The 115343-nt window shown below is 53.5% G+C and carries 104 protein-coding genes and 1 pseudogene (1 of these 105 running past the window's edge); 67 read left to right on the plus strand and 38 right to left on the minus strand.

Annotated elements, in window-relative coordinates:
• The 6 genes from D9N13_RS08505 to D9N13_RS08530 form a co-directional block, all read left to right on the plus strand.
• Positions 1 to 728 (plus strand): hypothetical protein (locus D9N13_RS08505; protein ID WP_290588225.1); only part of this gene is annotated, 728 nt, incomplete at its 5' end.
• A gap of 14 nt (positions 729 to 742) precedes the next feature.
• Entirely contained in the window at positions 743 to 1030 is a 288-nt protein-coding gene (locus D9N13_RS08510) for a hypothetical protein (RefSeq protein WP_290588227.1), read from the plus strand.
• A 122-nt stretch (positions 1031 to 1152) separates the two neighbouring features.
• The gene (locus D9N13_RS08515) at positions 1153 to 1416 is read left to right on the plus strand and encodes a hypothetical protein (RefSeq protein ID WP_290588229.1); all 264 of its coding nucleotides are present in this window, start codon (positions 1153 to 1155) and stop codon (positions 1414 to 1416) included.
• Between the two features lies 1 nt (position 1417).
• A complete protein-coding gene (locus tag D9N13_RS08520) occupies positions 1418 to 1735 on the plus strand; it encodes a DUF3630 family protein (RefSeq protein WP_290588231.1) in 318 nt (105 codons plus the stop codon).
• Between the two features lie 44 nt (positions 1736 to 1779).
• Positions 1780 to 2190: a hypothetical protein gene (locus D9N13_RS08525; protein WP_290588233.1), complete on the plus strand. Its 411-nt coding sequence runs from the start codon at positions 1780 to 1782 to the stop codon at positions 2188 to 2190.
• A gap of 6 nt (positions 2191 to 2196) precedes the next feature.
• On the plus strand, positions 2197 to 2475 hold the full coding sequence (locus tag D9N13_RS08530) for a hypothetical protein (protein ID WP_290588235.1): 279 nt from the start codon (positions 2197 to 2199) through the stop codon (positions 2473 to 2475).
• A gap of 110 nt (positions 2476 to 2585) precedes the next feature.
• Here the strand turns inward: D9N13_RS08530 and D9N13_RS08535 are convergent, their stop codons facing one another.
• Positions 2586 to 2876 carry a PAAR domain-containing protein gene (locus D9N13_RS08535; protein ID WP_290588237.1) on the minus strand — a complete coding sequence of 97 codons (291 nt, stop codon included), beginning with the start codon at positions 2874 to 2876 and terminating at the stop codon, positions 2586 to 2588.
• Between the two features lie 136 nt (positions 2877 to 3012).
• On the opposite strand from D9N13_RS08535, the gene D9N13_RS08540 reads away from it, so the two are divergent.
• From D9N13_RS08540 to D9N13_RS08665, 26 genes and pseudogenes are all read left to right on the plus strand, one after another.
• Positions 3013 to 3276 (plus strand): DUF4404 family protein, encoded by a 264-nt coding sequence (locus tag D9N13_RS08540; protein WP_290588239.1) that lies wholly within the window; start codon positions 3013 to 3015, stop codon positions 3274 to 3276.
• A 55-nt stretch (positions 3277 to 3331) separates the two neighbouring features.
• The gene (locus D9N13_RS08545; RefSeq protein ID WP_290588242.1) at positions 3332 to 5095 is read left to right on the plus strand and encodes a flagellar hook-length control protein FliK; all 1764 of its coding nucleotides are present in this window, start codon (positions 3332 to 3334) and stop codon (positions 5093 to 5095) included.
• A 267-nt stretch (positions 5096 to 5362) separates the two neighbouring features.
• Positions 5363 to 5857 (plus strand): flagellar basal body-associated FliL family protein, encoded by a 495-nt coding sequence (locus tag D9N13_RS08550; RefSeq protein WP_290588245.1) that lies wholly within the window; start codon positions 5363 to 5365, stop codon positions 5855 to 5857.
• A gap of 3 nt (positions 5858 to 5860) precedes the next feature.
• Positions 5861 to 6823 (plus strand): annotated as a pseudogene (fliM, locus tag D9N13_RS08555) (flagellar motor switch protein FliM); the annotation flags it as partial.
• A 106-nt stretch (positions 6824 to 6929) separates the two neighbouring features.
• Entirely contained in the window at positions 6930 to 7343 is a 414-nt protein-coding gene (gene fliN / locus D9N13_RS08560; protein WP_290588251.1) for a flagellar motor switch protein FliN, read from the plus strand.
• 6 nt (positions 7344 to 7349) lie between these two features.
• Positions 7350 to 7874 (plus strand): flagellar biosynthetic protein FliO, encoded by a 525-nt coding sequence (fliO, locus tag D9N13_RS08565; RefSeq protein ID WP_290588253.1) that lies wholly within the window; start codon positions 7350 to 7352, stop codon positions 7872 to 7874.
• Positions 7867 to 8625, plus strand: a complete 759-nt coding sequence (fliP, locus tag D9N13_RS08570) for a flagellar type III secretion system pore protein FliP (RefSeq protein WP_290588255.1) — start codon at positions 7867 to 7869, stop codon at positions 8623 to 8625. The genes fliO and fliP overlap by 8 nt, the downstream gene beginning before the upstream one ends.
• 10 nt (positions 8626 to 8635) lie before the next feature.
• On the plus strand, positions 8636 to 8905 hold the full coding sequence (gene fliQ, locus D9N13_RS08575) for a flagellar biosynthesis protein FliQ (protein WP_290588258.1): 270 nt from the start codon (positions 8636 to 8638) through the stop codon (positions 8903 to 8905).
• Positions 8906 to 8908: 3 nt separating this feature from the next.
• On the plus strand, positions 8909 to 9682 hold the full coding sequence (gene fliR / locus D9N13_RS08580) for a flagellar biosynthetic protein FliR (RefSeq protein WP_290588260.1): 774 nt from the start codon (positions 8909 to 8911) through the stop codon (positions 9680 to 9682).
• 1 nt (position 9683) lies between these two features.
• Positions 9684 to 10820: a flagellar biosynthesis protein FlhB gene (flhB, locus tag D9N13_RS08585; RefSeq protein WP_290588262.1), complete on the plus strand. Its 1137-nt coding sequence runs from the start codon at positions 9684 to 9686 to the stop codon at positions 10818 to 10820.
• A gap of 102 nt (positions 10821 to 10922) precedes the next feature.
• Positions 10923 to 13043 carry a flagellar biosynthesis protein FlhA gene (gene flhA, locus D9N13_RS08590; RefSeq protein WP_290588264.1) on the plus strand — a complete coding sequence of 707 codons (2121 nt, stop codon included), beginning with the start codon at positions 10923 to 10925 and terminating at the stop codon, positions 13041 to 13043.
• A 39-nt stretch (positions 13044 to 13082) separates the two neighbouring features.
• The gene (gene flhF, locus D9N13_RS08595; protein WP_290588266.1) at positions 13083 to 14519 is read left to right on the plus strand and encodes a flagellar biosynthesis protein FlhF; all 1437 of its coding nucleotides are present in this window, start codon (positions 13083 to 13085) and stop codon (positions 14517 to 14519) included.
• 33 nt (positions 14520 to 14552) lie between these two features.
• On the plus strand, positions 14553 to 15374 hold the full coding sequence (locus D9N13_RS08600; protein WP_290588268.1) for a MinD/ParA family protein: 822 nt from the start codon (positions 14553 to 14555) through the stop codon (positions 15372 to 15374).
• Between the two features lie 40 nt (positions 15375 to 15414).
• Complete coding sequence (locus tag D9N13_RS08605; protein WP_290588270.1) at positions 15415 to 16125, plus strand: RNA polymerase sigma factor FliA; 711 nt, start codon at positions 15415 to 15417, stop codon at positions 16123 to 16125.
• 163 nt (positions 16126 to 16288) lie between these two features.
• A complete protein-coding gene (gene cheY, locus D9N13_RS08610) occupies positions 16289 to 16675 on the plus strand; it encodes a chemotaxis response regulator CheY (RefSeq protein WP_290588272.1) in 387 nt (128 codons plus the stop codon).
• 34 nt (positions 16676 to 16709) lie between these two features.
• On the plus strand, positions 16710 to 17480 hold the full coding sequence (locus tag D9N13_RS08615) for a protein phosphatase CheZ (RefSeq protein ID WP_290588274.1): 771 nt from the start codon (positions 16710 to 16712) through the stop codon (positions 17478 to 17480).
• A 12-nt stretch (positions 17481 to 17492) separates the two neighbouring features.
• Positions 17493 to 19751, plus strand: coding sequence for a chemotaxis protein CheA (locus D9N13_RS08620; RefSeq protein ID WP_290588276.1), 2259 nt, complete (start codon positions 17493 to 17495; stop codon positions 19749 to 19751).
• A gap of 31 nt (positions 19752 to 19782) precedes the next feature.
• A complete protein-coding gene (locus D9N13_RS08625) occupies positions 19783 to 20934 on the plus strand; it encodes a chemotaxis response regulator protein-glutamate methylesterase (RefSeq protein ID WP_290588278.1) in 1152 nt (383 codons plus the stop codon).
• A gap of 4 nt (positions 20935 to 20938) precedes the next feature.
• Entirely contained in the window at positions 20939 to 21682 is a 744-nt protein-coding gene (locus D9N13_RS08630; RefSeq protein WP_290588280.1) for a flagellar motor protein, read from the plus strand.
• A 12-nt stretch (positions 21683 to 21694) separates the two neighbouring features.
• Positions 21695 to 22699, plus strand: coding sequence for a flagellar motor protein MotD (gene motD / locus D9N13_RS08635; RefSeq protein ID WP_290588282.1), 1005 nt, complete (start codon positions 21695 to 21697; stop codon positions 22697 to 22699).
• A gap of 9 nt (positions 22700 to 22708) precedes the next feature.
• On the plus strand, positions 22709 to 23512 hold the full coding sequence (locus D9N13_RS08640) for a ParA family protein (protein WP_290588284.1): 804 nt from the start codon (positions 22709 to 22711) through the stop codon (positions 23510 to 23512).
• A gap of 43 nt (positions 23513 to 23555) precedes the next feature.
• Complete coding sequence (locus D9N13_RS08645; RefSeq protein WP_290588286.1) at positions 23556 to 24611, plus strand: chemotaxis protein CheW; 1056 nt, start codon at positions 23556 to 23558, stop codon at positions 24609 to 24611.
• Between the two features lie 118 nt (positions 24612 to 24729).
• Positions 24730 to 25212 carry a chemotaxis protein CheW gene (locus D9N13_RS08650; RefSeq protein ID WP_290588288.1) on the plus strand — a complete coding sequence of 161 codons (483 nt, stop codon included), beginning with the start codon at positions 24730 to 24732 and terminating at the stop codon, positions 25210 to 25212.
• Between the two features lie 92 nt (positions 25213 to 25304).
• Positions 25305 to 25787 (plus strand): chemotaxis protein CheW, encoded by a 483-nt coding sequence (locus D9N13_RS08655; protein ID WP_290588290.1) that lies wholly within the window; start codon positions 25305 to 25307, stop codon positions 25785 to 25787.
• An 11-nt stretch (positions 25788 to 25798) separates the two neighbouring features.
• Positions 25799 to 26206 carry a hypothetical protein gene (locus tag D9N13_RS08660; RefSeq protein ID WP_290588292.1) on the plus strand — a complete coding sequence of 136 codons (408 nt, stop codon included), beginning with the start codon at positions 25799 to 25801 and terminating at the stop codon, positions 26204 to 26206.
• A 167-nt stretch (positions 26207 to 26373) separates the two neighbouring features.
• Positions 26374 to 26829 carry a rhodanese-like domain-containing protein gene (locus D9N13_RS08665; RefSeq protein WP_290588294.1) on the plus strand — a complete coding sequence of 152 codons (456 nt, stop codon included), beginning with the start codon at positions 26374 to 26376 and terminating at the stop codon, positions 26827 to 26829.
• Between the two features lie 77 nt (positions 26830 to 26906).
• Here D9N13_RS08665 and D9N13_RS08670 read toward each other — a convergent pair whose 3' ends face one another.
• From D9N13_RS08670 to D9N13_RS08680, 3 genes are all read right to left on the minus strand, one after another.
• Positions 26907 to 27251: an EscU/YscU/HrcU family type III secretion system export apparatus switch protein gene (locus tag D9N13_RS08670; RefSeq protein WP_290588296.1), complete on the minus strand. Its 345-nt coding sequence runs from the start codon at positions 27249 to 27251 to the stop codon at positions 26907 to 26909.
• The gene (locus D9N13_RS08675; protein ID WP_290588298.1) at positions 27248 to 29056 is read right to left on the minus strand and encodes a hypothetical protein; all 1809 of its coding nucleotides are present in this window, start codon (positions 29054 to 29056) and stop codon (positions 27248 to 27250) included. Before D9N13_RS08675 ends, D9N13_RS08670 begins: the two co-directional genes overlap by 4 nt.
• 62 nt (positions 29057 to 29118) lie before the next feature.
• Positions 29119 to 29874, minus strand: a complete 756-nt coding sequence (locus D9N13_RS08680; protein ID WP_290588300.1) for a sulfite exporter TauE/SafE family protein — start codon at positions 29872 to 29874, stop codon at positions 29119 to 29121.
• Positions 29875 to 30033: 159 nt separating this feature from the next.
• On the opposite strand from D9N13_RS08680, the gene ccmA reads away from it, so the two are divergent.
• Genes ccmA through ccmE form a run of 5 tightly spaced genes read left to right on the plus strand, consistent with a single transcriptional unit; the run spans position 30034 to position 32792 of the window.
• Complete coding sequence (gene ccmA / locus D9N13_RS08685) at positions 30034 to 30693, plus strand: cytochrome c biogenesis heme-transporting ATPase CcmA (protein ID WP_290588302.1); 660 nt, start codon at positions 30034 to 30036, stop codon at positions 30691 to 30693.
• 47 nt (positions 30694 to 30740) lie between these two features.
• Positions 30741 to 31403, plus strand: coding sequence for a heme exporter protein CcmB (gene ccmB, locus D9N13_RS08690; protein WP_317622489.1), 663 nt, complete (start codon positions 30741 to 30743; stop codon positions 31401 to 31403).
• A gap of 23 nt (positions 31404 to 31426) precedes the next feature.
• Positions 31427 to 32173 carry a heme ABC transporter permease gene (locus D9N13_RS08695; protein WP_290588306.1) on the plus strand — a complete coding sequence of 249 codons (747 nt, stop codon included), beginning with the start codon at positions 31427 to 31429 and terminating at the stop codon, positions 32171 to 32173.
• Positions 32173 to 32352, plus strand: a complete 180-nt coding sequence (gene ccmD / locus D9N13_RS08700; protein WP_290588308.1) for a heme exporter protein CcmD — start codon at positions 32173 to 32175, stop codon at positions 32350 to 32352. Before D9N13_RS08695 ends, ccmD begins: the two co-directional genes overlap by 1 nt.
• On the plus strand, positions 32349 to 32792 hold the full coding sequence (gene ccmE / locus D9N13_RS08705) for a cytochrome c maturation protein CcmE (protein ID WP_290588310.1): 444 nt from the start codon (positions 32349 to 32351) through the stop codon (positions 32790 to 32792). Before ccmD ends, ccmE begins: the two co-directional genes overlap by 4 nt.
• A 31-nt stretch (positions 32793 to 32823) precedes the next feature.
• On the opposite strand, the gene D9N13_RS08710 is transcribed toward ccmE, so the two are convergent.
• Complete coding sequence (locus D9N13_RS08710; RefSeq protein ID WP_290588312.1) at positions 32824 to 33837, minus strand: putative solute-binding protein; 1014 nt, start codon at positions 33835 to 33837, stop codon at positions 32824 to 32826.
• A gap of 341 nt (positions 33838 to 34178) precedes the next feature.
• Here D9N13_RS08710 and D9N13_RS08715 point away from each other — a divergent pair, with 341 nt between their 5' ends.
• Positions 34179 to 34850 carry a GntR family transcriptional regulator gene (locus D9N13_RS08715; protein WP_290588314.1) on the plus strand — a complete coding sequence of 224 codons (672 nt, stop codon included), beginning with the start codon at positions 34179 to 34181 and terminating at the stop codon, positions 34848 to 34850.
• Between the two features lie 22 nt (positions 34851 to 34872).
• Here D9N13_RS08715 and cysZ read toward each other — a convergent pair whose 3' ends face one another.
• Entirely contained in the window at positions 34873 to 35652 is a 780-nt protein-coding gene (gene cysZ, locus D9N13_RS08720; RefSeq protein WP_290588316.1) for a sulfate transporter CysZ, read from the minus strand.
• A gap of 234 nt (positions 35653 to 35886) precedes the next feature.
• On the opposite strand from cysZ, the gene smc reads away from it, so the two are divergent.
• From smc to D9N13_RS08750, 6 genes are all read left to right on the plus strand, one after another.
• Entirely contained in the window at positions 35887 to 39390 is a 3504-nt protein-coding gene (smc, locus tag D9N13_RS08725; RefSeq protein WP_290588318.1) for a chromosome segregation protein SMC, read from the plus strand.
• Positions 39391 to 39517: 127 nt separating this feature from the next.
• The gene (gene zipA, locus D9N13_RS08730) at positions 39518 to 40504 is read left to right on the plus strand and encodes a cell division protein ZipA (RefSeq protein WP_290588320.1); all 987 of its coding nucleotides are present in this window, start codon (positions 39518 to 39520) and stop codon (positions 40502 to 40504) included.
• A 103-nt stretch (positions 40505 to 40607) separates the two neighbouring features.
• The gene (ligA, locus tag D9N13_RS08735) at positions 40608 to 42635 is read left to right on the plus strand and encodes an NAD-dependent DNA ligase LigA (protein ID WP_290588322.1); all 2028 of its coding nucleotides are present in this window, start codon (positions 40608 to 40610) and stop codon (positions 42633 to 42635) included.
• Positions 42636 to 42665: 30 nt separating this feature from the next.
• Positions 42666 to 43283: a hypothetical protein gene (locus D9N13_RS08740; protein ID WP_290588324.1), complete on the plus strand. Its 618-nt coding sequence runs from the start codon at positions 42666 to 42668 to the stop codon at positions 43281 to 43283.
• Positions 43258 to 44109: a polyphosphate kinase 2 family protein gene (locus D9N13_RS08745; RefSeq protein WP_290588326.1), complete on the plus strand. Its 852-nt coding sequence runs from the start codon at positions 43258 to 43260 to the stop codon at positions 44107 to 44109. Before D9N13_RS08740 ends, D9N13_RS08745 begins: the two co-directional genes overlap by 26 nt.
• Complete coding sequence (locus tag D9N13_RS08750) at positions 44093 to 44335, plus strand: YheU family protein (protein WP_290588328.1); 243 nt, start codon at positions 44093 to 44095, stop codon at positions 44333 to 44335. The genes D9N13_RS08745 and D9N13_RS08750 overlap by 17 nt, the downstream gene beginning before the upstream one ends.
• On the opposite strand, the gene D9N13_RS08755 is transcribed toward D9N13_RS08750, so the two are convergent.
• The 3 genes from D9N13_RS08755 to mnmC are packed head-to-tail and all read right to left on the minus strand — an operon-like array spanning position 44332 to position 49031.
• Positions 44332 to 46521, minus strand: coding sequence for an EAL domain-containing protein (locus tag D9N13_RS08755; RefSeq protein WP_290588330.1), 2190 nt, complete (start codon positions 46519 to 46521; stop codon positions 44332 to 44334). The two genes, D9N13_RS08750 and D9N13_RS08755, sit on opposite strands and share 4 nt — an antisense overlap.
• Before the next feature lie 60 nt (positions 46522 to 46581).
• Positions 46582 to 46986, minus strand: coding sequence for a rhodanese-like domain-containing protein (locus D9N13_RS08760; RefSeq protein WP_290588332.1), 405 nt, complete (start codon positions 46984 to 46986; stop codon positions 46582 to 46584).
• Positions 46983 to 49031, minus strand: a complete 2049-nt coding sequence (gene mnmC, locus D9N13_RS08765; protein WP_290588334.1) for a bifunctional tRNA (5-methylaminomethyl-2-thiouridine)(34)-methyltransferase MnmD/FAD-dependent 5-carboxymethylaminomethyl-2-thiouridine(34) oxidoreductase MnmC — start codon at positions 49029 to 49031, stop codon at positions 46983 to 46985. The genes D9N13_RS08760 and mnmC overlap by 4 nt, the downstream gene beginning before the upstream one ends.
• A 63-nt stretch (positions 49032 to 49094) precedes the next feature.
• Between mnmC and D9N13_RS08770 the strand changes: the two genes are divergently transcribed.
• Positions 49095 to 49970: an AEC family transporter gene (locus D9N13_RS08770; protein WP_290588336.1), complete on the plus strand. Its 876-nt coding sequence runs from the start codon at positions 49095 to 49097 to the stop codon at positions 49968 to 49970.
• A gap of 18 nt (positions 49971 to 49988) precedes the next feature.
• Here the strand turns inward: D9N13_RS08770 and D9N13_RS08775 are convergent, their stop codons facing one another.
• Complete coding sequence (locus D9N13_RS08775; protein ID WP_290588338.1) at positions 49989 to 50918, minus strand: hypothetical protein; 930 nt, start codon at positions 50916 to 50918, stop codon at positions 49989 to 49991.
• Positions 50919 to 51195: 277 nt separating this feature from the next.
• On the opposite strand from D9N13_RS08775, the gene D9N13_RS08780 reads away from it, so the two are divergent.
• From D9N13_RS08780 to D9N13_RS08790, 3 genes are all read left to right on the plus strand, one after another.
• Positions 51196 to 53037, plus strand: coding sequence for a diguanylate cyclase (locus D9N13_RS08780; protein ID WP_290588340.1), 1842 nt, complete (start codon positions 51196 to 51198; stop codon positions 53035 to 53037).
• 56 nt (positions 53038 to 53093) lie between these two features.
• On the plus strand, positions 53094 to 55742 hold the full coding sequence (gene ppc / locus D9N13_RS08785) for a phosphoenolpyruvate carboxylase (RefSeq protein ID WP_290588342.1): 2649 nt from the start codon (positions 53094 to 53096) through the stop codon (positions 55740 to 55742).
• Positions 55743 to 55844: 102 nt separating this feature from the next.
• Positions 55845 to 56687, plus strand: coding sequence for a hypothetical protein (locus D9N13_RS08790; RefSeq protein ID WP_290588344.1), 843 nt, complete (start codon positions 55845 to 55847; stop codon positions 56685 to 56687).
• 131 nt (positions 56688 to 56818) lie between these two features.
• Here the strand turns inward: D9N13_RS08790 and D9N13_RS08795 are convergent, their stop codons facing one another.
• Positions 56819 to 57040 (minus strand): hypothetical protein, encoded by a 222-nt coding sequence (locus D9N13_RS08795; RefSeq protein ID WP_290588346.1) that lies wholly within the window; start codon positions 57038 to 57040, stop codon positions 56819 to 56821.
• A gap of 507 nt (positions 57041 to 57547) precedes the next feature.
• On the opposite strand from D9N13_RS08795, the gene D9N13_RS08800 reads away from it, so the two are divergent.
• Together D9N13_RS08800 and D9N13_RS08805 are read left to right on the plus strand one after the other, a co-directional pair.
• The gene (locus D9N13_RS08800; RefSeq protein ID WP_290588348.1) at positions 57548 to 58759 is read left to right on the plus strand and encodes an acetyl-CoA C-acetyltransferase; all 1212 of its coding nucleotides are present in this window, start codon (positions 57548 to 57550) and stop codon (positions 58757 to 58759) included.
• Positions 58760 to 58776: 17 nt separating this feature from the next.
• The gene (locus tag D9N13_RS08805) at positions 58777 to 60921 is read left to right on the plus strand and encodes a 3-hydroxyacyl-CoA dehydrogenase NAD-binding domain-containing protein (RefSeq protein ID WP_290588350.1); all 2145 of its coding nucleotides are present in this window, start codon (positions 58777 to 58779) and stop codon (positions 60919 to 60921) included.
• Between the two features lie 105 nt (positions 60922 to 61026).
• Here the strand turns inward: D9N13_RS08805 and D9N13_RS08810 are convergent, their stop codons facing one another.
• Positions 61027 to 61593, minus strand: coding sequence for an outer membrane beta-barrel protein (locus D9N13_RS08810; protein ID WP_290588352.1), 567 nt, complete (start codon positions 61591 to 61593; stop codon positions 61027 to 61029).
• Positions 61594 to 61770: 177 nt separating this feature from the next.
• On the opposite strand from D9N13_RS08810, the gene D9N13_RS08815 reads away from it, so the two are divergent.
• The gene (locus D9N13_RS08815) at positions 61771 to 63129 is read left to right on the plus strand and encodes a hypothetical protein (RefSeq protein ID WP_290588354.1); all 1359 of its coding nucleotides are present in this window, start codon (positions 61771 to 61773) and stop codon (positions 63127 to 63129) included.
• Positions 63130 to 63185: 56 nt separating this feature from the next.
• Positions 63186 to 64319 carry an AmmeMemoRadiSam system radical SAM enzyme gene (gene amrS, locus D9N13_RS08820; RefSeq protein WP_290588355.1) on the plus strand — a complete coding sequence of 378 codons (1134 nt, stop codon included), beginning with the start codon at positions 63186 to 63188 and terminating at the stop codon, positions 64317 to 64319.
• Here the strand turns inward: amrS and D9N13_RS08825 are convergent.
• Positions 64309 to 64587: an acylphosphatase gene (locus tag D9N13_RS08825; RefSeq protein ID WP_290588357.1), complete on the minus strand. Its 279-nt coding sequence runs from the start codon at positions 64585 to 64587 to the stop codon at positions 64309 to 64311. The genes amrS and D9N13_RS08825 overlap by 11 nt on opposite strands.
• 132 nt (positions 64588 to 64719) lie before the next feature.
• Here D9N13_RS08825 and D9N13_RS08830 point away from each other — a divergent pair, with 132 nt between their 5' ends.
• Positions 64720 to 65478: an SDR family oxidoreductase gene (locus tag D9N13_RS08830; RefSeq protein WP_290588359.1), complete on the plus strand. Its 759-nt coding sequence runs from the start codon at positions 64720 to 64722 to the stop codon at positions 65476 to 65478.
• Positions 65479 to 65536: 58 nt separating this feature from the next.
• On the opposite strand, the gene D9N13_RS08835 is transcribed toward D9N13_RS08830, so the two are convergent.
• A complete protein-coding gene (locus D9N13_RS08835) occupies positions 65537 to 66385 on the minus strand; it encodes an SDR family oxidoreductase (RefSeq protein ID WP_290588361.1) in 849 nt (282 codons plus the stop codon).
• A gap of 364 nt (positions 66386 to 66749) precedes the next feature.
• Between D9N13_RS08835 and D9N13_RS08840 the strand changes: the two genes are divergently transcribed.
• Positions 66750 to 68075: an alginate export family protein gene (locus tag D9N13_RS08840; protein ID WP_290588363.1), complete on the plus strand. Its 1326-nt coding sequence runs from the start codon at positions 66750 to 66752 to the stop codon at positions 68073 to 68075.
• A 169-nt stretch (positions 68076 to 68244) separates the two neighbouring features.
• Here the strand turns inward: D9N13_RS08840 and D9N13_RS08845 are convergent, their stop codons facing one another.
• Entirely contained in the window at positions 68245 to 69294 is a 1050-nt protein-coding gene (locus D9N13_RS08845) for an AraC family transcriptional regulator (RefSeq protein ID WP_290588365.1), read from the minus strand.
• A 111-nt stretch (positions 69295 to 69405) separates the two neighbouring features.
• On the opposite strand from D9N13_RS08845, the gene D9N13_RS08850 reads away from it, so the two are divergent.
• Positions 69406 to 70359 (plus strand): hypothetical protein, encoded by a 954-nt coding sequence (locus tag D9N13_RS08850; RefSeq protein ID WP_290588367.1) that lies wholly within the window; start codon positions 69406 to 69408, stop codon positions 70357 to 70359.
• A gap of 112 nt (positions 70360 to 70471) precedes the next feature.
• On the opposite strand, the gene can is transcribed toward D9N13_RS08850, so the two are convergent.
• The 10 genes from can to D9N13_RS08900 form a co-directional block, all read right to left on the minus strand.
• The gene (can, locus tag D9N13_RS08855) at positions 70472 to 71119 is read right to left on the minus strand and encodes a carbonate dehydratase (protein ID WP_290588369.1); all 648 of its coding nucleotides are present in this window, start codon (positions 71117 to 71119) and stop codon (positions 70472 to 70474) included.
• Positions 71120 to 71209: 90 nt separating this feature from the next.
• The gene (gene lon / locus D9N13_RS08860) at positions 71210 to 73600 is read right to left on the minus strand and encodes an endopeptidase La (RefSeq protein ID WP_290589810.1); all 2391 of its coding nucleotides are present in this window, start codon (positions 73598 to 73600) and stop codon (positions 71210 to 71212) included.
• Positions 73601 to 73746: 146 nt separating this feature from the next.
• Positions 73747 to 74655, minus strand: coding sequence for a MerR family transcriptional regulator (locus D9N13_RS08865; RefSeq protein ID WP_290588371.1), 909 nt, complete (start codon positions 74653 to 74655; stop codon positions 73747 to 73749).
• A 39-nt stretch (positions 74656 to 74694) separates the two neighbouring features.
• Complete coding sequence (locus D9N13_RS08870) at positions 74695 to 75450, minus strand: hypothetical protein (RefSeq protein WP_290588372.1); 756 nt, start codon at positions 75448 to 75450, stop codon at positions 74695 to 74697.
• Between the two features lie 35 nt (positions 75451 to 75485).
• On the minus strand, positions 75486 to 76748 hold the full coding sequence (locus D9N13_RS08875; RefSeq protein ID WP_290588374.1) for an SAM-dependent methyltransferase: 1263 nt from the start codon (positions 76746 to 76748) through the stop codon (positions 75486 to 75488).
• The gene (locus tag D9N13_RS08880; RefSeq protein ID WP_290588376.1) at positions 76745 to 77500 is read right to left on the minus strand and encodes a DUF1365 domain-containing protein; all 756 of its coding nucleotides are present in this window, start codon (positions 77498 to 77500) and stop codon (positions 76745 to 76747) included. Before D9N13_RS08880 ends, D9N13_RS08875 begins: the two co-directional genes overlap by 4 nt.
• Positions 77470 to 78774, minus strand: a complete 1305-nt coding sequence (locus D9N13_RS08885) for an NAD(P)/FAD-dependent oxidoreductase (RefSeq protein ID WP_290588378.1) — start codon at positions 78772 to 78774, stop codon at positions 77470 to 77472. Before D9N13_RS08885 ends, D9N13_RS08880 begins: the two co-directional genes overlap by 31 nt.
• Positions 78764 to 79534, minus strand: coding sequence for an SDR family NAD(P)-dependent oxidoreductase (locus tag D9N13_RS08890; protein WP_290588381.1), 771 nt, complete (start codon positions 79532 to 79534; stop codon positions 78764 to 78766). The genes D9N13_RS08885 and D9N13_RS08890 overlap by 11 nt, the downstream gene beginning before the upstream one ends.
• The gene (gene phrB / locus D9N13_RS08895) at positions 79531 to 80955 is read right to left on the minus strand and encodes a deoxyribodipyrimidine photo-lyase (protein WP_290588382.1); all 1425 of its coding nucleotides are present in this window, start codon (positions 80953 to 80955) and stop codon (positions 79531 to 79533) included. The genes D9N13_RS08890 and phrB overlap by 4 nt, the downstream gene beginning before the upstream one ends.
• 10 nt (positions 80956 to 80965) lie before the next feature.
• On the minus strand, positions 80966 to 81931 hold the full coding sequence (locus D9N13_RS08900; protein ID WP_290588384.1) for a YbgA family protein: 966 nt from the start codon (positions 81929 to 81931) through the stop codon (positions 80966 to 80968).
• A gap of 536 nt (positions 81932 to 82467) precedes the next feature.
• Between D9N13_RS08900 and D9N13_RS08905 the strand changes: the two genes are divergently transcribed.
• From D9N13_RS08905 to D9N13_RS08915, 3 genes are read left to right on the plus strand one after another with little or no spacing between them, the layout of a single operon-like run.
• On the plus strand, positions 82468 to 82764 hold the full coding sequence (locus D9N13_RS08905; protein ID WP_290588386.1) for a PepSY domain-containing protein: 297 nt from the start codon (positions 82468 to 82470) through the stop codon (positions 82762 to 82764).
• Positions 82765 to 82770: 6 nt separating this feature from the next.
• Positions 82771 to 83445, plus strand: coding sequence for a response regulator transcription factor (locus D9N13_RS08910; protein WP_290588388.1), 675 nt, complete (start codon positions 82771 to 82773; stop codon positions 83443 to 83445).
• Positions 83446 to 83448: 3 nt separating this feature from the next.
• Positions 83449 to 84789, plus strand: a complete 1341-nt coding sequence (locus D9N13_RS08915) for an ATP-binding protein (protein ID WP_290588390.1) — start codon at positions 83449 to 83451, stop codon at positions 84787 to 84789.
• Positions 84790 to 84801: 12 nt separating this feature from the next.
• Here the strand turns inward: D9N13_RS08915 and D9N13_RS08920 are convergent, their stop codons facing one another.
• Positions 84802 to 87195: a hybrid sensor histidine kinase/response regulator gene (locus tag D9N13_RS08920; RefSeq protein WP_290588392.1), complete on the minus strand. Its 2394-nt coding sequence runs from the start codon at positions 87193 to 87195 to the stop codon at positions 84802 to 84804.
• 254 nt (positions 87196 to 87449) lie between these two features.
• Here D9N13_RS08920 and D9N13_RS08925 point away from each other — a divergent pair, with 254 nt between their 5' ends.
• Together D9N13_RS08925 and D9N13_RS08930 are read left to right on the plus strand one after the other, a co-directional pair.
• Positions 87450 to 88049, plus strand: a complete 600-nt coding sequence (locus tag D9N13_RS08925) for a hypothetical protein (protein WP_290588394.1) — start codon at positions 87450 to 87452, stop codon at positions 88047 to 88049.
• 21 nt (positions 88050 to 88070) lie between these two features.
• Positions 88071 to 91007, plus strand: coding sequence for a Dyp-type peroxidase domain-containing protein (locus D9N13_RS08930; RefSeq protein WP_290588396.1), 2937 nt, complete (start codon positions 88071 to 88073; stop codon positions 91005 to 91007).
• A gap of 9 nt (positions 91008 to 91016) precedes the next feature.
• Here D9N13_RS08930 and D9N13_RS08935 read toward each other — a convergent pair whose 3' ends face one another.
• The 4 genes from D9N13_RS08935 to tcdA all read right to left on the minus strand — a co-directional run bounded on the left by D9N13_RS08935 (position 91017) and on the right by tcdA (position 98818).
• Positions 91017 to 94238, minus strand: coding sequence for an AAA family ATPase (locus D9N13_RS08935; protein ID WP_290588398.1), 3222 nt, complete (start codon positions 94236 to 94238; stop codon positions 91017 to 91019).
• Positions 94239 to 94925: 687 nt separating this feature from the next.
• Positions 94926 to 96137, minus strand: coding sequence for a GAF domain-containing protein (locus tag D9N13_RS08940; protein ID WP_290588400.1), 1212 nt, complete (start codon positions 96135 to 96137; stop codon positions 94926 to 94928).
• Between the two features lie 129 nt (positions 96138 to 96266).
• Positions 96267 to 97964, minus strand: coding sequence for a zinc-dependent metalloprotease family protein (locus D9N13_RS08945; protein ID WP_290588402.1), 1698 nt, complete (start codon positions 97962 to 97964; stop codon positions 96267 to 96269).
• 32 nt (positions 97965 to 97996) lie between these two features.
• The gene (tcdA, locus tag D9N13_RS08950) at positions 97997 to 98818 is read right to left on the minus strand and encodes a tRNA cyclic N6-threonylcarbamoyladenosine(37) synthase TcdA (protein ID WP_290588404.1); all 822 of its coding nucleotides are present in this window, start codon (positions 98816 to 98818) and stop codon (positions 97997 to 97999) included.
• Positions 98819 to 98958: 140 nt separating this feature from the next.
• Between tcdA and D9N13_RS08955 the strand changes: the two genes are divergently transcribed.
• Both D9N13_RS08955 and D9N13_RS08960 read left to right on the plus strand, forming a co-directional pair.
• Positions 98959 to 99279 carry an ArsR/SmtB family transcription factor gene (locus tag D9N13_RS08955; protein WP_290588406.1) on the plus strand — a complete coding sequence of 107 codons (321 nt, stop codon included), beginning with the start codon at positions 98959 to 98961 and terminating at the stop codon, positions 99277 to 99279.
• Positions 99279 to 100556 (plus strand): serine hydrolase domain-containing protein, encoded by a 1278-nt coding sequence (locus tag D9N13_RS08960; RefSeq protein WP_290589813.1) that lies wholly within the window; start codon positions 99279 to 99281, stop codon positions 100554 to 100556. The genes D9N13_RS08955 and D9N13_RS08960 overlap by 1 nt, the downstream gene beginning before the upstream one ends.
• A 4-nt stretch (positions 100557 to 100560) precedes the next feature.
• Here D9N13_RS08960 and D9N13_RS08965 read toward each other — a convergent pair whose 3' ends face one another.
• Positions 100561 to 100797: a TM2 domain-containing protein gene (locus D9N13_RS08965; RefSeq protein WP_290588408.1), complete on the minus strand. Its 237-nt coding sequence runs from the start codon at positions 100795 to 100797 to the stop codon at positions 100561 to 100563.
• On the minus strand, positions 100781 to 101362 hold the full coding sequence (locus tag D9N13_RS08970; RefSeq protein ID WP_290588410.1) for a DNA-3-methyladenine glycosylase I: 582 nt from the start codon (positions 101360 to 101362) through the stop codon (positions 100781 to 100783). Before D9N13_RS08970 ends, D9N13_RS08965 begins: the two co-directional genes overlap by 17 nt.
• Positions 101363 to 101805: 443 nt before the next feature.
• On the opposite strand from D9N13_RS08970, the gene D9N13_RS08975 reads away from it, so the two are divergent.
• A complete protein-coding gene (locus D9N13_RS08975) occupies positions 101806 to 102546 on the plus strand; it encodes a response regulator (protein WP_290588412.1) in 741 nt (246 codons plus the stop codon).
• 35 nt (positions 102547 to 102581) lie between these two features.
• Entirely contained in the window at positions 102582 to 104207 is a 1626-nt protein-coding gene (locus D9N13_RS08980) for an ATP-binding protein (RefSeq protein ID WP_290588414.1), read from the plus strand.
• On the opposite strand, the gene D9N13_RS08985 is transcribed toward D9N13_RS08980, so the two are convergent.
• The 4 genes from D9N13_RS08985 to D9N13_RS09000 all read right to left on the minus strand — a co-directional run bounded on the left by D9N13_RS08985 (position 104204) and on the right by D9N13_RS09000 (position 110912).
• On the minus strand, positions 104204 to 105136 hold the full coding sequence (locus D9N13_RS08985; protein WP_290588416.1) for a LysR family transcriptional regulator: 933 nt from the start codon (positions 105134 to 105136) through the stop codon (positions 104204 to 104206). The two genes, D9N13_RS08980 and D9N13_RS08985, sit on opposite strands and share 4 nt — an antisense overlap.
• A gap of 146 nt (positions 105137 to 105282) precedes the next feature.
• Positions 105283 to 106908: a glycerol-3-phosphate dehydrogenase gene (gene glpD / locus D9N13_RS08990; protein ID WP_290588418.1), complete on the minus strand. Its 1626-nt coding sequence runs from the start codon at positions 106906 to 106908 to the stop codon at positions 105283 to 105285.
• A 150-nt stretch (positions 106909 to 107058) separates the two neighbouring features.
• Positions 107059 to 109266, minus strand: a complete 2208-nt coding sequence (locus D9N13_RS08995; protein ID WP_290588420.1) for a multiheme c-type cytochrome — start codon at positions 109264 to 109266, stop codon at positions 107059 to 107061.
• Between the two features lie 95 nt (positions 109267 to 109361).
• Entirely contained in the window at positions 109362 to 110912 is a 1551-nt protein-coding gene (locus D9N13_RS09000; RefSeq protein ID WP_290588422.1) for an arylsulfatase, read from the minus strand.
• Between the two features lie 360 nt (positions 110913 to 111272).
• Here D9N13_RS09000 and D9N13_RS09005 point away from each other — a divergent pair, with 360 nt between their 5' ends.
• Positions 111273 to 112970 (plus strand): alkaline phosphatase family protein, encoded by a 1698-nt coding sequence (locus D9N13_RS09005; protein ID WP_290588424.1) that lies wholly within the window; start codon positions 111273 to 111275, stop codon positions 112968 to 112970.
• A 3-nt stretch (positions 112971 to 112973) separates the two neighbouring features.
• Here the strand turns inward: D9N13_RS09005 and D9N13_RS09010 are convergent, their stop codons facing one another.
• A complete protein-coding gene (locus D9N13_RS09010) occupies positions 112974 to 114230 on the minus strand; it encodes a hypothetical protein (RefSeq protein ID WP_290588426.1) in 1257 nt (418 codons plus the stop codon).
• Between the two features lie 55 nt (positions 114231 to 114285).
• Here D9N13_RS09010 and arfB point away from each other — a divergent pair, with 55 nt between their 5' ends.
• Together arfB and D9N13_RS09020 are read left to right on the plus strand one after the other, a co-directional pair.
• Positions 114286 to 114705 carry an alternative ribosome rescue aminoacyl-tRNA hydrolase ArfB gene (gene arfB / locus D9N13_RS09015; protein WP_290588428.1) on the plus strand — a complete coding sequence of 140 codons (420 nt, stop codon included), beginning with the start codon at positions 114286 to 114288 and terminating at the stop codon, positions 114703 to 114705.
• Positions 114706 to 114769: 64 nt separating this feature from the next.
• Positions 114770 to 115312: a DUF2058 domain-containing protein gene (locus tag D9N13_RS09020; protein ID WP_290588429.1), complete on the plus strand. Its 543-nt coding sequence runs from the start codon at positions 114770 to 114772 to the stop codon at positions 115310 to 115312.
• A 4-nt stretch (positions 115313 to 115316) separates the two neighbouring features.
• Here D9N13_RS09020 and pdxH read toward each other — a convergent pair whose 3' ends face one another.
• Positions 115317 to 115343, minus strand: partial view of a pyridoxamine 5'-phosphate oxidase gene (gene pdxH / locus D9N13_RS09025; RefSeq protein WP_290588431.1) — the 3' portion only. The gene runs 609 nt beyond the window's last position; the window shows 27 of its 636 coding nt (coding positions 610–636); its start codon lies beyond the right edge, outside the window — the gene reads right to left on this strand; it ends in the stop codon at positions 115317 to 115319.

The following is a 115343-nucleotide window of genomic DNA, read 5'->3' on the forward strand; positions in this document are numbered from 1 at the left end:
TGGAAGCCGCGATCCAGGATCCGGAAGGCAGCGCCTACGGTGGCGGCCCGGGCTATATAGGCGGGTTGGCAGAAGGTGAGCGCCTGGTCAGTAATATTCTGACCGTGAACAGTGATAAAATGCCGGCTGGTTTGAAACGTGCCTCGGCCCGGGATCTGGCGTTGGATGCGGCAGGGCTAGCGTTGTCGGGTGCTCCCGCTGTGGGTATGATGCGGGGGGCGGGAAAGGTTGTTCCAAACAACAATTCTTTCTACAACGTTGCATCTGGTGGTAAACGGGGAGAAATTCCTTTAACGAGCGCGCAGCGTGCCGAAGTTGACAATTACCTAACCAACTTTGATTTAGACGGGGTTGCGATTAGGCATGTCGATGATACCAATTTGAATACTGGATATGCACACGGTGATTTGTTTTCAATTCTCAATATTGGGAGTGATGTCGTTCCCGGCAACGTAGGGGCGGGAACATTGACCGTAAATTCAAGGGTTAGCATTCGTGGTACTTTGGCTCATGAAATTGTAGGCCATAGAGAAGCAGCAATGGCGGGTCGAACGCAAACTGTACACTCGTTAGAGGAAGCTCAAGCTAGTATCCGAGCGGCTCGGTTTGCTCCAGACCTCACTAGCACAGAACGATTTACCTTACTCCGAGACGGTATTACTCGTCTTCATGATGAAGGTATAAAGGTTCGTGATGTTAAAGATCAATTATTTATTCAGCAGCGTTGATTGAAGGAATCGATATGAAAGAGATTATGACAATAGAAGACTCCTTTTCAACAAAAGAAGCTGGAGTGATAGTTAGTGGAGTCAACCCTGATTTTGACTCCCTAGACCAAACTGCTATTAAGAAGATTATTGGTGGCAAAGTTAGAGTTGTAGCAATTGACGGTTCTGAGATTAATGCCCCTGTAAGAGATATAGCGATAAGTGAATCGATTGTCGGCAGAAAAAATATCAGTATTGCATTGGGTGAATTGGCTAGTAGTGATCAGGAGTTTAGAGGGAGCACGGTATACGCTGTTGATTAGTTCCAGACAAAAATCTGACAGCTTCCACAAGGCCAGCATGGGATAACCCTGTATCTGGAGTTGATGGCGATTTTGGTTACCTACCGACATTAAGACAAGGCTATGTCAGAGAAGTATATGACTTGCAACAATCTGTCGATGAATTTCAAGCTACAGGTGCGAATCTAGAGGATGTGGCTAGATATGCTTACGGTGCAAGATCTGAGCTTAAGATCAAGTATCGCGAATACACCCCGCCAGAAGTTCTTGAAACAATTAATACACGTAATTTAGAAAGGTACGGAAACGAGCTTGGCCCAACGTTTGATTATCTAGTTGATAAGGGCAAATCATTTGAGCAGATAATTGAAAGTGCAACGAGAGCTGGCGGAGGAGATCTGTTCTGATATGAATAGTCTGGTTGAAAGCACAGTGTTTGAGATTGAACTAATGAATTCAGGGCGACCATGTTTGAATCTTAATTCCCGTATTGACTGGGAGAAATTCCCAGAATACGCAGAAAAACTGATTCATTTTTTGGGCGCCAAAGTCCAGAAAAAGACAGACTCTTTTGATGTCAGAATATGGGAGCTGTTAATACAAGGCGAAATTATTCGACTTGTATTCGATGACTTCCCTGTGATGGTATCTCTGGAGTCAACAAATGAAGCGAGTGATGAAATATTGATGGGCGTGAAGTCTCGCTTAGAAGATGAAGCTGAATAATTAGTGTTGTTCCAAACAAAAAACTCACTGCCCAGTTGGATAGATTGCGAGCCGAAGGCCATGCACTTGAAAGGCATGGCGGATCAGTCACAGATGAGCAGTTGTATGTTCGAGCACGGACAGGTGTTGCTCCGGACGGTTCTAAAACAAGACGAGGCTATACTCCTACATCGACGGCATTTAATAGTGATGAGCTATTGGTACAGGCTGATGACTTCCTTAGAAATAATTACCTGGATGATGCAATTAAAAATGCCGAGCCAGGTACATTAAGGATCAAAGTTTCAGCTGATACGGGGGTCGAATTAGGTCGAGGCTATGTTCCAGTTGGCAAAAAAGCGGGGCTATCAGGGCCGTTGCAAAAAGTCGATGGTCTGACAAATGTGGAGGCATGGTATGTTTACGATCCAGCTAAAAATATTTGGCAGACGAACAATATACCCAATTCCAAGTAAATAATTATGGAATCATATAAGTTAATTAAAAGCGTTTTGGGCGGGATTTATGGAGCCCAGTTAGGTTTGGATGATGAAGAAGCCATTGCTGCATTTCGGAAAGATTTGCAGCATGAACCTTTTCGAAAAGGTATTGAGACTGAACTCAAAAAGGCTTTTGGTGATGAATCTCTGTCTTGGGAAAAATTGATGGATGATTGCGAAGTTTCCTTTTTTGAAACCGAAGAAGAAGCAAAATCAGTCGCCAAAGAGTTTTTGTGGGACGTGGTATTTCCTGCTGATTGAATCAAAAAGGGAAGACGAAGAATTTATTGAAATATGGTCGCTAGTTCGATGCTTTAGTTCCAGGCAAGAGGGCGTTCAGAATTTTGTGTCAGCCTGCTTTACAATACCGTTTACCCCCCAATCAACACCGTCGGCGCTCCCATCACCACGACCCCACCATGAGCAGTACTGTCCCCCATGCGTGCCGCGGGCTTATTGCCTATCAGTACCGATGAACTGCCCTTGGCAATTTTGTCTGGTGGGCCCACGCAGATTGCCATATCCCCCAGGCGGGCAGCCGGCATCCCCATGATCAAAACGGTGGGTTGGCCCACGGCAACAGGCCCTCCAACGTGGGGTACCGGGCCTGGGTTGACTTTAGGGCATACATGGAAGTCGCCGATGCGTGCAGATGGAGGCATGTTCTGTTCCTTTTTAAAGCAGTCTTATTATAGAGACAAACCCGGGGCAAAGTTTTGCATCCAAATTGCGGATATTCATTCGCTTTTATCCTGCAGTCAGAGGCGTATAATGTGTGAACAGCTATAGAGGTGCTTTATGCCAAAAGAAAAATTGCAGGAATCCGTTTCAGAACTCAAAAGTCAGTTGGACGAACACGGTGAAGTGGCAGCGGTTGACAAGCAGGCGCTTGGCGAACTGGCAGCCCGGCTTGAGGTGATGCTGAATGGCTCATCTGAGCACTGGGAAGAAGATTTGGTGGAGGAGTTCGAACGGCAACTGATTCAGTACGAAGAAGCACACCCTGTAATTGCCCGCGTTATTTCTCAGATCATCACCACACTCAATGGTATGGGCTTGTAATCCCTGGCACAGGCTTTGCTCTCCTTCTGAGTATAGTGAATGAAGGAGGGCGCCCATGGGCACCGACAACCTACCCCTTAGTATCAGCCAATCCAGTGCCCTTAGTGTAAAGGTACAGGAATTAAATCTTTCAAATCAATTGTTTAGCGCAGATGGCGCCGCCCAATCCTTCGATCGTATTTTAAGCGCTCAGGTTCAGTCCGGGCGTAAACCTACCCATTCAACAACAAACTCTGAGCGCTCGGCGCCTGCGCACGAGGCAAATTCACGGCAGGGGGGCGGCAACCGTTTGCCGGATGATGAGCGGCGGTTGGACGCGAAGCAGCGCAATGATCGGCAGGAGTGGTTATCCAGGGCGGAGGCCCATCGGGATCAACGGACTGAACGCAATCAGTCTCGGTCAGAGGAAGCCCAGGATAGCCAACATCGGGCTGAGCAAGCTAATGCGCAGGCCACCGATAAGGAAGACCGTCTGAACCATCATCAGCGCGCCGCGAAAGATCAGGAAAAAGCGCTTACCCAAGCGGAGGCAACGTCAGCGCAAGTGTCCTCCGAGGCAGCGCAGGCAGGGGTGAGCACTGCGCAGGCTGAGACGCCGAAGACCGATTCCATAGCTTCGGAAGCGGCAATTGAGGGCAGTGTTTCATCTCCTGAAATTCAGCTGGCCGATGGTGAGCAGGAGGGCGATAGTGAAGTTTCAGACGCAGTGGCCACACCTCATCATTCGCCGCCGGAACTGGCAAACAGTGAGTCGCTTTCTGCCGATGAGAGCCTGCCGGCCACCGAAACGAATGAACAGTCCGATGCAGAGCAGCAGGCATTGGCAGCGGTTGCCAACGGGCAAGGTGATGTGCAGGGCGAAGCAGATTCGGACAAGGTGGTGGAGCCGGTGACAGCCGCTATCCTTGGCGCCGCTGCCAAGGGCATGAAGGGGAAACCTGGAGCTGAGGTACAAGCCACAGCGGGTGACACCAAAAAACCAGAGTTGACGGCTTCAGCAACCAGGGTCGCCACTGCTTCCGAGCTGGGAGCGGGAGAGAAAAGCGAATCCGGGGAGAAACAAGCCAGGCAATCTTCACCAATGACTGCAGAGGTGGATGACGTCGCCCTGGCGGATTCCAAGCAGGAAAAAAAGTCAGACGTGGCGATGTTGACGGAAAAGCTGGCCTCCAGGAACGGGATGCCAGAGAACCCGGTGCCTACCCCGGTGCAGGAACGGCTGGCGGCGTTGGCAAAAGCGCTGGACAAAGCGGCGGGCGTCGGCAAGGACACGTCTCAGCCGGTTCCGAAAGCAGTGGAACAGGCCGATGGAACCAAGGCAACCCCGTTTCAGCGTAGCCTGGAGCAAGTGGGCAGAAGTTCTGCAACGATGGCAAAACCCTTTGCAACGCCCATTCACACCCCAATGCAGAGCCGTGAGTGGGGTAACGAGGTGGGCCAGCGCCTGATGATGATGGTCAGTTCCAAACTGAACAGTGCCCAGATTCAGTTGACGCCCCGCGATATGGGGCCCATCGACGTGAAGGTTTCCGTGCAGCAGGATCAGGCTAACGTGGTGTTTACCAGTCATGCGGCACCGACCCGTGACGCCCTTGAACAAGCCTTACCCCGCTTGCGGGAATTGATGGAACAGAATGGCGTGGCTTTGGGTGATGTGGATGTCCGTGATCAGAATGCTCAGGAATCCCACGATCGGCGCGGTCAGGATCATCGGTCGGGATCCGGCTCAGAGCAGGAGGCGGATGCTGTCGTACAGACTGAAGCCGCCGCAGAAGGTGAGACTCAGCATGCAGTAGGGCTGGTGGATTACTACGCCTAAGCCTTCTACGTGGGCTAGCTTCTTACACCGCGGCACCATTCGGTGCCGCGTCTCTCGTTTCTATTTTCTTAACTATTTCCGATACTTGGCGGGATTTTGACGGGCAGGTCCTGAAATCTTGTCTAAACTTCTGTGAGCAGGCCGATTTTTTGACGTTGATTGGTTGAATCTGATGTTTATTTATTTAACTGATTGATATTAAAGAAATAATTGTTTTGGTACAGGCCTTGCTATAAATCTTGGCAACGGGAATCCAGAAGGTGTTTTATGGCGGACGATGACAACAATACCAGCGAAGAACAGGAAAAACCCAAGTCGAAAATGTTGATCATCATTATTGCCGTATTGGTAGTGCTGATGATCGGCGGTGGTGTGGCTGCTTTCCTAATGATGTCCGGAGGGGAAGAAGCGCCAGTGGATGACGCCGCAGAGCCCACCCAGATGCCTGCTATTTACTTCGATTTCAAACCGCCCTTTGTGGTCAATTATCAGTGGAAAGGACGTCAACGTTACGTTCAGATCAGCATGTCGGTGATGACCCGTAATCCGGCGGCGATCGACACCATCAATACGCACATGCCGTTGGTCAGGAATAATCTGGTGATGGTATTGGGATCTCAGGACTTTGAGATGTTGCGTACACCTGAGGGTAAAGAGGCGCTGCGTCAAAGCGTGTTGGAAGAGCTTCAGAAAATTCTGACAGAAGAAATGGGTGAGCCTGGGATTGAACAGGTGCTGTTTACCAACTTTGTGATGCAATAAAACATGGCTGTACAGGATCTTTTATCACAGGACGAAATCGACGCGCTTCTTCATGGCGTGGATGATGGCGATATTGAAACCGGTTCAGATGATTCGGGCGATGGTATTCAATCCTATGACCTGAGTACACAGGATCGTATCGTGCGCGGGCGTATGCCGACCCTGGAAATGGTCAACGAACGCTTTGCCCGCTACACCCGCATCAGCATGTTCAATCTGTTGCGGCGTACGGCTGATGTGTCGGTTGGCGGTGTACAGGTAATCAAATTCGGGGAGTATGTGCACAGCCTGTATGTGCCTACGTCGCTGAACATGATTCGTATTAAGCCCCTGAAAGGGACCGCTCTGTTTATTCTGGATGCCAAGCTGGTATTCAAACTGGTGGATAATTTTTTTGGTGGTGATGGCCGTCACGTAAAAATAGAAGGACGTGAATTCACACCCACTGAGAACCGGGTTGTGCAGATGGTTTTGGAACAGGCTTTTATTGATATGCAGGAAGCCTGGAAAGCGGTGTTGCCGGTTAAATTCGAATTTTTAAGCGCGGAAGTGAACCCTTCTTTGGCCAATATCGTAAGCCCCAGTGAAGTGGTGGTGGTTAACTCGTTTCATGTGGAGCTGGATGGTGGTGGTGGTGAGATGCACCTGACACTACCGTATTCCATGATCGAGCCATTGCGGGAAGTGCTGGATGCGGGTGTGCAAAGCGACGTTGGCGATCAGGATGAGCGTTGGATGAAATCGCTGCGTGAAGAAGTAATGGGTGCCAGGGTAGAGCTTAAGGGAAAACTCTGCCAGAAAAAAATGCGTCTTACTGAGCTGGCAAAGCTTAAAAAAGGGGACATTATCCCCATTGAAATGCCAGACAGCGTGTTGATGCTGGCCAATGGTATACCAGCATTTCGTGGCAAGTTGGGAGAGGCGAATGGAAATTTGGCGTTGCAGGTGATTAACAAGGTGGAGCGCCCAGAATCAGATGGCAGTAAAGAATCCCGTTTGAGCTGGATGCGTGAGCAGATATTGAATGATGAGGAAGAGCAGGCCTGAGCCTGACTGCATGGGGTAAAAAGCAATGACAGATGAAGATAAACCCGTTGATGATGAAGCCTTGGCGGATGAGTGGGCCGCGGCCCTGGCCGAGCAGGATAGCCCTGCCGAGGACGAAGTGCAGGCTGCTCCGTTGGAGTCTCTGAGCGATAAATCCACGCCATTTTCCTCGGAAAACAGCCCGAATATGGATGTGATCCTGGATATTCCGGTTACTCTTGCCATGGAGGTTGGGAGCACCAACATCAGTATCCGCAACCTGTTGCAGTTGAATCAGGGGTCCGTAATTGAGCTGGACCGATTGGCGGGTGAGCCTTTGGATGTGCTGGTAAACGGTACGCTGATTGCCCATGGTGAGGTAGTGGTGGTGAACGAGAAATTCGGCATTCGGTTGACCGATGTCATTAGCCCCACTGAACGAATTAAGAAGCTGGGTTAGCCCCATATGCTACGTGTGTTGTTGTTGGTTTTATTGAGTGGTTTTTCTACCTTGTTGGCGGCACAGCAGGACGAGAGTACGCCTGCTGCAACGGCCGCGCCTGCTGCGGCGGTGTCGGTAGTACCGTCGGATAAAACACAGTTTCGACTGAAAGATGACTTGGAAAAACGCGGAGAGAGCAAAAGCAGCAGTGATATAGGCACGATGGTGATCGGCCTGAGTGTGGTGCTGGGGCTCATATTTGTGTTGGCGTGGTTAAGCAAGCGATTCAATCTGGCAGCACCCGGTGGCAGCAGCCGTATGAAACTGTTGAGTGCCATGAGTGTTGGGCCAAAAGAGAAAATCATGTTGGTTGAAGTTGAAGGTGAAAAGTTATTGTTGGGGGTAACCTCTCAGCAAATTAATCGACTGGCCAGTTATGACAAGGATGTTTCAACCGATGACCACTATCCAGAAGTGGCCGGTACAAACACAGAGTTTGCGCAGCGTATGAGAGGTTTGTTAAAAGCGGGAGTGTCCAATCATGAATAAGCCCATACTGCGATTTATAAGCATCGGGCTTGTTTTGTTGTTGCCGCAGCTGAGCTGGGCGGCTGACCCATTCTCGCTGCCCGCGCTAAGTGTGAGCAGTAATGACGATGGTACCCAAAGCTATTCGGTAACACTGCAAGTGGTCATTTTAATGACCATGCTGTCGTTTATTCCCGCCATTATCATGATGATGACGGCCTTTACTCGTATTATTGTGGTATTTGGAATTCTGAGGCAGGCAATCGGCCTGCAGCAGACACCATCCAACCAAATCTTGATTGGCCTGGCGCTTTTTTTAACGGTGTTTGTGATGGCTCCTGTGTTCAAGGAGGTTCATAAGCAGGCCATTGAGCCCTATATGAATGAACAGATGACTGCGATGCAGGCGCTGGAAACCGCGAGCATTCCCATGCGGCAGTTTATGCTGGCACAGACCCGGGAAACCGACCTCAACCTGTTTGTTGAACTGGCAGGAGATGATCAGAAGTTTACTTCTCTGGAAGAGGTGCCGCTTACTATTGTGATTCCCGCTTTTGTAACCAGTGAACTGAAAACAGCGTTTCAGATCGGATTTTTATTGTTTATTCCATTTCTGATTATTGATCTGGTGATTGCCAGTGTATTGATGGCGATGGGTATGATGATGCTGTCACCGATGATTGTATCGCTCCCTTTCAAGATCATGCTGTTTGTATTCGTTGATGGCTGGGCGATGGTGGTGGGAACGTTGGCGAGCAGTTTCGGAATCTGAGGTAAGGCTTATGTCACCGGAAGTGGTATCAGATCTAATGCGGGAAGGCTTGTTCATCGCCATGATAATGGTTTCGGTGATTATCGTCCCAAGTCTTGTGGTGGGGTTGGTGGTATCAGTGTTTCAGGCGGCTACTCAGATAAATGAGCAGACGCTCAGCTTTCTGCCGCGCTTGCTGATTACGCTGACCACTCTGGTGTTGGCCGGCCCCTGGCTGGGTAGTCTGGTGCATGAATTCGCACTTAAAATTCTGATGGATATGCCGACGTTGTTGGGTTAAGCCATGTTTGAGATATCCATTGATCAGTTGTATCTCTGGATAGGCCAGTACGCCTGGCCCTTTTGTCGCATCGCCGCTTTTTTCATGGCGATGCCCATTTTGAGTACTCAATTGGTACCGACGCGAATTCGTTTGGGGCTTGCGGTTGCCGTGACGCTGGTGGTCGCTCCGGTGATCGAGCCCGTGCCCATGGTGGAACTACTCTCTATTGAATCGATCATGATTATTCTCCAGCAAATTCTGATCGGGGTCACGATGGGGTTTGTATTGCAGTTGCTATTCCAGGTGTTTGTGATTGGTGGGCAAATCGTTGCCATGCAAAACGGCTTGGGCTTCGCCATGATGGTGGATCCGGTAAACGGTGTCAGTGTGGCGTCCATCAGTCAGCTTTACCTGATGACCGTGAACTTATTGTTTTTTGTATTCAATGGCCACCTGGCCGTGATTTATTTAGTGGGAACCAGCTTCGAGCAGCTGCCCATTGGCATGCTGGGGTTGCCCATCGATAACTATCGGCAAGTGGCTGATCTCGGGAGCTGGATGTTCACCGGATCAGTTTTGGTGGCGCTGCCGTCGATCATTGCGTTACTGGTGGTGAATGTTGCCTTTGGGGTGATTAGTCGGGTAGCACCACAAATGAATATTATTGCCGTTGGGTTTCCATTCACGATGGTTTTGGGCCTGGTCATCATCTGGTTAACGCTTTCCAATATTGCTCCTCAGTACGATAGCTTGAGCGCGGATGCGTTTGAGTATCTAAGGCAGATGGTGATCTGACGTGGCTGAGAATGATGACGGGCAGGAACGCTCGGAAGAACCCACCCAGAAAAAAATGCAGGAGGCCCGCGAGAAGGGCCAGATCCCCCGTTCCAAGGAGTTGGGTGGGGTTGCCGTCATGATCTTTGGCGCAGCCGGCTTGCTGATGTCCGGTGGCATGCTATTTGATACGGCGCAGGATGTGTTCCAGCTTAATTATGACTTAACACGGGATGAGCTGATGAATCCTGATGTTATGGTCACATCATTGGTGTCATCTGCACAAAAGGCGTTTTCCTCTCTGATCCCGTTCTATCTGGCGTTGTTGCTTGCCGCACTGATGATCCCGCCGCTGGTGGGTGGACTGAACTTTTCCAGCAAGGCATTGATGCCCAAGTTCAGTAAAATGAATCCATTGAAGGGCTTGAAGAGAATGTTCTCTACCCAGTCTCTAATGGAAATTCTGAAGGCGGTTTCCAAATTTGGATTGGTAGCTACCGTGGCCATTTTAATTCTGGAGAGTAACCGAACACGCTTTATGGCACTGGGATTTATGCCCCCCCACGAAGCAATGTCGGAAGGTATTTCCATTGTCGCCTGGGCGCTGTTTATTCTGTCTTGCACGCTGCTGCTGGTGGCGGCGATTGATGTACCGTTTCAACTCTACCAGCACAACAAGCAGTTAAAGATGACCAAACAGGAAGTGAAAGACGAATACAAGGACACTGAAGGCAAGCCGGAGGTTAAAGGAAAGCAGCGCGCCAAACAGCGGGAAATCGCCCAGAGCCGGATGATGGCGGCAGTACCCGATGCCGATGTGGTAATCACCAACCCAAGTCATTACGCAGTGGCGTTGAAATACGATCCAAAAAAAATGCTGGCTCCGATATTGGTGGCCAAAGGTGCCGATCATATTGCCATGCAAATCAAGAAAGTAGCCTTAGCCAACGACGTCATGATTCTGAATTCCCCGCCTTTGGCCCGCTCGATTTATTATCACACTGAACTGGAACGGGAAATCCCCCAGGGCTTGTTTTTGGCGGTGGCTCAGGTGCTGGCCTATGTCTATCAACTGGAGCAATTTCAGCAGGGTAAAGGCCCCAACCCCGGTTCGGTACCTGATTTCCCGGTTCCGGAAGACCTTCGCAAAGACCAGTAGCGATTTATTTTCGGGAATAGCTTATTCAGGCACGATCCTTGCCCCGTAGAGTGTAGGCACGATTAAAGTGTCAATTTTTTGTTGGTGCAAGGCAAAGGTGCTATGGCTGCAGGTGTTGCGACTCGAGGTGGAAATATTTTAAAGCAGGGCAATTGGGGTGCCCCCATATTCCTGCTGATCATCATGGCAATGATGACCTTGCCCATGCCGTCCATTCTGCTGGATGTGCTGTTCACTTTTAATATCGCATTGGCCCTGGTGGTGTTGTTGGTGTCTGTTTACACCATGCGGCCGCTGGAGTTTGCCATTTTTCCGACGGTACTGTTGATCGCCACTTTGCTGCGGTTGGCACTGAACGTGGCGTCAACTCGGGTGGTGTTATTGCGTGGCCATGAAGGCGGTGATGCGGCCGGTAAAGTGATCCAGTCTTTTGGTGAGGTGGTCATTGGCGGCAATTATGCCGTGGGGTTGGTGGTGTTTCTGATTTTGGTGATCATCAATTTTGTGGTGGTCACCAAAGGTGCCGGCCGTATATCGGAAGTGAGCGCCCGATTTACCCTGGACGCCATGCCCGGCAAGCAGATGTCCATTGATGCTGACCTGAATGCCGGGGTAATTGACCAGGAAGAAGCGAAAACACGCCGCGCGGAAGTGTCCCAGGAAGCGGATTTCTATGGTGCCATGGATGGTGCCAGTAAATTTGTTCGCGGTGATGCCATTGCCGGTATCTTGATTTTGTTGATCAACATTATCGGTGGCTTGGCCATTGGTATGGCGCAGTACAATCTGGGCTTCAGTGATGCTCTCAAGGTTTACGCGCTGCTCACCATCGGTGATGGCCTGGTGGCACAGATTCCCTCGCTGCTCCTGTCGACAGCCGCCGCCATCATTGTTACCCGTGTCAACAGCTCCCAGGATATGGGGAACCAGATCATGGTGCAGATGTTTGGCTCACCCCAGGCACTGGCCATTGCCGCAGTGATCCTGGTGATTATGGGAGTGATCCCCGGTATGCCGCATTTTGCCTTTCTGGGCTTGGGCACCCTGTGCGCCGCCGGGGCTTACTGGATTTACTACCGACGCCAGGCCGAAGGTGGTCAGGTACGGGAGGAAGAAAAAGAAGCCCGAAAAGTGGAAGAGATGGCGGCTCAGCGTGAGAATGAATTCAAGGAGTTGGGTTGGGATGACGTGCAGCCGGTGGATGCAATTGGATTGGAAGTAGGGTACCGCCTGATTCCTTTGGTCGATAAATCCCAGGGCGGGCAGCTTCTGGGGCGGATCAAGGGGGTACGCAAAAAGCTCTCCCAGGAACTGGGCTTTCTGGTGCCGTCGGTACATATCCGTGACAACCTGGACCTGTTGCCCAATGCCTATCGTATCACTTTGATGGGGGTGGCCATTGATGAAGCAGAAATTCATGCCGATCGGGAGTTAGCCATCAACCCAGGTCAAGTGTTTGGTTCCATCAACGGTATTGAATGCAAAGATCCGGCGTTTGGCCTGGATGCGGTGTGGATCGAGCCCAGCCAACGGGATCAGGCCCAAACCATGGGCTATACCGTGGTGGATGCCAGCACCGTGGTGGCAACGCACATCAATCAGGTGATGTTGCGACATTCCCATGAACTGCTGGGCTTTGAGGAAGTTCAGAAGTTGCTGGAGAATCTGCAGAAAGCGTCGCCGAAACTGGTGGAGAATCTGGTTCCCAACCCGCTGCCACTGAGCAAGTTACACAAGGTATTGCAAAACCTGTTACAGGAAGGGGTGCCGATTCGGGATATTCGCACCATCGCCGAAGCATTGGCGGAGCTGGCACCGAAGAGTCAAGACACTGACGCACTGACCTCTGCCGCGCGCGTGTCTTTATCCCGCCTTATCGTCCAGACCATATACGGCGTGGGGCGTGAGCTGCCCGTCATTACATTGCAACCGGAATTGGAACAGTTGTTGCTACAGGCAGTACAGCAAGCCATAAATTCTGGCGGTACCGCAAGCGACGCGGTGATCGAGCCGGGGCTGGCGGAGAAACTGCAACGTTCGGTTTCCGATGCAGTGCAGAAGCAGGAGCTGGCGGGTAACCCTCCTGTATTGCTGGTATCCGCGGGCATCAGACCGATGTTGTCACGCTTTCTTCGGTTCAGTGTGCAGGGCTTGAATGTACTCTCTTATAACGAGATACCGGATAACAAACAGATTACCATTACCGCTTCAGTGGGCCAGTAATTGAATCAACGGCCGCGGAAGCAGCGAGGATAGACGATCATGAACACAAAAAAATTCATTGCAGCAGACATGCGTCAGGCTTTGAAATTGGTTCGTGAGGAACTGGGTGCAGACGCTGTGATTCTCTCCAATCGCAAGGTTGCCAACGGTATCGAAATCGTGGCCGCTGCTGATTACGATGAGTTTGTTGAGCAGCACAAAGCCCGCGAGCGCAAGCAGAACCACATTCCCGATTTTATGGCGGATTCGTCTGCTGCTCCGGCTCAGGGTGATCCTGCCCGGATGCTGAATGAGCGTGCTGCTTTCAATACCAGTGCCGAAGACAGGGCTGAGCTGATGGAAGCGTTGCAGCGTCGTGAACTGGCCAATAAGAAGTTTAATGATATGTGGCTGCAGCGCCTAAATGAGGGTGACGAGCCAAACGATCCGGATCTTCAGGTGCAGCTGAGTGCACAGGGCAAGGCCAAAGCCGTACCGCGGGAACGCAACGCTGAGCCGGTGGCCCGGCCGTCGGTCTCTACCCAACCCAGCCCGGAGCTGGCGGCCATGCGGGGTGAACTGAGCCAGTTACGTCAGATGCTGAATGTGCAAATGGCCAATGTGGCCTGGGGTAATTTTTCCCATCGCCATCCCTTGGAAGCTACAGTATTCAAAAAATTGGCACGTTTGGGGTTGTCTCCGGCCCTGAGCCGTAAGCTGGTTCGTAATCTGAAACCGGATGCGGATGCCAAGGCCGCCTGGCGTGAAGCGTTGCTGGAGCTGAGCGATGATTTGCCTCTTATGCAGGAAGACATTGTTTCCCATGGTGGTATATTCGCATTCGTGGGACCGGCCGGGGTGGGTAAAACCACAACCATTGCCAAAATCGCTACCCGGTTCGTGCTGGAGCATGGCGCCGAGAATTTGGCGCTCATTACCACCGACAGTTATCGGATAGCCGGACACGAACAGCTGAGCACGTTAGGCCGTATACTGAAGGTGCCGGTTCGTGTGGTGACGGAACAGCAGAGCCTCGATCAGCTGCTGCGTTCACTGTCCCGCAAGAAGCTGGTACTGATTGATACCGCCGGGTTAAGTCACAAGGATCAGGTACATCGTGAACAAATGACTATGCTTGAGAGCATGGGCGCCAATATTCAGCGCTGGCTGGTACTGTCATCCACCAGTCAGCGCCGGATTCTGGATCGAGCCATCAATGAATATAAGCATTTGAATCTTGAGGGCTGCATACTGACAAAACTGGACGAATCGGCCAGTTTGGGCGAGGCTTTAAGTGTTGCGATAGAATCGCAGTTGCCTATTGCCTATATCACGGACGGTCAGAACATTCCGGACGATATTGCCCGCCCGCATGCCAGTCGCCTGATCAACCATGCTATTGCGCTCGCTAAAGAGTACCGCATGGATGAGGATCAGGTGGCGGACTGGTACAACGAAGCTATTTCGGCGCACGAACCTGATCTGGCTTGCGGCTAACGAAGACAACATAAGGTGTATAGAAAAACGTTTATGAGCATTCATCCCGTGCAGGTTATCGCCGTCACCGGTGGCAAAGGTGGAGTTGGAAAAAGTAATGTCTCCATTAATCTGGGGGTGTGTCTGGCGGAGATGGGGCGCAGAGTCGTGTTGCTGGACGCCGATCTTGGCTTGGCCAACCTGGATATACTGTTGGGCATTTCCGCGCGTGAAAACCTCTCCCATGTGTTGAGGGGCGAGTGCAATATCAGGGATATTCTGGTGGAAGGGCCCGGCGGCATTAAGATTGTGCCGGCCTCATCCGGTACCCAGGAGCTGGTCAGCATGGGCCCTCGCGAACACGCTGGTCTGATACATGCTTTCAGTGAACTCAGTGATGATGTGGATGTACTGATCATTGATACCGCAGCGGGTATCTCAGAGATGGTCATGAGCTTTGTGACGGCCGCGCAGGAGAGCCTGTTTGTCGTCACCAATGAGCCAACCTCCATAACGGATGCCTACGCCATGATGAAAATTCTTAATCAAAAGCATGGGATATACCGCTTTAACGTGGTGGCCAACATGGTTCGCACGCAGCAGGAAGGGCGTGAGATATACAACAAGTTGACCAAAGTTACCGACCGATTTTTGGATGTGGCCCTGCAATTTTCCGGCTGCATTCCATTTGATGACTACCTCAGAAAGGCGGTCATGCGACAGAAGCCGGTGGTGGAAGCCTATCCCCGTAGTAAAGCGGCGCTAGCTTTCCGAACCCTGGCCAATAAAGTGGATAGCTGGCCGTTGCCGACAACTCCCAGGGGGCACCTGGAGTTCTTTGTGGATCGGCTGGTGCAGGGAGCCGTTGCCCGATAGGACAACCGAGTTTCCAATGCTGGGCATGAAGCGAAAGGCTATGTACAACGATGAAACGGCGCCGCAACTGGATACCCTGGTGGAGCAACACACTCCGCTGGTAAAGCGTATCGCCCATCATCTGATGGTCAGGATGCCGGCCGGGGTTTCCGTCGAGGATCTCTATCAGGCAGGTATGCTTGGCTTGTTGGATGCGCTTAAGCGTTTCGACAGCAGTAAGGGAGCGAGCTTTGAAACCTATGCCGGTATTCGCATTCGCGGCGCTATGGTGGATGAGTTACGCAAAGGCGAATGGGCACCCCGTTCAGTGCATCGTAATGCCCGGCGAATTCAACAGGTTATCCATGAAATCGAGAGTGAGACCGGTGCCGATGCACGGGATCGCGATATTGCCGGGCGGCTGGGTGTATCGATGGAAGAATATCACCTCATGCTGCAGGACAGCACCGCCACCCGTCTGTTCAGCCTGAACGAATTGGAAGGTGCCGAAGACCACATCACCACCGGATTACAGCAGGAGCAGGCGGAAAACCCCCTGGATGATCTGCAGAACGGCGTTTTCCGTACCCACCTGGCCCGGGCCATTGAGCAACTTCCCGAACGAGAGCAATTAGTCCTGTCCCTTTACTATGATGAAGAGCTGAACCTCAAGGAAATCGGGCAGGTGCTGGGGGTGAGTGAGTCCAGGGTCAGTCAGATTCACAGTCAGGCAGCCCAGCGCCTGCGATCCAGGCTGCAAGAGTGGCTTTGATTCTTCTCCAAAAACTGGATCAGACCAAAACACCTACTAGAATTAACAGAAAGGGACTGTTGAACGCCCCAATGCCGCATTCTTTCTGTTAACAGGTCGTTCAATAGCCAGAAATCTCAGTAGTTTGCACAAACGTAGTGAACTGGGTTCATTGGAGGCAACCTTGGACAAGAACATGAAAATCCTCATTGTTGATGACTTTTCCACGATGAGACGCATTATCAAGAACCTGCTGCGGGATCTGGGCTTTACCAACACCCAAGAAGCCGATGATGGAAGCTCAGCTCTGCCATTACTGAAATCCTCCGATTTTGATTTTCTTATTACGGATTGGAATATGCCGGGTATGACGGGCATTGATCTGCTGAAGGCGGTGCGTGCTGACGATAAGCTGCAAAGTCTGCCGGTATTGATGGTGACTGCAGAAGCCAAGCGTGAGCAAATCATTGAAGCCGCCCAAGCAGGCGTAAACGGCTATGTTGTGAAACCCTTCACTGCGCAGGCGCTGAAAGAAAAGATTGAGAAGATCTTTGAGCGCGTCGATGCATAGCAACATTCACCGTTAACGCAGATGTGAGACAAGCATGACGGAGCAAGCCCATCAGGATAACTTGGTTGAGTATGCCAAAACCCTGGTTGAACAATTGGAAAGTGGGGATGCCAAGGAAGCGATGCGGACAATTTCGTCCCTGCATAATCAGCGTGATCAAGTGTTGTTCCAGGAAGTGGGCAAGTTAACACGCAGTCTGCATGAATCGATCAAAAATTTTGCCATCGATACCAGCAACAGCGAGATGCGGGAAGAAATGTCCCGCATGCAGGATGCCTCCGATCGCTTGAGTTACGTTATTGAAAAGACAGAAACTGCTGCCAACAAGACCATGGACATGGTTGAAAACACCATGCCTGTGTCGGCCCATTTGCGCGAAACAGCCAGCAATCTGAAATCCGAATGGGATCGGTTGATGCGCCGTGAAATGACTGCCGATGAGTTTCGCCAGCTCACCAAAAAGATCGATGGTTTCCTGTGTACCGCAGTGGATGAATCGACTCGTATAGATTCCAATCTCTCAAACATCATGTTGGCGCAGGATTATCAGGATCTCACCGGGCAGGTCATCAAACGGGTGATTCAGTTGGTGAAGGAAGTGGAAGATAATCTGGTTAACCTGGTGACAATGGCCAGCACCATCGATCAGATTACCGGCCTTAAACACGATATTTCTCAAACACAAAATAAAAGTGAAGAAGATCCCATCGGTCCGGAAGGCCCCATTATTAACCCTGAAGCAAGGGAAGATGTTGTATCCAACCAGGATGATGTTGATGCTTTACTTTCCAGTCTTGGTTTTTAAAGGAGTCAGGGGATGAGCTTCGACGGCGACGAAGAAATACTGCAGGATTTTCTGGTTGAAGCAGGTGAGATTCTGGAAGTGCTGTCTGAACAGCTTGTGGATCTGGAAAACCGTCCTGACGATGCTGACTTATTGAATGCCATCTTTCGCGGTTTCCACACTGTCAAAGGCGGGGCCGGGTTTTTACAACTGGATACGTTGGTAGAGTTATGCCATGCCGCTGAGAATATATTTGACCTGCTGCGCAATGGAAAACTAACCGTTAATTCAGATCTGATGGATGTGGTGTTACAAGCCTTGGATGCGGTGAATTCCATGTTTGAGCAGGTCAATGGCCGTCAATATCCTGAACCGGCCGATCCTGCCCTGATGAGTGCATTGCACGCTATTCTACAGGGTGACTCGCCAAGTGCAGCTGCCAAAACTGATGCGGAACCTGCAGCGGTGGAAGCGCAGGGTGAACCTGAGAGGGGCGACATCACCGATGAGGAGTTTGAGCAGTTCCTTGATGCATTGGACGACAATAAGCCCGGGCAAGCCGCGGCTGCGGAGCCGGCGCCCAAGCAGTCAGATGGCGTAGACCTGTTTGGCGAAGATGAACCAGCAACCACAACCGGCTCAGCTGATGAAATTACCGAGGACGAGTTTGAGGCGTTGCTGGATCAGTTGCATGGCAAAGGTAAATTTGGCGGAGCACCTGCGGATGTGGCACCCGCAGCATCTGACGCGGGTAAGGGTTCGGAAGAGATCACCGATGATGAATTTGAGTCGCTGCTGGATGAATTGCACGGCAAGGGCAAACACGGTGGCACGCCAAAAGCGGATACTGGTGGTGGCCAATCAACATCGGGTGCTTCCTCCGATGACTTGATTACCGATGACGAATTTGAATCGCTACTGGATGATCTGCACGGTAAGGGTAAAGGCCCTACCAAGAATCAGGCTGAGCCCCCAGTGAGCTCTGGGGCTGCAGCTGTGAATAAACCAGCTGCTGTGTCCCGGCCCGCGGCCAAAGCTGTTGCCGAAGAACCCAAGAAAGCTGAGGCACCGGCAGCCAAAGCCGCTGCACCAACGAAGCCTGCCGCCGGCAAAGAGGCACCTGCCGCGGCGGAAAATACCGTTCGAGTTGATACCAAACGCCTGGATGAGATCATGAATATGGTGGGCGAACTGGTACTGGTGCGTAACCGGTTGGTGCGACTTGGTTTGCGCACTGCAGACGAGGATCTGGCCAAGGCGGTTGCCAATCTGGATGTGGTCACCGGTGATTTGCAAACGGCGGTTATGAAAACCCGTATGCAGCCCATCAAGAAAGTCTTTGGTCGCTTCCCGCGTGTGGTGCGGGATCTGGCTCGAAACCTGAAAAAGGAAATCACCCTGGAACTGGAGGGTGAAGAGACGGATCTGGATAAGAATCTGGTGGAAGCCCTGGCGGATCCGCTGGTGCATTTGGTGCGCAACAGCGTGGATCATGGCATAGAAGCACCGGATGAGCGCGAGAAAATCGGTAAGCCGCGCATGGGTAAGGTGTACCTGGCCGCAGAGCAGGAAGGCGACCATATTGTTCTCTCCATTACTGACGACGGTGGCGGCATGGATCCGGCTATGTTGCGGCGTAAAGCGGTTGAAAAAGGCCTGATGGATACCGAAGCCGCCGATCGCCTCAGTGATACGGAAGCCTTCAATCTGATATTTCATCCCGGTTTTTCCACCAAAGAGCAGATTTCAGATGTGTCTGGTCGTGGTGTGGGCATGGATGTGGTGAAAACCAAGATCACCCAACTGAACGGTACTATTGAAGTCCATTCGGAGAAGAACGTTGGTACCCGCATTGCCATAAAAGTACCCCTGACACTGGCGATTATGCCAACCCTGATGGTGATGCTGGGCAAACAGGCTTTTGCTTTACCTCTGGTGAACGTGAATGAAATTTTTCACTTGGATCTGTCGCGCACCAACGTGGTGGATGGGCAGGAAGTGGTGGTGGTACGGGAGAAAGCGTTGCCTCTGTTTCACCTGAAGCGCTGGTTGATTCGGGGTGCAGAGAATAAGGATAAGGAGGCCCACGTTGTTATTGTCAGCGTTGGTACCCAAAAGGTGGGTTTTGTGGTGGATCAGCTGATTGGCCAGGAGGAAGTGGTTATTAAGCCTCTTGGAAAAATGCTGCACGGTACACCCGGTATGGCCGGGGCAACCATTACCGGCGATGGGCGAATCGCCCTTATTCTGGATATTCCCAGCATGCTAAAAGCTTACGCGCAACGCAGTTGATTGCACGGCGTTGCCGTTTCGGAGATGTTGAATGCCAACCAACGTGCTTGTCGTAGACGACTCCGCATTTTTCCGCAGAAGAATAAAAGATATTCTGGAAAAAAATCCTGATCTGAAAGTGATTGGGTTTGCGGACAACGGCAAGGTGGCTGTTGAAAAAGCAAAAGAGCTCAAGCCTGATGTCATTACCATGGATTATGAAATGCCGTTACTTGATGGTATTTCTGCCGTGCGTATGATTATGGCGGAACAACCCACGCCCATTTTGATGTTTTCTTCACTCAGTTACGAAGGTGCGCGCGTTACTTTGGACGCACTGGAAGCCGGCGCACTGGATTATCTGCCCAAGAGTTTTGAATCCATGTCCGGCGATCCCGGTGACAGCGCCAAGCTGTTGCAGGATCGAGTCATTGCCCTATCCCGGCGTGGGGCATTTGTACGACGCTCTTCGGCTGCCACTGTGGCCAGGGAACCGATTGCAACGCCCAAAGCATCCCCTAAGACGACACCCACCCGAGGAGCGCCGGCACCCAGTACGCAACGTGGAGAACAACGCCCAGTACAGCCCAAAGCCCGGGCCTCCCGTAGCCATAAATCGCCGTTGGATACGCTGCAGGGGGATCGGCCGCGCATTGTATTGATTGGGGCATCCACCGGCGGGCCGGTCGCCTTGCAGAATATTTTGACGTCGTTGCCGGACAGTTTTCCATTGCCAATTTTGCTGGTGCAACATATGCCGGGGACATTTACTTCCGCTTTTGCGGAAAGATTAAACCGCTTATGCAAGATCAACGTGAAAGAAGCTGTGGATAACGACGCAATTCGACCCGGTACGGCGTTGCTGGCACCGGGCGGCAAACAAATGCTGATGGATGGAAATGGCCAATCTGTCTCCATTATTGATGGTAATGATCGTATTCAGTATCGACCCAGCGTCGATATTACCTTTGGCTCAGTTGCCCGCACAATAAGAGGCAAGGTTCTTGCATTGGTGTTGACTGGCATGGGCAGTGATGGTCGTGAAGGGTGTAAATTACTGAAGCGCAATGGTGCGACAGTCTGGACCCAGAACGAGCAGAGTTGTGTGGTTTACGGAATGCCCATGGCAGTGGAATCCGCTGGTTTATCCGATGCGGTTATCGATATTAAAGACGTAGGATCAATTCTGGGCGAGCTGCACTGATACTATGGATATCTTAAGTTTCCTCGGCCTTCTAATCGGTATGATTGCCATTGTGGGCGGTAATGCGATGGAAGGTGGACATTTATCGGGCCTGGCGAATGGGCCGGCTGCGGTGATCGTGATAGGCGGTACGCTGGGGGCGGCGATGCTGCAGACACCCATGTCCATCTTCAAGCACTCCTTCACGGTATCGCGCTGGGTATTCTTTCCCCCGGTGGTTGATATGAAAGAAAAAATTGACCGCGTTATCCAATGGAGCCTAACGGCACGCAAAGAAGGATTGCTGGGGCTCGAGGCGATCACGGAGAATGAAGCAGACAGTTTCTCCCGCAAGGGCCTACAGTTACTGGTGGATGGTGGTGAACCTGAATCAATTCGTAATATCCTGGAAGTGGAATTGGTTACCCAGGAGGACAAAGATCTGCAGGCGGCTAAAGTGTTTGAAGCCATGGGTGGTTACTCTCCCACTATCGGTATCATCGGTGCGGTGATGGGCTTGATCCACGTTATGGGAAACCTGGCCGATCCCAGTAAGCTGGGGGCCGGTATTGCAACGGCGTTTGTTGCCACCATCTATGGGGTGGGGGTGGCGAACCTCGTTTTTCTGCCCATTGCAGCCAAACTCAAATCCACCATCAAAGCGCAAAGCAGTCAACGGGAAATGATTATAGAAGGGCTGATTGCCATTGCCGACGGTGAGAACCCGCGCACCATCGAGATGAAACTCGAAGGTTATCTGGACAAGTAGTCCGGAGGGCATATGCGTCGAAGACAAGTGGAGGAACATGAAAATCATGAGCGTTGGGTCATCTCCTACGCTGACTTCATTACCCTGCTGTTCGCGTTTTTTGTGGTTATGTATTCCATCTCGTCGGTCAACGAGGGCAAGTATAAAGTTCTGTCGGATTCCCTGGTCAGTGTCTTCAATGCGCAGCCTAAAACGTTCGATCCTTTGACGGTAGGTGATAAGGATGTGCGCAAAAGTAACGATCAGTTAATCAAGCTGCCGATTCCCGGAGACTATCCAAGCAAGGATGACTATAAATTCAGTGTTGAAGGACTGTTTGATGATGTAGAAAACCGCGCGGCCCGACAGGGCGAAATGCGGGATAACGAAGTCGATCATTTATCCAAAATAACCGAACAACTGGCCACCAAACTGCAACAGCAAATCGACAGTAATGAAGTGGAGATTCGTGGCAACGACGAATGGATCGAAGTCAACATCAAAGCCAGTGTACTCTATCCCAGTGGCAGCGCAACGCTGTCAGATCCGGCAAAGAGTGTTCTGTCCACGGTCAGTGACATCCTACGGGACAAGCCTAACCCCATTCATGTTGAAGGCTATACCGATAACGTACCCATTGAAACCCGGCAATTTCCGTCAAATTGGGAGTTGTCCGCTGCCCGTGCTGCCAGTGTTGTCCGTTATTTCGAACAGCGTGGCATCAATCCGGCACAATTAGCGGCCGTTGGCTATGGAGAACATCATCCGGTGGCCGATAACGATAATGAAGAGGGGCGTTCCCGTAATCGTCGAATTGCGCTGGTGATATCAAAGTCCGAGACGGCAGCCGAAAGCAAGGTGAGTGCCGAAACCGCACCGGATTACAAGATGGGTACGGGCAGTAACGCGCCGCTTGATCGGCGCCAGCGTGATGAAGCTGAGGTTCCTCTGCGCATTATTCGATTGCAGGATGGCGGACTGTTGTTTTCCGCAGACGCAGAGCAAGACAGCCAGCAAGACACGCAACAGGATAAATAGGGCAGACACGTGAAGATTTGGGCGGTGGCAAATCAAAAAGGTGGTGTGGGCAAGACCACTACAGTGGTCGGCCTGGGTGGTTTGTTGGCACAGCAGGGACAGCGGGTGTTGATGGTTGATCTGGATCCCCATGGTTCGTTAACCAGTTATTTCCAACACAATCCCGATGAAATGGAGCAGTCGGTTTATCAGTTGTTCCAGCACAAAGGCGATGTGCCTGCGCATTTGCCGGCGCAACTGATCCTGAATAGCGGATACGAGCGTTTGGATTTCCTGCCTGCTTCCACTTCCCTGGCCATGCTGGAACGGCAGGCAGTCAGTCAGGGTGGGGCAGGGTTGGTGGTGTCCAAGACCCTGGCCTGTTTGTGGGAGGATTATGATTATGTGCTGATGGATACGCCTCCGATTCTGGGGGTGTTGTTAATTAACGCCCTGGCGGCCTGTCAGCAGCTGTTGTTACCGGTTCAAACAGAGTTTCTGGCCATCAAAGGCCTGGAGCGAATGATGCGAACTTTGCAGATGGTGATGAAATCCCAGCGTAGGGCATTGCCGTACCTGGTGGTGCCCACCATGTTTGATCGACGCACACAGGCTTCGGTAGGCAGCTTGCGAGTGCTGCGTCAAACTTATGACGGCCACATTTGGCCGTCTGCGATTCCCGTGGACACCCGCTTCAGGGACGCCAGTCGGGCGGGCCAGCCCCCAAATATTCATGATCCTGCCTCTCGCGGCGTAGCGGCATACGCCTCTCTGCTAAAATATCTTATAAGCCATGCACCGGATGCCACCGTCAGACATCAGGTTAGCTCCTAACCGGGTTTGGCCTGGCTGCCCCGTCGCAGCAGTAGCGAAGTATATGAACGACAAAAAGCACCATGATCAATCGGTCAATGATGTGGACCGAGCGATCTACGATTATCTGGATGAGATGCTCCATGACCCGGCGGCAGAAGGGCTTGTGTCTGAAGCTTCCCGGGGTTCCAGAGGTATTCCCGATAACGTAGCGCATTTTGACTTTGCCAATCGTGAAGCCGCCAGTTCTGAAACCGGCAATTCTGAAATCACCAAGCGTGAATCCACGAAACAGGAGCCAGCGCTCCCCAGCGTCGCGAAAAAATCAACTGATTTGCCCAGTCGGTCCAGGCCCGGATCGAATCCGCAAGCGCCTGAACCAGACAAGTCCAAACCTTATTCACTCATGGACCGTCCCGCTTTGCTGAGCGAATCTTTGTTAAACTTTTTTGAAGAGCCCGCCGAGCAAGCCCCCGACCTGAGCCGATCACTTACACCATCGGCGCCCGATACAGTGCCGGATGCCCCTGTGAAGGAGGAGGTTGCACCCTCTGCTGCGGTTCTGCCAGCGGAACCACCGGCTACGCCGGATCGCGAGGCGAATGCAGCGACACCATCACCGGAGCCAGAACCAGAGCCCGAGAATCGTTGGTGTGAAAACGGTCGCCCCAATTGGGCCCAATCCCGTTTCGAGTGTTTAATCTTTAATGTCGGTGGCCTGAAGTTGGCGGTACCCCTCATAACGTTGGGCTCCATTCATCAAATCGATCGCCGATTCAACGCCTTGCCGGGTCAGTACGATTGGTTTATCGGAATTTTGCAAACCCCCAAGTCCGGTAATATAAAGGTCCTGGACACCGGTCTGTGTGTGATGCCGGAGCGTCACGATCCTGCCAGCCGGGAGACGCTCGCCTACGTTATTACCATACACGGTTATGACTGGGGATTGGCCTGCCACGGGGTGGAACAGTCGATTACCCTGGAGCCGGAGCAGGTCAAGTGGCGCACCCAGCGTGGCACGCGCCCCTGGCTTGCCGGCACTGTGCTCGAACACATGTGTTCCCTGGTGGATACTGATGGCTTTCAGGCAATCATTGCCCAGGCAGAACGTGCCCTCTGACCCCGGTTCTGTCACCATCCCTGCGCGGTAAAAACTGGCGCAGTTTCGCCCCTGATCTATAGTTATAAAACAACCAGTTAAAGTGGCCAAACTGCCACCAAATCGAGTATCACCCATTATGGCGAATACAGCTCAATCCCGTTCCAGCGACGATCCGGTTATTCAATGGGTCACCTTCCGGCTCGCCGGGGAAACCTACGGCATCAATGTGATGCAGGTACAGGAAGTCCTGCGTTATACCGAAATTGCTCCGGTACCTGGTGGTTCTTACCATGTGCTGGGCATCATCAACCTGCGCGGCAATGTGGTAACCGTCATTGATACGCGGCTGCGGTTTGGCCTGCCTCGGGGCGAGACAAACGACAACACGCGCATTGTAATCATCGAGGCCAATGGACATGTGATTGGCATTCTGGTGGACAGCGTGGCAGAGGTGGTTTATCTGCGGCAATCTGAAATTGATACTTCACCCAATGTGGGTAACGACGAAAGTGCCCGTTACATTCAGGGTGTCTGTCACAAGGACGGCGAATTATTGATCCTGCTGGAGTTGGATAAATTGCTGACGGAAGATGAATGGGCCGAATTGGAAGGCCTTTAATCCAAATTATTGGCATGCGAGCTGCATTCATTACTGAAACAGCCCATGCGGTGAGATTTTGACACCAGAGAACATTGCAGGAGTGTTTCACTATGGCCAGAAATGAGGCTACCTCCGACGATCAGGTCACACAATGGGGTACGTTTCGTCTGGGTGATGAAATTTACGGTGTGAACGTCATGCAGATACGTGAAGTGCTGCGTTACACCGAAATTACCCCTGTGCCCGGGGCACCCTATTATGTACTGGGTATCATCAACCTGCGTGGTAACGTGGTGACCGTCATCGATACCCGAACCCGGTTTGGGCTTAATCCGGGTGAGATTGATAACAACACCCGGATTGTGATTGTGGAAGTGGATAAGCAGGTTATCGGCATGCTGGTGGACAGCGTTGCCGAGGTGACTTACCTGAATGAATCCGAGATTGAAAAAGCACCCAATGTGGGTAACGAAGAGACCTCGAAGTTTATTATGGGTGTATGCAATAAGCACAATGAATTACTGATTCTGATCGATCTGGAACGCATGATCGAAACGGCCAGTGGTGATGTCGATATGGCAATGGGATTCTAAGTGGGGCGGCTATGTACATAGACCAATTCTGGATAGGTGTTTTTATTGCGTGTCTGTTGACACTGGGAATGGTGTTGCTGTTGTTACAGGTACAAAAGATGAGACACCAGCAACTGTTGTTGCAACAGGAGAAGCAGGCGTTGGAAAGCCGCTTGAAAAGCCTGGAGAGTAAAATCGAGTTTCTTAATTCCGGCTCCGTGGGCATGGGGCAGCGTTTGATGAGTGCAGAGAAACGCCTTAACCAGGCGCTCGACCGTCAGGATGAAATCGCGCAAAACAATTCCGAACAGTTATTCCGGCGTCAGGCGGACCGCGTGCTGCAGGGGCGTCAACCGCCGGAGCAGGAAGAAGAGGGCCCCTCCCGCTCTGAAGCCAAATTAATGGCGCTTGTCAGCAAACAGAAAAACAAGAATAACTAAGCGCATTAGTATTGTCGGGTTTTTTGTCGTTTTACCAAAAATAGTTCTATAAAATTCAATGCGTTGCGAATAGATTCGCGAATTCTTAGAGCCAAATATTCCATTCGTACCCCACCTGCACACCTATACTCAAATTGAGTTTTCAGGAGCCTGTTCGGGTGTATCGTATGAAGTGTTTTGCGAAAGTAGTGAGTTGTCTGGCGTTGATGATGTCTTCAGTAATGGCAGTGGCAGAAGCGCCGGAGGCCGTTAACGGTGCAAGAACAGTGGGCCTGGCTCAGGCCAAAACGTTGTTTGATGATGGCGCGGTGTTCATTGATGTTCGGGATGCGCAGTCATGGAGTCTGGGGCATATCGAAGGTTCTGTGAACCTTGACTTCAATGCCAGTGAGTTTGCGGTGCTGTACATTTCCAAAGAACTCGACCGCTCCACTCCCATTGTGTTTTATACCAGTAGCCCCTTGAATGTCAGCAGTGCAATGGCAAGCTTTTTCGCCTCCAACTGGGGTTACAGCAATGTCTACTATTTTCGTGAAGGGTTCTATTCGTGGATGGCCGCGGATTACCCCGTGCAGTTGAAAATGGCCGGGCGCAGTGTGCAGGTTGATACCGTTATTCAGTAGAATGCCAATACCGAGTGGTGCTTGAATAGAAAGCGGCGTGGCAGGAAGCAACGCCGCTTTTTTTATGGGGTACTGTGTTATTTGGCATCAGGTTCAGAATCGGAGCCCGGCTCCGACAGCCGTGGTGTTATCCTGTCGGTGGTGGGGGCACCGAAACCTTCCGGTGTCTTACCCTTTAGCATATAAACGAATGCAATGATTTCGGCGATGGTGCGATACAGTAATTCCGGAATCTCGTCGCCCACTTCCAGGCGCGCCAGAATATCCACCAGTTGCGGATTTTCGTAGATGGGAATTTCATTTTCTCTGGCGATGCGAATGATTTCCTCCGCCAGCTCCTGGCTTCCGGATGCGCTGACAAAGGGTGCGCTTTTACCATCGTAAGTCAGGGCCACCGCCTGGGATGATTGCCTTTCACTCATGTGCGTATGTCCACCAATTGATTGCGCAGTATGGCCTGTTCTGATTTGGGCATGCCCAAATGCCCCTGCAGTTTTTCTACCCGCAGCCCCATGTCGGTTAACACGTTTTGCAGGTACTCAAAGTGGCTGCGGGTGTGCTGCAGGGTGTTTTCCCATTCGGCCCAGAACGCTACCGATGCACTGCGGCCCAACATGCTGATCTGACACAGCATGGGGCCCAGCCCTTCGATATCAAATGCCATTTGCACCACCCAGCGCTTACCGGTGTTGTTGCCATCTTGCTCGGTGCGGGCCTCTTGTTCTTCAATCACAAATTGAAACACCTGCACCTGGCCCTGGTGTAACACGGGGAGCTCAAAACTCAGTAACGGTTGCGGTGCCGCGGGGTCCGGACTGCGGGGTTGGGATGCTAATTGATGCAGGGTAATGCGACTGAGCGCCCCTTTGACCTGCTTGAGCAAGACGGACACCAGGGCATCGGCCATGTCACCGCCGGATGTGGGCTTGCTACGGGCCTGCGGTTGCAAAGCGATATTGCCGGGCAGTGGTGGTAACAGAAAGGTTTCCACTGCGGTTTTGCTGCTTGCATCGGAATAGGGGCTGCCTTGGGGAGAACCGTAGCCGGGTGTTTTGTCGGCCTTGATCGGGGGGGTGGTCAAGGGGGCAGTCGAGCCGGGGGGCTGAGGCCGCGTGTCAGCGGTGGTGGTACCCCGTTGACCGGCATCGGTTTTGGTCAGCGGCGTGCCTGTGGTGGTTACCGCTCCCTCATTCGAGCCCGGCACCGGTCCGGCTTTTCCAGTGGGATTGCCGGCAAGTGGTTTGCCCGCCCCAGGTTCGCTTGCAGCGGGCTTCGGCGCGGGCGTAGTGGCTGTTGCTGCCGCCTGTTTCAGCGCTGACTCAGCGTGTTCCAGGCGGCCTTGCAAGTGGTGCAGCGCCTGCTTCAGGTCACGGGCTGCCACATTGCCCAAGTCCATTGCGCCGTTGGGGCGGGAGGCATCAGATGCCGGTGTGGCTTTCCCGCCCACGGCGTCTATCACCCGTTGTGATAACTGTCGTAGGCCGTCACCTAATGTTTGGGCAGTGCTATGGCCCGGGTGTGATGGTGTGGCAGACGCCGTCACGTTGCTTCGGACCGCTTGGTAAAGTTTGTTTTCCAGGAACAGCCCGCTGTTGTTAATGGCCTGGCGAACCTGCTCTGCTGTTTTCAGTTGCTCCGGTTTCGGCAGTAGTTGCAGCAGGGCTGAGGTCAGCGCGGGTAAATTAAGGGCCCCCCGGTGGGCGGGCTCCAAAGGCCGTGCACTGATCTGTTCCAGCAATTGAAACAATGGATTCAAACCTTGCTGCTGGGGGACCAGTTGACGCAGTGCCTGAGTGATGGTGGAAGCCACTTTGGCCGGCAGAATCTGGTTGATGACGATGCCGCGGATTGGTGAGGCCGTAGCCAGTAACTGAGTCCCCTCTGCAATGGGGAAACCGGCATGGGTTCTGATCAGGAGCGTTTGCCCCTGGCGTAATTGGTTAATGGCTTCGGCGCTGATTTGGGTAAGCGGCTGGGCGGCGGCCGGTGCGGCTTTGGCCGACATGGCCAGAGGGGGGGAGCTGGCGGCTGCAGCATTGGCGCGCAGCAGGATCTCATACACCGCTTTGTCATGGTTGCCGCTTGCCTGGGCCAGTTTGGCTTCCAGCACCACGGCCTGAATGGTCTGGTTTACCTGCTGGCGGGCAAGATCCGCCGCCTTCAGTTCCGACACGGGTGAGGTGCTGGTCTGGCCGGAGCCACCGGGGCTTTTCGGCAGGTCAATCATGGGCGAGACACCAAAATGCGGTTCATGACCCTAGTATAGTTCGGTTTCCTGCCCTGTTTTTGCTATTTGAGCAGGGCGGCGACACACACCAGCATGGCCATCGCCAGCAGGATCCATTTCAGGGTCTTTTGTTTTGCATTGATGGCGAAGCGGACGCTCAACTGCACCCCGATGATAGAGCCCGCACCAACGATCAACCCCGGAATCCAGAGCACTTGCCCTTGCGCAATAAACACCGCCAGGGCCACCACACTGAACACCAGCGTGCACATCATTTTCAGGGCATTGGCCCGCAATAGATCGTAGCGCAATACACCGGCCAGCGCGGTGAGCAGTATGAACCCCACACCGGCCTGCACAAAGCCACCGTACAAGCCCGCCAGAAACAGCCAGGCAAATGCCGATGGCCGTTGGCCCGGGCTTAAGGCGGTTTCATGAAGATCGGGAATGGTGCCGGGTTTCAGCACAATCAGCAGGGTCATGGCCATCATGGTGGCCAGCAGCACCGGTTTCAACACCGGCACCGGAATCACCGAGGCCACGGCGGAGCCCACCAGGGCCCCGCCAATAGTGGGTAGCACAATGGGTACAACGGCCGCGCGCTCCAGCATTTTGTGCCGGTCAAAGCCGCGTACGGCAGCCAGGGATTGCATCACCACGCCAACGCGGTTGGTGCCATTGGCCACATCCGCCGGCATTCCCAGCAGAATCAGGGCAGGCAGGGTAAATATGGAGCCACCGCCGGCAATGGTATTCACAAAACCCGCTGCGACGCCGGAGGCGATCAGCAGGAACAAATGCAGTGCATCTATGTCCATGGTGAAGCTGTGCGGTGAGGTAAGGAAAGGGAGCCAATGGTAGGGGATGGTGTCCTGTTCTGCAAACCGCCCGCGCAAATAGATAACGGCAAGCCGGGCAAAGTTTGGTTATAATGGGCCGCTTTGAGCACTGGTAACAAAAAACCTTAGGCTGAATTTGTGGCAACAGCGTTATTGCAGACGGCAAACCTTTTTTGTGAGCGGGATGACCGGGTTCTGATCCAGGATCTGGATTTCTCCTTGCAGCCGGGGGAGGTGATGCAGATCGAGGGGCCCAATGGCAGTGGTAAGACCACCTTGTTGCGTGTTTTGTGCGGCTTGTCTGATGACTACGAAGGGGATATTCGCTGGCAAGGCTCACCGCGCCACAAAGTCGATACCCTGTTTCGCCGTGAAACGCTCTATTTCGGCCATCTGACGGGGGTGAAGTCCTCGCTTTCACCCCGCGAAAACCTGCGCTGGATACTTCAGCTGAAAGGCGTATCACCGGCATTGAAAGGGCTGGATACGCAGATCGAGCAGGCCCTGGCCAAAGTGGGTTTGTTCAGCTTTGAGGATGTGCCGGTTTACAGTCTCTCAGCGGGCCAGAAACGGCGCGTGGCATTGGCGCGCCTGTATATCGAACCGGCCCGTTTATGGGTGCTGGATGAACCATTCACCGCCATTGACCGAAGCGGGGTGGCCGAGCTGGAGCGTCTGATTCAGGGCCATGCTGCAGCCGGTGGCTCGGTCTTGATCACAACGCACCACGCCCTGGATCTACCCGCGCTTCGTAAACTGCAGTTAGGGCACGGAAGGGGAACATGGCGGATTCTATAGTGTCGGAAAAGGTGGTGGTGGAAGAGGTTCCTTCCCTGTGGGCGGGAATGTTGGCGGTGATGAAGCGGGATCTGCTGATCGCTTTTCGCCAGCGTACCGACATGGTTAATCCCTTGTTCTTCTTCGTTATGGTGATTGCGCTGTTCCCTCTGGGAATTGGTCCGGAACCATCAACCCTGCAGAAGATCGGCCCTGGTGTGATCTGGATTGCGGCGCTGTTGTCCACGCTGCTGTCGGTGGACAGTCTGTTTCGTCAGGATTTTGATGATGGCTCGCTGGAACTGGCGTTGCTGAGCCCGCAGCCACTGTTTGTACTGGCGTTCGGCAAGGTGTTGGCCCACTGGCTGGTGACCGCGGTCCCGTTGATTCTGGTGGCGCCGGTGTTGTGCGTCATGTTGTTTATGGACGGCGATACCATCATGGTGACCCTTTACAGTCTGCTGCTGGGCACTCCGGTGCTCAGTATGATCAGTGCGATTGGTGCAGCGCTGACCGTGGGGTTGCGCAAAGGGGGGGTATTGATTGCGGTGATTGCCCTGCCTCTGTACATTCCGGTTTTGATTTTCGGCACCAGTGCGGTGGAAGCAGCGTCCCTGACCTTACCCTATGCCGGGCAGCTGGCATACCTGGGGGCGTTTCTGATTTTGACGCTCACCTTCGCCCCCTTTGCCATTGGCACAGCGTTACGCATCAGCGTGACCAGTCAGTAGATTGAATTGAGTTTGAGGTTCCTGTGTTCGAATACCTGAAAAGGCTGTATCACAAGTTTGGATCACCCCGGTATTTCTACGATCTAACCGGAAAAATGCTGCCCTGGTTGGTGGCCCTGTCGGTCTTGTTGCTGATTCCGGGGTTGATCTATGGTTTGGGTTTTGCCCCACCGGAAAAATATCAAGGCAACAGTTACCGGGTTATATACATTCATGTGCCGGCCGCCAGCATTGCCATGGCCGGCTATGTGATGATGGCCGTGGCAGGTGTCATTGTGCTGGTATGGCGTATGAAGATGGCCGAAATGGTGGCCAAGTCCGTTGCCCCCATCGGTGCCTCTTTCGCTTTTATCTGCCTGGTAACCGGTTCCATCTGGGGTAAGCCAACCTGGGGCACCTGGTGGGTGTGGGATGCCAGGCTCACATCCATGCTGATATTATTGTTTTTGTACCTGGGGGTGATGGCGCTCAACGCCGCCATTGAAAACGCCCAGTCCGCGGCCCGCGCCACTGCCGTGTTGAGCATTGTGGGAGCGGTGAACCTGCCGATTATCAAGTATTCAGTGGAATGGTGGAACACCCTGCACCAGCCGGCGTCTATAAGAATGACCAGTTCCGCCATTGATCCGGAAATGCTGTATACCTTGCTGACCTGCATTGCCGGCTTCTATTGTCTGTTTGGGGCGTTGGTCATCTTGTCCACCCGTTGTGAAATCCTGTCGCGGGAACAGCGTAGCAGTTGGGTGAAGAAACTGGTGGGAGTATCCTGATGGCATTCGAAACCTTTGCAGATTTTATGGCAATGGGCAAACACGGCCCCTATGTATGGTCTGCCTATGGCATCACACTGCTGGTGGTGGTGGCCAATATACTGGCGCCGATAATACGGCGCAAAGGGCTGGTGGAAGAAATCAAACGTAAGGCCAAGCGGGAGCAGGCAGAGTCATGAATCGAAAACGTAAACAACGATTGATTATTGTGCTGGGTGTGCTGGCAGCAGTGGGCCTGTCCACCGCTTTGATTACCTTTGCCCTGCGGGAAAACATCAACCTGTTTTTCACGCCGTCTGAAATTGCGGAAGGCAAGGCGCCCATTGAACGGCGGATTCGTGTTGGTGGGCTGGTGGTACCCGGCAGTGTCAAACGGGGCGACGATTTACAGGTTACCTTTGACCTGACCGACAACGCAGAACAGATTACGGTGCGTTATGCGGGGATTCTGCCGGATCTGTTTCGGGAGGGGCAGGGCATAATCGCCAACGGTAAGTTGATCAGTGGCACACTGGTGGAGGCAGACGAAGTGCTGGCCAAACACGATGAAAATTATGTGCCGCCAGAAGTACAGGAAGCGCTGGAGAAAGCAGGGCACCCGAAAAAGGTACCCCAATAACCGAAACCGCCCCAGTAATCAGCGTTGCTGCTTAAAGAACGTCACGGGGTTTGGCGCATTCCGCCCGGGTGGGATCGAACTTGCAGCGAACCCGGCGCTGCAGCTTGATCATCTCACCATCCCAGTAATCGGCTTTCACGGCTTCAATGCGCACATCCTCCATCAATTTTTCATAGTTGGCTTTGTCTGCATCAGGGATGTTTACCCACCATTTGGGATCAATGGCCTTGGCGGCTGATTCCACCTCTTTCATGATGCGATCAAATTGCGCGAAGTGATATTCACGGGATTTTTGCCCGAATCCTTCGGGAAAGCGCTCATGCCAGATGATCAACTGACCGGAAATCTGCGCCAGCGGATAATCAATGATGCCGCCTTTGGGCTCCAGGCCTTTGTAGAGTTCCAGCGGATTGTAGGCCACAGCCGGCGCTGGCATCACATCCACGGCGCCGTTATTGAACATGCTGCCGGCGGTGGCTTCGGTGACGCTGATGGGTGTGCCGCCGATCAGCTCAACCATTTGCTGTTGGTAGACGTCGTCACCCAATACTGCGATCTTGCGCCCCACGGCTTTGTCCAGGCTGTTGATGCTTTTATCCCGCACGAACACATAGACTTCACCGGCGGGTGCTATGCCGGCGATTTCAAACGGGCCCACCCGCATTTTGTCGGCCATTTGTGGTGAGGCCAGTAACTGATACATCAGCTCCAGGTGGCGGCGCTCGGGCATGGCTCCGACGGCATACAATGAACCGGTGAATTTGACGAAATTTCGAATGCGCAGCTCAGAGAGAAACGCTGCATCGCATTGTTTGGAGCGGAACTGTTCCACGATGATCTTTTCGCTGGAATTGACCACCAGATCAAATTCCACACCCCATTTGATGGCCTCCAGATTGAATTCCTCTACCGCCTGCGCGATGGGGCCGCCGCGGCCCACAATATCCCAGACACAGACGGTGCGCTTGATATAATCACTGGCCTGCACCGGCAGCACCAGTACCGTAATCGCCAGCAACATTAATCTTCTTATATTGGTCAGCATGCTAGATTCCTCCCTCTTGATAAAAAGCCCGCCGGTGTAAGAAACCCCATTTTCGGGCAGAAAAGTAAGGTATACCATACTTCCAGGGGCTATGAATTGGCCTGAAGTATGATCATATTCGGTTGTTTTTCTTAGTGAATTAAGAACATAAATGAATATTTTGCAGTATTTGTATGATTGTTGGACAATGCATGGGTTGAACCAGGGGTAATCCCTGGTTGAGTGGTTTGCTGTAGAAAAACTTGACGGGGTTGGTGGCAATGCGGAAACTCCACGCTGGCATGCGCAACGACATGCTCAATGGATATAATACACACAATACAAGAAGTAGCCTCTCTAACATGAGCTTTAAAGCGCCAGACAGCCTTTCCGAGCAGATTGCTCAACATCTTGGTCAACTGATTATCACTGGGGAGTTAAAATCCGGTGACCGAATTCAGGAACTCCGCGTCGCCAATGAACTGAATGTCAGCCGTGGCTCTGTGCGTGAAGCCTATCTGATCCTGGCCCGCCGTTATCTGATCGATATCGTGCCAAGAAAGGGGGCAGTGGTCTCTGAGATGACCCCTAAGCACGTCCGTGATGTTTATGAAATGAACATACTTTTGATCGGGCAACTCTGCCGTCGGGCCACACAGAACTGGCAAGAGGGTGAGCTGGACCCGTTCCTTGAGCTGCTGCAGCTGATGGAAGGCTATGTGGCCAACGGGCAGGTCATGAAGTTTTACGATGCCACCTTCAATTTTGCCCGTATGGCCTATCGCTTCGTGGATAACCCCTACCTGGAAGATATGCTGGAAGATCTGCAGCCTGCCGTGCGCCGTACTTATTACTTCGCCATCAATCTGGATCAGGCCGAGATCGATGCTTCCATGATGTTTTTCCGCGAACTGATGGCCTGCATATTGGAACGCGATGTGGATGGGGCAGAGCAGAAGCTGATCCAGTTCGGCGAGCACCAGTGCGACACGGTCCTTAAGCGGCTGGAAAGCGGAGCGGCTGCCCCTGCTTGAGGCAGCCTGAAAACAAAACGCATCAAACCATCTCTGGTTGTACCTTTCTTACCCAAAAGACCACGCCACCGCACACGGCAACGGGAATGATAAACAGGTTGATGATGGGCAGGGAGGTTAACGCCATGACCACCGCGCCAAACGCCATCACGGCAGCCCGGTGTTGACGCATTAACACCAGCACCTCTTGAAAGCTGCGGCCGTTATTGTCAGCCGGCACGTCCAGGTACTGCATGGCCAGAATCCAGGATCCGAACATAAACCAGAGTATGGGGACCACGGCATTCACGCCGGGGATAAAATACAGAATCAGTGACAGCACAGCCAGACCGATGGCGCGCACCAGCCAATAGACCAGCTTGCGACATTCCCGGGCCAGGGAACGCATGACCACCTGAGCCACGGTATGTTGGGGGTAATCCGGGTTGTGTAGCTCCCGTTCTGCCTTTTCCCCCAGTATGCCGATGAAGGGCCCCACCACCAGGTGGGTCAACATGGTAAAGGTGGACCCCATAATGAACAGCAGCCCCAGGATGATAATGGCAAAGATCAGCCACTTCAGCGCCGACAGGATCTGATCAATATAGGGTTCCAACCAGTCCAACCAACTCCATAGGTCCACGGACGTGGTCCAGCCGGCAATCCATTCGTAGGCATAGCTGGTAACCAGATAGCCGCTGATGGCAAACAACAGTATGTTGGTGATCAAAGGCACAATCATGTAGGGGCGCAGACTGCGGCGCTTGGCCAGGTTGAAGCCCTCCGACACACAATTAACCCCTTCCCGCAATTCCTGGATCATGGCTTAACGCTCCTGCTTGGTAACTGCGCGAAACCCTACCACATTCTGGCCCCGGCTGCCCATTAAGCCGATTTAAGCTCCTATAAATATTCGGTATTTTTACCCGCCTCTCAGGGTGGTGCTGGCGCTAAAACCCGCTACAATAGGCGGTTTGTTATTAAGACCATAACAGGTTAAAAATAAAGCCTATTTGTATAGTGGCTGAACAAATTCCAATAAGGAAAAAGACGATTCATGCGCCTGAAATCGATCAAACTTGCCGGATTTAAATCGTTTGTAGACCCCACCACTGTGTCGTTTCCAAACAACCTCAGTGCTGTTGTCGGTCCCAATGGCTGCGGTAAGTCCAACGTGATCGACGCCGTGCGCTGGGTAATGGGTGAAAGCTCCGCCAAGCACCTGCGCGGTGAATCCATGACCGATGTTATTTTCAATGGCTCAAACTCCCGCAAGCCCACCACTCAGGCGTCGGTGGAACTGGTGTTTGATAACAGCGACAACAGCCTGATCGGGGAATACGCCAGCTACAACGAAATTGCCATCAAGCGTCAGGTAACCCGGGATGGCCAGTCGAATTATTTCCTCAACGGCACCAAATGCCGCCGCAAGGACATCACCGATATTTTCCTCGGCACCGGCCTGGGGCCCCGCAGTTACGCCATCATTGAGCAGGGTATGATTTCCCGCCTGATTGAAGCCAAGCCGGATGAGCTGCGGGTATACATCGAGGAGGCAGCCGGTATCTCCAAGTACAAGGAGCGGCGCAAGGAAACTGAGCACCGGATGCGTCGTACCCGCGAAAACCTGGAGCGTTTGGAGGATCTGCGGGAAGAGCTGGGGCGGCAGTTACAGCATTTGGAACGCCAGGCTGCGGCGGCTGAAAAGTACAAGCAGTTCAAAGAGGAAGAGCGTCTGGTGCGGGCGCAACTGCAGGCGTTGAAATGGAAGGCGTTGAATGACAAGGTCCAGGGCAGCGAATCCCGGATTCGTGACCTGGAGGTAAAACTGGAAGCCTGCATCGCCGATCAACGGGCCATGGACGCCCAGATCGAGCAGCAGCGCGAACAACATCACGAATTAAGCGACAAGTTGAATGAAGTGCAGGGCCGCTATTATGGTCTGGGCGCCGACATCGCGCGGGTGGAACAGTCCATCCAGCATACCAAGGAGCGGGGCAATCAGCTGCGTAACGACCTGCAGCAGACCATTGAAGCCTGCAAGGCCGGCGAAGAACAGATCCGCATGGATCAGGAGCAGCTGGAAGAAGTCAGCATCGAACTGACGGAAATCGAGCCTCACTATGAGTTGGTCAAAGAAGAATCCGACGCTGCCAACGACAACCTGCATGAAGCCGAAGAGCGCATGCAGCAGTGGCAGCAGGAATGGGACGAGTTCAATCACCAGGCCAACGAACCCCGGCAGCGGGCGCAGGTGGAGCAATCCCGTATTCAGCACCTGGAACAGTCCGTGGAGCGTCTGCGGGATCGAATTGAGCGTCTCAAAGGCGAGCAGGAAACGCTGTCCGCCGGTCCGCTGGAAGAAGAGGTGGCCATGCTGGAAGAGCGCATGGCGGAAGCGGACATGAAAATCGAGGACATGCAGGCCGGCGTGCTGACCGTGCAGGAGGAAATGAAAACCCGGCGCGAGCATAACAACCAGATCAACCTGGAGCTGGATCAGGCGAAAAGTGAATTGCAAACCCTCAAAGGTCGCCACGCTTCACTGGAAGCCCTGCAGCAGGCGGCCATGGGTGAATCCGATCTGGTGGAATGGCTGGCGCAGAACAACCTGGATGATAAACCCCGCCTGGCGCAGCAGGTGAGCGCTGACAGCGGTTGGGAAAAAGCCGTTGAGACCGTACTTGGCGACTACCTGCAGGCCGTGTGTGTGGATGGCCTGGATGCGGTGACGGCGGTGGTCAGTGGCCTGGAAAAGGGGGTGGTATCGTTTCTGGATACCAGTCAGCATCCCAGCATGCCCGGCAATCAGAATCTGTTGCCCCTGGCGGACAAAGTGCAGGGCGAAGACGCGGCCAAAGCGCTGACCGCCGGGGTCTATATTGCCGATGATATTGCCCGGGCATTGCAATTGCGCGGACAGCTTCGAGGCGGCGAATCATTGATTACCCCGGACGGCATCTGGATCGGCCCCAACTGGATGCGTGTGGCCCGCGATAGCAATCAGGAAGACAGTGTCCTGAAGCGGCAGAAAGAATTGGAATCCGCACAGATCCGGCTGCAAGAGCTGGAAGCCACCGTGGACAACCTGACAGAAACACTGACGGAAGGTCGGGAATCACTGCGGGAACTGGAAGAGCGCCGCGAACAAGCCCAGCGTGAACTGACCGATTACAACCGTTCGATCTCCGATTTGAAAGCCCAGCTGAGTGCCAAACAGGTGCGTCTGGAACAATTCAGTATGCGTCGCGAACGCATCAGTAATGAATTGGATGAGTGTCGCGAACAACAGGCTCATGAGCAGGAAAGCCTGGGTGAAGCGCGTTTGGTATTGCAGGAAGCCATGGATGTTATGGCCAAGGATACCGATCAGCGGGAAGCCTTGCTCAAGCAGCGGGATGACATCAAGCATCATTTGGATCAGGTGAAACAATCGGCCCGTGGTGGCAAGGATCGCGCTCATCAGTTGGCATTGCAGGTACAGCAATTAAAGTCGAAACAGGATTCCTTCAAGCAGGGGCTGGAGCGCTTGCGTCAACAGCTCGCCACCATGCAGGAGCGGCGCAGCGGTATCGAAGAGCAACTGGCCCTGGGTGATGATCCGTTTGTGGAACTGCAGGCGGAACTGGAAGAAAAACTGGAAGCCCGCCTGACGGTGGAAGAGGAGTTAACGGCGGCACGCCGCGCCCAGGAAGAATGTGAGCACACATTGCGGGCGGCTGAGAAAAAACGCGGCGAAGCCGAACAGGCAGCCCAAGGCGTTCGTTCCGAGCTGGAACGTCACCGCATGGACTGGCAGGGGATGCGGGTGCAGCGTGAAAACCTGCAAGCGCAACTAACAGAATCCCAGTTTGATCTGGAAACCGTCGTGGAGGAATTACCGCAGGAGGCCAACGAAACGGACTGGACTCAGGAGCTGGAGCGCATTGGTGTCCGCATCTCCCGTCTGGGTGCCATCAACCTGGCGGCAATCGACGAATTCAAATCGCAATCGGAGCGTAAAAATTATCTGGATGCTCAGCATGACGATCTGATCCAGGCGCTGGAAACACTGGAAAACGCCATCCGAAAAATTGACCGGGAAACCCGTACCCGCTTTAAGGAAACGTTCGATAAAGTCACCTCCGGCCTGTCGGAACTGTTCCCCAAAGTGTTTGGTGGTGGTCATGCGTACCTTGAATTGACCGGTGATGATTTACTGGACACCGGAGTGGCGATCATGGCGCGTCCGCCCGGTAAAAAGAACAGCACCATTCATCTGCTGAGCGGTGGCGAAAAAGCGTTGACCGCCATTGCTCTGGTGTTTTCAATCTTCCAGTTGAACCCGGCGCCGTTCTGTATGCTGGATGAGGTGGATGCACCACTGGACGATGCCAATGTGGGCCGTTACTCGCGCATGGTTGAGGAAATGTCCTCCAGGGTTCAGTTCATCTACATTACTCACAATAAGATTGCCATGGAAATGGCCCATCAATTGATGGGGGTTACCATGCATGAGCCGGGGGTGTCCCGGCTGGTGACAGTGGATGTGGAAGAAGCCGCTGCCATGGCCGTGGCGTAATTAACGAATATTTGACGTATTTGCTTTATTTTTATTGGATATGCTCTATGTTTCTGATAGATGTAGAAAATCGACAGTCAGAGTGTAATCGAGCAGATACCACAGAGAAGACGCGAGGATTCGACTGATGGAATTCGGACTGAGAGAAGTCTTGATATTGGTAGGTCTGGTGGTGATTGCAGGCATATTGGCAGATGGGTACCGCCGTATGCGCAAATCCAAGCTTGGTGAGCTGGAATTGCCTTCAGAGATTGGCGGCAGCTGTGAAGATGATTGGGAGCACTATCGTGGTGAATTGCCCAATGGTGGAGCCCGTAAAATTCCACTGAGCGTACGCCGCTCTATTGCAGCCGCGGAGCCGGCGGATGCACAGCCTGAACCCGAGTTGGGTGAACACTTTGGCTCTGCCCTGGACGAGACCGAGGTGGCCTATGAACGAGAAAACGTCACCGCAGAGCGCAAACCTGCCGTAGAACAACCCTCCTCACCAGAACAGGAATACGTAGACGACCTGGTGCAGGCCGAGGGCGATGCCCATACGCAGGATGATTTATTCGCCGACGATGATCTGCTGATTGCCTCGCGGGCAGAACAGCAGTCCAAACTGGCGAAGAAAACCGGTGCCAGAACCGTTACACAACCGACGTCAGAAGTGGAAATTGACCCGGAATTGCAGGAGGTTCTGGTGGTGAATGTGATGGCCCGGCAAGGGGAACTTGCCGGAAACGATCTGCTGCGGGTCATGCTTTCCTGCGGCTTTCGCTTTGGCGATATGAATATCTTTCACCGTTATGAGCAACACAGCGGTAAAGGTAGCCTGTTGTTCAGCGCCGCCAATGTGGTGGAACCCGGAGTGTTTGATGTGGATCGGATGGAAGAGTTCAGCACCCCCGGGATCTGCATGTTCATGAAACTGCCCGGGCCCAAGCGCCCCATACATTCCTTTGAGATCATGATGGACTCAGCCCGAAAGATTGCCAATCTGCTGGATGCCGACGTTAAGGACGAGCATCACAATATTATGCGGCAGCAGACTGCCGAGCACTATCGGCAACGGGTTCTGGATTTTGAGCGTCGTTTCCTGTCCTACAAAGCCAGTCAGAAACAGTTGTAATTGAGCCTGTCAATCGGCTGCGCAAATCTTCCCGTCGGGCGTCGTGACTGCAGCGCCCGACGTGTATAATTCCAGCATAAAAATCAAAGAGCTGGATAACCACATGCCCTCAGTAGAACAACAAATCGAGCAACTGCGCCAGCAGCTTCGCGAGCACAATTACAAATATTACGTGCTGGATGAACCTTCCATTCCTGATGCTGAGTACGATCGACTGTTCCGGCAGCTCAAGCAGCTGGAGAGCGAACACCCCGATCTGATTACGCCGGATTCTCCAACCCAAAGAGTGGGGGATAAACCACTGCAGGCGTTCCAGCAGGTACAGCACCGCCTGCCCATGTTGTCCCTGGACAATGTGTTCAGCGAGGAAGAGTTGGTGGCGTTTGACCGGCGTCTGCGGGAACGCCTGCATCAGGATGACGAAATCGAATACGTGTGTGAGCCGAAACTGGATGGCCTGGCGGTAAGCCTGCTTTATGAGATGGGTGTCCTGGTGCAGGCCGCAACCCGGGGTGATGGTCAAACCGGTGAGGACATAACCCAGAACATTCGCACCATCGATTCGATACCCCTGCGTCTATGGGGCGAGGATTACCCGCAGATATTAGAAGTGCGAGGGGAAGTGTTCATGCCCAAAGCCGGTTTTGAACAGCTTAATAAAACCGCGCAGGAAAACGGTGAGAAAACCTTCGTCAATCCCCGCAATGCCGCCGCTGGCAGCCTGCGGCAACTGGATTCCAGTATTACCGCCAAACGTCCCCTGGACATGTACTGCTACAGTGTGGGTTATGTGGAAGGCGGCCAGTTGGCGGCGACTCATTACGGTAACCTGATGTTGTTGAAACAGTGGGGGATGCGTATCAATCCAGAGATAGAAACGGTAGTGGGTGCCCAGGCATTGCAACAGTATCACGATCGTATTCTGGCAAAACGGCTCGATCTGGATTATGAGATTGATGGTATTGTTTACAAGGTAAACGACATCAGGTTGCAACGGGAACTGGGCTTTGTATCCCGCGCTCCGCGTTGGGCTACTGCCCATAAGTTCCCTGCCCAGGAGGAACTCACCACCTTGCTGGATGTGGAGTTTCAGGTGGGGCGAACCGGAGCCATTACGCCGGTGGCCCGGCTGGAGCCGGTATTTGTTGGTGGGGTCACGGTCAGCAATGCAACCCTGCACAACATGGATGAAGTGGCGCGAATGGATGTACGCAAGGGCGATACGGTGATCGTGCATCGTGCCGGGGATGTCATTCCCAAGGTGGTAAAAGTGGTTCTGGAGCGGCGTCCGCACAAGACCATGGCTGTGGCGCTACCCAGCCAATGCCCGGTCTGTGGTTCTGACATCATCAAGCCCGAAGGCGAGGCGGTGGCCCGCTGTTCAGGGGGCCTGTTCTGTCAGGCGCAGGTGAAAGAGGCTATCAAGCATTTCGCTTCCCGCAAAGCCATGGACATTGATGGCCTGGGGGAAAAGCTGGTTGAGCAGATGGTGGATCAGGGGCTGATTGCCCATGTCTCCGATCTGTTCAACCTGCGGGCGGAACAGGTGGCAGCCATGGAACGCATGGGCGAGAAGTCCGCTGCCAATCTGATTGCTGCCCTGGAGAAGAGCAAAGCCACCACGTTGCCACGGTTTCTGTTTGCGCTGGGCATTCGTGAAGTGGGTGAAGCCACAGCGCTGAACCTTGCCAATTACTTTGGCAACCTGGATGCCATCAAGCAGGCCGATGCGGAAGCCTTGCAAGAGGTGCCGGATGTGGGGCCCATCGTGGCCGATCATGTTGCGACTTTTTTCCAGCAATCCCACAACCTGGAAATCATTGATGCATTGATTGCCGCCGGTGTGCACTGGCAGGAACAGGCAGCCATTGACCGTGATGCTCTGCCGCTGGCAGGGAAAACCTACGTTTTGACCGGTACTCTCAGTCAAATGACCCGGGATGAGGCGAAACAATATCTGTTGCAGCTGGGAGCAAAAGTCAGTGGCAGCGTGTCAAAGAAGAGTGATGCCGTGGTGGCCGGCGAAAAGGCCGGATCCAAGTTAGCCAAAGCGGAATCCCTGGGGGTGCCGGTTCTGGATGAGTCTGCCTTTATTGCGCTGCTCAAAGACAATGGAATTGAACCGGCTTGAAACCTGGCCGCATCGAAACGAGGAGGCACCGTGACTGAGCCGACCAATCATCCCGTGGTAACCTTAAAGGAAAACCGATTCCCGCTGTTCAGCCTGATTCTGGTCATATTGGCCTTTGCGCTGATGGCTTATATGGCTTATCTCAACTATGAAGTGACCAAGGTGGCCGGTGCTCAGTTGATTCGGGCGCAGCAATTGCAGGAGCGTACCCAGACCAAGTTCATGGATCAGTATGCGCATTTTCTCTATGAGCAGGCCCAGTCAGCACGCTTTGAACGTACTTTTGAGGTTCGGCAAAAACACTATGCCGATTTTATGGGAGCACTGTCGGATGCCTGGAACAGTGTAGGGAGAAAAAACGCGCAGGACCTGGACGCTGCGTTACACCAGTTGGCCAAATCCTATTATGCGTTGGAACCCTTTCTGGAGCAGGGTAGCCGATTGTATCTGCAAAAGCGTATCACCATTTTCCATAACCTGGCCAAACAGTTGATTGGCTATGAACAGAACAAGCGCGGTATTATCATGGAAGACAAGTCCACGATGGATCGAATGATAGAGGAGTTTCAGGATTTCCTGTATCCGCTGTTGTTTGAGCCGATTCGCAAAGAGGGGAAGAACGGTGAAAGTGGTGAAATTGACCGGTGATCCTGTCAAGCTTAACGATCTGGGCACCGTTCCCAAACGCAAAGTCGAGAAACCTAGGGACAAGATAGACAACCTGCAGTTGCAGTTACTGCGCTCGCAGCAGGCTCTGTTTCGCAGTGGCAAACGGGTCATCATTATAATGGAAGGCACCGATACGGCGGGCAAGGGTGGAGTCATTCGTCGGTTGACCCGGCATTTGGATCCCCGGGGTGTGCGCGTATGGCCCATTGGTGCACCGGCGGATTGGGAGCAATCCCGTCATTATCTGTATCGGTTTTGGCAAAAGCTCCCGGAACCGGGTGAAATTACTGTCTTTGATCGTTCCTGGTACGGTCGGGTGTTGGTGGAGCGGGTTGAAGGTTTCGCCAAAAAGGAGGAGTGGAGCCGCGCTTATCGTGAATTGCAGGAGTTTGAACGTCAACTTACCGATGACGGCGTGGTGCTGATCAAGCTGTTTCTGAACCTTTCCAAGGATGAACAGTATGAGCGTTTTATGGGGCGTTTGCGCGAGCCCACCAAGCGTTGGAAGATTACCCCGGCGGATCTGGACAGCCGCCGCTTTTGGGCAGATTACCAGTGTGCCTACGAGGACATGTTGAATAAGACCGCCACCGAATCTGCGCCCTGGTATGTGATTCCCGCTGATGACAAACAGTTCGCCCGGGTTAAATGCCTGTCTATTATTTCGGATTTGTTGCAGCAGGTGGTAGATTCCAAGCGGGTGATGTTGCTGGACCCAAAGGTGATTGCCAAGGTGATCGAAGAGTTTGGTGAAGGTGTTTTGCGGGTTCAACTGGTGGAAGAGCTTGATGGAAAATCTGATTGAAGTTCCCTGGGATCAGTTGGCAGAGGATACTCTGCAGAGGCTGGTTGAGGAGTTTGTTACCCGTGATGGTGGTACCGATTATGGCGAGCAGGAAATCGAGCTGTCACGTAAGGTATCCCAGGTGGTGGCCGGTATAAAAAAGAAGGAATACCTCATCGTTTACGATCAAGAAATGGATAGCGTACACATTGTAACTGCACAGCAGTGGCGCGCAGCCGGTGGTTAATGCTCGGGTAGCCTGGAACCCATTGAGTCAGGCAATAATGAAACCCAGGACTGCTTTTCAATATAGTCGGTGAGTTCCGACGCACTTAACGCCGGGCTGAAATAATGCCCCTGCACCACATCACAACGATGATCCAATAGAAATTTCAATTCTTCAAACTGCTCCACACCTTCAGCCACCACTTCCAGGTTAAGATTTTTACACAGTTGAATGATGGTGTGGATGATGGCTGCTGCCTGTCCTTGCTGAGTGCATTGCGAAACAAAACTGCGGTCGATTTTCAACGTATTGAACGGGAACCGGGTTAAATAACTGAGCGACGAATAACCCGTGCCGAAGTCATCCAATGCAACTTTTACCCCCAGGTTGCGAATACCATCCAGTGTCCGCAAGACGCGGTTGGTATCTTCCAAAAGCACGGTTTCAGTGATTTCCACTTCCAGCTGTGAAGGTGCCAGGCGGTAGGTGAGCAGCGCGTTGCGAATCATCTGCACCAACGAGTTGCCGCGAATCTGAATCGGTGACAGGTTGATAGCGATACGGATCGGGGGCCGTCCATCCTCATTCCAGCGTTTGGCCTGCAGGCATGCTTTGTTGATCAGCCATTCTCCCAATTCGTTAATCAAGCCGATTTCCTCGGCCATGGGTACAAACTGGGAGGGGCTTACCAGGCCACGCACCGGGTGATTCCAGCGCACCAATGCTTCCACCGAATGGATGCTGCCGGACTTCAGGTGTAGCTTGGGCTGATAATGCAGCTCCAGCTCATTATGGCGAATGGCGTGACGTAAATCGTTCTCGACGGATAGCCTTTCTTTGGACTTGAAGTCAATGTCGCTGGAGTAAAAATGAAAGTTGTTGCGCCCCTGGGATTTGGCAAAATGCATGGCGGCATCCGCATTGCGCAGCAGCATTTCGGTGCCCAGGCCGTTTACCGGATAGAGGGCAATGCCTGCGCTTGCCGTTAAAACAATATTGTTACCCTGTAAGGTGAACGGTGTGACCAACTGTTTTAACAGTTTCTGTACGAACAGGATGACTTCATCCAGTTTGGTGAATTTATTGATCAGAATGGCAAACTGATCGCCTTCCAGCCGTGCGATTTTGTCGGTCATGGGTTCATCGGGGGCCTGGGGATCGATGGCGCGCATGTTCAATGCCGTGCATTTGCTGTCGTCAAATATGCGTAACAAGCGGTTGGACACTTTCTTCAACAGTTCATCGCCGGCTTCGTGGCCCAGTGAATTATTGATACGTGTAAACAGGTCCAGATCCAATAATATGACAGCCAGTAGATGCCCGCTACCCCGTGCCAGTTTGATGGCATGGTCCAGGTGGGTTTTGAAAAAGGTACGATTGGGCAGTTGGGTGAGGGCGTCATAGTAGGCCAGTTGCAGCACCTGATCTTTATGGGCTACCTCCTCGGTAATATCGTGGATTGTGCCGTAAACGGAGTAGTCCGTGCCATCGTGCAGAATAAAACGGGCCTCGTGGCGCAGGGTGGGGCCGATGCCGGCGTCACTTTTCAGGCGATGATGCAATGTAATCTTGCCCTGGTGCTTGCTGTTGGTCTGCTGAAAATGCTCGATGATCTTTTTTCTTTCCTGATTATCCAGGCGATCGAGCACATCCCGAACGCTGGTCTGGTGATTTTCTTCAAAGCCCAGGATTCGGTTGAATTCTTTTGATACATAAAGCCGCCGGGTTTTGCTTTCCCATTCCCAGCTGCCCATATGGGCCATACGTTCGGCGTGTTCAAGAATCCGTTCCCGCCGTTTTAACGACATCAGGTTTTGGCTGGAACGAATCTGATAGCGGCAACGTTGGATTAAAATCAGGTTGTTGATCGGGTGCAGTACAAAGTCCGAAGCTCCGGCATCGAAGGCGGTAGCAGCCAGTTCCATGTCGTTGTGTTTTGACAGTACGATGATGGGCGTATTGGATGATCTGGCTGCCGCCGTTAACACACCACATAATTTCAATCCACCCTGTACATCGGGCATGTCCAGGTCCATCAATACCAGATCCGGCTGAATTTGCCTGAAATAGATAACGGCCAGTTTTGGATTTTTGGCTTCCACAGTACCAAAGCCCGCGTCATTGAGGCTGTCACTGAGCGCGATCCGGTCATGGTCATTACCATTGACGATGAGAATGGTATGTTGATGCAGGTTAACGGTCTTCAAGCGCGACTCTGTTTATGATTGTTATGCGTACGCGTTGGAACGTCGTACCATCTTGCCAAGCTATTTTTCCTCCGGCAACTGCTTTTTGGTCCAGCCCTGCATGTCACCCTCGAGATGATACAGTTGACGGAAACCCAGTTCAGATAAAGTTGCGGCGGCAAGACCGGCCCGACGGCCGCTGCGGCAGTAAAGCAGCACCGGTTGGTCTTTCAGGTGTTTAATCTGAGCCAGGTGGGAATCAATCTGGTTATGGGGCACATTGATGGCTCCGGGAACGTGCCCGGCCTGATACTCCGCCTCTGAGCGAACATCGATGGCCACTATGGTGCCTGCCGCCAGAGCCTCCTGTGCCTGGGTCTGGCTCATATCCTTCTTATAGATGGCTAATTCGTCTGCAGTGGTTGTCATGCTCATCAGGATCAGCAGCAGTCCAAAGAGCGTGTTTGACGGCGTGAGATGCATCATGATTTGAACTCCGTGGTTTTCAATGAGGTTCTTCTCATTATATTGCGAATCAGGAATCGTGCAGGGTGAATGGCAAACAGTATCTCCCGGTCCGCCGGTTGAGGTTCACCGCTTAAGTAGGAGGCGAGAATCTCTGCGGCAAAGCAGGTGGATGTAATGCCTCTGGAGCCGTGGCCGCAGGTGATGAACAGCCCGTCGTGGCAGGGGCCGAAGGGAAACTCCCGCTTCAGGAACCCTTTTCCCAGATCGTCAAATTGTTGTCGATAAGCCTCGGCGTCCGGCAACGGGCCGATGATGGGCAGGTAATCCGGTGTTTGGCACCGAAATCCCACCCGACCCTGGAGCGGCCCCCCATGGGGCAGGCCCAGTGCCTCAGCCAGGGCTGGCAGGGTGGAGCGCAGTTGATCGCAATTCCACTGGTGATCCTCCTGGCGCTCAGTGGACGCCTCTGAACGTGGATCAAAGGTTGCCCCCACACAGTGGAACCCCGCTCGGGCGGGGTTGACATAACCGTGATAATTGACCGCATGTTGCCATTCTAGGGAGGCTGCAGTGGCCGGTAAATAGCTGATCTGGCCGCGTACGGGCTTCAGCGGCAGGTGGCTGGATTGTTGAAATCGGGCGCTGCCAAAGGCGTTGGCCAATATCACCGCATCAAAAGGGCCGTGCTGATTCACCCGCCAGCGTCCTGCTGTTGGGGTCAAGTGGGTAATGCATTGTGAGGTCAGCAGCTCTATTTTGGGATGCGACAGCAACACATCGCACCAGGCGGCCGGATGCAGCCAACCACCGCCGTGCAGCATCAGGCCGCCAATGGGGCTTTCAATGCCAAGCCGTTCCTGGATTTGTGCGGGGCTCAGGTTTTCCAGTAATGATGGGGGCCAGTAGGATTCAGCCAAAAGCGCGGCTTGCTCTCTTGCTTCTTTTTCATCAAACGCCAGTCGCAATAGGCCATTCAGGTTCCAATCCACACCCGGTTCAATACCCGCCGCCAGAAACGTCGATTGAATATAACGGCAGGCGTATAGATAGGCCCACTGATAAAACCGGTTTTGCGGGGTATCGTGCAGGCTCAGTTTGGTGAAGGTGATGCCGGTGGGGTTGCCGGAGCCCTGGCTGGCCGCCCTGGGCTCCTGTTCCAGCACGGTAACCTGCCAACCCCGCCGAGCCAGGCTGTTGGCTGCGGTGGCACCGGCCATGCCGGCCCCGATTACGGCAACGCTGCCCGTTGCTTTGCGTTGCGCCTGGTAATCAAAGTGAAACCAGGGTTTGTCGCCCGGCGGTAGCTGTCGTTGCTGTGTTGGCGCGGGTAGATAGTCTCCTCGCAGCATCTCCCGCTTGCGACCGAATCCAGCGACTTTTTCCACCTTGAAGCCGGCATCACGCAGTCCCCGTTTGACCACTCCAGCCGCAGTGAACGTGGCGACGGTTGTGGGCGCGTAACTCAGGCGTCCAATGTGTTCAAACAGCGCCGGCTGCCACATATCCGGGTTTTTGGCCGGCGCAAACCCGTCCAGAAACCAGGCATCAACCAGTCCGTCCAAACCTGAAAATCCTGCAATGGCATCATCGAAGATCAGGGTGAGGGTAATATTGGGCCCGGCAAAATACAGTCTGTGTACACCGCGCACGGGCGCGGGGTATTGTTCCAGTAGCGGTTCGGTAACGCTCACCAATTGCGGCCATTGCCTGCTGGCAATGCGCATGTCGGCCAGCGCCAAAGGGTATTTTTCCACACTGACAAAATGCAGGTGGGCGTTCATCGGTAGGTGGCCGGCATGTTTTTGCTGCTGCCAATAATCGGCGGTGCAGAGAAAGTTCAATCCGGTGCCGAACCCGGTTTCAGCAATGGTGAAACCGGAGAGCGAGTCATCCCGCCAGCGTTGTTCCAACCTGTTGTGATGGATAAAGACATGCTGTGTTTCATCCGGGCCGCAATCCCGTGAGAAGTACACATCCTCGAACTGTTCCGAGATGGGGGTGCTCTGTTGCCAGTCAATCTGGGCATTCTCAACAATTCGGGATCGGTTTGGTGGCTGTTTCATCGAGACAATTCAATACCATGGGTTATACTGTGCGCCATCATAACATAGTCGAATCAGGGGCTTATGCTACAAACGCTGTTACCCATCACGGGCCCGGTGATGGTCTGCATTTTAGTGGGTTTTGTCTGGAAAAAGATTCAGGTGCCCTACGATACGGATATGGTGACCCGCTTGGTGATGTGTGTGGGCGCACCCTGTCTGGTGGTGTCTGCCATGACCGGGGCCGCTGTTTCCCGTGCCGTCATCGAGGAGATGTTCTGGGTGACCCTGGTTATGATCGTGGCAACCCTCTTGCTGGCGGCAGTGGTCATTGCCCTCAGCCGTCAATCGTTGCGCGCCTATCTGGGGCCGTTGGTGTTTCCCAATGCCGGTAACATGGGCTTGCCGGTGTGCCTGTTCGCCTTTGGCGAGCAGGGCCTGGTGCTGGCAATTGCCGTTTTTATGATGCTTTCCCTGGTGCACTTTACCTTGGGAATCGCGCTGGTCAGTGGCCGGTCGGTGCTGCAGGAAATGGTGCGCAACCCCATCATTTATTCCATCGCCGCGGCACTGATTATGATCTATGGAGAGCTGTCGCTGCCCCGCTGGCTGCAGAACACTGTTTCCCTGCTGGGTGACATGACCATTCCGCTGATGCTCATTACATTGGGGGTGAGCCTGGCAAATATGCGGGTCGCCCAGCTTGGCAAGAGTGCTACATTTGCTCTATTGCGCCTGGCAATTGGGGTAGGGGTCGGTTGGGGTGTGGCCGCCGGGTTTGGTTTGACCGGGGTGGCAAGGGGTGTGGTGATTTTACAAAGTGCCATGCCGGTGGCGGTCTTCAACTATCTGTTTGCGGTACGCTATGGCCGTGAACCGCAGGTAGTGGCGGGCATGGTGGTGATATCCACACTGCTGTCGTTTGTCCTGCTGCCGGCGTTGCTGGTGTATATAGTGTAGGCTGCTCCCGGTCAGTGCTCAGACCGGTTCGGCGGACAGCCTTTCCAGCATCATCATGTTCATGGCGTAGAGCTGATCCCGCACCACGGCGTTGGCCTGGTCCATTACTGCCAGATGGCCGTCAATGATTTCAGTGCCCATCAAAAACAATTTGTGGCTGGGAACCTGAAAGGTTCGTTCCGAGGTCATTTCATGGCCCAGCAGACTGATGAAGTAGTTCAGCTTCATATTCAGGTTGGGCAGTGATTTCAAGCCTGGAATACAGGGCAGGTATTGACTGGAAAGCAACTGAATGTTCTGGTCAAAACGCTCCTTGCGATAGCGAAACTCCTGTAACCAGAAGGATACTTTGGCGCCCAGCTCCTTGTCGGTATGGCCGATGACGGCCATGTGGGTTCCCAAACCGCGAATGCGCGCCAGGTACTCAACCAATTCATACAAATCGAGGACGCAGGTTTGCGTCAGGCCATGCAGTGGGTAGGTATAACTGTTGTCCAGGCGACTGCGCAGGGCTTCGTTTGCCTCCATACCGGCAGGGGTCGCCAAAACCTGCTCGGAGAGCTGACGGGCGATGCGGATGATCAGTTCCAGCAAATGGGAATGAAATTCAAAGCTGTGATGGAGATCGTCATTTTCCCAATCCTTGATGATGGTCAGCCAGCCCAGGGTCAATTGTTCGTATTCGCTGTCAGCCATGGGTTTGTCGGCAGAATTATTGAGGCATTGCAGATAATCGAATTGGGCCGATGTTTGTTTTTGGAGCGCGGCTACCTGGGCACGAAAGCTATTATCGCCCCCTAACAGTGCAAGGGTTGCACCACGATGGCGCTGAATAAAGCGGCTCAGATTGAGAATGGTGACCATTAGATCCAGTTGCGCCACTCTCAGCGTGTGCGTTGCAAAGAGGGATTGAGCTAAAGTGGCCTGTTCTGTGAGGATCTCTGGCATATCTGAATCTTGTAAGCTGTGTTCAAGCTGGCCCATTGCATGTATCAACCTGTAAGAATTAGCGTTTTTTTGTCCTATGACAGGCAGTAACGCAAATGTTATGCCAGGCTTATTTTTGGTTATTTATTACACAACATCAACAATTGAAACAATATATGTATACCCTTGTCCCTTGGGTTTGGGGTAGGGTGGTTATTTAAAGAACAAAACTAACTGATGAGATTCGATGCGTAACAGCCTATTGCGCCCGGTGCGGTATTTGCTGGGTGGGTGTCTTGTGGCAATTGCCTTATTGGGGTGGGCCGTCACAGATCCTGATTTTCGGGTGGAGCCCGGTTACCACTATCTGGTTGATGAAGCTGGAGAGATCACGCTGCGTGATATTCTGTCCACCGAATTGCCATGGCAAAGAGAAACCCTTACCGGTTCTGTGCAACAGAATTACCTGGCGGAGCCCCTATGGTTGCAATATAAGTTGACCGTCCGGGCCAGGCAGTCCGCCAAACTTTACATGGAACTGGCAACGCCCTTTTTGAACTATGTGGATTTCTTTCTGATTCAATCCACACCTCAGGGCAAGAACCTGTTGGCGCATTCCGTGGGTGGCGATCATCAGTTGTATATTGAAAACCCCATGCAACACCGTTTCCCGGTGTTTGTGCTGGAATCGTTGCCGGTTGGGGATTACGAGATCTACGTGCGGCTGCAAAGCGACAGCGTTTTGATATTCCCGGTCAGTTTTCTGACTTCAGAATCGTTTTTCAGTAATGAATTCAAGGCCCAGGCTTTCTATGGGTTGTTTTTCGGCATGATGGCGGTGTTGGCGTTCTATAACGGTTACGTTTGGTATTTTCTGCGTGATCGTACCAATTTATACAATATGGCCTTCATTGTATCAGCCATGCTCTATCAAGCCAGCATCAGTGGTTTCGGTGGGCAGTATCTATGGGGGCAGCTCGGTTTTCTCAACGACAAGGGTTATGGCATCGGCATCCTGGCCACCATTTTCTTTGCCGGGCGCTTTGCTGTGCTGTTTATCGATCTCAGAAACCGGGCTCCCCGGTTGGCGCGTTTCACCGATCACAGCGTCACTGTCTTTGGCTTGGCTGTCATTCCGGTAATCCTGTTTCCGGAACGGCAGGTTCTACCGTTGATTTATCTGATGGAAATCGGTATCTGCCTGTACGCCATCCTGGTGCTGGCCCAGCAATGTATAAGCGGCAACTACTGGGCCCGCTACCTGATGGCAGGATGGTCTGTGCTGATTGCGGGAACCTGTTTTTATGTGGCATCCCAGCTTGGCTGGCTGAAATTCTCGGTAACCATTGAATACGTTCATGCCGCCGGCTTGTCGCTGGGCAATCTGATGGTGACCTCAGCCCTGGCCGCGCGCATGCAAAGGGAGCGTATTGAAAAGAACCGGGCGCTCAAACGGGCCCTGGATCTGGCCCAGGAGGTGACGGAGTTAACCCGGGAGAAAGAGCAGATTGCGGCCTCGGCCCGCGATGAACTGGAGCGGCGGGTGGATCAGAAAACCCGGGATTTAAGCATCATGCTGGAGCAATTGAAAACCAGTAATGAGCAGCTGGAACACGCCACTTTAACGGATGCCTTGACCGGTGTTGGCAACCGGCGCTATCTGGATACCCGGTTTCCTGAGTTGATCAAGCAGTGCCAACAGACGCGTTCCTGCCTTGGCGTGTTGGTCATCGACGCCGATCACTTTAAAAAAATCAATGATGAGTTCGGGCACCTGATGGGGGATGAGTGCCTCAAAAAGATCGCCGTCATCCTGCAGCGGTTCTCCCGTCGCAATCTGGACGTACTGGTGCGTTATGGTGGTGAGGAGTTCATTCTGTTGTTGCCGGCCACCGACGAAGCGGGTGTCTACAAGGTGGCGGAATCCATTCGTCATCACATCGAATACGCCTCCTTTTGGTGTAATGACAAACGCATTCCGGTGACGGTGAGCGTGGGTGTGCATGCCGGTATTCCGGAACCCTATGCAGCGGGCGAGTCCTTGCTGGTAAAGGCGGATGAGGCCTTGTATAAAGCCAAGAAAAACGGGCGTAATCGGGTCGAGTTGTATCGCTCGGAGTGTGAAACGGCAAACTCTTGATTAAGCGCAGTGTTCTCTTCATTATGTAAGCAATCTGGGAATACAGGATGCTGATCATGTCTGAGCTCGATGCCCACGCCCCCTTACGCCAGGATGTCCGCTTGTTGGGGCGCTTATTGGGAAACACGTTGCAGGAGCAGGAAAGCCCCATCCTTCTGGAGTTGGTGGAGGAAATCCGCAAACTCGCCAAGCATGCCCGTTCGGGGCATGAAGATAATTCTCAGAAACTGTTTGAGAAGCTGTCCCGCCTGCAGCCTGAGCTGTTGGTGCCGGTGGCCCGGGCATTCAGTCATTTTCTTAATCTGGCCAATCTGGCGGAACAATATCATCGGGTGCGCAGGCGCCGTGAGTATCAGCAAAGTCAACGCAAGGACCAGCGCGCCACCATGGCGGAGCTGCACCCCCGATTACAACGGGCGAAGATTTCCGATCAGCAACTGTTTGATACACTGCAGGACATTTCCATTGATCTGGTATTGACGGCGCATCCCACTGAGGTGACCCGCCGTACACTGATTCGAAAGTACGATGATATTACCGATTGCCTGGAAAAACTGGATACCGTTAATCTCACCGATAACGAACGCAACCGGGTGATCGAAACGCTGAAACGAAAAATTGTTTCGGCGTGGAATTCCGATGAGATTCGACAGGAGCGGCCCACTCCAGTGGATGAAGCACGTTGGGGCTTTGTGACCATTGAGCAGACGTTGTGGAACGCGGTGCCGGAATATCTGCGGGAGCTGGATGAGTGGTGCCAGGCCAATCTGCAGCGCACCCTGCCCATGGACTTTTCACCGTTTACGTTTTCTTCCTGGATGGGGGGCGATCGGGATGGTAACCCCAATGTAACCGCCGAAGTCACCCGGGAAGTGCTGATTCTTGCCCGTTGGATGGCGGCGGACCTGTTGAGTCATGACTTTGAAGATTTACACATGGTGCTGTCTGCGGTGCATTGCAGTGATGAGCTGCGGCGGGTGGTAGGTGACAGTCGCGAACCCTACCGGGCCTTGATCAAGCCACTACGTGATCGTTTGTTTGCCACAAAAGCGTATCTTACTGCTCGCCTGGCTGGCGAAGACTGGCACGGTGAGCAGCCGGTGATGAGTCAGCAGGAGTTACTGGAACCATTGAAATTATGCCATCGATCCCTGATGGAGTGCGGTATTTCCGAAATTGCCAACGGTGAGTTACTGGATACTATTCGCCGTATCAATACCTTCGGGGTAACCTTGTTGCGGCTTGATGTTCGTCAGGAATCCACCCGTCATGCCGATGCTATGGCGGCCATCACCCGGGCAATCGGCCTGGGTGATTATACCCAGTGGGAGGAGTCGGAAAAGCAGCGTTTTCTGATCACTGAACTGGAGGGCAAACGTCCGCTGATTCCCCGGTATTTGGAGTGCAGTGCAGAGGTGAGGGAGGTACTGGATACGTTCCAGATGTTGGCGGAACAGTCCATTGATGCTTTGGGCGCTTATGTGATTTCCATGGCGCATGTTCCATCGGATGTGCTGGCGGTTCTGCTTTTGCAGAAAGAAGCGGGAATGGATCAACTGATGCGGGTGGTGCCATTGTTTGAAACCTTGGATGACCTGGAGCATGCCCGGGCAACGTTACAGAGCCTGTTCGAAATTCAATGGTATCGGGATCATATTCAGGGCCAGCAGGAGGTGATGATCGGGTACTCGGATTCCGCCAAAGACGGTGGTTTTCTGGCGGCAGCCTGGGTGCAGTATCAGGCTCAGGAGCAGCTGACAGCTCTGTGTGCGGAATACGGTGTGCGTCTGACGCTGTTTCATGGCCGCGGTGGCTCCACCAGTCGCGGTGGCGCGCCATCCCATGAAGCGATCCTGTCGCAACCGCCCGGCGCGGTGAACGGGCGCATCCGGATTACGGAGCAGGGCGAGGTGATCCGGGCCAAGTTCACTCCCTTTGGTGTGGCCATTCGTACGTTGCAGCGTTATGTGGCGGCCACCCTGGAAGCGACGCTTATGGAACAACCTGCCCCGGCAGCCCAGTGGCGCGAAACCATGGATGAACTGGCGGTGGTGGGCACCCGTTCCTACCGTAAATTATTGCGCGAGGATCCCCGCTTTCTCAATTATTTCAGTCATGCCACACCGGAACAGGAACTACAGCGTTTACCGTTAGGCAGCCGCCCCGCCAAGCGCCGCAAAGAGGGTGGGATCGAAACACTGCGGGCCATACCCTGGGTATTTGCCTGGACTCAGATGCGTTTGATGCTACCGGGTTGGCTGGGCGCGGATGAAGCGTTTCAGCAGGCTTTACAATCAGGTAAAGGGGAGCGTTTGCATGAAATGTACGAACGCTGGCCATTTTTTCGTATGATCGTAGGCATGCTGGAAATGGTGCTGGCCAAATCCGATCCCCAGATTGCGGCTTACTATGAGCGGCGTTTGGCGCAGCCCGAAGATCGCGAGCTGGGTGAGGAATTGCGCAGCCGGCTGTCGGACATGGTGGATTTGGTGAACACCATTACCGATCATCGCATGTTGTTGCAGAACAATGCGGTGATCAGGCGGTCTATAGAAGTTCGCAATCCGTATCTGGACCCGTTGCACATGCTGCAGGTGGAGTTGATGCGGTCATTGCGCCTGAAGTCGGAAGAACTGCCCGATGAGACCCGGGCCCTGATGATTACCGTAGCGGGTATCGCGGCTGGTATGCGCAATACAGGGTGATTGGGTTTGAAGGGCAGTTGAGTTTTTCGGTGCTGACTGATTAAATGCATCGCCTCGGGCCTGCGTGTATTACCGCAGGCCTAGTTGATTTTGGAGAATTGAATGAGTTTTGAGCGTTGTGTGCTGGTTGCCGGTGCGGTGTTGGTGGTGGCTGGTTGTGGCGGTGGGTCCGACAATAATAATCAATCGCCCCGTGATCCCTATGTCGAGTTTCGCGTCAACGGTGTGCTGGAGCCCACTTCCATCACCCGTGACTGGGTTGAAGTAAATGCAGACGATGACGGTGGATTTTGTGATCCTGATGTGTTCGATAATGCGCAGTTGATTATTGATGGCGGTGATTCTGAGGGCTATTGTGATCGTTCTGTGACCAACATTACCTTCCAGTTCAGGTACACCAACGCCTCCTATGAAGATCTGAATGTTCGTTTTAGCGGATTGGGATACGAGGTAAGGATATTTGAGTACGATTCTGTCACAGGCAAGGGCGATGAAGTCTGGAATTCTGACTACTATGTCCAACGCCAGATCCTCGGTTCACAGGAAGCGGGCTCTGATGAGGAGGATTTTGATCCGGCTAGCGTGATCGAGGTTGTTCTTGATGCCAGTGACTCCCTGCCTAACTCGTCTAATTTCTTCTCAGTGGTGTTTGAAGGGGATCGAATGTTTCCCGCCAGCCGGCCAGAGTATGCGGAGGCATTCGCCAATGGTGAGCAGAACGATTTTTTCCTGAGGTACCCCAGTGCTTATGACTGTGATTGGGCTTTGCAGGTTAATGACACAGCGACTGCGTACCGTTACGTCAGATGCCTGGGGGAAGAGATTCTGCCCGATCCGGGCACGGGTACAGAACCGGTTCAGTTTTTAGCAGAAGTGAAAGTAAGCTTCAGCGGGGAAGAGCAGGTATACGATCCAATATTGATCACCTTGAATCCGCCGGACTGATACGCTGTGATAGCCAGGCCCAATGTCGGCAGGCATTCGGAATGCAATCGTCAAGTGATTGATTTCCCGCAGGAAATACCAATGTCGCAGCCACGTGGAGTTGTCTCACACGTTGGCCGCGACGAAGGTCCTCACGCAATCAGCTTATGCGTGGCTTCGTTGATGTCTTTGCCGAGATAGTAGGTGCTGCTCAGCAAGGCAGGTACCATCAGCAGGCCGAACACGACCATAGTGAACAAGGATGCGTTCACGAGGAACAAACCCCAAAATCCACCAACGGTGAGTGCCAACACTGCCATGAAAGACAGGCTATCGACGGCCAGTTGTCTTACAGTTGTTGTTGCCAGTTTCATAGTGAACTCCTTCGTTTATCTGACACGACATTGATTAAGCCAGATCTGTTAACCGTAAACGTGATCATTTGTGGAGCTCTATTTCACGTTTCTCTTATCAGTTTAGGCTGTTTTTTAGCCTCTGCTGAAGGTTTCGGGTTAACAGCACCACTCTTTATAGTGATTAGGTTTAATTCTAGTGCTTTAAATTAGAATGATCAGCCTAATCGAGCTTATTCCTGCGTGTTGACTGTTGTATGAAGGTCGGGATATTTGCTTTTCAACCTTCATTGTTTACAAGTGTACACTAGATTTATGGGAAGTCTAGTAACTAATTCACGTTTTTAATGTTTCTAAAGGTAACACATTCGGTAACAGTAACCCTTGGTTGTTTTGGTCACAACCCCTGAGCGGTGAGGTCATTGCGCATAAAAGGCAAAAGGAGCAAGGTATGCAGCCTGAGTGTCCAGTGGGTCATCACACCAAGTCATGGCTGGGCTCACATCAAAAACAAAGAGGAATGGTTGAATGACTACAGAAGCCTATGTCTTTGATGCGGTACGTACACCGCGCTCAAAGGGCAAAAAGGATGGGTCACTGCACGAAGTGAAGCCGGTTGACCTGGTCGTGAATCTGCTGAATGCATTGAAAGAGCGCAATCCCGGTTTGGATACATCACAGATTGATGATCTGGTAATGGGTATTGTTAGCCCGGTGGGCGATCAGGGGGCAGTGTTACCCAAAACAGCATTAATGAAGGCTGGCTGGGATACCAAGGTGGCTGGCGTACAGATCAACCGTTTTTGTGCTTCCGGTCTGGAAGCAGTGAATTTGGCTGCACAGAAAGTGGCTTCCGGTTGGGAAGACCTGGTCATCTCCGGTGGTGTTGAGTCCATGTCCCGTGTTCCCATGGGATCTGACGGTGGTGCCTGGGCGATGGATCCGCAAACCAACCTGATGACGGATTTCGTAACGCAGGGTATTTCTGCTGACCTGATTGCGACTATTGAAGGTTTCAGTCGCGAAGACGTAGACAATTTTGCCTATGAATCGCAAATGAAAGCGGCGGCGGCGCAGCAAGCCGGTCACTTTGATAAGTCGGTCGTACCGGTAAAGGATATGAATGGTTTGACCATTCTGGCCCAAGACGACTATCTGCGCCCTGACACCACCAAAGAAGGTCTCAACAAGCTGAACCCTTCCTTCGCCATGATGGGGGAGATGGGTTTTGATGCAGTGGCGCTGCAGAAATACCACATGGTTGAACGCATCAATCATATCCATACCCCCGGTAACTCTTCCGGTATCGTAGATGGCGCCTCGCTGGTGTTGATTGGCTCCAAAGCCAAGGGTGAAGAGCTGGGCCTTACGCCCCGCGGCCGTATTGTGGCCACCGCCATCACCAGTACCGATCCTACCATTATGCTGACCGGTCCGGGCCCAGCTGCGGATAAGGCATTGGCCAAAGCAGGCCTGACTTATGATGACATCGATCTGTTTGAAGTGAACGAAGCCTTTGCTTCTGTTGTTATGCGCTTCATGAAAGATACCGGCGTTCCTGCTGAGAAAGTGAACGTCAACGGTGGCTCTATTGCCATGGGCCACCCGCTGGGTGCCACCGGCGGCATGATTCTGGGTACCGTTCTGGATGAACTGGAGCGTCGTAATCTGAAACGCGGTCTGTGTACTCTGTGCGTGGGTGCAGGCATGGGTATCGCAACCATCATCGAGCGCGTGTAAGGGCCGGGAGAAAGACAATGAGTGAAGCTATTCGTTACGAAAAAGACAGTGATAACATCGTTGTATTGACGATGGACGCACCAGGCCAATCCGCCAACACCATGAACGAGACCTATAAAACGTCCATGGATGAGTGCATTGATCGCCTGGAGAAAGAAGAAAACCTGGCCGGTGTAGTGTTGACTTCCGCCAAGAAGACCTTCTTCGCCGGTGGTGACTTGAATGAGTTGGTAAAAGCGACCCCTGAGGTGGCTCAGGAATTCATGGACGGTGTGACTGCCATCAAGGCACAACTGCGTCGTCTGGAAATGATCAAGGCCCCAGTGGTGGCCGCTATTAATGGTGCGGCATTGGGCGGCGGTTATGAGATCTGCCTGGCCTGTAACCACCGCATCGCCATCAACGATCGCAAGACCAAAATCGGTTTGCCGGAAGTGACCCTGGGTCTGCTGCCCGGTGGTGGTGGCGTAGTACGCCTGACGCGCCTGCTGGGCTTTGAAGCTGCGGCACCGTTCCTGATGGAAGGCAAGCAGGTGAATCCTGAGCAGGCACTGAAAGCCGGCCTGATTCACGAACTGGCGGATAACGCCGAAGACATGCTGGCCAAGGCGAAAGCCTTCTGTAAAGCCAACCCTAACGTGCAACAGCCTTGGGACACCAAAGGTTACAAGGTTCCCGGCGGCACACCTTCCCATCCTGGACTGGCCATGAAGTTACCCATTGTGCCGGCCATGTTGAAAAACAAAACCAAGGGTTGTTACCCAGCACCGGAAGCGATTCTGAGTGCGGCGGTTGAGTCCTTGCAGGTGGATGTGGATACGGCGTTCAAGATAGAAGGTCGTTACTTTACCAGCCTGGCCATCGGCAAGGTTTCCACCAATATGATCAAGGCGTTCTTCTTCCAGCTGCAGCAAATCGGCAAGGGCAGTAGCCGCCCCAAAGGGTTTGAGCACCACACTACTAAGAAAGTGGGCATCCTGGGCGCCGGTATGATGGGGGCGGGTATCGCTTACTCTTCTGCTATGTCCGGTATCGAAGTGGTATTGAAAGATATTTCTGACGAGAACGCGCAGAAAGGCAAAGACTACAGCAAGAAACTGCTGGATAAGGCGATCTCCCGCGGCAAGATGACTCAGGAAAAGGCCGATGGCATCCTGAGCCTGATCAAACCCACCGCCAATGCTGAAGATCTGCAGGGCTGTGACCTGGTGATCGAAGCCGTATTCGAGAAGACTGAACTTAAAGCAGCGGTAACCCAGGAAGCGGAAGCACAGATGTTGGAAACCGGGGTGATGGCCTCCAATACGTCCAGTCTGCCCATTACCGGGCTGGCGCAAGCCTCTTGCCGTCCTGCCAACTTTATCGGTCTGCACTTCTTCTCACCAGTGGACAAGATGCCCCTGGTTGAGATCATCTGCGGTAAAGAAACCTCCGATGAAACCCTGGCCAAGGCCCTCGATTATGTGTTGCAGATTCGCAAGACCCCCATCGTGGTCAATGACGCCCGCGGCTTCTTTACTACCCGCGTAATCGGCACCTACGTGAACGAAGGTCTGGGCATGCTGGCGGAAGGCTTGAATGCGGCGTCCATCGAAATGGCGGCCGCCACAGCTGGTTTCCCCGTTGGCACCCTGGCCATCAGTGACGAGCTGAACCTGCAGACCATGCGCAACATCCGCCTGGCCACTGAAGCGGCTCTGCAAGCAGAAGGCAAAAAACTGGAGAAGGGTGCGTCCGATTCCGTGATCGACCGCATGATCGACGAGTTTGATCGTGCTGGTAAGTTGGCCGGTAAGGGCTTCTATGACTACCCACAAGGTGGTAAGAAAACACTCTGGCCCGGCCTGAAAGAGGCCTTTGGTGCTGGTAGCAAAGAGATTCCCTTCGAGGACATGAAAGAACGCTTCTTGTTCGTTCAGTCACTGGAAACTGTACGCTGTATGGAAGAAGGTGTGATCGAGAAAGTGGCGGATGCCAACATCGGTTCCATTATGGGGATCGGATTCCCGGCGTGGACCGGTGGTGTTGTGCAATACATTAATCAGTATGGCTTGCGGGAGTTCGTAGCCCGGGCGGAAGAGTTGGCCAAGCACTATGGTGAGCGTTTTACACCACCGGCGCTACTGATTGAGAAAGCAGAAAAAGGCGAACAATTCGAGTAATTGTCAGCGTTCGGAAAACCCCGCCATCGACATTCGATGGCGGGGTTTTTTATGTCTGCCGGTGGCCCTTGCCCAAGGCAGATTTACCATTCAGGGGCACTTGTATTACAGGTTAATCAGAATTCCGAGGCTAATCAGGTTGATGTCCTCATCAATGGCGCTGTATTCCAACTCGGTGCGAAACCGATTCCCCAGCAAGGCACCCAATCCCAGGCCGTAGGCCAGGCCACCGCTTTCTTCCGACAGGGTATTGACACAGAATCTGCCGGAACACTGAATATCAATCGCATCAAGCCAATGGATGCTGATGCCTGCTTTCAATTTAAGGTAGATGGTACCCGGGGTTCGGTAAGCGCCGAATACCGCCAGGTTCTGTGCCTGAAGTTTTCCGCTGTCGATGGTGCCGTTGCTGCCGGTGAAGTCGGCCTTACCGCTGTTGCCGTACTCGAATTCCATGCTCACCTGCTGCGACATAAGCATTCCGCCTGTTACGCCATAGCCAGTGCTATCGTCGGCGGAGACTGCGTTGTCCGGATCGAAAGAATAGCTGGCGTAACGGGCCCCCAGGTAGAACCGGCTGTTTTCAGCCTGCGCATTTAGCGGGGCGAGGAGGGTGGGTGCGGCCCCGAATAGCACCGCACTGATGAATATCGAACGACGTGATAACTGCATGGGTTTGATCCGTACGGAGAGACAATCTGGGGTGCGCATTTTAGCGCAAACATCGGGGCAGTTCAGTCAGCATCTGCAAGAGGCGCTATACTTGTTAAAAAAGAGGTACTTATGGTTCGTCAATTTTGCAAATACCACCCCTTGGAACCTGCTCTTTGGTATAGCCCGGCGCGTCATGTGGCATATTGTGAGCGCTGTGTTGACAGTGGAGAGACGCTGGGCGGCCTGGGGCAGGCGCGATGCTTTGTCAGTGGTGAAGAGCTGGAATATCTGGGCAGCGCGAATACTGCTCAGCCATTCTGGGATCGCCTGGGGGAGTTTTTTCGTTATCCGCTGAAGCAGGACAGCCTGGTGGTAATCGGCGTGTTTGCGGTGTTGAGCTGGGCCCTGCTGGGTTTGTTGGACATCACCTCCTTACCGTTTTTGTTGATTGCCGGCCTGTTATTGTTGGCCTGCATTACCCGATACGGTTTTCTGATCATCGAATACAGCGCTGAAGGGCGGTTCCAACCTCCCACCCTGAAAGAAACCTTTGCAGAATCCGGCTTCTCTGTGTTGGTACAGCAGATCGTAGTACAACTGGTGTTCGCCGGGTTTACTGTTCTGGTGGCGTTCCTGAACAGCGAATTTTTTAATGTGCTGGCCAATGCGGTGGTGATTTTTATCCTGCCCGCCAGCATGATGATCCTGGCTACCGAGAAGACCATTGCTGCGGCCATTTCTCCCACTTCCATCGCCCACTTGATTCGCAGTGTGGGTTGGTCTTATTTGCTGCTGTATGCCTTCCTGTTTCTGCTGTTGGGGGCTGAATCCGCCTTGTTTGAAGTGTTCGCAGCGGAGATAGCCGCCCAGTTTTTCGTGCCCGTATTTGTTGCCGTGACCCTGTATTTTCTAATGGTGGGGTATCACCTGATGGGGTATGTGCTGTTTCAGTACCAAGCTGAAATCGGCTATGTGGCGGAGGATCAACAGGCCCGGGATCGCCGCCGGCGCACCATTGATCCGGTCGATGCCAAGGCAGAAATTCTGGTGAAGGAGGGGCGTTACCAACAAGCCGCAGATACGCTGACCAAGCATCTGCTGGCGAACCCGAACAGTGTGCGCCATCACGAGAAGCTGTCGCGGTTGTTGTTGGCAATGCACGATCACCAGCAGGCGCTGGCCCATGGCCAGCGTTTTATGACTCTGCTCAATGAGTTGGGTGATGATTCCAGGCTGTATTTTCTATTCGGCAGTTATGAGGCTCTGGACCCGGAATTCAGGCCGGAGGAACCCGATGTGCTGTTGAACCTGGCCCATCAGTTCTATAGCCGGGGCAAGTTCCAGCAAGTATGCCGTTTGATGGCCAATTTACATAAAGCAGCCCCTCATTATGAGCGCATAGCCGAAGCCTATCTGTTGATGGCTCGAGCCTTGGTCGATGGCTTTAATCAGTTGCCCAAGGCAGCGCAATATCTGAGATTTATTCAGGCAAAGTATCCCCAATTCAACCAGTTGGATGAGGTGGATCAACTGCTGAAACAGTGCGAGGCTTGAAATTCGGTTACTTGACTACCATATAGGGAAGAATATCGACTCATACCGGAGGCCCCATGGCCGGTTCAGATTCCCCCTTGGATGCCCCGTCACAGCAGGATCGGATCGATCCCGACAGCCCGTTTATTCATGCCACTGAATTCTGGCATGAGCTGGATGACGGCAGAATACAATGTGATGTTTGCCCCCGCGAATGCAAGCTCAGGGTGGGGCAGCGAGGGTTGTGTTTTGTGCGTGCCAATCTGGATAATGCCATTGTTTCCACAACCTATGGCCGTTCCAGTGGTTTTTGTGTTGACCCCATTGAGAAGAAACCGCTGAATCATTTCTTTCCCGGATCTTCGGTATTGTCTTTCGGCACTGCGGGATGCAATCTTTCCTGTAAGTTCTGCCAGAACTGGGATATCTCCAAATCCCGACAGGTGGATACGCTGGCCAGTAAGGCAACGCCGGAGATGATCGCCGGTGCTGCGGCCCAGGCGGGTTGTACCAGCGTCGCATATACCTATAACGATCCGGTGATATTTCAGGAGTACGCCATTGATGTGGCCCAGGCCTGCCGGGAACAGGGGCTGAAGTCGGTGGCGGTCTCCGCCGGCTACCATAATGCCGCCGCCCGGGCTCAGTTCTATCGGTATATGGATGCCGCCAATATTGATTTGAAATCGTTTGATGAAAAATTTTACTGGAAATTGACGGGCGCGCACCTGGCCCCCGTGCTGGATACCCTGCAGCACATCTACCATGACACCACGGCCTGGCTGGAGATCACCACCCTGTTGATTCCGGGCCATAATGATTCCAATGCAGAACTTGAGTTGTTGAGTCGCTGGGTGCTGGAGAAGCTCGGTCCGGAGGTGCCTTTGCATTTTTCCGCGTTTCATCCCGATTACAAAATGATGACGGTGCCGGCCACCTCCCGTGACACGCTGATCAACGCCCGTGAAATAGCTTTACAGCAGGGCTTGCAGAATGTCTATACGGGCAACGTTCATCATCGGGCAGGCGATACCACTTACTGCCCGGGGTGCGGTGCAGCAGTGATTGAGCGGGATTGGTATGAGCTGACCGGGTGGCATTTGAATAGCAGCGGCGGCTGCCTGACCTGCGGGACTAAAATTGCGGGGCATTTTGACGCGAGCCATGGTCACTGGGGGCGAAAACGGGCTGCGGTGCGCTTCAGCGAGTAATCTGGAAGCTTTGCTCGGCAGGTAGCAGTGCGACGGTGCGCTTTTCCATATGGGACACCTGAGCCTGTTGAGGCCCCTGTTTAGCCCACGCCAGCAATTGCGCCAGTTTATCCTCCGGGCCCTGGGCCTCAAATTCAACCTGGCCGTTAGGTAGGTTGCGTACCCAGCCGGTAAGTCCCAGCGCTAAAGCCTGTTCCCGGGTGGAAGCCCTAAAATAAACACCTTGCACGCGGCCTTCCACCATCACATTGATTCTCGATTCGGTCATCGGGTTGTCCTCAGAGTCTGCGGCTATTTCTGATGTTCAATATATTGTACAGTGCAGTTTAAAATCTGGCAGTCATTGAAGTACATATCAAGGGGCCTTTATGCGGGTTACCCAAACAAGGAAATTCCATTAATGAAAACTATTTTAATCACAGGCGCCGGATCCGGTATAGGCCGTGCGGTTGCCACTATTATGTATGAAAACGGATGGCATCTGGGTCTACTGGATATCAATCGTGAGCCGCTGATGGAACTGGCCAGCAATTGGGATCAAAGCCGCTATGCCATTGAAGTGGCGGATGTGAGCAACGCTGATATGGTTTCCACCGCTATCAGTAATTATGCAAAGCAGGTACAGCAACTGCATGTGTTGTTCAACTGTGCCGGCGTATTGGAAATCGGGGATTTTGAGGCAATCGATCTGCACCGCCACCACCAGATCCTGGACATCAATAACCGGGGGTTGCTGAATTGTTGTTACTACGCGTTTCCTTACCTGCGGGACACCGTTGGCGCGCGGGTGATCAACATGTCCTCAGCCTCTTCCCTGTTCGGTGTGCCCGGGTTTGCCAGCTATTCCGCGTCCAAATTTTGGGTGAAAGGGTTTACAGAATCGTTGAACGTTGAATGGTCCCGCCACGACATTACGGTAATGGACATTGAACCGCCTTTTGTCAGAACGCCCATGCTGGAGGGTAAGGAAAGCCAGATTATTAAACGCCTGGGGGTAAAGCTGGATGCTAACGACATTGCCCTGCAGGTGTTTGAGGCGGTTACGGATCGCAGCCTGCATCGGCCGGTGGGGCTGGAGTACAAAGTACTGCGTACCGCCCGAAAGCTGTTGCCGGATGGGGCAACCCGTAACCTGATGAAGTTCCTGTCCGGTTATTAGGGGGCTCCTGCGGGTTGCTCAGAGCACCCGCACACCGGGTGCTCTGATTCCGGTAAATTCACTGATCGATAAAAAAATCCGGTATCAACTGATTGATCTCCAGGGAGGTGTCCAACTGATAGTGGCGCAGATCAGTCACCCCGGCCTCCGCCATCACCTCATCATCAATAAAGAAGTTACCGGAGCACTCCGCGCTGGAACGTTTGAAAATTTCATAGGCGGCGTCCGCCATGATGGTGGGCAGGCGGGAAAGCTTGACGGTGGCGTCGCCACCCAGATGATTCTGCACCGCAGCGGTAGCGATAGCCGTACGTGGCCACAGGGCATTGAAGGCAATCTGATCGCGACTGAATTCTTCCGCCATACCTAATACACAAAAACTCATGCCGAATTTGGCCATGCTATAGGCAAGGTGGGGGGCAAACCAGCGGGGATTGGTACTAAGGGGTGGCGCAAGATTGAGCACGTGTGGATTTTCTGCATTTTTTAGGTGCGGCACTGCCAGTTTTGAACACAGAAAAGTGCCCCGAAAATTGATCTGATGCATCAAATCGAAGCGCTTCATTTCCACTGCCAGGGTGTTTGAGAGGTTAATTGCACTGGCATTATTCACCAGAATGTCGATACCTCCAAAGGTATCCACCGCTCTCTGGATTGCTTCGGCCACCTGGTCTTCTTCCCGTACGTCCACCACCAGAGGCAGTGCCTTGCCACCGGCGGCCTCGATCTCTTCGGCGGCGGTATAGATGGTGCCATCCAGCTTGGGGTGGGGTTCGGCGGTTTTCGCGGCCACCACGATGTTGGCCCCGTCACGCGCGGCTTTCAGGGCGATTTCCTTGCCGATACCTCGGCTGGCCCCAGTGATAAAAAGTGTTTTGTTGGCCAGGTTTTCAAGTGCTTTGGACATGGTTTGTTTCCCTCTGGATTGAGCTTCATAAGGTCTACTATAAACCAGATTCCAGGTTCGATATTGAGGTTGCGTGACAGGGTGAACAATCTGTCAATTACGGCCGGCATAAGTTGGTGCAAAATCGTGCGCCAAAATTGGGCGACGTTTCTGGCCCGACATTTGCTATTTGGTGGCTGTATTGTTGCAAAGTGATGACAGTCACTTTGGTGCAGTGTGGTATTTGAGTAAAACCGCGCAGGCCAATGGAAACCGACTCTCGTTTTTCAGCGCGGTTCGTTATTTGTGGGGGCACAAGGCAATACGTTGTGTGAATTTGAATTGTTTTTTGACTGTACTGTGATTATCTCTAAGGAGTACCACCATGGCTAACACCAAACCAATGGCTAAAGCCGTTGCTATCAGCTCGCTGTTGAGTGCAATGGGTATTGCGGTTCCATACAATGCGATGGCCGCCGATACCCTCGAAGGCGCTTTGAAAGAAAGCACTGCTAAACTGAGTCTGCGTCCGCGCTATGAGAAGGTTGAAGCCGAGGCATTAGCCACCGGTACTGAATCCAGCTCTGAAGCCGCCACCCTGAAAACTCGTCTGACCTTTACCACCGGGAGCTTTTATGACGTTTCCGCGGTGCTGGAGTTCGATGATGTTACCTCACTGAAAAGCGTGGATTATAACGATGGAGCCGGCAATGGTGGAGACAATCCAGCGATTGTGGATCCGGAAGGCACAGAGGTTAATCAGGCTTACTTGTCGTTCAAAGGGCTTTCCGACACGGATTTCAAATGGGGGCGTCAGCGTATCCTGTTGGACAATCAACGATTCGTTGGTGGTGTTGGATGGCGCCAAAACGAGCAAACCTATGACGCGTTTTCCGTCGGTAACACCAGCATCCCTGGTTTGACCGCGTTTTATGCGAATATTTCGAACGTGAACCGTATTTTCGGAGAACAGGCAACAGAAGATAAGGTCCCCGTTAGCAACTTGGGAGACCATTCTCATGAAACCAATCTGGTTAACGTGGGCTATGAATTTAAAGGAATTGGTAAGCTTAGCGGGTACTATTACGACATAGATAATGAAGATGGCGTGGTGTTGTCCAACCGGACGATGGGGCTGCGTTTTGCCGGTGCTACTGATCTGGATGCCATTAAGGTTGCCTATGAACTGGAATGGGCTGATCAAGAGGATACTGGAGATGCGCCGGTAGATTATTCGGCAGATTATACTCTGATCAGTGTTATGGGTACCATGAGCGGCTTTTCATTGGGCATCGCCCAGGAAGTTCTAGGGGGCGATACTGGCGCTGAAACGATTGCAACCGGTGCTGATGCCCAGAAAGGTTTCACCACCTCGCTGGCAACCCTGCACAAATTCCAGGGCTGGGCCGACGTATTTTTGGCCACACCGGGCACGGGGATCGAAGATATGTACGTTACCTTTAAGGCTGGATTGCCCATGGGAATGACGTTCATTGCGGTTTATCACGACTTTGAAAGCTCAGAAGACGTTGCCGACGGCTCCTCCTCCGATTTCGGTTCTGAAATCGATGTGGCGTTGACCAAGAAGTTCAGCAACGGTGCGACCCTGCAGTTGAAGTATGCTGACTTCAGTGGTGAGGAAGACGCTGCCTATGATAAGGCTACCAGTGATGTATCCAAACTGTGGTTCACCGCCACTTACGCCATCTAAGCCTGTGCTGAACAGTTAGCAGCAATCGAAAGGTACCCTTAGGAGAGTGAAGGTACACTTAGTAAAAAGGTACTCTCAGTAATAAGGTACTCTCAGGGATTTGAGGTCCGGGCGCCGCTTTGCGGCGCCTTTTTTATGGGGTTGAATATCAGTTGGGGTCAGCCTGGGTTCAGTTCAGCAGTTTTTTACGGAATTCACTGGGGGTTTGTCCGGTCCAGTTGCGGAAACAGCGGGCAAAATTAGCCGGATCACCGAAACCAAGCAGCTCTGAAATTCGTTGAATACGATAGCGCGGGTCGCCCAGTAGTTGCAGGGCATCGTGACGTCGGGATTCATCCAGTAATTGCTTGAACCCGGTTCCTTCCTTGCTCAGCTGGCGGCGCAGGGTTCTGACCGAGACGCACAGCGCATCCGCCAGCTGTTCGAAGCTGGGGTATCCTGTTTCACTGGGTACCAGCAGCGCTTTCACCTGTTGGCTAACCGGATGGCTGGTTATGCGATCCAGCGTTTGGGCATCCCGTTCACATAATTCGATAGCCATTTTTTTGTGCAGGATATTGGCCATGGGAAGTGGCTGGTGCAGCAACTGGATAGGTATGCGAAACTGATTTGCTGTCTGGTTGTAGCGGATGACACCATAGCGCTGTTCCGCCCGGTTGAGCTGCGATGGCTCACTAAAGTAATGTTGTGGGTAGGCCAGCAGAATTTCACTTCCTTCCAAGCGCTCACCACACAGCACTTCGAAGCAGCGTTTCCAGCTGGTAAGTGAAGCTTCAATCCAGAGCCTGCGCAGCGGTTCCATAAGCCATGGGTTGATATCAAGGGTTGCGGTGCAGTAGCGAGAGTCACTTGTAATGGTGACACTGCTTACCGACATGTTGATCAGTTTCCAGTAACGACTCATGATGTTCAGACAATCGTCCAGCGTGTCGCTGCACAGCATAGCGAATCCCAGGCTGCCGTAAGCCGTGGGTGACAGGCGCTGACCGATTTCCAATGCCAGTGGCTGGGCGGGAAAGCATTCGTGTAATTTCAGTATGACGGCCAGCAGGTTGTTGAGCGGGATGTGTACCTGGCCATCCTCCAAATTAATGTCGAAGGCAGCCAGCAGTTGTTCCTTGTCGATTCCCCAGGCGCATCCGACCTCCAGTGTGGTGGTGAGGTAAGGCATGGGCACGGGCTGTTTGAGCCAGCTATCAGGCTGCAGGGGTGATTCCATTTGCAATACTCCTGACCGATTGGCACCAGAGTTTGGCCGCCACATCGGTATTCCACTTATTGTTCTGTTTTTATGATGGATCATTCATGACAATAATGAATGGTGTGTGGAATGAAAAGATTTTTTAGTACCGCTTTGCTGGCTATCAGTCTGGTTTTAAGTGGGTGTGGATCGGAAAGCGAAACCATTGTTGATGGCGTGCTGGAATCTGAAAGCCTGTTTTTTACGGCGGATGGCCGGCTGTTTGTTTCCGGTGGCAATGGCGTGTATGAAATTATTCAAAACGGTGTGGGGGATTACATCAAGCTGGATATGTTCCATGAAAATTGCCTGGTGGAAGGGATAATCCAACGTTACGATTATCTTTATGCCGTCTGTTCAAAACTGAAGCCTGCTGAATTTGCGGATTCCTACCTGTTGGCGGCAAGAATCAGCGAGCGTGCACCGGTACCGGCTGATATTCGAGAGGATGAAGTGCACCCTTTCATGACGCTGGGTGTCATCAGCCCTCTGGCGCAGCTGGGTATACCCAATGGCATGGAAGTGGATGAGTTTGGAAATATTTATATTGCGGATTCAGGCAAGCACGATATTGTCCAGGTGCAGTTTTCTGATCCCACAACGGTGTCACTCATCAGTTTGTGGGCAGAGGATATTGCCTTTGCGGTGAATGGTCTGGAGTGGATAGGGGATCAACTTTATTACACCGGTATCAAATCCGGTACAGTAAATTCCGTACTTGGGCGCATTCAGCGCAATACCGATGGTTCCGCCGGCGCCGTTGACGTTCTCTATCAGAGAAGCGGTACGGTGTTGGATGACCTGGCAGCGTATAAAGATGGGGTGATCGTTACCGATTATCTAAAAGGAAGCCTGTTGTTCTGGAAGCAGGGCCAGGTTGTGGCAGAGACACCTGCCGATACGTTTTTTGCCCCAACGGCCGTGGCACCGGCACAGCCGCCCATGTTTGACAGTCGTGCGCTGGTGGTGACCGAGAAAGGGTTGATTTTTGATGACAATCCTAATTGGGGTAACAAAGTAGGCTTGTACTATCCGGACTTCTAACGCACCCCGTGAGAGCGATGCCGATGGTTGATCGGCATCGCTCAACTGAGCTCAGGTTGGAATCGATACCTGACTCGGTTATCTTCCTTTGCTTTAGTTACATTCCTCGGGCTCAGTTATCTTCCATGGTCGCCAGTACGCGATATTCGTCAGCCAGATCCTCAGGGCTGTGGATATCGATTGCAAGATCGTTCACCAGGCCATCCTTGAGGCTGTAGATCCAGCCGTGCACGGTCAGATCCTGACCCTTGGCCCAGGCATCCTGAACGACGTGGGAGTGGGCCACATTCTTGACCTGCTGCATCACATTCAGCTCACACAGAACGTTGTGACGCTCTTCTTCTGACTGCAGTGCATCCATACGGTGTTTGTTGCGATGGTAGATGTTTCTGATGCTGTATAGCCAGTTGTCGATGAGGCCGTGTGATGTGTTGTCGATGGATGCTTTCACCCCGCCGCAACCGTAATGACCACAGACGATGATGTGCTTGACCTTCAATACTTTTACCGAAAACTCGATAACCGACATGCAGTTGAAATCGGTGTGCACCACCAGGTTGGCGATATTGCGGTGAACGAAGATTTCACCGGGCAACAGGCCAACTATTTCGTTGGCGGGCACCCGGCTGTCGGAACAGCCGATCCACAGGTATTCGGGAGATTGAGCTTCGGACAGACGCTTGAAAAAGTCTGGATCTTCTTTGGTAATGCCCTCTGCCCATTTGATGTTGTTATCGATCAATGATTGTAGTTTATGCATTTTTCCAGCCCGGTTTTTATAACGTTAGCGGGAATAATAAGGATCAGCGGGGTGGCTGTCGATCCTTAAAACGTAGCAAAGTTTGTCCAATTATTTCCCGAACACCACTTGGTATACATCATCATAGTGATCGGCGAAATGCACGGTGATGCCTTTGCGAATATAGTCCGGCAGCTCGTCGTAATCCCGCTGATTGGCCTGTGGCAGAATTAACTCCTTGATTTTCTGGCGACGGGCTGCGATCACCTTCTCCCGAATCCCCCCTACTGCCAGTACCTGGCCGGTGAGGGTGATTTCCCCGGTCATGGCGATGGGGCGCCGGGGTTTGGTGTTGCAGGCCAGAGAAATCAGTGCGGTGGTCATGGTGACGCCGGCACTGGGGCCGTCTTTGGGGGTGGCCCCTTCCGGTACGTGCAGGTGCAGGAAGGCTTTCTCGAAGAATTCCGGGGAGCCGCCGTACTGGTCAATATGGGATGCCGCATAACTGTAGGCCAGTTCTGCGGATTCTTTCATCACATCGCCCAGTTGGCCGGTCATTTTCATGCCGGCGTTGCGGTGGTGGACTGCGGTGGCCTCGATGGGCAGGGTGGCACCACCCAATGAGGTCCACGCCAGGCCGGTTACCACACCCACACCACGAATGGGGGTTTCATCGCGGAAGATGGGCGGCCCCAGGTAATCTTCCAGATTGGCTGGTGTGATGCTGATTTTGGTCTTGGGTGCCTTCAACAGCTGGACCACAGACTTGCGCACAATTTTATTAAGGGTTTTCTCCAGATTGCGGACTCCGGCTTCGCGGGCGTACCCTTCAATGATATTGCGCAGTGCAGGCTTGGATACGCGCAGCAGCGATTTTTTCACACCGGCACGGGCCAGGCATTTTGGCCACAAATGGTTTTGGGCGATGGCGAGTTTTTCTTCCGTGATGTAGCCGGAGAGGCGAATCATATCCATGCGATCGAGCAAAGGGCTGGGTATGCTGTCCAGTTGATTGGCGGTACAGACGAACAGCACGTTGGACAGATCCAGCCGCAGATCCAGATAATGATCCAGAAACTCCCGGTTTTGCTCCGGGTCCAGCACTTCCAGGAGAGCCGATGCCGGGTCGCCCTGATAGGAGGCACCGATTTTGTCAATTTCGTCCAGCATAATGACCGGGTTGCTGACCTCCACATCTTTCAGGGCCTGAACCAGTTTGCCGGGCATGGCGCCGATGTAGGTGCGGCGATGGCCTTTGATTTCCGCTTCATCCCGCATGCCACCCAGGCTGAACCGATAGAACTTGCGGCCCAGTGCTTCGGCAATGGATTTTCCAATGGATGTTTTACCCACCCCCGGTGGCCCCACCAGCAACAGGATGGAGCCGCTGATCTGGCCTTTGTAGGTGCCCACCGCGAGAAATTCCAGGATGCGGTCTTTAACGTCATTAAGGCCGTCGTGGTGTTTATCCAGCGTGGTGCGTGCGTGGTCAATATCCAGCATGTCCTCGGAGGTAACGCCCCAGGGGACAGAGGTGGCCCAATCCAGATAGTTGCGGGTCACGGCATATTCCGGCGACCCGATCTCCAGCATGGAGAGCTTGTGCAGCTCATCTTCGATTTTTTTCATGGCCGCTTCGGGCACGGTGCATTTTTCCAGGCGGGCCCGAAATTCATCGACATCGCTTTCTTTATCATCCTTGGCGATGCCAAGCTCTTTCTGGATAACCTTTAATTGCTCCCGCAGAAAGAAATTGCGCTGGTGTTCCTCTAATTTGGCATTCACCTGGCGATTGATTTGCAGGTGCAGGCGGGCCACTTCCAGCTCTTTTTTCAGCAACAGCAACACTTTTTCCATCCGTTTCAACAACGGCACTGCGTCCAGCACCTCTTGCAGATCTTCCGGTTCCGCGGTGGTGAGGCCCGCTGCAAAGTCGGTGAGGGGAGAGGCGTCGTTGGGGCTGAAACGGTCCAGATAATCCCGCAATTCCTCAGTATACAGCGGGTTGATGGACACCAGTTCCTTGATGGAATCAATAATGGCGATGCCATAGGCCTTCACTTCCTGGGCGTCTTCCTCCCGTGGATAGGGGTAGGTGACACCGGCGAGCAGGGGTGGGGATTTTTGCAGCCATTGATGTACCCAGGTGCGGCGGATGCCCTGGGCGATAAACTGGATTTTGCCCTCATCGCGCACCACGTTATGGATGCGCACCACGCAGCCCATGCGCTCGAACCGGTCAGTGAGCAGCACACCGTCGTCGGGCTCCGGGGCATAGCACAGAGCCAGGCAGCGATGGGGGGTTTTGGCTACCCGTTCGATGGTGGTGGCCCAGGGTTCTTCATCCACCACAATGGGTTGTACCTGGGCGGGAAAGAAGGGTTTATTGGAGATGGGGATGACGTACAGACGTTCCGGCAGTGATGAGTCGGGCAAGGCCAGTCCGCGTTCCAGCTGCTCTTCGGTTACTTCAATGATATCCGCGCTGTCATGATCGTCTATTGCCACGAGGGTTCCACCAATTATTTGATTACAGAGAAAATTTTCTGTTTATATCGGTGCACAACAGGCAGATTTCAAGACAGGGCGGGCATTTATTTTAGGTGGCTGGATGCCCGCCGCGGCAAGTTGTCAGGCCGGTTACCGGATTAACGGATGGTGTCCAGTGTTTTGGACAGGGTTTCCAGATCTTTCATCTCCAGCGCACCGAGCCGGGCCAGCAGGCTGCGGTGCCTCTCCACACTGCTGCCACCCACCAACAAGCGGCTCATCTCCGGCGCTCCATGGCTTAGTTGCTCCAGCATCATGGGGGTTTTGGGATCGTCCATGGGGTAGCCCAGGCTGATGGCGATGGCACGGGCATCTTTGCATTCCGCGGTGAACAGGATCTCTTCGATGGGTACCGCTGCCCCCAGATAGATGACGTTCCAGCCTCCCTGGGCGGCGATCACCGCTGACATGGTGGCGCCCAATTCGTGCATCTGACCGGGCAGGGTGGCGACCACAATACGGGGGCCCTTGGGATCTGTGTTGGCCTCCAGCATATACCGGCCCAGAAAAGAGCGCACGTGGGCGCTGGAGAAGTGTTCCTGGCAGGTGCGCACCGCACCGCTGCGCCAGAGGTTGCCCACCTGATCCATCAGGGGCGAGATGAAGTTCATCATGAAACCAACCGAACCCAGGCTGACAAAGGCGTGATCCAGAATGCGCTCCAGCTTCAGAGGGTCCAGCTCTATAATGGCCGACACGGCGTCGTTGCGGCATTTTTCCACGTCCAGATCCGCCTCCGACAGGGGTCTGGCCAGGGGGCGCTGAAAGCCGCTGGAGCCCGCGATTTCCCTGAGCTCATCAGTGCTCAGGGCGGCAATGGCGCTGATACGGCGACCCTGTTCTGTAACGCGCCTAAGCAGATTAAGCCGCTCGATGTCGTCATCGGTGTAGAGGCGCTGATTGGATGGGGTTCGTTCCGGTGACACCACACTGTAGCGTCGTTCCCAGATTCGGATTACGTCCGGTGTCAGACCGGTTTTTTCTGCAACGGATTGTATCGTGTGCACTGCGTTTTCCCTCGAATTCTATGGCGCTATTGTAACCATTCAGAACAGGTTCACAATCTGCCGGGGCGGTCTGGTTTCATACTCGTAGAAAATATTGGCGACAATGGTGTCTTCCCCATTGATGCTCATGTTGGTTAAGCCGCTGTAATACAGCAATCGTGGCGCTTGCCCTTGGGCTGTGGGCAATTGGTAGGTGAGCAAAATCGGCTCCACCAACCAGCGCAGGACTGGGTTGGTGGGGGCAACCTTCAGCTCGATGGTGGTTTGGGTGCTGGTCAGCGGCTGCGCGTTAAAGCGGAACCAGTCCAGCCGGGCTGGATTCAGAAAGTTGAATTCTATCGTTTGCCCCGCCACCAGGCGCGGTAACTGATCCTTCAGAAAGGCGTCGAAACCGGCATCGGCCACCACCGGTTCCTCCACCGTAAGCACTTTTTCCTGCCAACGCTGATCAGCCTCACGATGCCGAACCCTGACCCTGCCTTCGCTTATCCAGTGCAGGGATTCTTCATACGCGGCGACTTTATTGTCGAAGGTGAATTCAGGGGCATAGGGGTGTGCTTCATAGTCCAGGGTTTTGGTGGCCAGTAATTCCTCGTTGGGCGACAGATAGCGAACCTGGCTTTGTTGCAAATGACCCTCGGCGTTATACACCTGATGATAGGATTCCACGTAGCGCAGATTTTCACGCCGGGCATCATAGGCATAGCCGAAAATGGTATCCGGTTGCGCAATCAGGCCATTGCACACCAGACAGCTCATGCCTATCAACATTGGTTTCAGCAGACTGTTTGGCATTATTCAGGTCCTCACCGGGTGCTCGCGGCCATTCACTATGACAGCCGCCCCAAAACCGGTTGTCCGCGATAAAGTGGTTTGGCAAACAGCATTTGCACATCACCTATCACGCGCTCTGCAAAGCCGCCCTCGCAGTAACAGAGGTAGTAATCCCACATGCGAATAAACTCTTCGTTGTACCCCAGATCGCGAATCTGCTCTATGTTGTTAAAGAAACGTTCCCGCCACAGGCGCAGCGTTCGGGCATAGTGCGGGGTGATGTCTTCCATGTGTTTGAGTTCCAGATTGCTGTGACGGCCGCTGACTTCGGTGAGGGCTTTGATGGATGGCAGGCAGGCCCCCGGAAAGATGTATCGCTGAATCCAGTCAATATCGTTTTTGGCTTTTTCATAGCGTTTGTCATCAATGGTGATGGCCTGAATCAGAGCCAGCCCGTCTTCCTTGAGCAGCCGCCCCAGGGCGCGAAAGTAATCAGGATAGTATTGATGACCTACGGCCTCGATCATTTCAATGGAGACCAGTTTGTCGTATTTCCCAGTGAGATTGCGGTAATCTTCCTGCAGCAGAGTCACCAAGTGACCAACGCCTTCCCGTTGAATGTGTTGGCGGGCGTATTCATACTGCTGTTGAGATATGGTGGTGGTGGTCACACGGCATCCGTACTTTTTCGCAGCGTAAGCGGCCATGCCCCCCCAACCGGTGCCGATTTCCAGAAGATGATCACCAGGTTGCAGATCCAGCTTTTCACAGATGCGCTTCAGTTTGTAGAGTGATCCTTCCTGCAATGACGAATCCGGGTTGGGAAAAATCGCCGACGAGTACATCATGGTGGGGTCGAGGAACAGTTGGAACAGATCATTGCCCAAATCGTAGTGTGCCGCGATGTTACGGCGCGAGCCTTTTTCGGTATTGCGATTCTTCAGGTGATAGGCAAGCTGGGCGGGTTTCGTCATCAGGGCAAATCCGGAGTCCACCCGCTCTACGGTTGCCAGGTTCAGGCTCATAAACCGGATCACCTTTGTGGTATCCGGAGAAAACCAGTCACCACTCATATAGGCCTCACCCGCGCCGATGCTGCCGCCCAACAACATGTCCACGTAGCAGCCGGGATCTTTGATGTGCAGTTCTGCATGGACCGCGTCTGGGTCAAGGCTGCCGGTAAACGTATGGGTACCTTCGCTATCGATGATAGAGAGGGTTCCATATTCAACCTGTTTGAAAAGGTTGAATATAAGGCTTCGGCAGAATTTTTTCATGCCTTTCACCGGAGCCGCTGTTGTCATCGTTGTAGTGTTCATAGTGTGTGATCCTCAGAAGGTTGGGGATGATCGTGAAACCGGGCGCCTTTGCTCCACAGCCTGAGCGCTTGCCAGTAGATGCTGAAAATGGTTTTGATGGTGACGGCGGGAAACCGCACCAGAATTTTATTTAAATTGAATGAAGTGGCTGCCTGACGATGCAGTTTTAATCCGGCGCTGAAAATCAGGGTGTCTTCCCTGAAGTTTGAAATATAGAGACTGAGATCCTGGTCTGGTGGCGATATTTTCCATTGATAGGTGCAGTCCATGCCCAGAAAGGGTGACACATGAAACGCTTTTTCGGTGGTGAAGTTCTGGGTGGTCGTGGTGCCTTCGGCAAAGGTCAGGACGTAGGTGTGGCGTTGATTCCAGGGTGTGTTGCTGACTTCCGCCACCACGTACTTCAATTGCTCATCATCATAGCAATAATAGAAGGTTGCAGGATTGAAACAGTAACCCAGGTAGCGTACGTGGCCCAGCATAAACACTTTCCCGTGAAATGCCTTGCCGGTTTTGGTTTCTATTTCTTTTTGAACCGCGTGCTTCAAACTCGGCGTTTCCGGATGCAGATAATCATCGCGATGGAAGCTGGCCCAGTTAAACCGTTCCATTGACCAAAACCGGGAACGCTGAAAAAAGTCTGCCAGCTCGTCCAGATCCAGGTACACCATAAACAGGGGATATTGAAACCCGTGGCGAACCTGATCGTTACGCCGGTGCGTTATGACGCCTTGATAGATTGCGCTGCGCATGGAGGTACCACGTTGTCGAAGTCTACGTTAAGGGACCGGGCGACCCGGATGGCACTGTTTACCCCGTCTTCATGGAAGCCGTTAAACCAATAGGCGCCACAGTAGAAGGTGTGTTGCTTGCCGTTGATCTCATGGAAGCGGTCCTGAGCCTGCATGCCTTCTAATGTGAAACCGGGGTGGCTGTAACGATAGCGGCGCAGGATTTTGCCGGGGTCAATCAGTTCATCCTGGTTAAGGCTCACACAGAATGTGGTGTCACTGTTGAAATTCTGCAGGATGTTCATGTTGTAGGTGACCGTGACAGGTTGTTCTGCCTGGCGGGGTATCATGTAATTCCAGGCGGCCCAGCCCCGCTGATTGCGTGGCAAAAGGCGGGTATCCGTGTGCAGCAGCACACTGTTGTCCTGGTAGGGAATCGCACCCAGAACCGTTTTTTCTACTACTGATGGCCGCTCCAGCATCGCCAGTGCCTGGTCGCTGTGGCAGGCGAAGACAACCGCGTCGAACTCGTGACAATCACCATAGGCATCGATCAGGGTTACGCCACGCTCGTGTCTTTGCACGGCATCAATGGTGTGGTTGATGTGTACCGAGCCGCTGAATCTTGCTTTCAGCGCATGAACGTAGCTGCGCGAACCGCCGCTGATCACGCGCCACTGTGGGCGGTTGTCAATGGACAGCAGCCCGTGGTGGTGGAAGAAGCGAACAAAGAACGCCGCTGGAAATGCCATCATGTCCGACTCTGACGCAGACCAGATGGCCGAGCCCATGGGAATGATGTAGTAACGGCAGAATTCCCTGGTGTAGCCGTTGGACTGCAGGTACTCACCCAGGGTGACACCGCAGTCCAGCAAACCATGTCGGTAGTCCTCTATGGCTTGTCTGTTGAAGCGCATGATGTCCTTGATCATGCGCCAGAAGCTCAGGTTGATCAGGTTGCGGCGTTGGCAGAACAGGCTGTTGAGGCTGGCCCCGTTGTACTCCAGCCCTGTTCGGTCGCAGCGCACGCTGAAACTCATTTCCGAGTCCTCGCTGGCGACACCCAGGTGGTCCATAAGACGGATGAAGTTGGGGTAGGTCCAATCGTTAAACACAATAAAGCCGGTATTTACCGGGAACACTTGCCCCTGTGCCTCTATGTCGACGGTGTTGGTGTGGCCGCCAAGGTAGTCTTGCTGTTCAAACAGCGTGACATTGTATTTTTGCTGCAACAGGTAGGTTGTGGTCAGGCCTGAAATGCCACTGCCGATCACGGCAATATTGCTATAGTTCATGTTGCATGTTCCTCGACAAACTGCTGGTAATGCGATGACGTATAAGGTGTGGTGTTTGTCGCAGGCAGCGCAGTATCCAGGTCAGGCCCTTGGGGAAATCAATGTTGTATTGGCCCCGGTTAAGGCCTTGGATAATGCGCTGGGCTGCGGCATCCGGTTGCATCAGAAAGGGCATGGGAAAATCATTTTGCCGGGTTAGCTCGGTATCGACGAAACCCGGATGGATGACGCTCAGGGAAAAACCTTCCGGTGTCAGATCAGCAGCCAGGGATTCCATGAACTGTGTGACCGCGGCTTTCGAGGCACTGTATGCTTCCGCTCGCGGCAAGCCCAGGTAGACTGAGCTGCTGCTCACTGCAACAATGTGAGGTGTTTCAGAGCGGCGCAGCAAATGCAGGCAGGATTCAATGGCATAGACGAAGCCCATGTAGTTGGTTTCGATCATGCGCAGGGCAATGCTGCTGTCGAAATGGCGTACGTCCAGGTATTCACAGTGGCCGGCGTTGGCCAGCAGCACATCCAGTTTTCCAAAAATCTGCTCGATGAACCCGCACACAGATGCCAGTTCAGCCGGTTTGGTTACATCAGCCTGTTTGATGACAATGGCCGGATATTCCCGCTTTAATTGTTCAAGTTTTTCCTGGGATCGGGAGGTGGCAATTACGGTGTTGGTTTTTGCCAGGCGAATGGCCAGCGCTTTACCGATACCGCTGGATGCCCCTGTGATCCAGATAACCTTGTTTTCCAGTAGTCTGTTCATGCTGTCTCCATTGCCTGGGCGGCCTTGAATGCTTGTTTCACGTGTTCAACCGAGCTTTTGTGATCCACAATGGGCAAGGGATAACCCACCAGCTGACGTTCCATGGGTGAGGGGTCGTGGATTTGTTTCGGCCCCAATTGCGCAAGCTCAGGTACCCAGGCTCTGATGAATTCACCCTGGGCATCAAAGCGCTGCGATTGCCGTATCGGATTAAAAACACGGAAATACGGTGCTGCATCGGCCCCTGTGGAGGCAGACCATTGCCAGCCGCCATTGTTGGCGGCGTAGTCGCAGTCGATCAGCCTGTTCATGAAATACGCCTCACCCAGCCGCCAATCAATAAACAGCTGTTTGGTCAGGAACATGGCCGTTACCATGCGCAGGCGATTGTGCATCCAGCCTGTCTGGTTCAGTTGTCGCATGCCTGCATCCACCAACGGAAAACCGGTTTGTCCGGATTGCCATTGCTGCAAAAGCGTCTGGTTTCTGGACCAGGGAATGGACTGGGTTTTGGGGTTAAAGGCCACACCTTTACTGAGCTCGGGATAATGGAACGAGAGGTGTTTGTAGAATTCTCGCCAGATCAATTCACTCATCCAGGTGAGCACACCCTGGTTGCCCGAATCCCATTCATAGTGGTTGGCGTAGAGGGCCTGGCGCAGGCAGCTGCGCAATGAAATGGCACCCACCGCAAGGTAGGGAGACAGCTGACTGGTGCAGTTCAAGGCCGGAAAGTCGCGGGTACTTTTGTAGCGCTCAATGGCCTGTAGGGTGAACTTATCCAAGCGCTGATGGGCCTGCTTGCTGCCCGCTATCCAATGGGCATTGGCTGCGGTTGGAGCCTGCCAGGACAAAATTTCCTCATCCGGTGTGGATTCCATACCGATGGCGCGGCGTGCGCCGGGAGCGGGCAGCGGGGCAAGGTTTGATTGTGCCGCCCGGTGTATCCAGGCGCGCTTGAACGGTGTAAAAACACGGTAGGGGGTGTCTTCACCGGTGAGTACGTCGGTCGGCGCCAGGATGGTTTGATCTTGGTGGAACCTGAGCTGTGTATGTTGCTGCAGAAGCGCCCGGGTTGCGTGTTGATCCCGTCGTGCTTCATTGAATTCCAGTTCACTGTTGGCGTGCACGGTGCGCACACCGTATTGTCGAACCAGCTTGCTCAGCACCTGGACGCTGTTATCGTAGTCGCTGCCCAGCAGTGCAACCAGGGGAATGTTGAGCCGGCTCAGGTCGTGCTTCAGGTGCACCAGTGTTTCCAGAGTGAAGCGCAACTTGGTGTCACCGACCTGATGTTTGCGCTGTTGTTCCGGGGTGTAGATATAAATGGCAATCACGGGATCGTCGCCGCTGCAGGCGGCGGCAAGAGCCGGATTGTCATCGATGCGCAGATCGTTGCGAAACCACACAGCCTGGGTCATTGGGTCTCTCCTAGTGGATGTGGCTGCGCAGCCCCAGCTCGTGGGGGTACGGGGCCAGGTAGAATTGCTGGAGAGCGTACTGGTTCTGTTCGACATCCCGCGCCAGGTGGTGCTTGAGCAGAGCAATGGGAACAATCAGTGGTATTACCCCTTTGCGGTAATCTTCGATGCTGGTGAGCAGTTCGTGCTTATCCTGCTGATCGAGTTTTTTCTTCAGATAGCCCATCAGGTGCTGGAGCACGTTACAATGGGTGCCGCGCTCAGGTGGTGTAGCCAGGGCCGTCATCAGTCCGGAAATGTACAACCGCGCTGTTTCCTGCAGTGTGTCTTTGTCCAGCTTGGCAATCAGCCGGCCCAGCTCCCGATAGGCCTTGTAGTTCCGTGACATCACCAGATATTTATGGCGGCTGTGAAATTGCACCAGGGCGTTGGCGGTCATACCCTGCTTGGTCAGTTGTTTCCAGCGATGCAGTGTGAACACCCGCATGATGAAGTTCTCGCGTAAACCGGCGTCGTTGAGCCGGCCCGATTCCTCTACCGGCAAGAGCGGCCTGTTCTCCATCAGTGACCGGCTGAACAGGCCGCGGGTTTTATGGACGGGGTTACCGTTGGGCAGGTACAGTTTGACGCCGTAGGCACCGCAACTGGGTGAGTTGGGGGTGGCAATAAAGCCGCAGATGTCCGGCTGTGCGGCAGCGTAGTCGTTGCCCCGGGCAATCAGTTTGGCACTGTAATCCCGTTCTGGGTCATCGGTTTCCACCGCCCGTACGTCACCGTCGTAGTCCACCAGGCGAATGGGCTTGCGGGGCACACTCATGCCGATTTCCACTTCCGGGCAGGTGGGAACAAACTCGAAGTATTCGCTCAGTACACCGGTACAGAAGCGGTTGTGTTTGTGATCACCGTTATAGCGGACGCTGTCACCCAGCAGGCAGCGGCTGATTCCTACAGGGATTTTTGCAAAGGCTTCTGTCATTGGTTTGTCCATTTAGTGTCTTAGACGAAACCAATTATAGGTAGTTTATGTGTCTTTTATCAAAGTATTGTCTATAAATTGTCTATCTGCTGGGCGAGAGCAGCTAAGTGATTGAAAGACAAAAAAAAGCCGGCGGAGCCGGCGATGGAATTTTGCGGGAAGAGCAATGTCAGGTTTTGTACAATGAACGGGCTTTGGATTACGCGAAATACATGTTTTCGAGGTATTCTTTCAGAGCGTTGAAGCTGGTGGCTTCCTCTGGGTGTGTGATTTCAAACAACAGCGTTGCGGATTCCTTGAGTGTCATATTGTGCCTCCAGGCAAGTCTGTATGGAATATCAGCGAAATGATTGATCGCAATATGTATACAGCAACGGCCGTGCCAGTCAGCTATGCTTGAAAGATAACGTAATGAATTAAAAGCAAAAAAGGCAGTATTTGGATACAGGCTGAGGCGGGCTATGGCCCGGCTCGCGGTGTATTTGAGGGCAGCCAGTTCAGTTTCAGTTCACAATGGGTGCATTAAGGTGTGCAGAATGTTGTTTGAGTTTTCCCCCTTCATGAAAGTAAAACACCACATTCTCGGTTTGGCTTTGATGGTGCTGTTCAGTGCAACGGCGTTCGGGCAAAGTAAAGCCGAGCATTGGCTGCTGGCGGAGGTCAGTTCTTCCGATGCGGCGCAGATTGTTATTAAGAAAACCGGCGGCAAGGTACTCAAGGTAACGGAAGAGGAAAGAAACGGGCGCGGGGTATACCGGGTCAAGGTGTTGTTGCCGGAAGGGCGGGTAAAGACCGTGTTCGTAAGCAAGGAAACCGGCGGGATTGGAGGCTAGATAACCGTGCGCGTATTGGTGGTAGAAGACGAGCAGCACCTACGGGAACAGTTGGTGACCGTGTTACAGAAAAAGGGCTACAGCGTTGATCAGGCCGGGGATGGGGAGGAAGGTCAGTACTATGGTCGGGAGTATCAATATGATGTTGCCATTGTTGATCTGGGCTTACCCAAACTCAGTGGTATTGAGTTGATTCGTGATCTGCGCAGCAGGAATATCAATTACCCCATTTTGATTCTCACCGCCCGCGGACATTGGCAGGATAAGGTGGATGGCCTGGAAGCCGGGGCGGATGATTATGTGGTGAAACCTTTCGAAGTGGAGGAGGTACTGGCGCGCCTGAATGCCCTGATCCGGCGTTCTGCCGGTCACGCCAAACCGGTGGTGTCGGTGGGCGGTATCGAGTTGGATACGGCCGCGCAGAAAGTGTCGTTGCAGGGCGCTCCGGTGGAACTCACCAGCTTTGAATACAAAGTATTGGAATATCTGATGCTGCGCCCGGGCGAAGTGGTTTCAAAAACAGTGTTGACCGAGCATATTTACGCCCAGGACTTTGACCGGGATAGCAATACCATTGAGGTGTTCATTGGCCGCTTGCGCAAAAAACTGGATCCCGACAATCAGCTGAAACCCATCGAAACCCTGCGAGGCCGTGGTTACCGTTTTGCACTGGAGGCATAAATCTTGTTGTCTCTGAGAGTCCGGTTTGTGCTGGCGGCAGCATTGATCCTGGCGCTTTTTTCCGTCAGTGCGGGCTGGATACTGCGGGAGTCTTTTCAAGCCAGTATCCTGGACCGTGCCCGTGAACAGTTGAAGCTGCAGATGTTTGGGCTGATTGCTACGGTCGATTATGAAGCCGGGCAACTGGTGATTCCTGATACGTTGGCGGATCCCCGGTTTAATCAACTGAACTCCGGGCTGCTCGCCACCATCCTGCATCAGGGTAAACCGGTATGGAAATCACGCTCGGTTTTGGTGGAAGTGTTTCCGGATCCTCCCTTATCTGAACCCGGGCAATGGATTTTTCGGCAGGTACAGGATCAGGCAGGTAAAAACTACTATCAACTTTCCATCAGCGTCTATTGGGAAGAGGATTCTGCCGCGACTCCTTATACCTTTGTGGTGCGTGAATGGGATCAGCCTTATGTTGCGCAAATCAAAAGTTTTGAAAATACGCTCTGGGTTTGGTTGGGTGGTTTGGTGGTGGCGGCGATCGTTCTGGTTTTTGGCTTGTTGAACCTGGGGTTTCGTCCGTTCCGTCGATTGGCGTCAGAGCTCAATGGTGTGGAGCAGGGGCGCCAGCAGCGCATTGATCGAGTCTACCCCCAAGAAGTCATGCCGGTGGTGAACAATCTCAATCGTCTGGTGGAGCATGAGCGCTCGATGCGGGAACGCTACAAGAACAGCCTGGGTGACCTGGCCCATAGCCTGAAAACGCCATTGGCGGTGTTGAAAGGGCTGGAGCTGGAATCCCCGCAGACATGGGCACAGCAGGCGCAGACGTTGCGTGACCAGGTGCTGCGGATGGATGAGATCGTCAATTATCAGTTGAAGCGCGCCATATCGGCGGTACCCCAGGTCAGTGGGCAAGGGGCAGTGTTGTTGGACATGTATGAGCGGATGAGCAAGGTGCTCACCAAGGTACACAGCGATAAGACCATTCAGTTTGAGCAGGATATCCGCTCAGGTTTGCGCATGCCCTGGGATGATGGCGATACGCTGGAGGTATTGGGCAATCTTATGGATAACGCCTGCAAGTATGGTGGTCATCGTGTACGGGTCAGCGGGCGCATTCAGGGCGGGCAGATCCGGGTGGCGGTGGAAGATGACGGCCCCGGAATAAAAGACGGAGATGAAGACCGAATCCTGAGGCGGGGGGTAAGGCGGGATGAACGGGAAACCGGCCAGGGTATTGGCTTGGCGGTGGTGGCCGATATTGTTTCGGCGTCCGCCGGCACACTCACTATCGAGCGTTCCAGCCTGGGGGGCGCCTGTTTTCTGATTCGGCTTCCTCTTAATTGGTGAGTACGGCCATGGTCAGTGGGCGTCGGTGTCGTAGCTGAGCCAGCGGTTGATCGCAGCGATCAGAATAGCCTGGTTGAACGGCTTCTTGATGTAATCATTCATACCGGCACTGATGCAGTTTTCCCGGTCACCGGGGTTCGTATTTGCAGTTACCGCGATGATTGGAATGGACGCATTGCGGTTGTTCAATTGGCGAACCTGGCGGGCGGCTTCAAAACCGTCCATGATCGGCATCTGGCAATCCATAAACACCAGGTCATACTCACGTTTTTCCATCATGGTCACGGCTTCCTTGCCATTACCGGCGGCGAATACCTGGAAACCCAGCTTTTTCAGCTGGCCTTCCATCACCAGTTTGTTCACATAGTTGTCTTCCACCACCAAAATGTCGATTTTTTCCGGTTTGATGGTATCTGAAATCTGATTGGCCTGGCGGTATTGATCTTCCGCCGGCTTGAAGGCCAGAGTCAGTACCACCTGTGTCCCCTCATTGACGACGGAGCGGAATTCCAGCTTGCCCTGTAACAGGGTCACGATTTTCTGGCACAGAGCCAGGCCGATACCCAGCCCGCCTTTGCGGCGGGTTAGGGAGCCATCGGCCTGTTTAAATGAATTAAAGATGTCGGATTGCAGGGATTCCGGTACTCCGCACCCGGAATCGCGGATGACGAACTGCAGCTTTTCCAGCTCATCATCGCCGGATTGCAGGTAGGTTACCTCGAACCGGATAAAGCCCTGATCGGTAAATTTGAAGGCATTATCCAGCAGGTGATCCAATAGCAGGCGCAACTTGTCTTCGTCACCTGCCAGCGTCATGGGGATTTTGTTATCCAGTTTGAAATCGAAATCCAGATCCTGCATCGACGCCCGCCCCCGGTAATGCATGGCGATTTCCTGCAGACATTCCTTAATTCGAAACGGGAACTCATTGGGTTTGGCGATCCCGGATTCCAACTGGGTGTAGGTCAGAATGTTTTCAACCATACCCATCATATCGCGGCTGGAGCGGCTGATGGTACTCAGGTATTTGACCTGTTCAGTATTGAGATCCGTGTGCTCAAGTAATTCGTAGGCGCCGAATATTCCGTTCATGGGAGTGCGCAGTTCGTGGCTGATGGTGGAAAGGAACTCATCTTTAAAGCGGTTGCTGGCAGCCAGTTTGGCGTTGGTTTCTTCCAACCGGTGTTTTGCCTCCTGTTCGACCTGGATGCGCTCCGCCTGCAGCACATTGATGCGGTCGCCCAGCGCCAGCCCTAACAGGATTGTTTCCACCAGTGCGCCCATGTGTACGCTGAACAAGGTGATTTTATTGAGTGGAAACACCCCGGATATGGTCAGCACCCAGCAGGCGCTGCCGATGATGACACTGATCCAGGCAGTGAGGAAAAAACGCGCCGTTTTCAGCCCCCGCATCAACCCCAGGGTGCCAGCAGACAGGCCAGCAAAGCAGAATATTATCGTCAATAGATTGGCGGAATTGGGCAGCATCAGTTTGCCGGTCAGCAGGATCAGTAGGATGTCGATACCTCCGATCAGAATCAGAAAGCTGAACGCTTTGTGGTGCAACGGCATGTTGTCGCGGGTGTTGAGAAACTTCTGGCAGAAGATGGCACCCATGCAGACGCTGAACAGCGTCAGAATGAAATGGATTCGGTAGGAAGCCAGGAACTCGTTGCCCATAAACAACATTTCCCGCAGCAGCCCGTCATGGGACAGGGTCCATAACCCCAGGGAAGTGATGTAGGCCACGTAGTAGAGATAACTGCTTTTACGGGTGGAGAAATACAGAAACAGGTTAAACAGGCCCATCACCAGAAAAGCGCCGTAAAACAGCGAGGACAGCGCCATCATTACCCGTTCGCTTTTTAACTGGCTGTTGGGGGTGCGCAGATGCATGGGAACGAACAGGGGAGAATCGCTGTTGACCCTGAGGTACAGCGTTTGCCGGTCATGGCTTTGCGGAATAAGGAAACAGGGGCGGGAACAATGCAGTTTGCTGGTCATGGGGTCGCCGTACCCCGACATTTGTTGATCCAGCAGTGTGTTTTCGGCAAAGCGGTACAGTGTGATGTGTTTGAGGTGCGGGTAGCCCAGCTCCAGAATCATGTCTGAGTTGCCCTCAGTGAAATCCAGATCGAATCGGAACCAGAATACGGAGTGGGTTCTGCCCAGATAGGGGGTTTCCACAAACAGGGGCTCAAATTGACGATCGAAGTCCGTTGACCGGACATCCTCCACCAGCAGGGTACCGGAAGGATCCTCCAACATACGCAGATGCCTGCCCAGAGGCAGGTTATTCACTTCGGCGGTGGGTATCGGCGCGAAATTGGAAACGGCACCTGCAAGCGCGCTGGCAAGCATCAGTGTCAGGAACAGTAACGGTTGGAATATGCGAGAATTCAACATGCCCCCAGGCACTCTCTGCAATTGCTCATCTTGTGGGTCTGTAAGCTCAAGTTGGTCTAAGTCTAGTAAAAAAAATCTTAAGTGATCGAAATTTAATGTTTTTTTTTGCAAGATTGTCAGTGGATTAGCCGCAAAATACATAAAACAACGAAAGCTGTTTACAACCATTTCATCAAGTGTTTTTATTAAACCAGAAAAGTGAAGTAGTTCTCATTTTTCTGTTATTAATTCAATCAGTACACAAGGATCTCGGGATGCCACAAATTCAGGACTCTCGTTACTTGGGTGGTGTGAATGAAATTACCATCATCACCACCATCAAAAGGGGCCGCACGCCGGAAGGTGTAATGACCTACAAGCAGCGTCTTCAGTCAGTACTGGAATCGGTTTTAAATCGTGAATTGAAAGGCATTCCAACGCCGATCCGGCTGGTGCAGACCATCCATTTTGCCCGCTGGGTGATCTGGACGGAGCCGTCTTCAGGAGAGGACAAACTGATTTTCACCTCGAACTATGACGGCAGCATGTGGCAGTACCTGCGGGATTTCTCCACGCTGATTGCCGATGACATGGATCGGGTGTGGAATAATTGTGTGGGTTACCCTGAGCAAGGTTGCCGTGACTTTGATGCGTTTTGGCACTACGTTAAAGCGCATCAGGTTGAAACCACCGCTTTTTATGCCGCCATACCGGACGAGACTCTGCTTGAAAGGCAGGCCCTGCGCCGCTTCAAATTAAATTTCGACGCATTCATGGCGCAATGGCAGGCAGATGATCGGCGGAATAAAGGTGATGATTTCAGGAAAGCCTTTGACCTCTTTGTGTTGAATAATCAGTCCTATCTCAATTCATGATGACGAATTCGGAGCGCGACCGTGAACCCGGGGAAAAACCAGCTTCAGCTTGATGATATTCAGGCGCATCTTATTCGCAGCGCCCGGCCCTCTGCCGCCCGCTACTTCTTTCTCACCATTACAGATCCCGTGGCTTTTGCCGGCTTTCTTGGCCGCGAGGATTTTCAGAAATTAGTGATTTCGGATCAGGCGCTGCATACCGATGGTGGAGCAGGATTAAGCAGCCCTTGTTTTGTGAACGTTGCGTTTACTTACAGCGGATTGGATCGCATGGGCTTACCGCAGCATTTGCTGGCGCAGTTTCCGCCGGCCTACCGGGACGGGATGGCCAGACGCTCGGCTTTCATTGGCGATCAGTGGGGGGATGACCCCCGACAATGGGAGGGTTTTTATGGCAGTCGTCATATTCATGTATTGCTGGCGGTAAATTACGTTCCATCACTGGAGGACGACTTATCGATTCCACCGGAAGAATGGAGTGAAGCGGCTCAGAAACAGCATTTCTCCAGGATTGAGCAAACCCTTACCGGGTTGTTGGCCGGGGGCAGTGATTTCCCCGGGGCACAGTGCCTGGCTCAGGAACAGGCTCATGTGATCCGTTACCAGCGGCGAATTCGGGAGCATTTCGGCTTCACCGATGGGGTGTCTCAGCCGCGTATCAACGATGGTATGCCCGGTTGCGCCATTGGTGGAAAAAAGGCTTCTGCGGAGGCGGATTGGGAGCCTTTGGCGGCGGGTGAGTTTGTGCTGGGATACTATGATGAACTGGGCTTGAAGAATGACAAGGCGGCGGGGGAGGGCAGGCTTAATCCCATACAGCCCAGGGCAACAGACCCGGCCAGGGCAGCCTACCAGAAGATAACCATGAACGGCTCGTTTCTGGTGTATCGCAAGCTGGAGCAGGATGTGGCGGGGTTTCGCGACTATTGTGCCGGTGATGACGAGCTGGCGGCCAGGCTGGTGGGGCGTCAATATGATGGGACTCCGCTGGTATCGGGTCATCCCGGTCCCAAGGATAACGCCTTTGACTTTGGCGATGATCCTCGCGGGGATCATTGTCCTTATGCCTCCCATGTGCGCCGTGTCAATCCCCGCCTGACCCTGAACGCCGGCGTGAACGACGGCACGACGCTGGTGGACCAGCATCGTATTATCCGGCGCGGCATGCCTTATGGCTCTTTTATTCAACCTGATCAATGCCATAAAAGTGCACCGGTGGAGCGGCGGGGGTTACATTTTTTCTGCTACAACGCCCGTATTGACTCCCAGTTTGAATTTATTCAGAAAAACTGGATCAACAATTGTGATTTTATGCATATGCCGAGTCCTGTGCTGGATCCGGTTGTCGGCTGCCGCCCACAGAATGATCCCGGACAGTTTTCGTTTAATGCCGAACGCGCACCAGTGTTCGGTTTGAAACAATATGTGCAGCTCAAGGGCGGGGAATACTTTTTTACCCCCGGCCGTCGAGGCTTGCAGCAGATTGCCGGGCTGGCGCAACCCATTGACCCTTTTATCATACCCAAACAGCATATTGATGCCTTTGATCCGCTGGCGTCGGACCCTTTGGATGTGGCCCGATATGTGGATGCAAGCGGGCTGATAGCCGGTAAACGTTTTACCAAACTTAAAGTAACTGCCGGCGACGTCACTACGCCGTATTACTATTTTGCGCACCCCGAAGACGTTATAAAGATATTGTCGCAACCGAATGTGTTTACCAATGATCATTACGCCCGGCGAATTTATGGATTGACGGAGAGCGCAATGCTGCTATCGCGTCCAGACTCAGCGCAACGGCAAAAGTTAAAGCATGATACGATCGCGCAACTGGAGCATACGGGTTTTGTTGATCGCCTGAAGCACATCATAAAGCCCGAAATCGAAGCCATTGGACAGCGCTTTCGGGCTGCTGGTCAGCTTGATCTGGTGGAGGATGTTGCACGCCGCCTGCCGCTGGTGGTGATCAAGGGTTTCTATGGCGTGGCAGCGCCGCAACCGGTTATGGGGGAAATCCTTTCTAAAACACAGGTGGCACATTTCTTCGATAAAACCCATTTTGACGAGTTGCCCTTGTTGTGGCAGCAACGTTACGCCGACTATGGCTTCAAGACCACACCGGATGAAACGCTGTTGTTCTGGGTAAGGATGCTGTTCCTGGAGGTATTTCTTAACCAGTACAATGTGGGGTTTATCACCCAGCTGGCAAAAAATGCCACCAATGAGCTGTTACCGCACCTGGAGCAACAAATCCAGCAGCGGCTGCATGCTGAGACAAGGGGCGCCAGCATGATGTCGAGATTTATCACACTGTATCGCAATCAATATGGCCTGGAAGGGAGGCAACTGGTGCTTGCTGTCCGGCAGAGTATATTGGAGTTGATGGTGGGTAGCACGGATACCACGGCGAAAGGCATCAGTATGGTGGTGAAGACATTATTGGATATTGGCAACGATCTGCCCGGTGGTTTCAGGTTGGTGATTGGTGGCAATACGGATGCACAAAATCTGCTGCAACACTGGCTGGCTGCAGATGAACGGGTCAGGGCAACGCTTGATGCCAAATTCGATCAGCTGCTCAACAGTGTCATTACCACCTGTTTGCGTAAGAACCCAGTGGCACCGTTGCTGCCACGCTACTGTACCAGTGGGGCCACCTACACCACCTCAGCAGGTGAAGTCATTAATATTGAGCCGGGGGCGGTGGTGTGTCTGGTATCCCAGGTTACACTGGGGGCAAACCTGAAAGGGGGGGTCCCGCCTGAGCAAGAGCGGTTTATCTTTATGGATGGTACTCCCCATGGCTGTATGGGGCACGAAATTGCGATGCTGGAAATTCGTGAGGCTCTGAAAATGTTATTGGCAATCCCACAGGTGCGGCCGGCCGCCGGCGCCCACGGTGTAATGACTGAGAAATACAAAATGCCGGCACGGATGATGTTGCGATGCAATAGCTAGCGTACTTGGTTAGACGATTTTTTCTTTGAGGAAGGCGAGCTTGTCCTGAAAAATGCGGCTGTCCGCATGGGCAGCAAAATCATTCGCCAGTTCAAGGTAGACCAGACTGTTGTCATGGTCTTCCCGAGTTCGTAATTCCTCTGCTGAGTATGCCGCAGCGGTATAGCCTAAAAGCAGCATGCCTTTCTGTTTGGCAATGTCCAGAGCCAAGTCGATGAGTTTGTCGGCCTGCAACTGTTGATCCATGGCATTGTGAACCTTTGCCAATGTCAGGCAGGCCCAGCCATGGTGGGCTTTTTCATTGGTTTCACTGGTTACGGTAAAGGCTTTTCTGGCGTACAGGTGAGCCTTGTCGGTGTTTTTCAGTGCCAGCTGCAGCTCCGCCATGGATTTGAACAGGTAGAACCAGGTGTAGCGCCCACCTTTACGGTAACAACTTGGTTGCACCGCCTGCTCCAGAATTTTTTCAGCCAACAGAAGCTCGCCGCTGCCAATGAGGGCTTCGCCCAGTTTGGCCGAAACCGCAGGCACCATGGTATGGATGGCAAACTCATCACAGATGGTGAGTGCGCTGTCAAGAATACTGCGGGCACCGTTATAATCGCCCTTGGCCAGCAGATAGTAACCATAGGTATCGTAAATCATGGCTTTGGAGTAGGGGTGCTGGGCACCTTCGGCAATCTCAATGCCGCGCTGAATCACCTGCTCCGCTTCTGCCAATTGCCCCAGCTCCACCAGGCTGTTGCCGTAGAAGGTGCGGCAGAACACACTGGGGTAACCACTCCAACCCAGACGGCTTACCTCCATGTCACCGCTCAGTACTTTCAAAATACTTTGTTCCAGGCGGATGCAGTTGTCGAAATCCCCCATCGCGTGGTACACCATGGCCAGGTTGTAGTTGGCAGCGATCTGCAGCGGCGCATGTTCTATTTCCCTGGCCAGTTCCACTGCCCGGCTCGAGGCGCTGAAGGCCTCGCTGTGTTTTCCCACCATCCACAGGGCATTGGTCAGCTGGCACAGTATTGAACAGGTCCGTTTAGGTTCACCCACGGCATCACACAGCTTTTCGGCCTCCTTCAGGTCCCGTACCAGGCGATCCTGTTCCCCCAGCGGAATCAGTGCGTTCATGCCGACGGCCAGAAAGTCGATGCGTTGTCCCAGCGTATCTTTATTCAGTGGCAGGTGGCGCAGGGCTTCCAGGCCCCGGTCCAGCAGCAGCACGGCCTGATGGTGGGAAGAGCGCCCGATGGCGTGATAGCAGGCTTTTAAATAATACTCCACGGCCTTGTGCCAGTACTGCCCGACATAAGCGTGTTCCGCCAGGCGATAGACATGTTCTTCCAGACGTTCCTTATGCAGTGATTCAATGGCATTGACCAGGCTGGCGTGAATCAGCCGCTTACGTTCTCTGGGGATGGAGTCGTAGGTCACCTGATGCACCAGGGCGTGCTTGAACTGGTATTCATCACTGATGCCTTCGGTGGTTTTAATAACCAGTCCACATTGCACCAGTTCATCAATTGCATGTTTGGCGTAATCCCGTGGAATGTCGGTGATGTAATCCAGCAGGCCCGTGGAAAAGCGCTGACCGATGGCGGAGGCGGCCTGCAGAATATTTTTCGCCAGTTTGGAGCGTCGGTCGATACGGGTGGAGATTACCGAATGGATGGTCAGAGGCAGGGTTTCCGGCAGGTTGTTCAAACCGGAAGTATAGTGGCCGGGCTCACCCCAGATCAGATTGCTGTCCATCAGGTGGTGAATCATTTCTTCGATATAAAGCGGGTTGCCTTCACAGCGGCGGCTGATTTCATCCCGCAGAGTGGTCAGGCTGCTGTCTTTACCCAATACCCCTTTCAGATAGTCATTGGACTCCATATCGGTGAAGGGTTTCACCTCCAGCAGACTGACGTTGTCATTGAGCCAGCTGGCCTGGTATTCCGGGCGATAAGTGACAATCAGCATGATGGCGTGTTCGTGTACGGATTTTACCAGTTGCTCCAGCAGTGTCTGGCTTTCTCCGTCGATCCAGTGCAGATCCTCCAGCAGGATCACCATGGGTTTGATACCCGCCAGCTCCTCCAGCAGGGCACGCAGCGCCTTGCGCGCCCGTTGACGCTTCTGTACCGGCTCCAGATTGTTCCAGCTCTGATTTTGAATCGGTAGATCCAAGAGAAAATGATAGGCCGACAGGTGCTCGGCGAAACCGGCGCTCAGATTTGCCACCCGGTCCCGCAGTTTTTGCGCAATATCCAGTTGTGAATCGGAATCCTGTACGTTGAGCCAGCAACGGATCAAATTGGAGAAGGGCAGATACGCGGTACTGCGGTTGTGAGAATCACAGGCGGTGGTGAGTACCTGGAACTGGGTTGGGTTCACTGCATACAGAAAGCGGGTGACCAGCCTTGATTTACCGACCCCAGGTTCAGCGCAGATGGCGACACAACGGCCACAATGATCCCGGGTTTCCATCAGGTTGCGCTGGATCAGTTTGAGTTCGTTATCCCGGCCAATAAACGGCGTGTCGCCCAATTTACTCTCGTGACCGTCATCCTGCCGTACACGGCTTTGTAGCTGATACACCTCTACCGGCTCATCCAGGCCTTTAACCTGAACCGGGCCCAGATCGATAACCTTGATGTGCTTCTGCGCGGCATGGAACGCTTCGCGGGAGATCACCGCAGTATTGGGCGAGGCCAGAACCTCCATGCGGTGAGCCAGATAAACTGTGGGCCCCAGCGCCTCGTAATCCACCGAAAAATCGTTATAGAAGGGCTTCATCAGCACTTCCCCGGAGTGAATGCCGATGCGCACTGCAATGCCGGTGCGTTCGTACTCGGCTTGCACGGATTTCAGCATGTCCAGGGCGGCATAGCAGGCGCGAATCGAGTGGTCCTCGTAGGCGACAGGTGCCCCGAAAATCACCATCATGCCATCGCCATCCACCCGGTTGATCATGCCGCCGTAGCGGTGAGCGTTTTGTTTCAGGGATGAAATGGTGGGGTCCAGGTAATCGGCGCTGTCTTCCGCTTTCAGCTTATGGATCAACTGAACGGAGTTGGTGATGTCAACAAACAGAATGGTGACTTTTTTCAGTTCCGGTTGCAGATCCTGGGTGCGGGGCGCAGTGAATCCACCGTCGGAGTGGTCAGTTAATTGGGTCAATGTGCTGCCACATTGATAGCAGAAAGCGTGAAACGCGGGATTATCCGATCCGCAGTTTGGGCATCGCATGGGGAATTTCCGAATCCTGTCCGCTAGACTCGTGCAGCGTGCTGGCACCATTGACCCATTGCTTGCGAGCTGGGCCTCAATTAATAGTCATACTGACTACCCGGTTCAGTATAAACCGGGAACAATCGGATTCCAATCGCTGAAATTAAGCTTGAATTTGACAGAAAATGACGGGAAATCCCTGGAAGTAGGACGGCACCGGGGCGGTGATGGCTGCTGGATTGCAGTTTGTAACCACCACAAGAGCGTCACCGTTGGGGGTTCGGGAGGTCCGAACCCGTACGATACCTTCGTATTTGAGCCAACCTTGCGCCTGTTGCAGGGCAGACTGGAGATCGAGTTTCACTGCTTGCATCGCATTACCATGTCGAAAGTTATGTTCTCACACACTACCCCAATAAAGCCGGACCCAATTGCCTTTAAAAAAGTGTTGGTAAGGGGCTCGCATCCCTTACCAACACGATACTGGCCGTTTCAGAGCGTCCGTACTCATGGCCAGTTGGTGCTCGCATAGTTGTGAGTTCCCCAAACAAGACGTTCGAGGAAGGCGCTTAGAACTTAGGGTGCTCGCGGTGTTCTTAAGCGCCTGATTTACATGGTAGTAGTATTTGTCTGGATTTTTTATTGGCAAAATACCGAAGCATTTTGTGAAAAATTACCAAAATGGCGACGGGTGTCCCAATCTGACTACTCTGTGCCGGTTTTTCTGACTTGTCTATCAGGGCTGGTGGCGGCGTGCAGCAACATATCGTTCTCCAGCGTCACGGCAGCGTAAGAGGCCAGGCCTTTTACCAGCGGCTCCAACTGGGCTGAAAAGGGGATGACATCCTGATTGAAAGCGTTGCGGGCGTTAATCAATTGCATAACACCAATGACTTCCTGGGCGTGGTTAAGCAATGGCACACTCAGGAACGATTGTGAATGATAGTCATATTGCTGATCAAAACGCTTCATTCCTGAGAAGTCGAACGTTGTATTGTTATAGGCATCGTCAATATTGACCACCTGCTTGCTGATGGCGGTGAAGGTGGCCACGTTCTGCAGATTGGGCTCGCCATTATCTTCCAGTAAAAGCGGATCAATGTCTTTGGCTTCGGATTCAAAGGTGGTGAACGACAGATTCAACGAGTTGTTTTTCAGGGCAACGAATTCCAAACGTTTGGGGGGATCTTCCCGATACCAGTAGATGGTACCGCCGTCGGCCCGGGTGACCCGCATGGCCTCATCCAGAACCCGTTCAAAGATTGCTTCGGTACCTTGCGGTTGTGACAGTCGAACCAGCAGTCCACCCTCGGCATGTTCCAGTTCGGCACTTTCCAGAATCGTTGCCATGAGGGCGGCCAGCGATTCGATGATGGCGATCTGAGTTTCGGAGTAGTGTGCCACGGTACCGGACAGCGGGTTCTGTGGATTCACCAACTGGATAACCCCCAGCACCCGCTTGCCGGGTTTAATCACGGGAACCGACAGCACCGACCGGGTACGGTAATCGAACAGGTCATCGAAGGCTTTGATACCACAAATGTTGAACTGGCCGGAACTGTAGACATCTTCCACACACACGGACTTGGCCTGCAGGGCACAGTATGCGGCGATGCTGTGGGTTTGATTGTTGTCCGAATCGGTGGTGTGGATGCGAATAGGGGTAAGGGCTGATTGCCCGGGCTCGCAAAATTTCTGGGCCAGTCCCAGGGATTTGTTTTGGATCATGGCGTAATCCAGCCGTGGACCCGCCTCATCCTCTTCCAGCAGGTACAGGGTGGCACCATCACAATGGGTGATTTGCTGGCACTCGTCCAGAATATTGCTGAACAGCTTCCACTTATCGGTCTCGGTGGACAGCGATCGGGTGAGGTTGATCAGCCGCCAGAAGAAGGCGTCTTGATGAAAAATGGCCATTGGGAAACTCCTGCAAGGTCCGGTTTACTTCAGTTTAGTAGCTCTGGGGATATTGCGGAGTTTGGGGCTGTTATTTCCCTCACATCAGGGCTATTGCTGGGCGATATTTGAGCGAAAGTGTGATGGCATTCACGAGCACCGAAAACGCCTGATGATCAGCAAAACGATTAGGTTAAGCCCTAACCAGTTGCAGGCACCACCACTGCCGCCTGATAACCGACTGCCTGTACCTGAGCTTCTGCCGTCAACCACGGCAATGGTTTCAGTCAGTATGTTGTTGCTGTCGGTGACGTCAAAGTCATCGGCCGAGATGACCGCCACCTCATGGACGATTTCCAAATTGCTGAGGGCCGCCTGAATCTCCAGATCCAGATTATGGCTGGTGGCCCCGTTGATTGAGCAGGTATAGGTGGTGTTTGAGTTGCCGAGCGCACAGGGTGTGCCATCCAGGGAAGCGTCCAGAAAAGTGGCAGCGCTGCTGTTGATGTTACCACTGACCCGCAGGTTCGCGGAGCGGTCACTGCGGGATTGAACACTGATGGCGTAGGCGGTATTGAGCACTCCCGTTTTTTGCGTTTCTTCAGGATTGCCGGCATCCGTTGTGATGGTGGCGTCCACCGGGAAGTCGAAACAGTTCTCGATGGTGGCGATGGCATTGAGGTTGGGGGCCAGCACCTCCGCGGAGCAAGAGGAAAAGGTAGAGGTATAGCTGCCCAGTTCAGGGCCCATAATAAAATCGGTGGCTGAGCAGGCGCTGGCCGGCGGATCATCGCCATCGTGCAAAAAACCAAAGTTATGGCCGATCTCGTGCGCCACCACCAGAGAGGTGAACGCAGCCCGGTTACCGCCGCTGCCGATAATCTGGGAGGTGCCGATGGCATAACCGGTGCACAGCAGGGGAATGTCCGGGTTGGGGTAACTGGCATAATTAGTGCCGTAGGTGGGGCCCAGGGCCAGGCCAACCGCTCGGTTTGCCTCGGAAAAATAGGTGCGGCCGCTAATGAAGTGCAGGATTGAGAAAACGTTGGGATCAAAGGCACTGGTTTGCCCTGCCACCCGCTTTAATTCCATATCATCCAACACGGCATCAATGTTCGTACCGCCGGTAAACACATCACCGGAGCCAAAAGCCATGCGCAACCGGTTGAACACAATGTTGAAATTCTGTTTGTAGATGAGGTCGACATTGGCGGCAATGGCCACGGCCTGTGCCTGGTATTGGGCACCGAAACTGTCCTCGAACGCATCATCAAAAACCAGGGTCAGCTCACCCACCAGACAGACACCGTCGATCTGCTCCAGGCAAAAGCTGTCGTAGTCGATCTGCAGGGATTGCGCCATCAGGGAGCGGGCGGTAATGCCGAAGCTGCTTTGCTGGTCAGGCGCCGGGCTTTGCAGGTCTGACGGGGTTTTATAACCGCATTGACCGAGGTTCATATCCTGCTGTAACGCCCGTACCGCCATGGCTGGGCGTACCGGTTGCGGAGCGGTGGATGGGGGTGGTGCGGTGTCCAGATTTTCGATCAGATGCAGTTCACCTTCATGAATCAGCAGGCCCTGCCATTGGCCGCCTATGTAGGCAACCCGGCCTTCACTTTGCGGGTAGTTGCGGAGCTGTGCTGAGTAAAAACGGGCAGAGGGATCGTTAACCTCTATGGCAAAACGGCTGGGGTCGGAGGGTACCAGCACCAGTTCCAGGGTTTGGCCGTTTAGGGTGATGTAACGGGTTTCGGCGCCGACCCCGGGGCTGGTTGCCAGAACAGGTGCCGCCCAGATCAACAGGCTGGCCAGGAGCAAGAGGGGGGTATTGATTGATTTGAATTGCATTGATGATCCTAGCACTGCCTTGTGACTGGTAATTATTCTGTGTTCGATGATGACCCAGATTGCCGCGCCTTATCCAATATTTTTTTGATGATTCGTGAACTGGCCACAAATCCAAAGGACCCGGTGACACAGGTGGAAGCCCCAATACCGCCGGCGCAGTCCAGTCGTACACTGCTGTTGCCATGGGTGGCCGGGCGGGTGGAGCAGACACTGCCATCGGGCTGCTGAAACATCACCGGTTCATCGGAATACACGCATTCGATACTGAAACGTCGTTTGAGGTTGCTGCTGTATCCGTGCTCCTGGCGCAGTTTCTTGCGCACCAGAGCCAGTAACGGGTCCTGTTCCGCCCGGGTAATGTCGGCATAATGGATGCGGGTGGGATCGGTTTGACCGCCGGCACTGCCCACCACGTAGAGCGGAATCTTATTGCGTTTACAGTAAACGATCATCGCCACTTTGTGTTTTACGCTGTCGGTTGCATCCAGTACAAAGTCGTAGCCCCCAGCCATTTTTTCGGCAACGTTGGCGGCGGTCACAAAATCCATATCCGGATGGCACTGTATGTCGGGATTGATTGCCCGCAGGCGCTCGGCCATGACCTCCACTTTGACGCGGCCGTATTGGCCGCTGGCTGCATGGCTCTGACGGTTGGTATTGGATACGCAGATTTCATCCAGATCTATGAGGGTGATCTGGCCGATCCCTGAGCGGGCCAGGGCTTCCGCTGCCCAGGAACCCACACCACCGATACCCACGACACACACATGGGCGTGCCCGAGAATGGCCAGCGTTCCGGTTCCGTAGAGACGTTCGATTCCACCAAAGCGGTTTTGGTAGCTATCAGACAGCATGGACGACACCTGGGTCCTGAATGGTAAAGGGCGGGCAATTATAGAGGAGGGGGCCAGGTAAGGGTAGGTGCAACGAATCCTGAAAATCGCTATAGTTTTACAGTTGTCGAAGTATAAATGTTGAAGAGGGACCCGTTCCGGTGGATAACCGCAGATTGACCAAGGCTTTTAAAGCGCTGTCGCACCCAAACCGGTTGCAGATTTATCAGGAGATCTTGCGGCGGCGTTCCATGCCATCCAGGAATCTGGCTGGATGTGCCTTGACGGACTTCATCAATGCCCTGAATGTGGGGGCACCCACGGTGTCACATCATATCAAGGAGCTGGTGAATGCCGACCTGATCAGTGTGGAGCGGCAGGGCAAATACGTGACCTGTTTCCTGAATGAAGCGATGTGCGAAGATTTACAGCGGTTCTTTTTAAGCAAGTCCCCAGTGGATGCCAGCGAGGTGAATCAGTGATGCAATATAAGGGCTTTGTTCATCCGGGTTTTAGTGCAGTGGCGTCTGAATTTGTAAAGCAGATTCCTAAAGACGAACGCAGTGGTTCGGCATTGGCAGTGTATTTTCAAGGGCGCAGTGTGGTGGATGTCTGGGCCGGCAAGCGGGATCATCAAGGCAATCCGTGGCTGGAAGATACCCTGGCACTGTCGTTCTCCACCACCAAGGGTGTGGCGTCGGTCATGATGCACATTCTGGTGGATAAGGGCTTGATCGAATACGACAAGCCGGTGGCCTATTACTGGCCGGAGTTTCAGGGTGCCGGCAAGCAGGAGATCACCATACGGCACCTGTTGTGCCACCAGAGCGGCCTCTACAATATTCGTGATCTGATCGACGATGCCATGCTGATGGTGGATTGGGAACATATGATCGATCGCCTGGAGAAGGCTACGCCGGCTCACCGCCCCGGCACCAGTCATGGCTACCACGGGCTCACCTACGGCTGGCTGCTGGGGGAAGTGATGAGCCGGGTGACGGGCAAGAGTTTCCCGGAGCTGCTGGAGGAACTGTTGGTTGTGCCGCTGGCACTGGATGGCATGTATGTTGGTTTACCTGAGCAGCAAATGGGACGCAGAGCATTGCTCGCAGGCTACCCGGCGCAGTCGCGGCCACCCTCCAGTCAACCCCGGCAGCGGCGCAAGCCGAATCCGTTGAAGCAAGTCCGGGGGCAGATGATCAACGGCGCTTTCCGGATGATGGGGTTTGACCCTGACAACATTGCCGCTGGGCTGGCGCCGAGGGGGATTGGTCGTTTCAGCTTTAATGACCCCCAGGTTGTGCAGAGTTGTATTCCTGCCGCCAATGGAATGTTTACGGCCCGCTCATTGGCCCGTATGTATGGCGCTGTAGCGGAAGGGGGCGAGCTGGAGGGGGTGCGCATTCTCTCCAGCCAGCGGGTGCGGGAAATGGCGGCTATTCAAAGCCGCCGCATCGATCGCGTGGTGCCCATTCCCATGCACTGGCGCCTGGGGTTTCATCGTGTTTTTACAACAGGGCCCCGTACACCGGAGGCGTTCGGTCATTTTGGTTGGGGTGGTTCGGGGGCCTGGTGTGATCCCAGCCGTCGTTTGGGGGTTGGATTCATTGTTAACAACAGCAGTGGCACATCGCCGTTTGGAGACACCCGGATTGCCCGCCTGAATGGCGCCATTATTCGTTGTGCCGAGCAGATTGAAGGCAGGCGGGGTCCTTTTCGCAACATCATCACGGATCGTTTTTACGATCTGGTGAATTAACGGGTCAGGTCCAGCGCTTCAATTGGTTACCTTCAGCATCGCAGAATCTGCCCAGTACCAGGACGATGGCATCGTAAAATACCCACAGACCCAGGCCTCCCAGGGTGAGCATCTGTAATATACCGGTGCCCACCTTTCCCACATAGAAACGGTGTGTGCCGAAGTAGCCGAACACCAGGCACAACAGCAGTGCCGGCAGAATTTTACGGCGCGAGACAGGGCGTTTAGGTTCGGCTGGCAACAGCGCACTCCTCGTGGCGGAAGCATTCAATCAGGTGGTCGTTCACCATGCCCATGGACTGCATGTAGGCGTAGCATATGGTGCTGCCCACAAAATTAAAACCATCCTTTTTCAGTTGCTTGCTCATGGCGTCTGACTGGGGGGTGCAGGCGGGTACCTGTTGCAGCTTGCGCCAACGGTTCTGGATGGGCTCACCGTCGACGAATTGCCAGATGTAGTTGGAAAAGGTGCCGTGCCGCTGGACTGTTTCAAGATAGGCCCGGGCATTGCGCACCGCGCTGTTCACTTTTAACCGATTGCGTATGATGCCGGGATTTTGCAGCAGCTGTTCCACTTTTCCAGGGGAATAGCGGGCGATTTTTTCCGGGTTAAACTGGTCGTAGGCGCGACGGTAATGTTCCCGTTTGCGGAGTACCGTAATCCAGCTGAGCCCGGCCTGGGCTCCTTCCAGAAGCAGGAATTCAAACAAGGTGCTGTCGTCAAAGCAGGGTACCCCCCACTCTTGGTCATGATATTGTTGATACAGCGGATCGTCACCACACCAGCCACAGCGTTTTGTTGTCATGGCATATCCTGTTTGAAGGGCGGACAGGCATCATACCCAAAATCCGTGCAAACAGAAAAAAAGCCCCGTCATCGCGGGGACGATGCGGGGCAGTATTAGCGCGGTTTTCAGTTGTTATAGTTATTCTCTCGAAAGAGCGAAGTTAGGAGACAGATACTATATCTAGTTATCGAATAACCAGTAATCTACAAGATAGACGGCGTTTAGGGCCTTATCAAGGCGGCCTCTGGTGGAAAAGCTGTGGATAAAGTGTGATTTACCTGTGGGGTGTAAAAATTTTGCCTAGCTCAATTAGCGTCGACTGTTATACCCTAACCAACTAAATTTATACGGTGCGCTTGATAAAACTGGCGCAGTTGTCGTATACAACCTATCTTTGTATGTAAGTTGTTAAAAAAACATAATATTTTTATAGGCATAGCAGGTTCAAGAGGTCGCAGCCCATGCGCACAGACACCACAGAAAACAGCCAGCCCTATGTAATTATCGTCGAAGATGACGAACGTCTGGCTGATCTGACGGCGGAATATCTCCGCAGTAATGGAATAAAGGTAGAAGTAATAAATGATGGCAGCGTTGCCATCAGCGCCATCATTGATCGTCAGCCCGATATGGTGGTTTTGGACCTGATGTTGCCCGGAGCGGATGGTCTGGAAGTGTGTAAGAGTGTCCGCGATAAATTTCGCAAACCCATTCTGATGCTGACGGCGCGCACTGATGATGTGGATCAGGTGCTGGGGCTGGAGATGGGGGCGGATGACTATGTTGCCAAGCCAGTGAAACCCCGTGTGCTGCTGGCACGCATTCGCGCGTTGCTGCGCCGGGCCGACAGTAGTGATGGCAGTCAGGAGAAAAACGCCGCAGAAGCCACGCAGAATCGCCTGGAGTTCGGTGATCTGGTGATAGATAACAGCGCCCGGGAGGTGTGGCTGGGTGGTGATGCCGTTGACCTCACCAGTGCTGAATACGACCTGTTGTGGTTGTTGGCGTCCAACGCCGGCACCATCCTTTCCCGTGAGGAGATTTTTGAGCGTTTGCGCGGGATACAATATGACGGACAGGATCGTTCCATTGACGTGCGTGTATCGCGTATTCGACCCAAGGTGGGCGATGATCCAATGAATCCGCGCCGTATCAAGACCGTGAGAAGCAAGGGCTACCTCTTTGTCCGGGATCTCACCTGATAGATTGATACACCTGTTGTGAAGGTTGTAGCCTTTTGAACAGCATATTTCTGCGCATATACGGCGGCATGATCATGGTGTGTCTGGTGATCGGTGTCGCTTTTTATCTGTCCCTGGAAGCCATCAACTTTTTCCGTCTGCAATATTTCCGTACCGCGCTGGTCACCGGGCCGGTACAGTTAATTGCGGAACTCACCATCAGCCAACCGGAAGATTACCGAGCCCGCTGGGTGGAAGAGGTGGGTCGTCTGCTGGATTCTCGTATGAAACTGGTGCCCCGCGATCAGGTTCAATTGAGTAATGCAGAAGTGAGTCAACTGCAACAGAACAAGGTGCTGGTACGGATTATTGATGAGTTCAACCGTGAAGGGGAAGCCATTGTCGCCATTCCCTTTCAACAGGGAACCCGTTATCTGGTTGCCCACGGTGAATACCTCACGGAGCAACAAGGCCGTGGTATGGCGGAACTCATTTCCCAGTATCTATCCCGTTATCCGGTGAGTGAGTGGAACGGGCGTCTGGCACAAATCAATCAGACCTTTGGCTTTCCGGTGCGCCGTATCGCACCTTTCGAAGTGCGCCTGGATGATGAAAAGAAACATCGTCTGTTTAACGAAGAGCAGGCAGTGGCCAATTTTGCCGGCAACCGCGGCAACAATACCCAAATCACCGCCTACAAGTTGCTGAATGAAACCGGTGAGGTTCTGCAGTTGGGGCCGCAGAACATGTTCAACTGGTATCCGTTCGAACTCATGGCGGTGATGGTGGTGATTGCATTGGGGCTCGTGGGTTTCGCGGTGTACCTGCTGGTCAAGCCTCTGGAAAACCGGTTGTCCGGTCTGGAAAAAGCGGTGCTTCGTATTCGCGGTGGCGACCTCAGTGCCCGTGCACCGGTGGAAGGTTCCGATGCCATTGGACAGTTGGCCGGTACTTTAAATGGCATGACAGAACACATCCAGCGCTTGCTCAATTCACAGAAAGAGCTGACCCGAGCCGTCTCCCATGAGTTGCGCACGCCCGTGGCCCGTATCCGGTTCGGCCTGGAAATGTTGATGGACGCCGACAATGACGAGCAGCGCCTGCGGCAGGTGGAATTGATCGATCTGGACATTGAACAGCTGGATAAACTGATCGATGAAATCCTTACCTACTCCAAATTGGAGGAGGGCACCCCGGTGCTGGATTTCGTGATGATCGACCTGGATAACCTGATGCGGCGGGTGGAACAGGAAAGCAAAGCGTTGTCCGGGGATAAAGAGGTGGTGTATGTAGCCCCGGATTTACCGGACGAGCGTTGCTACGCCGAAGGTGAGGAACGTTATATCCACCGGGTGGTGCAGAACCTGGTGGGCAATGCGTTGCGCTATGCCCAGGGCAGGGTGGAGATCACCTTTTCTGCCATGGGGGATGTTTTTCGCATCGATGTGCACGATGATGGCCCGGGTATCCCGGAATCCGATCGCAAGCGGGTGTTTCAGCCCTTCACCCGTCTGGACGACAGCCGCACTCGTGCATCCGGCGGTTATGGCCTTGGCTTATCCATCGTGAACCGCATCGCCTATTGGCACGGCGGCCGCGTACGGGTGGGGGAAAGTGAATTGGGCGGTGCCAAATTCAGCTTTCTATGGCCGCGGCTGCAAAGTTTGCGTGAATCCAATTAATCGTCAATGTCGACGGATAGAATGCCGCGCAAATTTTTATGACTGCAGGTGCGGGCGGTATGGATGAATTCTTCCATATAGGGGGCATCCACGTGATCATCACGTACCGCGGCGTACAAATTTGTCCAGATCCCCTCTTCCCCCAGTGAGCGTGCCACCACGTATCCTTTCGCCAGATAATCAGTGATGCCCCAGTTGGGCAGGGCGCACACGCCACGCCCGGAGGCCACCAGCTGAATGATCATGATGGTGAGCTCGGCGGTGCGGGTGCTGGCAGGCATTACGTTGGCCGGCAACAGAAAATACTTGAAGATATCCAGTCTGGAATGCTCCACCGGATAGGTGATCAGGGTTTCGTTGGCCAGATCCGACGGCATGATAACCGGCTTTGTGGCCAGGCGGTGGTTCTTGGCAACACACAGCAACGCCTCATATTGAAACAGCGGTAGATAGCGAATACCAGGCAGGCTCTGCGGGTCGGAGGTGATGACCAAATCCAGCTCTGCTCGGGCCAGCGCAGGCAAAGGATCAAAATTAAAACCACTGATCAGGTCGATTTCAACGTCGGGCCAATCCTCACGGTATTCATCGATGGTCGGCATCAGCCAGTCAAAACAGCTGTGGCATTCGATGGCAATGTGCAGTCGCCCCTGTTTGCCTTCCGCTAGCCGCACAATGTCCTGTTCCGCTTGCTCTACGGCCGGCAACATCTGATCCGCCAGTTGCAGCAGGCGTTCCCCCCCCTTGGTAAATTTGATGGGTTTGGACTTGCGGATCACCACCGGCTGGCCCAGGCGGTCTTCCAGCTCTTTCAATTGATGGGAGAGCGCCGACTGGGTGAGATGGACCTGTTGTGCTGCGTCCACCAGTGTCCCGCAATCCCGCAATGCGGCCAGGGTGCGAAGGTGTTTGACTTCAATGCGTGCCATGTTGTGTCCGGGTGCAAGGTGGTAGTGAAATAGGGTTGAACGGTATTGTTGCCCAGTTGAGGGATAAAAAAAAGCCGGGCTTGTGTCTGCCCGGCTTCACTGACAAGCCAAAGCCGGTGTGGTACCGGTCAAGTGAGGTTTGGAGGTTAAACGGCTTGTTGAAATGGTTCGCAACCGTCCCCGGCGGTAGAGGTGGCAGCCTGCTGTTGCGTGGTTTGGATGTGCAAAGTATCGAGAAAGGCGTCCAGTTCGGTCACCTGATGAGGGGTGAGGCGCAGGCCCAGTTTGCTGCGGCGCCAGATGATATCCGCTGCGGTGTTTGCCCATTCATGGTTTACCAGATATTCCACTTCCCGTTGATAGAGGCCGGCGCCAAAGTGTTGCCCCAGGTCAGCTGACTGGTGACACCCCTTAAGGAGCAAGTGGATACGCGTCCCATAAGCATCGCACAGGCGCCGGCACAGGCCGGCATCAAGCCACTCATACTGGTGCTGCACCAGCGCGACCCAGACCGGGTACTCGGTTTCACCGATATCGCCACCGGGCAGAGCGGCTGTCTCGGCGGCAGGTGATGCGGGAAAGTCCAGATACGGCTGCAGTGCCTTCATGGCGGCTAAAGCCAGGCGGCGATAGGTGGTAATTTTGCCGCCGAAAACACTCAGTAACGGTGCCTGTTGCAAGCTGTCGGCCTCAACTTCCAGGGTGTAATCCCGGGTCATGGCGGAGGGTGAATCCGATTCATCATCACACAGTGGGCGCACACCCGCATACTTCCACAGGATGTCCTCGGGGCCGATTGTCTGCTTGAAATGCCGGTTGACGATCTCCAGCAGGTAGCGTTCCTCTTCTGCATCCATTGTCACGTTGGCGGGGTTACCGGTGTACGCCTTATCCGTTGTACCAATCAGGGTGAAGTCGTTCTGATAGGGGATAACAAACACGATGCGCTTGTCTTCGTTCTGCAGAATATAGGCCTGATCACCCGGGTACAGTTTACGGGTTACAAAATGGCTGCCCTTGATCAGGCTGATTTTGCGTGGCGAGGCGGCCTGCAATTGCTGTTCGATAAAGGTTTGCGCCCAGGGGCCGGCGGCATTCACCAACGCTTTGGCAGTGCAGTGGAAAGTTTGGCCGGTGGCCGGATGCTCCAGTTGAATGTGCCACCGGCCGTTCAGGCGGCGCGCACTGACGCAACGGGTTTGCACCAGAATATGCGCACGCTGTTGCGCTGCGGCCAGCGCATTGGCAATCACCAGACGGGCATCATCCACACGGCAGTCATAATACTCGAAACCTCTGCTGATGCGGGAATGCAGTGGATTGTGTGGCTGGTGGGCATCGAACTTCACACTTTTTGAGCCGGGAATCCGATTGCGGCGGGTTAAGTGGTCGTACAGGAACAGGCCGCTCCGGATCATCCAGGCCGGGCGCAAATGCGGCTGGTGGGGCAAAACAAAGCGCAGGGGTTTGATCAGGTGAGGGGCTTTATGCAGCAAAACCTCCCGTTCAGCCAGTGCTTCCCGCACCAGGCGAAACTCATAGTGTTCAAGGTAGCGCAGGCCGCCATGAATCAATTTGCTGCTGGCGGAGGAGGTGGCCGAGGCCAGGTCATTCTGTTCACACAGGGCCACCGACAGGCCGCGGGCGCTGGCGTCGGCGGCGATGCCGGTGCCGTTGATACCGCCACCCACAATAAAAAGGTCATAACTGTTTGATATTAGGGGGTTCTCGTCGGCTGGGGCAGAGGCTGCCCGGGGTGAACGGACCTGCATGTTAGTCACACCTTTGTAAGCAAATAGGTTCATTGTCCAGTTGAAATCAGTCTATTTGCTTTCGTTTGTTTTCGCAATAGAAATAAAACGAAGATTTTGTGACAGTGGCGCGGAGGGCTATACCCACTTTCGAAGGCATTAACAGCCGTTTCACTCCTGTTGTTTCAGTTGGTCGATGCGTTGCCTGACGGCGGTGTCATTGGGGGCGATGGCTGAAAGCTGCGATAAATAGGGCCAGCTTTCAGCCTTGCGCTGGGATTTCTCCAGGTATTGCACCAGTGCCATCAGAATATCGTAATGGTTGGGCCAGCGTTGATTGGCGACCTGCAGGGTATCGATGGCAGCGCTGGTTTGATCTGCCGCATCCAGGGCCACTGCATATACGTAGAAGTATCGGGCCTGGCTTGGTTCTGCTTCAGTGGCCCTGCGTAAATGCCTGATGGCCTGCGCTTTCTGATTGTCGCGAATCAGGAACAGTCCATAGGCATGCTGGGCTGCTGCGTTGTCTTGATGGGCTGACAGTGCCTGCTTGAGATAGTGGTGTTCCTGTTCGTTATTGTCCAGGCTGCGATAAATGGCGGCCAGATTCAGCAGGGCGGGAAGGTAATCCGGGGCGATGGCCAGGGCCTGCTCCAGTGTGGTGATGGCGTTGTTGCTGTTGCCGGTATGCAATTCAATGGCTGCCAGGGATGCCAATCCGCCGGGCAGGTCGTTGCTGTGGGCAAGCTGGGCCCGGTGTTCGGCCAGGAGCGTCTGTAACACCAATGCATCGCCGGATGCCAGGTGGGGCAAAGCGGGCGCCAGTTGCTGGGCAATTGAAAAGCGGACGTCTGCGGAGGCGTCATTGATGTGGCGGCTCAGTACCGTCCAGCGCATGTCCAGAGGCAGCACCTGGCTGGCATTCACCGCAGCCCGCCGCATAAGCGCATCCCCGGACTGCAGTTGCTGTGCCAGGGTTTCCACCGTGAGTCGGGCCGGTAGGGCCGAGGCCAGATCCAGCAGGGTGGCTCTGCGGATGGAAGGGTGCTCGCGATTGTTGATGTAATCGCTCATGGCGCGCAGGGCAAGTGCATCGGACTTGCGTGCTCTGCTGTTCAGTATGCCAAATTCAGTTGCTGGGTTTGGCCCGGTCAGGGCCGGCTCCTGATGGCACTGTTGGCAGGCATTGGGTGCGTCTGTCTGTGGCTGCGCCGGGATGCTGAAACTGTGATCCCGGCGTGGGTCGATGCCCATATAGGTGGTTGCCGGCATGTGGCAGTTGATGCAAAGGCTGCCCGCTGAATCTGCTTTATGTTGATGGTGCGTTGCAGTGTCGTAGACGCTGCCGGCGTGGCACTGGCTGCAAAGTCCGTTACCCTGGATTTTGATGTCACCACTGTGGGCATCATGGCAATGGGTGCAGGTGACGCCCTGTTGATGCATCTTCGATTGCATGAATGATCCCAGTACAAATACTTCATCCCGAATCTGGCCGTCGGCAAAGTACAGCGGGTCGTGCAGTAAGGTCAGCCGATATTGATCGTGATAGGGTCGGGCCGGGTCGGGCTCTCCGATGATCTGGCGTCGGGAGTGGCAGCCGCCACAGGCGTTGATCTGCTGTGCCTGCTGGGTTTTTGCTGTTGTCTGTGATGGTGCCCGGGCAATGCCGGCGTTCTGTTTGAACTGAAAGGAAAGCGGCGGTGCGAAGTGGGTGGTGAGCCCGGCCCGGGGTTTAGATTGCAGCTGTCCGGCCTGGGCCATGCGAACATGCTCGGCGGCAGGGCCGTGGCAGGCTTCGCAGGCAACGTTCACTTCCTGGTAACGGGTTTGGTATTGCCCACTTGCCGGATCATAGTTTTTGTCCAGGCCGGTGGAGTGGCATTCAGCACATCGACTGTTCCAGTTATTCAGGTGCCGGGTCCAATGGAATTCACTTGCCGGATCGTTGCTGTGGTTTGAGTTGGGGTAAAACCAGCGTTGCCCTCCCTGGTCCCGGGGCCGGCTGTCCCAGGCAATGTCGAATGCCTGCAGTTTTCCGTTGCCGATATCCAGCAGGTATTGCTGGAGGGGGTAAAAACCGAAAGTGTAGTGCACCGCATATTCCCGGGTCTGCCCTTTGTCTTGCAGCGTAATGATGTAGTTGCTGTGCCGCTTGGAAAAAGTAGCGGTGATGCCTTCACTTGCAAAGACCGTCTGGTTGAAATCACCCAGCACCGAATGCTCATCGGGCGGTAACATGGATTGATAATGGTGTGACTGGCGCCATTTGCTGTATTGCTGTGGATGGCAGTCAGCGCACTGTTGGCTGCCGGCATATTGCCCATGGACCAGGCCTGGTATAAGTAGGAGCCACAGACACGCAAGGATCAGATGCTTCATATAAACAGTACAATAATGCCTTCTAAGTGCCGGTAATCGGATGGGGGCGTGTTTTGGTGAGCAGGTGAGGGGCGTGCCCCCTCACCTGTCAGGTATTAATGGTTCAGAGTGTTCTTGAGGGATTCCATGGCTTTGTCCACGGTGAAACTGGCGGCTTCCTGACGGGGTGGAAATTCCTTGAAGGTTTTCAGGAAATTGCCAACGTAGGCTTGAGCCGGTACCAGGAGATAAGCGCGATCCAGTAACCAGTCATAGTAGGTGTTGGATGTGATCTGTGCCTGCTCGAATGGGTCGCGTCTGAGGTTGAAAATATAGGGTACGCGCAGCGGGACAAAGGGCTCTTGCCACACCCGCAGCGTGCCCATGGCCTTTTGCTCCAAGAATACGGCTTTCCAGTCGTTGTAACGCAGGGCAGTCAGGTCTCCGTCATCGGAGAAATAAAAGATTTCATTGCGCGCTGTGGTGTCTGCTTTGCCGCTGAAATAGGGTATCAGGCTATAGCCGTCCAGGTGGACTTTATATTTACGGCCGATGGAGCGTACGCCACCCTCTTTTAAGCGTTCCTTAATGTTTTTACCCCCGGCGGCTTCCACGAAAGTAGGAAACCAATCCATGTGATGCACGATTTCATTGGATACCATGCCGGGATCAATCAGGCCGGGCCAACGGACCATGGCGGGTACCCGCCAGCCGCCTTCCCAGTTGGAATTCTTCTCATTGCGAAAGGGGCTGGTGCCCGCGTCGGGCCAGGTATTCTTGTGGGGGCCGTTATCCGTAGAGTAGAACACCACAGTGTTGTCCTTGATACCCAACTCGTCCACTTTCTTCAACAGCATGCCCACATGACGGTCGTGTTCTACCATGCCATCGGAATATTCATCCTGCCCCGATATGCCGCGCAACTCTTCTTTCACGTGGGTGCGGAAGTGCATGCGGGTGGCGTTCCACCATAAGAAGAAGGGTTTGTTGTCCTTCACGGCACGGGCCATAAAGTCCTGGGCGGCTGCCACCGTTTCATCGTCTATGGTTTCCATGCGCTTTTTGGTCAGTGGCCCGGTGTCTTCAATTTTGCCGTCTGCGTAGGAATGTATGACCCCCCGTGGGCCGAATTTCTTGCGAAACTCCGGATTCTTTGGGTAGTCCTCGTTTTCAGGTTCTTCTTCAGCATTAAGGTGGTACAGGTTGCCGAAGAACTCATCGAATCCGTGATTGGTGGGTAGGTGTTCGTCCTTGTCCCCCAGGTGGTTCTTGCCGAATTGCCCGGTAACATAGCCATAGGCTTTGAGAATACCGGCTATGGTGGGATCTTCTTCGCGCATGCCCAGGTCCGCGCCGGGCAGCCCCACTTTGGACAATCCGGTACGGTAGACGCTTTGCCCGGTGATGAACGATGAGCGGCCGGCGGTACAGCTTTGCTCGCCATAGTGATCGGTGAACAGCATGCCTTCGCTGGCGATGCGGTCAATATTAGGGGTTTGGTAACCCATCATGCCGCGGGAATAGGTGCTGATATTCCAATAGCCGATGTCATCCCCCCAGATCACCAGAAAATTCGGTTTGTCTGCAGCGACAGCCCCATTCATTGCGGTAAGCGTAAAGGCCGCAAGCAGCGTTGTGAGCAACTGTTTGTGAAGTGCAAAGCGCATAACCGTTTCCTTTTATAGGTTGTGTGAAGTGAACCTTTCCGTTTCCTGCGATGTAACAATTCAGTCAATGAAGTACGATGGCCTGTTTTTCATTGCAGTTTAATGGCAAGCAGCCAACTTTTGGAAGCACATGCCCTGAATATTCTAGTCATTGTCTATTTACTGGTTGTGGCGATGCTTCTGCAGAACGGAGAGTGGTTGTTTTGTGAGCAGTTCGCTTGTGGTTAATTTCGCTATTGCCTGAATGGGTTTATAGTGAACCCGCAAACGATTGGTGCAGGGTGGGTACATGGAAAAAGGAGCGACAAGCGTATGAGTCAGGCGTTAACGACGGGTATTGGTGTGTGCAGGAAAATCTGCGTGGCAACGTTATTACTATTATTGCTGCAGCAGACGGTGCCGCAAGCGGCCTGGGCCCAAAACAGTGCAGCCGCTGATACCCGGCTGATTCTGCAGATCACGGTGGACCAGCTGCGTGGGGATTTACTGGATCGATATCAGCGGCATTTGAGTCGGGGCGGGTTTCAGTACCTCCTGGATCATGGTATTCATTTCAGAAACGCTCACCATAACCATGCCAACACGGAAACCATTGTCGGTCATACCACGCTGGCCACCGGCGCGCATCCCGCCGTGCACGGTTTGATAGGCAATCTGTGGTTTGACCGGGAGCAAGGGGGTGTGGTGTACAACATCGAGGATGCCCGCTATCCACTGCTTTCCGCCAATGCGGATGTGGATGATCAGACGGAGATCGACCCAACTCAAAAAGCAGCGCGCACGGATGGACGTTCGCCGGCTGCCATCGCCGTGTCGACCTTTTCCGATGAGCTAACATTGAAAACCGCCGGCCAAGCAAAAGTGTTTGCGGTGTCGGTGAAGGATCGCGGCGCTGTTTCCATGGCGGGGCACAGTGGCAAGGCATTCTGGTTTTCCAAGGCAACAGGCGAATTTGTCAGCAGCCGATTTTATTATGACACTTATCCCGATTGGGTAACTGCCTTCAACCGTGCGCTGCCCACGCGCCGTTATCACAACGGGCAATGGAAGCCATCCGCTGCCCTGGAACAGTATCTGTTTGCCGCGCAAGATGATCAGCCGTGGGAAACCGATCTTGCCGGATTTGGACGCCGCTTTCCCCATGCCTACGGCGCCCCCGGTGACAAATATTTTACCACCAAGCTCACGGTCAGCCCGGCGGGTGATGAAATGACGCTGGACTTTGCCACACAGATTATCAGCCATGAACAACTGGGCGTTGACGCCATACCGGATTACCTTTCGGTGAGCTTTTCCTCAACCGATTATGTGGGGCACCTGTTCGGGCCATCCAGCCTGGAAGCAGAAGATAATTTTTTGCGTCTGGATCGAACGTTGGCCAAGCTGCTGTCGTTCGTGGATAGAAAGGTCGGATTGAAACACACGTTAATCGTATTGTCGGCTGATCACGGGGGAGCGGAAGCTCCGGGTACGCTGCAAGCGCAAGGTTTTGATGTGGATTATGTGAATCCGGAAGAGTGGGACAAGCATGCGGCCATTGTGGACATCAAGCAACAGTTTGGCATCCGTGCAAAGTTGATCGACAGTTTTATTCCACCCTATATTTACCTGAACCCGGAGGCCGTTGCCCAGGCCAAGGCAACCCGTTTGCAACTGGAGCAGGCAATCGCCAAACGGATGATTCAGCTGGATGGCGTGTATCAAGCCTATTCCAGTACTGCCCTGACCAATGGGCAGGTATCACGCACCCGGGTTACTGTTGCCGCCATTAATAACCATTACCCGGCGCGCTCCGGAGATGTGTTTGTGGTGTTCGAGCCCCATCGTTTTGTCAATCATTTCGATGGGCTGGCGGTGGCTTCTCATCATGGTTCGCCCTGGGGCTATGACACCTATGTGCCGATCATTGTGTCCGCACCGGGTTTGAGTTCGATGCAGGTGTACCGCGCTGTGTCCACACGGGATATCGCGGTAACCCTGGCCCAATGGGCCGGTACCAATCAACCTTCGGGTGCCAGCGGTGATGTGTTGGTGGAAGTGTTTGAGGGCTTGCGGTAAGCCTTACTTCAATAATTTTGTTTGCAGTGTGCTGGCCGGCGCACCAATCCAGCGTTCCGCTGATTGTTGCAGGTCGTTCAAGTCTACCTTGCGTTTCTTCATAAGATCGCGGGTGACATTGTCGATGGTGTATTTGCCCTGACTTTTTTGCCGGATTTCCTGATCCAGTGCCTCCATGAGTACTACTGCCCGCGCGGTTATTCGGCCGGTGGAGTTTCGTTTGCGCAGATGGGTCACTTTACGCCCCCATCGTTTTTGGTTGGCGATGATTTTGGCCCGGCGTTCATCGGTGATGCCACCGGAGCGATACAGTAATTCAAAGGAATAGAACTCAGCCAGCCCTTCGGCAATCCAGTCATCGTTGCCGGCGTCGGTTTTGGCACCACGAATACGGGTGATCATATGAGTGAGTTCGTGCATCAGCGGACTGGTGCCGTTCTCGCTGACCACCGGCCGGTCCGCATGCAGGAACAGTGAATTGGGACCGGACAGTCCACCACGCCACATGGGGTCACCCATACCCACCACCAACAGTTTGTCCGGTGTCTGTACAAATGCCCGTTGCAGTTCCGGCCATACGAAGGTAAAAAAAGTCAGCACATCCATGCGGCGGACAGCGCTGTCTTTGGGGGCGCTGACGGTAATGGCGGTATCGCTGATGTCTCCACGCCGGGTTCCCAGGGTGCCCGCGATCATCCAGCCGGTGGGGCGATCGAACTTGCGCTCGGGGTTATTGATGCGAAAGGTGTTGCCCTTTTTACGCGGCCATCCGGTTTCGACGCTGGTCCAGTGGGGTGGTAACACAACATCTAGCGTGGCCACGGCGTAGGCACCGTCTTCGAATCGGGTCTTTACCGGGGGAAACAGATCATCGCCGCGAAATATGGCCCAATTGCGGGTCATCAGAGCATCGTATTCCCCCGGATCCCGTTCGTGATTGATTTTCACTTTGAGGGAAAGGCTGGCACTACCTGCCTCTGGTTCCCACAGCACTTCGGTTGCAGACACCATCAATTTGCCACTGGCGGTAATCTCCTCATAGCGTTCAGGCAGATTGTCAAAGCGTATTGAATGCAACAGCTCGCCTTTGTCCAGCGTGATGGTAACCAGCGCCTGACCGCTTTGCGGTAGAAACTCGAGGCGGTACTCAAGCTGGTAGGGCAGGCCCTTTGCCTGCAGGCTGCCGGGCAGCAGCAGATACAGCGCTGCCACAAGGAGCATCAATAAACGGGTGGGGGCGTGTACGGTGGATCGCATCATGGTAGGCTGACCGTGCTAGAACTTCACAGCAAAAAGAAATTTGGTAAGGCCCAGTATGCTGTCCATCACACCTCATTGGCAAATTCCCGATGACGAAATTGAGATCTCTGCCATCCGCGCACAGGGTGCCGGAGGGCAGAACGTGAACAAAGTCGCATCGGCGATCCATTTGCGCTTCGATATCAACACCTCATCCATGCCGGATATCTATCGGCAACGGCTGCTGCTATTGAAGGATCGCCGTATCAGTAAAGAGGGGGTAATCGTCATTAAGGCCCAGCAATTCCGTACCCAGGAAAAGAACCGGCTGGACGCACTGGAGCGTTTGGCAGAGTTGTTGCGCAGTGTGACGGTGGTGCAGAAACCCCGCAAGCCCACTAAGGCCACCCGCAGTTCGCAGCGTAAGCGGGTGGACAGCAAGGTGCGCCGGGGCCGAACCAAGGCGCTGCGTGGCAAGGGTTCCATTGAACACTGAGTTTGTTCATAGCCCCCATGGCTGTGTATGATTGCAGGGTATCAGGATTATTGGAGAAGGGTGGATGGCATCACTTCAGGATCAGTTGCTTAAAGCCGGCATGGTCAATGCCCAAAAGGTCAAGCAGGTTAAGAAAGAAAAGCGTAAACAGTCCAAACGTGTGCGGCACGGCGAGGCGGAACCGGTGGATGAGGTGAAGCAGGCGGCGCGCCAGGCACAGTTGGAAAAAGCCGAACGGGATCGAGAGATCAACCGCCAAAACCAGTTGTTGGCGCAGCAGAAAGCCATAGCCGCCCAGATCAAGCAGCTGGTGGAAACCCATCGCCTGGATCGGCAGGGGGGCGAGGTTGGTTTTCAGTTTGTTGATGGCAAGAGCATTAAAAAGCTCTATGTGACCGCGGCCCAGCAACGGCAATTGGAATTGGGGCAGGCCGCCATTGTGGCCTTCAACGGTGACTATGAACTGGTTGCCACCGCCATTGCCGAAAAAATCAGGCAGCGTGATGACGGCATGGTGGTGCTGTTGAACGAGCGCACGGAACCAGCCCACGGTGATGACGATGATCCTTATGCCGACTACGTGGTGCCGGATGATTTGATGTGGTAAACCGCTACGGTTGCAGGCGCTGAATGGCCCA

Origin of the sequence: Ketobacter sp. GenoA1 (assembly GCF_003671475.1) — a bacterium.
GTDB lineage: Bacteria > Pseudomonadota > Gammaproteobacteria > Pseudomonadales > Ketobacteraceae > Ketobacter.

What these genes read in the sequence shown, in the direction of transcription:
- D9N13_RS08850 (WP_290588367.1), top strand. Translation starts at nt 69,406, where the DNA reads ATGAAAAGATTTTTTAGTACCGCTTTGCTGGCTATCAGTCTGGTTTTA.
- fliN (WP_290588251.1), top strand. Translation starts at nt 6,930, where the DNA reads ATGACAGATGAAGATAAACCCGTTGATGATGAAGCCTTGGCGGATGAG.
- zipA (WP_290588320.1), top strand. Translation starts at nt 39,518, where the DNA reads ATGGAATTCGGACTGAGAGAAGTCTTGATATTGGTAGGTCTGGTGGTG.
- D9N13_RS08625 (WP_290588278.1), top strand. Translation starts at nt 19,783, where the DNA reads ATGCCAACCAACGTGCTTGTCGTAGACGACTCCGCATTTTTCCGCAGA.
- D9N13_RS08825 (WP_290588357.1), bottom strand. Translation starts at nt 64,587, where the DNA reads ATGACCGAATCGAGAATCAATGTGATGGTGGAAGGCCGCGTGCAAGGT.
- fliQ (WP_290588258.1), top strand. Translation starts at nt 8,636, where the DNA reads ATGTCACCGGAAGTGGTATCAGATCTAATGCGGGAAGGCTTGTTCATC.
- D9N13_RS08795 (WP_290588346.1), bottom strand. Translation starts at nt 57,040, where the DNA reads ATGAAACTGGCAACAACAACTGTAAGACAACTGGCCGTCGATAGCCTG.
- D9N13_RS08970 (WP_290588410.1), bottom strand. Translation starts at nt 101,362, where the DNA reads ATGACAACAAAACGCTGTGGCTGGTGTGGTGACGATCCGCTGTATCAA.
- D9N13_RS08960 (WP_290589813.1), top strand. Translation starts at nt 99,279, where the DNA reads ATGCAATATAAGGGCTTTGTTCATCCGGGTTTTAGTGCAGTGGCGTCT.
- tcdA (WP_290588404.1), bottom strand. Translation starts at nt 98,818, where the DNA reads ATGCTGTCTGATAGCTACCAAAACCGCTTTGGTGGAATCGAACGTCTC.
- D9N13_RS09000 (WP_290588422.1), bottom strand. Translation starts at nt 110,912, where the DNA reads ATGCGCTTTGCACTTCACAAACAGTTGCTCACAACGCTGCTTGCGGCC.
- ccmB (WP_317622489.1), top strand. Translation starts at nt 30,741, where the DNA reads ATGTTGGCGGTGATGAAGCGGGATCTGCTGATCGCTTTTCGCCAGCGT.
- D9N13_RS08945 (WP_290588402.1), bottom strand. Translation starts at nt 97,964, where the DNA reads ATGCAATTCAAATCAATCAATACCCCCCTCTTGCTCCTGGCCAGCCTG.
- D9N13_RS08885 (WP_290588378.1), bottom strand. Translation starts at nt 78,774, where the DNA reads ATGAACTATAGCAATATTGCCGTGATCGGCAGTGGCATTTCAGGCCTG.
- D9N13_RS08660 (WP_290588292.1), top strand. Translation starts at nt 25,799, where the DNA reads ATGTACATAGACCAATTCTGGATAGGTGTTTTTATTGCGTGTCTGTTG.
- D9N13_RS08870 (WP_290588372.1), bottom strand. Translation starts at nt 75,450, where the DNA reads ATGCCAAACAGTCTGCTGAAACCAATGTTGATAGGCATGAGCTGTCTG.
- D9N13_RS08800 (WP_290588348.1), top strand. Translation starts at nt 57,548, where the DNA reads ATGACTACAGAAGCCTATGTCTTTGATGCGGTACGTACACCGCGCTCA.
- D9N13_RS08620 (WP_290588276.1), top strand. Translation starts at nt 17,493, where the DNA reads ATGAGCTTCGACGGCGACGAAGAAATACTGCAGGATTTTCTGGTTGAA.
- D9N13_RS08925 (WP_290588394.1), top strand. Translation starts at nt 87,450, where the DNA reads ATGCCACAAATTCAGGACTCTCGTTACTTGGGTGGTGTGAATGAAATT.
- ppc (WP_290588342.1), top strand. Translation starts at nt 53,094, where the DNA reads ATGTCTGAGCTCGATGCCCACGCCCCCTTACGCCAGGATGTCCGCTTG.
- motD (WP_290588282.1), top strand. Translation starts at nt 21,695, where the DNA reads ATGCGTCGAAGACAAGTGGAGGAACATGAAAATCATGAGCGTTGGGTC.
- D9N13_RS08535 (WP_290588237.1), bottom strand. Translation starts at nt 2,876, where the DNA reads ATGCCTCCATCTGCACGCATCGGCGACTTCCATGTATGCCCTAAAGTC.
- D9N13_RS08715 (WP_290588314.1), top strand. Translation starts at nt 34,179, where the DNA reads ATGAGCTTTAAAGCGCCAGACAGCCTTTCCGAGCAGATTGCTCAACAT.
- D9N13_RS08760 (WP_290588332.1), bottom strand. Translation starts at nt 46,986, where the DNA reads ATGATGCATCTCACGCCGTCAAACACGCTCTTTGGACTGCTGCTGATC.
- arfB (WP_290588428.1), top strand. Translation starts at nt 114,286, where the DNA reads ATGCTGTCCATCACACCTCATTGGCAAATTCCCGATGACGAAATTGAG.
- D9N13_RS08940 (WP_290588400.1), bottom strand. Translation starts at nt 96,137, where the DNA reads ATGGCCATTTTTCATCAAGACGCCTTCTTCTGGCGGCTGATCAACCTC.
- D9N13_RS08890 (WP_290588381.1), bottom strand. Translation starts at nt 79,534, where the DNA reads ATGAACAGACTACTGGAAAACAAGGTTATCTGGATCACAGGGGCATCC.
- D9N13_RS08710 (WP_290588312.1), bottom strand. Translation starts at nt 33,837, where the DNA reads ATGCTGACCAATATAAGAAGATTAATGTTGCTGGCGATTACGGTACTG.
- phrB (WP_290588382.1), bottom strand. Translation starts at nt 80,955, where the DNA reads ATGACCCAGGCTGTGTGGTTTCGCAACGATCTGCGCATCGATGACAAT.
- amrS (WP_290588355.1), top strand. Translation starts at nt 63,186, where the DNA reads ATGGCCGGTTCAGATTCCCCCTTGGATGCCCCGTCACAGCAGGATCGG.
- D9N13_RS08605 (WP_290588270.1), top strand. Translation starts at nt 15,415, where the DNA reads ATGTACAACGATGAAACGGCGCCGCAACTGGATACCCTGGTGGAGCAA.
- ccmD (WP_290588308.1), top strand. Translation starts at nt 32,173, where the DNA reads ATGGCATTCGAAACCTTTGCAGATTTTATGGCAATGGGCAAACACGGC.
- D9N13_RS08540 (WP_290588239.1), top strand. Translation starts at nt 3,013, where the DNA reads ATGCCAAAAGAAAAATTGCAGGAATCCGTTTCAGAACTCAAAAGTCAG.
- D9N13_RS08905 (WP_290588386.1), top strand. Translation starts at nt 82,468, where the DNA reads ATGTTGTTTGAGTTTTCCCCCTTCATGAAAGTAAAACACCACATTCTC.
- fliP (WP_290588255.1), top strand. Translation starts at nt 7,867, where the DNA reads ATGAATAAGCCCATACTGCGATTTATAAGCATCGGGCTTGTTTTGTTG.
- D9N13_RS08550 (WP_290588245.1), top strand. Translation starts at nt 5,363, where the DNA reads ATGGCGGACGATGACAACAATACCAGCGAAGAACAGGAAAAACCCAAG.
- D9N13_RS09020 (WP_290588429.1), top strand. Translation starts at nt 114,770, where the DNA reads ATGGCATCACTTCAGGATCAGTTGCTTAAAGCCGGCATGGTCAATGCC.
- D9N13_RS08665 (WP_290588294.1), top strand. Translation starts at nt 26,374, where the DNA reads ATGAAGTGTTTTGCGAAAGTAGTGAGTTGTCTGGCGTTGATGATGTCT.
- D9N13_RS08670 (WP_290588296.1), bottom strand. Translation starts at nt 27,251, where the DNA reads ATGAGTGAAAGGCAATCATCCCAGGCGGTGGCCCTGACTTACGATGGT.
- fliR (WP_290588260.1), top strand. Translation starts at nt 8,909, where the DNA reads ATGTTTGAGATATCCATTGATCAGTTGTATCTCTGGATAGGCCAGTAC.
- D9N13_RS08920 (WP_290588392.1), bottom strand. Translation starts at nt 87,195, where the DNA reads ATGTTGAATTCTCGCATATTCCAACCGTTACTGTTCCTGACACTGATG.
- D9N13_RS08835 (WP_290588361.1), bottom strand. Translation starts at nt 66,385, where the DNA reads ATGTCCAAAGCACTTGAAAACCTGGCCAACAAAACACTTTTTATCACT.
- D9N13_RS08645 (WP_290588286.1), top strand. Translation starts at nt 23,556, where the DNA reads ATGAACGACAAAAAGCACCATGATCAATCGGTCAATGATGTGGACCGA.
- D9N13_RS08770 (WP_290588336.1), top strand. Translation starts at nt 49,095, where the DNA reads ATGCTACAAACGCTGTTACCCATCACGGGCCCGGTGATGGTCTGCATT.
- D9N13_RS08630 (WP_290588280.1), top strand. Translation starts at nt 20,939, where the DNA reads ATGGATATCTTAAGTTTCCTCGGCCTTCTAATCGGTATGATTGCCATT.
- D9N13_RS08545 (WP_290588242.1), top strand. Translation starts at nt 3,332, where the DNA reads ATGGGCACCGACAACCTACCCCTTAGTATCAGCCAATCCAGTGCCCTT.
- can (WP_290588369.1), bottom strand. Translation starts at nt 71,119, where the DNA reads ATGCATAAACTACAATCATTGATCGATAACAACATCAAATGGGCAGAG.
- smc (WP_290588318.1), top strand. Translation starts at nt 35,887, where the DNA reads ATGCGCCTGAAATCGATCAAACTTGCCGGATTTAAATCGTTTGTAGAC.
- D9N13_RS08790 (WP_290588344.1), top strand. Translation starts at nt 55,845, where the DNA reads ATGAGTTTTGAGCGTTGTGTGCTGGTTGCCGGTGCGGTGTTGGTGGTG.
- ligA (WP_290588322.1), top strand. Translation starts at nt 40,608, where the DNA reads ATGCCCTCAGTAGAACAACAAATCGAGCAACTGCGCCAGCAGCTTCGC.
- D9N13_RS08975 (WP_290588412.1), top strand. Translation starts at nt 101,806, where the DNA reads ATGCGCACAGACACCACAGAAAACAGCCAGCCCTATGTAATTATCGTC.
- D9N13_RS08805 (WP_290588350.1), top strand. Translation starts at nt 58,777, where the DNA reads ATGAGTGAAGCTATTCGTTACGAAAAAGACAGTGATAACATCGTTGTA.
- D9N13_RS08775 (WP_290588338.1), bottom strand. Translation starts at nt 50,918, where the DNA reads ATGCCAGAGATCCTCACAGAACAGGCCACTTTAGCTCAATCCCTCTTT.
- D9N13_RS09010 (WP_290588426.1), bottom strand. Translation starts at nt 114,230, where the DNA reads ATGATGCGATCCACCGTACACGCCCCCACCCGTTTATTGATGCTCCTT.
- D9N13_RS08530 (WP_290588235.1), top strand. Translation starts at nt 2,197, where the DNA reads ATGGAATCATATAAGTTAATTAAAAGCGTTTTGGGCGGGATTTATGGA.
- flhF (WP_290588266.1), top strand. Translation starts at nt 13,083, where the DNA reads ATGAACACAAAAAAATTCATTGCAGCAGACATGCGTCAGGCTTTGAAA.
- ccmE (WP_290588310.1), top strand. Translation starts at nt 32,349, where the DNA reads ATGAATCGAAAACGTAAACAACGATTGATTATTGTGCTGGGTGTGCTG.
- D9N13_RS08880 (WP_290588376.1), bottom strand. Translation starts at nt 77,500, where the DNA reads ATGCGCAGCGCAATCTATCAAGGCGTCATAACGCACCGGCGTAACGAT.
- D9N13_RS08995 (WP_290588420.1), bottom strand. Translation starts at nt 109,266, where the DNA reads ATGAAGCATCTGATCCTTGCGTGTCTGTGGCTCCTACTTATACCAGGC.
- D9N13_RS08830 (WP_290588359.1), top strand. Translation starts at nt 64,720, where the DNA reads ATGAAAACTATTTTAATCACAGGCGCCGGATCCGGTATAGGCCGTGCG.
- D9N13_RS08750 (WP_290588328.1), top strand. Translation starts at nt 44,093, where the DNA reads ATGGAAAATCTGATTGAAGTTCCCTGGGATCAGTTGGCAGAGGATACT.
- D9N13_RS08900 (WP_290588384.1), bottom strand. Translation starts at nt 81,931, where the DNA reads ATGACAGAAGCCTTTGCAAAAATCCCTGTAGGAATCAGCCGCTGCCTG.
- D9N13_RS08615 (WP_290588274.1), top strand. Translation starts at nt 16,710, where the DNA reads ATGACGGAGCAAGCCCATCAGGATAACTTGGTTGAGTATGCCAAAACC.
- cysZ (WP_290588316.1), bottom strand. Translation starts at nt 35,652, where the DNA reads ATGATCCAGGAATTGCGGGAAGGGGTTAATTGTGTGTCGGAGGGCTTC.
- D9N13_RS08810 (WP_290588352.1), bottom strand. Translation starts at nt 61,593, where the DNA reads ATGCAGTTATCACGTCGTTCGATATTCATCAGTGCGGTGCTATTCGGG.
- D9N13_RS08680 (WP_290588300.1), bottom strand. Translation starts at nt 29,874, where the DNA reads ATGGACATAGATGCACTGCATTTGTTCCTGCTGATCGCCTCCGGCGTC.
- D9N13_RS08845 (WP_290588365.1), bottom strand. Translation starts at nt 69,294, where the DNA reads ATGGAATCACCCCTGCAGCCTGATAGCTGGCTCAAACAGCCCGTGCCC.
- glpD (WP_290588418.1), bottom strand. Translation starts at nt 106,908, where the DNA reads ATGCAGGTCCGTTCACCCCGGGCAGCCTCTGCCCCAGCCGACGAGAAC.
- D9N13_RS08520 (WP_290588231.1), top strand. Translation starts at nt 1,418, where the DNA reads ATGAATAGTCTGGTTGAAAGCACAGTGTTTGAGATTGAACTAATGAAT.
- D9N13_RS08985 (WP_290588416.1), bottom strand. Translation starts at nt 105,136, where the DNA reads ATGGCACGCATTGAAGTCAAACACCTTCGCACCCTGGCCGCATTGCGG.
- D9N13_RS08600 (WP_290588268.1), top strand. Translation starts at nt 14,553, where the DNA reads ATGAGCATTCATCCCGTGCAGGTTATCGCCGTCACCGGTGGCAAAGGT.
- D9N13_RS08650 (WP_290588288.1), top strand. Translation starts at nt 24,730, where the DNA reads ATGGCGAATACAGCTCAATCCCGTTCCAGCGACGATCCGGTTATTCAA.
- D9N13_RS08935 (WP_290588398.1), bottom strand. Translation starts at nt 94,238, where the DNA reads ATGCGATGCCCAAACTGCGGATCGGATAATCCCGCGTTTCACGCTTTC.
- mnmC (WP_290588334.1), bottom strand. Translation starts at nt 49,031, where the DNA reads ATGAAACAGCCACCAAACCGATCCCGAATTGTTGAGAATGCCCAGATT.
- D9N13_RS08875 (WP_290588374.1), bottom strand. Translation starts at nt 76,748, where the DNA reads ATGAACACTACAACGATGACAACAGCGGCTCCGGTGAAAGGCATGAAA.
- flhA (WP_290588264.1), top strand. Translation starts at nt 10,923, where the DNA reads ATGGCTGCAGGTGTTGCGACTCGAGGTGGAAATATTTTAAAGCAGGGC.
- D9N13_RS08655 (WP_290588290.1), top strand. Translation starts at nt 25,305, where the DNA reads ATGGCCAGAAATGAGGCTACCTCCGACGATCAGGTCACACAATGGGGT.
- D9N13_RS08510 (WP_290588227.1), top strand. Translation starts at nt 743, where the DNA reads ATGAAAGAGATTATGACAATAGAAGACTCCTTTTCAACAAAAGAAGCT.
- D9N13_RS08840 (WP_290588363.1), top strand. Translation starts at nt 66,750, where the DNA reads ATGGCTAACACCAAACCAATGGCTAAAGCCGTTGCTATCAGCTCGCTG.
- D9N13_RS08675 (WP_290588298.1), bottom strand. Translation starts at nt 29,056, where the DNA reads ATGATTGACCTGCCGAAAAGCCCCGGTGGCTCCGGCCAGACCAGCACC.
- fliO (WP_290588253.1), top strand. Translation starts at nt 7,350, where the DNA reads ATGCTACGTGTGTTGTTGTTGGTTTTATTGAGTGGTTTTTCTACCTTG.